This window comes from Erythrobacteraceae bacterium WH01K, from assembly GCA_027941995.1.
Taxonomy (GTDB): domain Bacteria; phylum Pseudomonadota; class Alphaproteobacteria; order Sphingomonadales; family Sphingomonadaceae; genus CAJXSN01.
Window position 1 is genome coordinate 57,672 of the sequence record CP115967.1, and the last position, 114,831, is coordinate 172,502.

At 58.8% G+C, this 114,831-nt stretch carries 113 protein-coding genes and 2 pseudogenes (1 of these 115 cut by a window edge); 48 read left to right on the forward strand and 67 right to left on the reverse strand.

The genetic code is table 11. The annotated features are described in order from the left end of the window. The 9 genes from PF049_13860 to PF049_13900 all read left to right on the forward strand — a co-directional run. Positions 1-2,370: the 3' portion of a conjugative relaxase gene (locus tag PF049_13860; GenBank protein ID WBY18124.1), read on the forward strand. The gene continues 651 nt to the left of window position 1, outside the view; 2,370 of the gene's 3,021 nt are visible here — the last part of the coding sequence; its start codon lies beyond the left edge, outside the window; its stop codon occupies positions 2,368-2,370. 10 nt (positions 2,371-2,380) lie between these two features. After that, the gene (locus PF049_13865) at positions 2,381-2,776 is read left to right on the forward strand and encodes a hypothetical protein (GenBank protein ID WBY18125.1); all 396 of its coding nucleotides are present in this window, start codon (positions 2,381-2,383) and stop codon (positions 2,774-2,776) included. Continuing rightward, a complete protein-coding gene (locus PF049_13870; GenBank protein WBY18126.1) occupies positions 2,773-2,916 on the forward strand; it encodes a hypothetical protein in 144 nt (47 codons plus the stop codon). Before PF049_13865 ends, PF049_13870 begins: the two co-directional genes overlap by 4 nt. Before the next feature lie 2 nt (positions 2,917-2,918). Continuing rightward, entirely contained in the window at positions 2,919-3,446 is a 528-nt protein-coding gene (locus PF049_13875) for a DUF2726 domain-containing protein (protein WBY18127.1), read from the forward strand. A gap of 12 nt (positions 3,447-3,458) precedes the next feature. Then, positions 3,459-3,668 (forward strand): hypothetical protein, encoded by a 210-nt coding sequence (locus PF049_13880; GenBank protein ID WBY18128.1) that lies wholly within the window; start codon positions 3,459-3,461, stop codon positions 3,666-3,668. Positions 3,669-3,816: 148 nt separating this feature from the next. After that, positions 3,817-4,167, forward strand: coding sequence for a hypothetical protein (locus PF049_13885; GenBank protein ID WBY18129.1), 351 nt, complete (start codon positions 3,817-3,819; stop codon positions 4,165-4,167). Beyond that, a complete protein-coding gene (locus tag PF049_13890) occupies positions 4,164-4,631 on the forward strand; it encodes a hypothetical protein (GenBank protein WBY18130.1) in 468 nt (155 codons plus the stop codon). The genes PF049_13885 and PF049_13890 overlap by 4 nt, the downstream gene beginning before the upstream one ends. 26 nt (positions 4,632-4,657) lie before the next feature. Beyond that, positions 4,658-5,257, forward strand: coding sequence for a hypothetical protein (locus tag PF049_13895; protein WBY18131.1), 600 nt, complete (start codon positions 4,658-4,660; stop codon positions 5,255-5,257). A 107-nt stretch (positions 5,258-5,364) separates the two neighbouring features. Continuing rightward, on the forward strand, positions 5,365-6,042 hold the full coding sequence (locus PF049_13900; GenBank protein ID WBY18132.1) for a hypothetical protein: 678 nt from the start codon (positions 5,365-5,367) through the stop codon (positions 6,040-6,042). A gap of 1,263 nt (positions 6,043-7,305) precedes the next feature. On the opposite strand, the gene PF049_13905 is transcribed toward PF049_13900, so the two are convergent. Beyond that, on the reverse strand, positions 7,306-8,025 hold the full coding sequence (locus PF049_13905; protein ID WBY18133.1) for an RES family NAD+ phosphorylase: 720 nt from the start codon (positions 8,023-8,025) through the stop codon (positions 7,306-7,308). 7 nt (positions 8,026-8,032) lie between these two features. Beyond that, positions 8,033-8,443, reverse strand: a complete 411-nt coding sequence (locus PF049_13910) for a DUF2384 domain-containing protein (GenBank protein WBY18134.1) — start codon at positions 8,441-8,443, stop codon at positions 8,033-8,035. A gap of 84 nt (positions 8,444-8,527) precedes the next feature. On the opposite strand from PF049_13910, the gene PF049_13915 reads away from it, so the two are divergent. Together PF049_13915 and PF049_13920 are read left to right on the forward strand one after the other, a co-directional pair. Then, the gene (locus tag PF049_13915; GenBank protein WBY18135.1) at positions 8,528-10,000 is read left to right on the forward strand and encodes a DUF2235 domain-containing protein; all 1,473 of its coding nucleotides are present in this window, start codon (positions 8,528-8,530) and stop codon (positions 9,998-10,000) included. Between the two features lie 95 nt (positions 10,001-10,095). Further along, on the forward strand, positions 10,096-14,037 hold the full coding sequence (locus tag PF049_13920; GenBank protein WBY18136.1) for a hypothetical protein: 3,942 nt from the start codon (positions 10,096-10,098) through the stop codon (positions 14,035-14,037). A 92-nt stretch (positions 14,038-14,129) separates the two neighbouring features. On the opposite strand, the gene PF049_13925 is transcribed toward PF049_13920, so the two are convergent. From PF049_13925 to PF049_13945, 5 genes are all read right to left on the reverse strand, one after another. After that, complete coding sequence (locus PF049_13925; GenBank protein ID WBY18137.1) at positions 14,130-15,920, reverse strand: ATP-dependent helicase; 1,791 nt, start codon at positions 15,918-15,920, stop codon at positions 14,130-14,132. Continuing rightward, positions 15,920-18,055, reverse strand: coding sequence for an AAA family ATPase (locus PF049_13930; GenBank protein ID WBY18138.1), 2,136 nt, complete (start codon positions 18,053-18,055; stop codon positions 15,920-15,922). The genes PF049_13925 and PF049_13930 overlap by 1 nt, the downstream gene beginning before the upstream one ends. A 30-nt stretch (positions 18,056-18,085) precedes the next feature. Continuing rightward, complete coding sequence (locus PF049_13935; protein WBY18139.1) at positions 18,086-18,970, reverse strand: 3'-5' exonuclease; 885 nt, start codon at positions 18,968-18,970, stop codon at positions 18,086-18,088. A 207-nt stretch (positions 18,971-19,177) separates the two neighbouring features. Beyond that, complete coding sequence (locus PF049_13940; protein WBY18140.1) at positions 19,178-19,462, reverse strand: hypothetical protein; 285 nt, start codon at positions 19,460-19,462, stop codon at positions 19,178-19,180. Positions 19,463-19,594: 132 nt separating this feature from the next. Continuing rightward, on the reverse strand, positions 19,595-20,497 hold the full coding sequence (locus PF049_13945) for a hypothetical protein (GenBank protein ID WBY18141.1): 903 nt from the start codon (positions 20,495-20,497) through the stop codon (positions 19,595-19,597). A gap of 167 nt (positions 20,498-20,664) precedes the next feature. Between PF049_13945 and PF049_13950 the strand changes: the two genes are divergently transcribed. After that, the gene (locus tag PF049_13950; protein ID WBY18142.1) at positions 20,665-21,867 is read left to right on the forward strand and encodes a tyrosine-type recombinase/integrase; all 1,203 of its coding nucleotides are present in this window, start codon (positions 20,665-20,667) and stop codon (positions 21,865-21,867) included. 615 nt (positions 21,868-22,482) lie between these two features. Here PF049_13950 and PF049_13955 read toward each other — a convergent pair. Continuing rightward, the gene (locus PF049_13955; GenBank protein WBY18153.1) at positions 22,483-22,890 is read right to left on the reverse strand and encodes a VOC family protein; all 408 of its coding nucleotides are present in this window, start codon (positions 22,888-22,890) and stop codon (positions 22,483-22,485) included. A 119-nt stretch (positions 22,891-23,009) separates the two neighbouring features. Between PF049_13955 and PF049_13960 the strand changes: the two genes are divergently transcribed. The 5 genes from PF049_13960 to PF049_13980 all read left to right on the forward strand — a co-directional run bounded on the left by PF049_13960 (position 23,010) and on the right by PF049_13980 (position 25,578). Continuing rightward, positions 23,010-23,726, forward strand: a complete 717-nt coding sequence (locus PF049_13960; protein ID WBY18143.1) for a YafY family protein — start codon at positions 23,010-23,012, stop codon at positions 23,724-23,726. A 125-nt stretch (positions 23,727-23,851) separates the two neighbouring features. Further along, positions 23,852-24,463 carry a TetR/AcrR family transcriptional regulator gene (locus PF049_13965; protein ID WBY18144.1) on the forward strand — a complete coding sequence of 204 codons (612 nt, stop codon included), beginning with the start codon at positions 23,852-23,854 and terminating at the stop codon, positions 24,461-24,463. Further along, positions 24,460-24,912 carry an SRPBCC domain-containing protein gene (locus tag PF049_13970; protein ID WBY18145.1) on the forward strand — a complete coding sequence of 151 codons (453 nt, stop codon included), beginning with the start codon at positions 24,460-24,462 and terminating at the stop codon, positions 24,910-24,912. The genes PF049_13965 and PF049_13970 overlap by 4 nt, the downstream gene beginning before the upstream one ends. A 5-nt stretch (positions 24,913-24,917) precedes the next feature. Then, positions 24,918-25,376, forward strand: coding sequence for a DoxX family protein (locus PF049_13975; protein WBY18146.1), 459 nt, complete (start codon positions 24,918-24,920; stop codon positions 25,374-25,376). Further along, complete coding sequence (locus PF049_13980) at positions 25,369-25,578, forward strand: DUF4287 domain-containing protein (GenBank protein ID WBY18147.1); 210 nt, start codon at positions 25,369-25,371, stop codon at positions 25,576-25,578. The genes PF049_13975 and PF049_13980 overlap by 8 nt, the downstream gene beginning before the upstream one ends. A 291-nt stretch (positions 25,579-25,869) precedes the next feature. On the opposite strand, the gene PF049_13985 is transcribed toward PF049_13980, so the two are convergent. The 3 genes from PF049_13985 to PF049_13995 all read right to left on the reverse strand — a co-directional run bounded on the left by PF049_13985 (position 25,870) and on the right by PF049_13995 (position 28,833). Beyond that, complete coding sequence (locus PF049_13985) at positions 25,870-26,283, reverse strand: GFA family protein (GenBank protein ID WBY18148.1); 414 nt, start codon at positions 26,281-26,283, stop codon at positions 25,870-25,872. A 344-nt stretch (positions 26,284-26,627) separates the two neighbouring features. Further along, on the reverse strand, positions 26,628-27,161 hold the full coding sequence (locus PF049_13990; protein WBY18149.1) for a glyoxalase superfamily protein: 534 nt from the start codon (positions 27,159-27,161) through the stop codon (positions 26,628-26,630). A 412-nt stretch (positions 27,162-27,573) separates the two neighbouring features. Further along, positions 27,574-28,833, reverse strand: coding sequence for a serine hydrolase (locus tag PF049_13995; protein ID WBY18150.1), 1,260 nt, complete (start codon positions 28,831-28,833; stop codon positions 27,574-27,576). Positions 28,834-29,482: 649 nt separating this feature from the next. Between PF049_13995 and PF049_14000 the strand changes: the two genes are divergently transcribed. Further along, the gene (locus PF049_14000; GenBank protein ID WBY17990.1) at positions 29,483-31,105 is read left to right on the forward strand and encodes a hypothetical protein; all 1,623 of its coding nucleotides are present in this window, start codon (positions 29,483-29,485) and stop codon (positions 31,103-31,105) included. On the opposite strand, the gene PF049_14005 is transcribed toward PF049_14000, so the two are convergent. From PF049_14005 to PF049_14020, 4 genes are all read right to left on the reverse strand, one after another. Continuing rightward, positions 31,102-32,091, reverse strand: coding sequence for a TniQ family protein (locus PF049_14005; protein WBY17991.1), 990 nt, complete (start codon positions 32,089-32,091; stop codon positions 31,102-31,104). The genes PF049_14000 and PF049_14005 overlap by 4 nt on opposite strands. After that, positions 32,076-32,999, reverse strand: a complete 924-nt coding sequence (locus tag PF049_14010) for a TniB family NTP-binding protein (protein WBY17992.1) — start codon at positions 32,997-32,999, stop codon at positions 32,076-32,078. The genes PF049_14005 and PF049_14010 overlap by 16 nt, the downstream gene beginning before the upstream one ends. Beyond that, positions 32,996-34,759, reverse strand: coding sequence for a Mu transposase C-terminal domain-containing protein (locus tag PF049_14015; protein ID WBY17993.1), 1,764 nt, complete (start codon positions 34,757-34,759; stop codon positions 32,996-32,998). The genes PF049_14010 and PF049_14015 overlap by 4 nt, the downstream gene beginning before the upstream one ends. A gap of 211 nt (positions 34,760-34,970) precedes the next feature. Continuing rightward, positions 34,971-35,216: a hypothetical protein gene (locus PF049_14020; GenBank protein ID WBY17994.1), complete on the reverse strand. Its 246-nt coding sequence runs from the start codon at positions 35,214-35,216 to the stop codon at positions 34,971-34,973. 366 nt (positions 35,217-35,582) lie between these two features. Between PF049_14020 and PF049_14025 the strand changes: the two genes are divergently transcribed. Next, positions 35,583-36,122 (forward strand): hypothetical protein, encoded by a 540-nt coding sequence (locus PF049_14025; GenBank protein WBY17995.1) that lies wholly within the window; start codon positions 35,583-35,585, stop codon positions 36,120-36,122. 26 nt (positions 36,123-36,148) lie between these two features. Here PF049_14025 and PF049_14030 read toward each other — a convergent pair whose 3' ends face one another. The 3 genes from PF049_14030 to PF049_14040 all read right to left on the reverse strand — a co-directional run bounded on the left by PF049_14030 (position 36,149) and on the right by PF049_14040 (position 37,586). Further along, a complete protein-coding gene (locus PF049_14030; protein WBY17996.1) occupies positions 36,149-36,706 on the reverse strand; it encodes a hypothetical protein in 558 nt (185 codons plus the stop codon). A 278-nt stretch (positions 36,707-36,984) separates the two neighbouring features. Next, complete coding sequence (locus tag PF049_14035) at positions 36,985-37,311, reverse strand: thermonuclease family protein (GenBank protein WBY17997.1); 327 nt, start codon at positions 37,309-37,311, stop codon at positions 36,985-36,987. Then, positions 37,308-37,586: an excalibur calcium-binding domain-containing protein gene (locus PF049_14040; GenBank protein ID WBY18154.1), complete on the reverse strand. Its 279-nt coding sequence runs from the start codon at positions 37,584-37,586 to the stop codon at positions 37,308-37,310. The genes PF049_14035 and PF049_14040 overlap by 4 nt, the downstream gene beginning before the upstream one ends. Positions 37,587-37,958: 372 nt before the next feature. Between PF049_14040 and PF049_14045 the strand changes: the two genes are divergently transcribed. Beyond that, positions 37,959-39,755 carry a recombinase family protein gene (locus PF049_14045; protein ID WBY17998.1) on the forward strand — a complete coding sequence of 599 codons (1,797 nt, stop codon included), beginning with the start codon at positions 37,959-37,961 and terminating at the stop codon, positions 39,753-39,755. Positions 39,756-39,785: 30 nt separating this feature from the next. Here PF049_14045 and PF049_14050 read toward each other — a convergent pair whose 3' ends face one another. Further along, the gene (locus PF049_14050; GenBank protein ID WBY17999.1) at positions 39,786-40,553 is read right to left on the reverse strand and encodes a DCL family protein; all 768 of its coding nucleotides are present in this window, start codon (positions 40,551-40,553) and stop codon (positions 39,786-39,788) included. After that, positions 40,553-42,793 carry an AAA family ATPase gene (locus PF049_14055; protein ID WBY18000.1) on the reverse strand — a complete coding sequence of 747 codons (2,241 nt, stop codon included), beginning with the start codon at positions 42,791-42,793 and terminating at the stop codon, positions 40,553-40,555. Before PF049_14055 ends, PF049_14050 begins: the two co-directional genes overlap by 1 nt. Before the next feature lie 228 nt (positions 42,794-43,021). Between PF049_14055 and PF049_14060 the strand changes: the two genes are divergently transcribed. From PF049_14060 to PF049_14070, 3 genes are all read left to right on the forward strand, one after another. Then, a complete protein-coding gene (locus PF049_14060; protein ID WBY18001.1) occupies positions 43,022-43,714 on the forward strand; it encodes an adenylate/guanylate cyclase domain-containing protein in 693 nt (230 codons plus the stop codon). Continuing rightward, the gene (locus PF049_14065) at positions 43,711-44,634 is read left to right on the forward strand and encodes a nucleotide-binding protein (GenBank protein ID WBY18002.1); all 924 of its coding nucleotides are present in this window, start codon (positions 43,711-43,713) and stop codon (positions 44,632-44,634) included. The genes PF049_14060 and PF049_14065 overlap by 4 nt, the downstream gene beginning before the upstream one ends. Before the next feature lie 145 nt (positions 44,635-44,779). Then, positions 44,780-46,372 (forward strand): hypothetical protein, encoded by a 1,593-nt coding sequence (locus PF049_14070; protein ID WBY18003.1) that lies wholly within the window; start codon positions 44,780-44,782, stop codon positions 46,370-46,372. Between the two features lie 44 nt (positions 46,373-46,416). Here the strand turns inward: PF049_14070 and PF049_14075 are convergent, their stop codons facing one another. The 3 genes from PF049_14075 to PF049_14085 all read right to left on the reverse strand — a co-directional run bounded on the left by PF049_14075 (position 46,417) and on the right by PF049_14085 (position 48,944). Further along, positions 46,417-46,689, reverse strand: a complete 273-nt coding sequence (locus PF049_14075; GenBank protein ID WBY18004.1) for a hypothetical protein — start codon at positions 46,687-46,689, stop codon at positions 46,417-46,419. A gap of 909 nt (positions 46,690-47,598) precedes the next feature. Continuing rightward, on the reverse strand, positions 47,599-47,883 hold the full coding sequence (locus PF049_14080; protein WBY18005.1) for a hypothetical protein: 285 nt from the start codon (positions 47,881-47,883) through the stop codon (positions 47,599-47,601). Between the two features lie 158 nt (positions 47,884-48,041). Continuing rightward, the gene (locus PF049_14085; protein ID WBY18006.1) at positions 48,042-48,944 is read right to left on the reverse strand and encodes a hypothetical protein; all 903 of its coding nucleotides are present in this window, start codon (positions 48,942-48,944) and stop codon (positions 48,042-48,044) included. A 166-nt stretch (positions 48,945-49,110) separates the two neighbouring features. Between PF049_14085 and PF049_14090 the strand changes: the two genes are divergently transcribed. After that, positions 49,111-50,313 (forward strand): tyrosine-type recombinase/integrase, encoded by a 1,203-nt coding sequence (locus PF049_14090; GenBank protein WBY18007.1) that lies wholly within the window; start codon positions 49,111-49,113, stop codon positions 50,311-50,313. 8 nt (positions 50,314-50,321) lie between these two features. On the opposite strand, the gene PF049_14095 is transcribed toward PF049_14090, so the two are convergent. After that, positions 50,322-50,684: a hypothetical protein gene (locus PF049_14095; protein WBY18008.1), complete on the reverse strand. Its 363-nt coding sequence runs from the start codon at positions 50,682-50,684 to the stop codon at positions 50,322-50,324. A gap of 334 nt (positions 50,685-51,018) precedes the next feature. On the opposite strand from PF049_14095, the gene PF049_14100 reads away from it, so the two are divergent. Then, positions 51,019-51,588, forward strand: a complete 570-nt coding sequence (locus PF049_14100) for a zeta toxin family protein (protein ID WBY18009.1) — start codon at positions 51,019-51,021, stop codon at positions 51,586-51,588. 276 nt (positions 51,589-51,864) lie between these two features. Here PF049_14100 and PF049_14105 read toward each other — a convergent pair whose 3' ends face one another. Further along, positions 51,865-52,746 carry an aminoglycoside phosphotransferase family protein gene (locus tag PF049_14105; protein WBY18010.1) on the reverse strand — a complete coding sequence of 294 codons (882 nt, stop codon included), beginning with the start codon at positions 52,744-52,746 and terminating at the stop codon, positions 51,865-51,867. Between the two features lie 44 nt (positions 52,747-52,790). Here PF049_14105 and PF049_14110 point away from each other — a divergent pair, with 44 nt between their 5' ends. Together PF049_14110 and PF049_14115 are read left to right on the forward strand one after the other, a co-directional pair. Then, positions 52,791-53,225 (forward strand): GNAT family N-acetyltransferase, encoded by a 435-nt coding sequence (locus PF049_14110; protein WBY18011.1) that lies wholly within the window; start codon positions 52,791-52,793, stop codon positions 53,223-53,225. Between the two features lie 111 nt (positions 53,226-53,336). Next, positions 53,337-53,984 carry a GNAT family N-acetyltransferase gene (locus tag PF049_14115; protein ID WBY18012.1) on the forward strand — a complete coding sequence of 216 codons (648 nt, stop codon included), beginning with the start codon at positions 53,337-53,339 and terminating at the stop codon, positions 53,982-53,984. Positions 53,985-54,035: 51 nt separating this feature from the next. On the opposite strand, the gene PF049_14120 is transcribed toward PF049_14115, so the two are convergent. After that, positions 54,036-55,454 (reverse strand): hypothetical protein, encoded by a 1,419-nt coding sequence (locus tag PF049_14120; GenBank protein WBY18155.1) that lies wholly within the window; start codon positions 55,452-55,454, stop codon positions 54,036-54,038. 196 nt (positions 55,455-55,650) lie between these two features. Between PF049_14120 and PF049_14125 the strand changes: the two genes are divergently transcribed. After that, positions 55,651-56,688 (forward strand): acyl-CoA thioester hydrolase/BAAT C-terminal domain-containing protein, encoded by a 1,038-nt coding sequence (locus PF049_14125; protein ID WBY18013.1) that lies wholly within the window; start codon positions 55,651-55,653, stop codon positions 56,686-56,688. A 139-nt stretch (positions 56,689-56,827) separates the two neighbouring features. Continuing rightward, positions 56,828-58,624: a hypothetical protein gene (locus tag PF049_14130; protein ID WBY18014.1), complete on the forward strand. Its 1,797-nt coding sequence runs from the start codon at positions 56,828-56,830 to the stop codon at positions 58,622-58,624. Here the strand turns inward: PF049_14130 and PF049_14135 are convergent. From PF049_14135 to PF049_14150, 4 genes are all read right to left on the reverse strand, one after another. Continuing rightward, the gene (locus tag PF049_14135) at positions 58,621-59,598 is read right to left on the reverse strand and encodes a TniQ family protein (GenBank protein WBY18015.1); all 978 of its coding nucleotides are present in this window, start codon (positions 59,596-59,598) and stop codon (positions 58,621-58,623) included. The genes PF049_14130 and PF049_14135 overlap by 4 nt on opposite strands. Beyond that, on the reverse strand, positions 59,595-60,521 hold the full coding sequence (locus PF049_14140) for a TniB family NTP-binding protein (protein ID WBY18016.1): 927 nt from the start codon (positions 60,519-60,521) through the stop codon (positions 59,595-59,597). The genes PF049_14135 and PF049_14140 overlap by 4 nt, the downstream gene beginning before the upstream one ends. Continuing rightward, complete coding sequence (locus tag PF049_14145; GenBank protein ID WBY18017.1) at positions 60,518-62,281, reverse strand: Mu transposase C-terminal domain-containing protein; 1,764 nt, start codon at positions 62,279-62,281, stop codon at positions 60,518-60,520. The genes PF049_14140 and PF049_14145 overlap by 4 nt, the downstream gene beginning before the upstream one ends. A 211-nt stretch (positions 62,282-62,492) precedes the next feature. Next, a complete protein-coding gene (locus tag PF049_14150) occupies positions 62,493-62,726 on the reverse strand; it encodes a hypothetical protein (protein ID WBY18018.1) in 234 nt (77 codons plus the stop codon). 140 nt (positions 62,727-62,866) lie between these two features. Here PF049_14150 and PF049_14155 point away from each other — a divergent pair, with 140 nt between their 5' ends. Together PF049_14155 and PF049_14160 are read left to right on the forward strand one after the other, a co-directional pair. After that, positions 62,867-63,277 (forward strand): hypothetical protein, encoded by a 411-nt coding sequence (locus PF049_14155; GenBank protein WBY18019.1) that lies wholly within the window; start codon positions 62,867-62,869, stop codon positions 63,275-63,277. Between the two features lie 117 nt (positions 63,278-63,394). Beyond that, positions 63,395-63,637: a hypothetical protein gene (locus tag PF049_14160; GenBank protein ID WBY18020.1), complete on the forward strand. Its 243-nt coding sequence runs from the start codon at positions 63,395-63,397 to the stop codon at positions 63,635-63,637. A 31-nt stretch (positions 63,638-63,668) separates the two neighbouring features. Here the strand turns inward: PF049_14160 and PF049_14165 are convergent, their stop codons facing one another. After that, the gene (locus PF049_14165; protein WBY18021.1) at positions 63,669-64,334 is read right to left on the reverse strand and encodes a hypothetical protein; all 666 of its coding nucleotides are present in this window, start codon (positions 64,332-64,334) and stop codon (positions 63,669-63,671) included. Between the two features lie 270 nt (positions 64,335-64,604). Between PF049_14165 and PF049_14170 the strand changes: the two genes are divergently transcribed. From PF049_14170 to PF049_14205, 8 genes and pseudogenes are all read left to right on the forward strand, one after another. Continuing rightward, a complete protein-coding gene (locus tag PF049_14170; GenBank protein WBY18022.1) occupies positions 64,605-65,885 on the forward strand; it encodes a Y-family DNA polymerase in 1,281 nt (426 codons plus the stop codon). A 3-nt stretch (positions 65,886-65,888) separates the two neighbouring features. Next, positions 65,889-66,495: pseudogene (locus PF049_14175) on the forward strand (SOS response-associated peptidase family protein). A gap of 807 nt (positions 66,496-67,302) precedes the next feature. Continuing rightward, entirely contained in the window at positions 67,303-67,572 is a 270-nt protein-coding gene (locus PF049_14180; protein ID WBY18023.1) for an HU family DNA-binding protein, read from the forward strand. Positions 67,573-67,653: 81 nt separating this feature from the next. Further along, positions 67,654-67,968: a WGR domain-containing protein gene (locus PF049_14185; GenBank protein ID WBY18024.1), complete on the forward strand. Its 315-nt coding sequence runs from the start codon at positions 67,654-67,656 to the stop codon at positions 67,966-67,968. Positions 67,969-68,068: 100 nt separating this feature from the next. Then, positions 68,069-69,274: a tyrosine-type recombinase/integrase gene (locus PF049_14190; GenBank protein ID WBY18025.1), complete on the forward strand. Its 1,206-nt coding sequence runs from the start codon at positions 68,069-68,071 to the stop codon at positions 69,272-69,274. After that, on the forward strand, positions 69,271-71,397 hold the full coding sequence (locus PF049_14195) for a tyrosine-type recombinase/integrase (GenBank protein ID WBY18026.1): 2,127 nt from the start codon (positions 69,271-69,273) through the stop codon (positions 71,395-71,397). The genes PF049_14190 and PF049_14195 overlap by 4 nt, the downstream gene beginning before the upstream one ends. Continuing rightward, positions 71,394-71,837 carry a DUF6262 family protein gene (locus tag PF049_14200; protein ID WBY18027.1) on the forward strand — a complete coding sequence of 148 codons (444 nt, stop codon included), beginning with the start codon at positions 71,394-71,396 and terminating at the stop codon, positions 71,835-71,837. The genes PF049_14195 and PF049_14200 overlap by 4 nt, the downstream gene beginning before the upstream one ends. 53 nt (positions 71,838-71,890) lie before the next feature. Continuing rightward, positions 71,891-72,187, forward strand: a complete 297-nt coding sequence (locus PF049_14205; GenBank protein ID WBY18028.1) for a hypothetical protein — start codon at positions 71,891-71,893, stop codon at positions 72,185-72,187. 35 nt (positions 72,188-72,222) lie between these two features. Here PF049_14205 and PF049_14210 read toward each other — a convergent pair whose 3' ends face one another. The 6 genes from PF049_14210 to PF049_14235 form a co-directional block, all read right to left on the reverse strand. Continuing rightward, complete coding sequence (locus PF049_14210; GenBank protein ID WBY18029.1) at positions 72,223-74,073, reverse strand: ATP-dependent helicase; 1,851 nt, start codon at positions 74,071-74,073, stop codon at positions 72,223-72,225. Further along, complete coding sequence (locus PF049_14215) at positions 74,070-76,034, reverse strand: AAA family ATPase (GenBank protein ID WBY18030.1); 1,965 nt, start codon at positions 76,032-76,034, stop codon at positions 74,070-74,072. The genes PF049_14210 and PF049_14215 overlap by 4 nt, the downstream gene beginning before the upstream one ends. 221 nt (positions 76,035-76,255) lie before the next feature. After that, complete coding sequence (locus PF049_14220) at positions 76,256-77,419, reverse strand: hypothetical protein (protein WBY18031.1); 1,164 nt, start codon at positions 77,417-77,419, stop codon at positions 76,256-76,258. After that, the gene (locus PF049_14225; GenBank protein WBY18032.1) at positions 77,416-77,796 is read right to left on the reverse strand and encodes a DUF2384 domain-containing protein; all 381 of its coding nucleotides are present in this window, start codon (positions 77,794-77,796) and stop codon (positions 77,416-77,418) included. The genes PF049_14220 and PF049_14225 overlap by 4 nt, the downstream gene beginning before the upstream one ends. A gap of 34 nt (positions 77,797-77,830) precedes the next feature. Then, positions 77,831-80,509 (reverse strand): DEAD/DEAH box helicase family protein, encoded by a 2,679-nt coding sequence (locus PF049_14230; GenBank protein WBY18033.1) that lies wholly within the window; start codon positions 80,507-80,509, stop codon positions 77,831-77,833. Beyond that, entirely contained in the window at positions 80,509-82,164 is a 1,656-nt protein-coding gene (locus tag PF049_14235; GenBank protein WBY18034.1) for a site-specific DNA-methyltransferase, read from the reverse strand. The genes PF049_14230 and PF049_14235 overlap by 1 nt, the downstream gene beginning before the upstream one ends. A gap of 302 nt (positions 82,165-82,466) precedes the next feature. Here PF049_14235 and PF049_14240 point away from each other — a divergent pair, with 302 nt between their 5' ends. After that, the gene (locus tag PF049_14240; GenBank protein ID WBY18035.1) at positions 82,467-82,730 is read left to right on the forward strand and encodes a hypothetical protein; all 264 of its coding nucleotides are present in this window, start codon (positions 82,467-82,469) and stop codon (positions 82,728-82,730) included. 270 nt (positions 82,731-83,000) lie between these two features. Here PF049_14240 and PF049_14245 read toward each other — a convergent pair whose 3' ends face one another. Next, entirely contained in the window at positions 83,001-84,032 is a 1,032-nt protein-coding gene (locus tag PF049_14245; protein WBY18036.1) for a hypothetical protein, read from the reverse strand. A gap of 29 nt (positions 84,033-84,061) precedes the next feature. After that, on the reverse strand, positions 84,062-84,613 hold the full coding sequence (locus PF049_14250) for a recombinase family protein (GenBank protein ID WBY18037.1): 552 nt from the start codon (positions 84,611-84,613) through the stop codon (positions 84,062-84,064). A 434-nt stretch (positions 84,614-85,047) separates the two neighbouring features. Between PF049_14250 and PF049_14255 the strand changes: the two genes are divergently transcribed. Next, positions 85,048-85,506 (forward strand): hypothetical protein, encoded by a 459-nt coding sequence (locus PF049_14255; protein ID WBY18038.1) that lies wholly within the window; start codon positions 85,048-85,050, stop codon positions 85,504-85,506. Positions 85,507-85,584: 78 nt separating this feature from the next. Beyond that, positions 85,585-85,794 (forward strand): hypothetical protein, encoded by a 210-nt coding sequence (locus PF049_14260; GenBank protein ID WBY18039.1) that lies wholly within the window; start codon positions 85,585-85,587, stop codon positions 85,792-85,794. 76 nt (positions 85,795-85,870) lie between these two features. Here PF049_14260 and PF049_14265 read toward each other — a convergent pair whose 3' ends face one another. Next, the gene (locus tag PF049_14265) at positions 85,871-86,245 is read right to left on the reverse strand and encodes a response regulator (GenBank protein WBY18040.1); all 375 of its coding nucleotides are present in this window, start codon (positions 86,243-86,245) and stop codon (positions 85,871-85,873) included. Positions 86,246-86,255: 10 nt separating this feature from the next. Further along, positions 86,256-87,323, reverse strand: a complete 1,068-nt coding sequence (locus PF049_14270) for a PAS domain-containing protein (GenBank protein ID WBY18041.1) — start codon at positions 87,321-87,323, stop codon at positions 86,256-86,258. A 164-nt stretch (positions 87,324-87,487) separates the two neighbouring features. Here PF049_14270 and PF049_14275 point away from each other — a divergent pair, with 164 nt between their 5' ends. Next, on the forward strand, positions 87,488-88,165 hold the full coding sequence (locus PF049_14275) for a hypothetical protein (GenBank protein WBY18042.1): 678 nt from the start codon (positions 87,488-87,490) through the stop codon (positions 88,163-88,165). 11 nt (positions 88,166-88,176) lie between these two features. Here PF049_14275 and PF049_14280 read toward each other — a convergent pair whose 3' ends face one another. Beyond that, positions 88,177-89,001: a hypothetical protein gene (locus tag PF049_14280; GenBank protein ID WBY18043.1), complete on the reverse strand. Its 825-nt coding sequence runs from the start codon at positions 88,999-89,001 to the stop codon at positions 88,177-88,179. Between the two features lie 137 nt (positions 89,002-89,138). Here PF049_14280 and PF049_14285 point away from each other — a divergent pair, with 137 nt between their 5' ends. Next, positions 89,139-89,363, forward strand: a complete 225-nt coding sequence (locus PF049_14285; GenBank protein ID WBY18044.1) for a hypothetical protein — start codon at positions 89,139-89,141, stop codon at positions 89,361-89,363. Here the strand turns inward: PF049_14285 and PF049_14290 are convergent, their stop codons facing one another. The 20 genes from PF049_14290 to PF049_14385 all read right to left on the reverse strand — a co-directional run bounded on the left by PF049_14290 (position 89,364) and on the right by PF049_14385 (position 108,094). Beyond that, the gene (locus tag PF049_14290; GenBank protein WBY18045.1) at positions 89,364-92,183 is read right to left on the reverse strand and encodes a conjugal transfer protein TraG N-terminal domain-containing protein; all 2,820 of its coding nucleotides are present in this window, start codon (positions 92,181-92,183) and stop codon (positions 89,364-89,366) included. It lies immediately after the preceding gene. A gap of 12 nt (positions 92,184-92,195) precedes the next feature. Next, on the reverse strand, positions 92,196-93,554 hold the full coding sequence (locus PF049_14295; GenBank protein WBY18046.1) for a conjugal transfer protein TraH: 1,359 nt from the start codon (positions 93,552-93,554) through the stop codon (positions 92,196-92,198). 83 nt (positions 93,555-93,637) lie between these two features. Next, complete coding sequence (traF, locus tag PF049_14300; GenBank protein ID WBY18047.1) at positions 93,638-94,453, reverse strand: conjugal transfer protein TraF; 816 nt, start codon at positions 94,451-94,453, stop codon at positions 93,638-93,640. Next, a complete protein-coding gene (locus PF049_14305) occupies positions 94,450-94,833 on the reverse strand; it encodes a hypothetical protein (GenBank protein WBY18048.1) in 384 nt (127 codons plus the stop codon). Before PF049_14305 ends, traF begins: the two co-directional genes overlap by 4 nt. 1 nt (position 94,834) lies before the next feature. Beyond that, complete coding sequence (locus PF049_14310; protein ID WBY18049.1) at positions 94,835-96,568, reverse strand: conjugal transfer protein TraN; 1,734 nt, start codon at positions 96,566-96,568, stop codon at positions 94,835-94,837. Next, positions 96,565-97,302: a type-F conjugative transfer system pilin assembly protein TrbC gene (trbC, locus tag PF049_14315; GenBank protein ID WBY18050.1), complete on the reverse strand. Its 738-nt coding sequence runs from the start codon at positions 97,300-97,302 to the stop codon at positions 96,565-96,567. Before trbC ends, PF049_14310 begins: the two co-directional genes overlap by 4 nt. A gap of 15 nt (positions 97,303-97,317) precedes the next feature. Then, positions 97,318-98,343 (reverse strand): TraU family protein, encoded by a 1,026-nt coding sequence (locus PF049_14320; GenBank protein ID WBY18051.1) that lies wholly within the window; start codon positions 98,341-98,343, stop codon positions 97,318-97,320. Next, positions 98,333-98,605, reverse strand: coding sequence for a hypothetical protein (locus PF049_14325; protein WBY18052.1), 273 nt, complete (start codon positions 98,603-98,605; stop codon positions 98,333-98,335). The genes PF049_14320 and PF049_14325 overlap by 11 nt, the downstream gene beginning before the upstream one ends. Beyond that, positions 98,602-99,252, reverse strand: a complete 651-nt coding sequence (traW, locus tag PF049_14330; GenBank protein WBY18053.1) for a type-F conjugative transfer system protein TraW — start codon at positions 99,250-99,252, stop codon at positions 98,602-98,604. The genes PF049_14325 and traW overlap by 4 nt, the downstream gene beginning before the upstream one ends. Next, positions 99,249-99,770, reverse strand: a complete 522-nt coding sequence (locus tag PF049_14335) for a S26 family signal peptidase (GenBank protein WBY18054.1) — start codon at positions 99,768-99,770, stop codon at positions 99,249-99,251. Before PF049_14335 ends, traW begins: the two co-directional genes overlap by 4 nt. Then, positions 99,757-100,308: a TrbI F-type domain-containing protein gene (locus PF049_14340; protein ID WBY18055.1), complete on the reverse strand. Its 552-nt coding sequence runs from the start codon at positions 100,306-100,308 to the stop codon at positions 99,757-99,759. The genes PF049_14335 and PF049_14340 overlap by 14 nt, the downstream gene beginning before the upstream one ends. Next, positions 100,301-100,651, reverse strand: a complete 351-nt coding sequence (locus PF049_14345; protein WBY18056.1) for a hypothetical protein — start codon at positions 100,649-100,651, stop codon at positions 100,301-100,303. Before PF049_14345 ends, PF049_14340 begins: the two co-directional genes overlap by 8 nt. Further along, positions 100,648-103,200 (reverse strand): type IV secretion system protein TraC, encoded by a 2,553-nt coding sequence (gene traC / locus PF049_14350; protein WBY18156.1) that lies wholly within the window; start codon positions 103,198-103,200, stop codon positions 100,648-100,650. The genes PF049_14345 and traC overlap by 4 nt, the downstream gene beginning before the upstream one ends. A gap of 9 nt (positions 103,201-103,209) precedes the next feature. Further along, entirely contained in the window at positions 103,210-103,863 is a 654-nt protein-coding gene (locus PF049_14355; GenBank protein WBY18057.1) for a hypothetical protein, read from the reverse strand. Continuing rightward, positions 103,860-104,729: a DsbC family protein gene (locus PF049_14360; protein WBY18058.1), complete on the reverse strand. Its 870-nt coding sequence runs from the start codon at positions 104,727-104,729 to the stop codon at positions 103,860-103,862. Before PF049_14360 ends, PF049_14355 begins: the two co-directional genes overlap by 4 nt. Before the next feature lie 5 nt (positions 104,730-104,734). Next, the gene (locus PF049_14365) at positions 104,735-106,042 is read right to left on the reverse strand and encodes a TrbI/VirB10 family protein (protein ID WBY18059.1); all 1,308 of its coding nucleotides are present in this window, start codon (positions 106,040-106,042) and stop codon (positions 104,735-104,737) included. A 5-nt stretch (positions 106,043-106,047) separates the two neighbouring features. Then, a complete protein-coding gene (locus tag PF049_14370) occupies positions 106,048-106,845 on the reverse strand; it encodes a type-F conjugative transfer system secretin TraK (protein ID WBY18060.1) in 798 nt (265 codons plus the stop codon). After that, on the reverse strand, positions 106,842-107,405 hold the full coding sequence (locus PF049_14375) for a type IV conjugative transfer system protein TraE (protein ID WBY18061.1): 564 nt from the start codon (positions 107,403-107,405) through the stop codon (positions 106,842-106,844). The genes PF049_14370 and PF049_14375 overlap by 4 nt, the downstream gene beginning before the upstream one ends. Position 107,406: 1 nt before the next feature. After that, the gene (gene traL / locus PF049_14380) at positions 107,407-107,691 is read right to left on the reverse strand and encodes a type IV conjugative transfer system protein TraL (protein WBY18062.1); all 285 of its coding nucleotides are present in this window, start codon (positions 107,689-107,691) and stop codon (positions 107,407-107,409) included. An 85-nt stretch (positions 107,692-107,776) separates the two neighbouring features. Continuing rightward, a complete protein-coding gene (locus PF049_14385; GenBank protein WBY18063.1) occupies positions 107,777-108,094 on the reverse strand; it encodes a hypothetical protein in 318 nt (105 codons plus the stop codon). Positions 108,095-108,445: 351 nt separating this feature from the next. Between PF049_14385 and PF049_14390 the strand changes: the two genes are divergently transcribed. The 3 genes from PF049_14390 to PF049_14400 are packed head-to-tail and all read left to right on the forward strand — an operon-like array spanning position 108,446 to position 109,679. Then, the gene (locus PF049_14390) at positions 108,446-108,814 is read left to right on the forward strand and encodes a hypothetical protein (protein ID WBY18064.1); all 369 of its coding nucleotides are present in this window, start codon (positions 108,446-108,448) and stop codon (positions 108,812-108,814) included. A 49-nt stretch (positions 108,815-108,863) separates the two neighbouring features. Continuing rightward, positions 108,864-109,355 (forward strand): hypothetical protein, encoded by a 492-nt coding sequence (locus tag PF049_14395; GenBank protein WBY18065.1) that lies wholly within the window; start codon positions 108,864-108,866, stop codon positions 109,353-109,355. Positions 109,356-109,403: 48 nt separating this feature from the next. Then, the gene (locus PF049_14400; GenBank protein ID WBY18066.1) at positions 109,404-109,679 is read left to right on the forward strand and encodes a hypothetical protein; all 276 of its coding nucleotides are present in this window, start codon (positions 109,404-109,406) and stop codon (positions 109,677-109,679) included. On the opposite strand, the gene PF049_14405 is transcribed toward PF049_14400, so the two are convergent. Continuing rightward, a complete protein-coding gene (locus PF049_14405) occupies positions 109,659-110,534 on the reverse strand; it encodes a lytic transglycosylase domain-containing protein (protein WBY18067.1) in 876 nt (291 codons plus the stop codon). The two genes, PF049_14400 and PF049_14405, sit on opposite strands and share 21 nt — an antisense overlap. A gap of 305 nt (positions 110,535-110,839) precedes the next feature. Here PF049_14405 and PF049_14410 point away from each other — a divergent pair. After that, a pseudogene (locus PF049_14410) lies at positions 110,840-110,962 on the forward strand (chromosome segregation ATPase). A gap of 64 nt (positions 110,963-111,026) precedes the next feature. Here the strand turns inward: PF049_14410 and PF049_14415 are convergent. The 4 genes from PF049_14415 to PF049_14430 all read right to left on the reverse strand — a co-directional run bounded on the left by PF049_14415 (position 111,027) and on the right by PF049_14430 (position 114,619). After that, positions 111,027-111,701, reverse strand: a complete 675-nt coding sequence (locus tag PF049_14415) for a class I SAM-dependent methyltransferase (protein ID WBY18068.1) — start codon at positions 111,699-111,701, stop codon at positions 111,027-111,029. Then, complete coding sequence (locus tag PF049_14420) at positions 111,698-112,486, reverse strand: sterol desaturase family protein (GenBank protein WBY18069.1); 789 nt, start codon at positions 112,484-112,486, stop codon at positions 111,698-111,700. Before PF049_14420 ends, PF049_14415 begins: the two co-directional genes overlap by 4 nt. A 169-nt stretch (positions 112,487-112,655) precedes the next feature. Next, positions 112,656-113,348, reverse strand: a complete 693-nt coding sequence (locus PF049_14425; protein ID WBY18070.1) for a helix-turn-helix transcriptional regulator — start codon at positions 113,346-113,348, stop codon at positions 112,656-112,658. A 107-nt stretch (positions 113,349-113,455) separates the two neighbouring features. Next, positions 113,456-114,619, reverse strand: coding sequence for a cytochrome P450 (locus PF049_14430; protein ID WBY18071.1), 1,164 nt, complete (start codon positions 114,617-114,619; stop codon positions 113,456-113,458). Between the last annotated feature and the right edge of the window lie 212 nt (positions 114,620-114,831).

Consider the following 114,831-nt stretch of genomic DNA (forward strand, 5'->3'; position numbering starts at 1 on the left):
CAGGGCGTGTCGCGCGAGGTCATCGAAGCATTCAGCCAGCGAAGCGCTGAGATCGACGCGAAAGCGAACCAGATCGGAATATCAACGGCGAAAGAGCGGGATAAGGTCGTCGTCAATACCCGCGATCCCAAGCTCAATCCCGACGACAAGCAGGCGCTTCGCCAGGAATGGGCCAAGCGCGCGGAAGGGCTAGGCTTCGATGCGAAGCGGCTTGTGGAACAGGCTCGTGCCCGCACAGATAATGGCCGTGAGGGGACTTTGGGCACGGTGGATCGTGTGCGCGGCGTTATCGCTGCGGTACAGGAAACCACGCAGCTTTACACGAGACCCGCCGACGAGCTGACCACGAACGGCCTGCACCGCATGGGCCTCACCCCGACCCAGCTGCGCACCGAGCTCGCGACGGCTTCGGCCGTCCGAGTGATCGGAGAGCGCGAAACTTCATGGACCCGCGGCGAACTGGTCAAGACGGCGCTCGATCTCGGCATCAAGGGCGTGACCGCCGAAGGCGTGGAAGCCCGCATGGAGGTGCTGATCGACAAGGGGCAGATGCTGCCCGGCAAGAGTACGCGGCTCGACGGTGCGGTGGAGAAGTTCACCACCCCCGAACATGCGGCAATAGAGCGGGCGACCCTCGCAAACGTGACGGCCGGCAGAGATGCGAGCCCGGGAATGATCGAGGCTGGTGCAGCCCCGGAGCGCCTGCGCGCGGTATCGGGCGACCACGATCTCAATGCCGAGCAGATCGCTGCCGGAACGCTCGCATTGTCGAGCAACGACCGCACGGTCGTGATCCAGGGCGTCGCCGGCGCCGGCAAGACGACCCTCATCTCCGCGATCGCCAGCGTGGCGCGTGAAGAAGGCAGGGATGTGATCGGCCTCGCGTTCGCGAACAAGATGGTGAACGACCTTCGGAACGAAACCGAAATACGCTCCTCGAGCGGCGAGCTGGCCAAGGAGGGTATCGAGGCCAAAACCGTCTCTTCCTTCGTGAACCAGCATCTGCGCGCCGCGCTTCACGGGAGCGGACCCACTTTCGAAGCCTCGCGAGCCGCGCTCACGGGCAAGGTCCTCGTTCTCGACGAAGCTTCGCTGGTCGCCAACAAACCGATGAACGATCTTCTCACGATCGCCAATCGGTTGGGCGTCGAGAAGCTGGTGATGATCGGCGACAGAGCGCAGCTGCAACCGATCGAGGCGGGCAAGAGCTTCTCGCTCATCCAGTCCGATGGCCCCGCACTGGCGAGGCTCGACACCAGCCTTCGCCAACGGACCGAACACATGAAGGACGCCGCGGGCCTGGCCCGAGCGGGCAAGTTCCGAGAGAGCTTCGCCTCGCTCGGCGACAAGGTGGTCGAAGCGGGAAAGGACCACTTGGCGGTAGCAGCCAAGACCTGGCTCGATCTCTCGCCCGAGGACCGGGAACGCACCGCCATCTACTCGTCCGGCAGAGACGCGCGCGCGACCCTCAACAAAATGGTTCAGGACGGACTGAGAGCCGAAGGCTCGATCAAGGGCGAGGGGATGGTGCTTGATACGCTCAGACCGGCCCACGCGACCCGTGAGGAGCTTCGCTACGCATCGACCTATACCAAGGGGCAGCTGCTCGAAGTCATGCGCCAGAACGCGCCTGGCGGGCTTTCTCGCGGCCGATACGATGTCGAGGGTCTTGACGAGAAGGGCAGGGTGCTTCTGCGCGACGAGAACGGCAAGCTGAAGCGCTTCGATCCCGCGCGCATCGATCCTGCCGACAAGCGCGACGCCTTGCGTCTCTCGGAGAAGACCAAGGAAACCATCCACGAAGGCGACAAGGTCCGCTGGACCGAGAAGGACGACGCGCGCAAGCTGATGAAATCCGAGGAAGCAAAGATCCTCGGCATCAAGGACGGCGTCGTGACGGTCGAGAACCGGCACGGCGAAACGGTCGAGCTCAAGCAAAACGACAAGATGCTGGAGCGCATGGGCCTCGCCTACGTGATCAACATGCATCAGGCGCAGGGTGATACGCGCGACATGGCGATCGGCGAGATGCACTCGTCGGCGCGGCATCTCTCGAACCAACGCCTGGCGCTGGTCATGATGACCCGCGTGCGCGACGACATCACCATCATCACCAACGACCGCGACCAGCTCCTCTCACAGATCGGACGCAATCCCGGCGACAAGACCAGCGCCCTCGAGACGCTGGGCGAAAAACAGGTCGAGAATGCGCGCAGCGACCGCGCCGCTCCCGACTTCAATCCGAGAATTCCGGAACACCTGAAGGTCGGCGAGGCAAGCGCGGACCGCCTGCCATCGGTCGACAAGGAAAGCCTGCGCGCGGTGCCGCAGATCGACCTTCCCGAACGCAACATCGAACGTGCCCGATAGGAGACTGGCAATGGACAAGACGCAGCATGGCCTGATCGCCAACGACCCGAAGAGCGACAGCCTGATGGCCGTCCTCGAGCAGCAGCCGACCCTTACCAACTTCGTGAAGCAGGCCGGGCTGCAGGAAGTCGCCGAAATGGTGGAGGGGGACAATTTCGTGGTGTGCGATCTAGACCTGCACGGTGTCCAGGGATGTGCCGACATGCGCGAGATGATCGCGAACCAGCAGATGGTGGCCGAGTGCGTCGCCATCGGCCTCGCCATCCTCGTCGCGGTGATCGTCGGGTCGATCGCCGTCGCTTTCGTCAACCTCGCAACGAAGTTCGCCGCGCCGATCGGAAGGAACCGCGTCTACGCGCTCTTTCCGCGGCGCCTGAACGAATTCTGGAAAGGCAGCACGACATGACCAACGTCCTAACCGGGCCGTGGGGCCTCTTCACGGTCTCGCCACGGGAGCTGATCGAAATCGGCGTGATGATCGGTGTCGCGGTCGCCCTGACAGTGATGATCTACTGGAACATTCCACGCTGGTCGGGCGAGGACTGAACATGGACAGCCAGTTCCTCCTGATCGTTGTGATCGCGGGCGTGGTGATCGCGACGTTCGCGATCCTGAACAGCCTGCCGAAGCGCCAGCTTTCACAACTCAAGGCTCGCCCGAAACCGCTGATGACGCCCGCCGAGCGCAGGGTCTGCCTGATGATCGAACGGGCGATGCCTGGCGCACGGGTGCATTCGCAGGTCTCGATGGGCGCCATCATGAACCCGGCCAATGGGCTGTCCAAGTCGGAGTGGTGGACGACCTTCAACAAGTTCAGCTCCAAGCGCGTCGACTTCCTGGTCGAGGATCCGCATTCCGGTAGGATCATCCTGCTCGTCGAGCTCGACGATCGCAGCCACGACCGCCGAAGCGACACCGATCGCGACGCCCTTACGCGTCACGCCGGATACACGACTGTGCGCCTCCCCGCAGGCGAACGCCCCACGCAAACGAGTGTCGAGAGGCACATCGAAGCCGCGCTCGGACCGGCTTTCCCGCATCCGGCGCAATCACCCTGGCAAGCCACCCAGACCTGAAGGAGGACCACGATGGCATTCGATTACGAAGACGTAGGCACATTCGGCAGCAAGCGCGCAGCCGAAGACTGGGCTCACCGAAACAGGGTGGACCTGCGCGACTTGCACATCCGCAACGCTGGAGGCGACCGGGTCGAGGTCGGCATCCGCAAGAGCGGTTACGACGACAAGGAGAAATACGACAACCGCCACGGAGAACGGCGGGACGGATTCTGGCGCTGACGCCGGACGGGCGCACGCGCGCCCGAACCTTTCCGCAAGGCAGAGCCCTTCGGAAAAACCACCCCGCGAGGGGCCTAACGCGCCGCCGGCGCACCAACCAGTCCGGGCAACCGGAAGAAGAAAAGGGAAGTGACAGATGTTGAAGAAGATGATGATCGCCGCCGCATTCGCAGGCGCATTCATGGCCGTACCCGCGGCCGCGCAGGACGCTGGCAATGATGCCCATGCGGAGCACCAGGCAGCCGTCGCGTCGGCCGTGGCCGAAGGCACCAACAAGGCAGCGGGCAACGTCGCCCGGCAGATGCTCGACATGGTCGCCAAAGAAGCGAAGGTGCGGGCCGCGATCGACCAGAGCGGGGCGGCCAAGAAGCGTCTCATCTCGCTCAACGACGCGGTCCGCTGCGCCGACTGCGAGGAGGAAAAGCACCATAAGTGCGACGACGCCAAGTGCGACGACGCGGCGAAGTGCAAGAAAGCGAAATGCCAAGGCAAGGCATGAGGTTGAACGGAAGGGCCGTGATCGTCGACGAGCCGCAGGTGCAATGCCCCTTTTGCCGGGGTTTCATGCCGGGATGGCTATCGCGCTATCCCGGCAAAGCCTGCACGCTGTGCGAGCGGCCCCTTCTTCTCGTTCCTTCCGCATCCTCCGTTCGCCACCGCTCCATCCTAAGCGCCCTCGACGTCGCCAAAGTCATCATGCTGCCGGTCATGGCCGGTGCGACCATTTCATTCGGGTTCGGTCGCCTCGGCATCGACGGGTTCGCGCAAATCGTCGCCGCCAGCCTCCTCGCCTGGGGGATGATCGATGTCTGGGACGGAACCGCAGGGCTGAAGACGGGCATCGACAAAGTGAAGAAGCAGATCCGCCGCGGCGCCGCCGCGCGCAAGATGTCGATCGCCAAGACCATCTTCGGGCTGTCATCGACCATCCTGGGCGGGCTCGGCCTGCTGATGGCGATCTGACGATTGGCATCAATGATCGCGAATACATGAAGGAACGATACCGCAAGCGCGGGGGAGCCGTCGGTATACCCATTTGGCGCGAACGCCACGCCCGCATGGAATATGACGAGGCGGACATGGTAGCCGGCCGCTATCGCGCACAAGCCGGCTCGATGCTTCGCCTGGGTCCTGCCAGCTCCGCAACCGGTTCGAGAAAGAACATGCTTGCCGCGGCCGCGCTTGTGTTCGCCGCGATCGTCTATTTCCTCGCCGCACAGCCTTTCGGCGACGTCCTCGATTTCAGCGGGCTGCCGAAGACCGGCGAATTTCGCGTGCTCGCGAAACTACGCGCAGAACCCACAGGGTTGCTCAAGATCACCGCGCCGGACGAGGATATCGCGCTGCATCTGCTGGACGCCGACGACCGCGAAGTGTTCGTCGGATTCGTCCGGAAAGACGAAGAAGGCGCGCTGACGGTACCTGCCGGCCGATGGCATACCATCGTCACTTCGGGAACGGCCGAGAGCCTGCAGGTCGCAACGGACCTCACGCTTGGCCATCCCCTTGGCATTATCGAGATCTCTCCGGGGGAGGCTGTCACCGCCTCGCGCGTGGCTGAGGACCAGCAAACGGAGAGCGAACAGTAAGGAAAATATCAGACAATCGAATGAGATGGCCCTAGAATATCTGCGCTAGCGACCGCGCAGTTAAAATGGGCCAAAGCAATGAAAGGAGAATCCAGATGCACTATGCCATGAAACGCCTGCTGCCGATCGCGGCTGCCTCCATCGCCTTGGCTTCGCCAGCGCACGCGCAGCGGGCGGACCGGTCGATCGAAATCTACCATATCTTCGACCTGAAGACCGACGCCCCACGAGCCGAAGTCACGCGGGCCATCACGGATTCCCTCAACAACAACGTGTCCGACATCGAGACAATCATGCCGCTCGTCCGCGGCGCACCCCCCGAAACACCCGGGACGTTCGAGCTCGTCGACCCGTTCGAGAATTCTCGCCTCGGCGCTTTCGGAGCCTTGATCGGCGCCTCGCAGCGCGCCCAGCTGAAGCAGGTGCAGTGCGATGGTGCCGTCTGGATCGCGAATGCCGTGCGGCGCATCCGTGGTTCGCAGAACCTTCGCCTCACGATGTGCCTGTTCCCCTACACGGAGGGCTATCACCTGGACGTGTACGCGGTCGACACCGAGGAAAAGGGCGGTGGCCTCGCCGCGAAGCTCGGCCGCGCGATCGCCGGAGCGGTGGTCAAGGATCCACGCGAGTGGACCAACAAGACCATCGTGGGCACGGTCCGCTCGGTCGCCAACAAGACTGGCGCGACGGTGACCTACGTCGAAGGGCAGCCCGCCTTCACCGACGCGCCGTGGAACGATGCGAATACGCTCATTCCGCAGGAGTCGGAGCAAACCGACGAATAGGAAGCGCAAACCCGGCCGCGGCCCAATTCAATTTCCCCGATCAATACATCCGGATTGGACACAAGAGAATTGGCAAGCATCGACACTGCGAATTAGCAAACCGTATGGCAACACAAGAACCGCCCCTGCCTGAACGTGAGGATTTTCTTCTCATCCTGAGCAAATCGATTAACCTTCTGTCGAGTTCGACGATAGGAAGGGTCCACTCCTGACGGCCCTTCATCGATGACTTCGGCCGGCATCTATGCCATCTACCACTACGAGACGCTGAGTCGCTCGCTTCTGGCCCAGATCGGCGCGATCTGAATGAAGACAGTCGGATCGCCTCGCGCGTGAACGTCAGATGGATAATCCTCGCGGTCGAGTTTCTTCTGATCTTCGCGATAACCGCGTATTTCTACGCCAACGCGCTGGTTCAGCTCGTAAAATCCGCCCTCGAAATGACTCGCTCCGCCTTCTGATCGACCAACATTGTTCCCTTTTCGTTCGCTTTGAGGCAAAGGCGTCGAAACGGAGGAGCTATGTCGCCTGTCAGCCTGGTCGAACTCAATTTGACAAATGCCACGTTAAACGAGATTCCGTGTCAGGAAAGGTGAGATTCTCAATCGCTGCGGCAAAGCACCCCTCCAATAACTAGTTAATATGAAGAACTTACGCGAATTCCGAGAATTCGGACGATTTTTTTGCCAAGCAGCTGCGTCGGTGATTTAGACGAGTATTCTTCGCAACGCCCAATGCCGGTTTCGGTCACGCTCAAGACCGTTGCGTCGACCGCGCAGATCCTGCCTTATCGTCGGACTGCAAATGACAGGATTTCCTGTTGATCGACCCCCGTTGGTTGCAGCCGACGGGGGTCATTTCGTTTGAGCATTTATAAATTCTCGGAGCAGCTAGCACCACGGCTCGCGTCGGCCCGACCACGTCCGAGCAACGCCAGCGCTGTCAAAAGCCTCGGAAAACGGGATTCCGCGCCAGATAGAGCGAGATTCTCATTTCGTGTGGCTGGCAGCAAGCCCAATCTGCACAGCAAAACAATACTTTAACGGGCACGCGCGTTCCGACCGACATTTTTTTGCCAATCGAGCAAACCGCAAATTTTCGGATAACAACAGTGGATGACCGGAAACGGAGAAACCTGCACGATTACTGGGTTGGCTGTCTGATTTTGCCGGTGCTCCTTTATGCGATCGTGCGGCTTCTAATTCACCTAGCAAGCTAGCCGGGGGTCACGACCGAGCGAGGCGATCCGCTGGTTGGCTTTCATCAAACCTCAGCTACAGCGAATTCGGGCGAGCCTGCCCAGGTAAGCTCCCAAGTCGCTCCTTGTCGGATGTTCTGGACAAGTGTCGTGCGGAATGTCGCCAGGCAGCTTCCACCGGCCCGGCGTGACGACGGATAGACAACACCACCGAAATCGGCGCCTCGCAGTTCCCGCGCCAGTTTTTGCCCCGCTGCATGGCCACTTTCCTCAACGGGATCGAGGTAGTCCGCTCCGTCCTGGTCGCGCAGATCCACGAAAGGTCCCAGAAACCCTGCGATCAGTTCACGGTACCGCGTGACGTTCTCATAGCGGCCGACGTTGTGCAGTTCGCGGGTCAGATGGTGACCGACTTCCGCCACAGCGGTCTCGTTCGGCGCATCACCGAACGCCGCGTACCATGCACCGCGATTGCCGTCGTTGAAGCGGCTGCCTTGAGGACGCGTGTAACAGAATGCCGCGTTCACATAGGTCCAACCATAACCGTAGGCAGATGTCAGCAGTTCGTCCTGCCGCACCTCGGAAGGCAGCGGCATATTCTCGTTTTGCCGGAGTGAAGTCTTTCGCTCGATCTCCTCCAGAAAGGCGAGTGCGGCGTCCGTGTCCGCCAGCGGAGCCATCGCGGGCTCTTCGATATAGGCTGTGCTTATCAGCCGGATTGTCGCCGGTTCGACGATCTCAACAAGCGGTAATCCTCGTGGGACCGTGTTTTCGACAAGCTGCACGGCCGCCTCACAAGCCGCCGCGCAGCGCGTCGATATGCTGGCGGACCGCCGCCATCGCGGGAATACCGCCGGCGATCATCATATCGACCGGCCGCCTGCCATTGTAGGGCGCGCCTTTGTTGGCCAGCGTCGGCCACTCGGTGGTAAGCGGCCCGTTGAACAAGAGCCGCAACCCCTTGAAGATGCCGATGATGAGGCTTGCGCGCGTGACCTTGTCGCGATCAAGGCGACCCTTGAACGCATCCTGCTTCATCCGGTCCCAAGTAGCTTGGGGAACATCGAACAGCGCCGCACCTTCCTGACCGGATAGATCCCAGTGCTGGGCGGCACGAACCACAGCTTTCACGATCACGGAGACCTGCTCGCGATCGGCGATCGGGGCGACCTGTGGGCGCTCTAAGTCCTGGACACTTGTCATGCTTCACCTCTTATGATAGAGATATCTATATCATATGAGGTCCGATTGCAAGTGCAGTCGGACGTGCAAACGAGGCAGACCACCGTGTCGAAGAACATTTTGATATTTTCCGATGGCACCGGTCAATACGGTGGGCTGAAACCCGACCAGCGCCTGTCGAACATCTACAAGCTCTACGCCGCGGCGCGCCCTTCCATCGACAATTGCATCGACCCTGCCGACCAGGTCGCATTCTACGATTCGGGCCTTGGCACAGGAGAAGATGGGGGCGGATGGGGTCAGCGCCTTTCGCGTATATTCGGTTTGGCCTTCGGTACCGGTATCAGCGACAATATTGCCGACTGCTACGAGGCGATCCTCAAGCACTACGAGCCGGGCGATCGTATCTATCTCTTCGGGTTCAGTCGCGGCGCCTACACCGCGCGGTGCGTGGCGAATGTGCTGAACCTGTGCGGGGTCCCGCAAACGCGCGAAGGTGGCCCTATCCCGCGCGGCGGGAAAGCGCTGCGCGACATCGCCGAGGAAGCCGTGTTCGAAGTCTATGAGCACGGTGCCGGCAAACCACGCGGCGACTACGAAGAAGAGCGCGAGGAGAAGGCGCGCCGATTTCGAGCGAAATACAATTGCTGCGGCGAAGGACTGGATGGCGAGGAGCAGGGCAATGTCGCGCCGTACTTTATCGGCGTTTTCGATACGGTGGCCTCACTCGGGACGGCGCGCGCACGGACCTTCATTTTCGCCAGCTTCTTTCTTTCCCTCGGCGCCGCCCTGATCGCGGGGTTCTGGATCAAGTCTGCATGGGCTGCAGCTCTTCTGGCGATCCCCGCTCTCTGGTTGCTCTACAAGGGGCTCGGCATGGCGAAGCGGCAATGGAAGACCATTACCGACTGGCCAAAACCTGGCCAAAAGCGATCGCACAGCGCCAAGTGGAACATGAAGAACGCAGACAGGTTCCTCGACACGAACGTGCGCTTTGCGCGCCATGCATGCTCGATCGATGAAGACCGCAAGCATTTCCCCATCGCAGGCTGGGGCTATTCCTCCGACGTTCAGCGCATGGATCACCTCGATCCGCCCTGGCTTCGCCAGGTCTGGTTTGCCGGCAACCACTCGGACGTTGGGGGTAGCCATCCAGAAGACGAGTCGCGGCTTTCCGATATTGCCTTGCAGTGGATGGTGGAACAGCTCGACGAAACCAAGCATCCGATAGAACTGAACCGGGCCCGCCTCAACCTGTGGCCCGATGCGCTCGGAATCCAGCATGATGAGCGCCGAGCGCTGCTCGACGCCCCCTGGCAGGCCCTGCTACCCAGGAAATGGCGAAAGACATGGCCGCAGGAAGCCAGATCCATCAATCCGCAAGCGGAATTGCATCCGAGCGTTTTCGAGCGCGCTCGCGCAACGTCAGTCAGGAACTACGACCGGCACGAGCCTTACCGGCCGAGCGCGCTCCAGAAGCACGAGAAACTCTTGGCAGCCGGGTCGACGACCGAGCCTCCGGCGCAACCGATCAGCCCCGATAGGCCGGGCGCCGAGGGCAACCAGACCGATCCGTAACTGGTCACGCCGTTCGCCACAGACCGACATGCAACCGAGAACCCGGCCAACCCTATAGAATTAGCCTCCCAGTTTCGAAAGCTCCGTTACCCACGATGCCCTCCTCGACAATCATCAAGATGCCATCGGACGACAAGGCCTTCGAGGAAAACTGTGTGCCGCTGTTCTGCGGCGTCCTGAATGACCCGAACGTCAAGCTCGTCGGCACGCGGGGCAAAGCCCAATCGGGGATCGATCTGACCGGCAGGCGCGACCGCGATCCCACGCAGCTGGTCGGTATCCAGTGCAAGCTCATCACGCGTGGCGGAAAGCTCACCGAGGAGATCGTCCGCGCCGACTTCGCCAAAGCCCTGCAGATCACTCCGGCGCTGACCGAATTCATCGTCGCCACCACCGCGAACGACGATCTCGAATACGATCGCATTGCAAACACGCTGTCGCAGGAGCAGGCGGCGCTCGGCCGCCGAATCGACGTCCAGGTCTGGGGATGGGACACGCTCCAACCGAAAATTCGCGCGCATAAGGCGGCGCTCGATGCGTTCGATCCCGGTCACAGCGCATCGACCGATCGGATTGTGGCCCTGGGAGAGGAATCTCTCGAGCGCCATGGCCATACGAAAGCAGCCGTCGATCGCGGGTTCGAGATGCAGGAGCGCATCCTGAGAACGGTGACGGCCATCGATGCTGGCCGCAGCGGTGAACTGGATGTTCACCTCGATCTCCAGATCGATGGGTATCGCGACATCCTCAACGGCGGCAAACCGCACACCGCGCTCGGCCTGCTCGAGAACCTCGAAGCAAAATTGACCGCAAACAGTTCTGCAGCGATACGTGCGCGCACTCGCGCCAATATCGGCCTCGCCTACCAGCGGCTCGGCGATGACGAGCGAGCCGGCGAACTGCTTCTCGAAGCCTACGAGCTCAATCCCGACGATCCGAAAGTCGCTACCAATCGCGCTCTTGGCCTTCAGCTTCTCGGACGCTTCGAGGAGTCGACGCAGTGGGCGCGCGCGCGGCTGCGAGAAGATTCCTCCGACGAACACGCCGCCGCCTTCCTGCTCCAGGCGGCGACGTTTCTCACGGACCTGGACGATCCGAGTGCAGATATCCCCGAAGAGCTCTGCAACAGCGAGCTGGTCCGTATCTATCGCTGCGCCTTCTTGCGCTCACGCGGCCGTGACGACGAATGGCGGCAACTGGCGATCAAGAACTGGCACGACAATCCTGACAGCCTTCCCGCGGGCCGGCTTGCCGGCGATGCCTACCTCGAGATCGCGATCGGCGATGGCCGGTTCGAACGATCGGCAAAGATCGACTCCATTAGGCAGGAGGCGCTCGCATCTGCGCGCGACCTCCTGCAAAACTACTGGGACGAGGTGCGGCAATACGAAAACGCCGATCAAAACACCTACAATTGCGTCGCCTGCAATCTAATCACCGCCTATCGCGCTCTTGGCCATCCCGAGAAAGCCGACACGATCGCCACGCAATTGCTCGCGATCGCTCCCACCGACGAGAACGCGCTGATGAACGCGGCCTACGCATCGATGGACCAAGGGCACCATGAGAACGCACTGGGCCATGCTCGCAAGCTCGATGACGGGCCGGCGAAGACCGCCCTGCTGTTGCATATCTGGTCGGCGCAATCCAACTGGGTGAGCATCCTGGACTACAAATCCGACGAACGGCGCAGCGCTTTGTCGGAAGCCGTCCAGGAGCAATACGACGCGATGGTTTTCCGCGCGACCTACGCGGCCGACACGTCGCTCGATTGCCGCGAAGACGCAGATATTTTGCTGGCACGCTGGCCGGCCTCGCTGCCGGTGCATGTCACGGTAGCCGATGCCCTCAGCCACCGCGGTTCGGACCGCTTGGGTCACGTGATCGACAGAGCGATGGGGCTGGTCACCGATGCCACGAACTTTGGCCATCGATCGATGCTCGCGCATCTGTTCTACCTCGAAGAGCGATGGGACGATGTCATCGGAACGCTCAGTGGCTTCGTCGCGCTTGATCGCGACACCGTACAGCTGTCCTGGTTGGCCCTTTCGCATGCGAACAGCGACGAGCGAACCAGGGCGAGCACCTTCTTCCGCGAACTGTCTCCCGAATTGCTCGCAACGTCGAAATACGCCCGCCTTGCGGGAGCGGCCGAGCACAACCGCGGCGATGTGAAAGCGGCCGAGCGGTATCTCCGCATGGCAATAGCGGACGACCCCAACGATCTACGCGCGCACTTGCTGCTACAAAGCGCGCTTCAGCGGGCGAACAAGTCCAGAGATGCGCAAGATCACATCCTGCCGCTCGACGAAACGAAGCTTGTCGGAAACCCCCATGATCGCCTGCGACTGGCGATGCTCCTGCGCCATTTCGGGGAGGCTGGACGCGCACTCGAACTGGCATTCGATGCCGCATCGCAAAATCGCGGGGACCGCGAGATCGTCTCGTCGTATCCCGGTTTGATTTTTACCGACGAGGAACTTCCCTCGTCGATTGCGATGGCCAAGGGCCTTGGCCCAAACTTCTGGTTCAGGCTCGAAGGCGTCGATGGCGAGGAGCCTGTCGAGGGCATTCTCAGCGACGAGCCAATCCCGGAGGTCCAGACTTTTCCGGGAACCCATGCTCTCGCGGCGGCGCTTGCAGGAAAGGTCGTCGGCGACAGCGTGACCCTCCCGCAGAACATGGGGCCCGACCTCACTTATGAAGTGAAAGAGGCGAAGCACAGATACATCTGGCTGCTCCACGATATCATGCACACGCACGGGGCCCGGTTTCCGGAAGAGACCGCGATGTTCTCGCTGAAAACCAGGGAAGGGGATGTCCAGCCCATCCTCGACATGGCGAAAGAGATGTCGGAACGCGGGCGCTCGATTATCGATGTCTATCTCGAAAACGCGATACCGCTTGCTGCCGTCGCTCCGATGTGCCGCAAGAACGTCATCGAGATGGCAGACCATCTCGTCATCATCGGCGAGGATCTTAGGACCTGCCTCGGCGATCACGGCGAACGAAACAACGCGCAGCAAGCGGTCGTCGAGGGCAAGGGGCAAGCTGCGGCTCTGGACACGATCGCGGTCTGGCGCGCGAGCCAGCTCGGGGTGCTGGACGATCTACGCGATTGGTTCGGAACACTTTATGTCGCGCAATCCTCGTTCGATGAACTGCTGGAATTACGGTCGAGTTCGGAATTCGCGTCGCGGCAGGATACCGGGTTCCTCGGCTATCACGAGGGCAAGCACTTTCGTAGCGAGCTTACGGCAGAGGAGGCTGGTGCGCAGAAAGCGCGGATTGATGCGGCGCTCGAGGACATCCAGCGCTGCTGCGAAATTGTCCCTGTCGACGATTCCCAGTCGATCGAAGGCGGGTGGAAATCCGCGCTGGCCGAAAACTCGTTGCTTCTTGATCCGATCCTGGCCGCGCGCGAACGCGATTGCCTGCTGCTTTCCGAAGAATTGAACACCAAACAGCTGGCACATCAGCTCGGCATCGCACGCACTTCGTGGCTGCAGGCCACCTTGATGACGATGGCCGAACAAGGCGCGCTCGCAAACGGAAGCTACTACCGCGCGACCGCCCGGCTCGCTGTCTCGCGCCACGGGCACGTGTCGCTCAGCGGAGACGCACTGCTCGGCATTCTCCTGCTCGAAGATGAGTTTGCCTTCGAGTATTTCGGAGCCGCGAGCCGCTACATCGGCGGCGCAAAAGCCGAGCCGGTCTCGCATATCGAGGCGGTGAAAGGCTTCGCGCTCGCTGTTGCGTCCGCTAAACTTCCTGAATGGCAAAGAGGGCGAGCTTTGGGCTTGTTAATTGGTCGTCTTATCGCCGGCCGATCGGACTGGCATCCACTTCTGTTTGTTCTCGAACTGCAGCTGCGAGCTTTGCGAGCACGGCTATCGAACGCGCGCTGGGCGCACGACTATCTCATCGAGTGGTTGCGGGGCCATTTCATCGGCATCGACGAAGTTCGCGAAGACCCGAGACTAACCACGCGTAAGAAGAAGCGGATCGCCAAAGCTAGAACCAGGAGATCGTCTTGATTGCTCCGGCCGCAAACCGGGAAAGCCAAAATTTGCTTGCCGCTTGGTTTAACAAGAATGATTCACACCTTCCCTTCCGCGCGGACGCCGTGTCAGGGGACCTGGTCATAGCCGAAATTACAGGCGAGCAGGATATCGGTAGGGTGATAGACATTGTGCTGGCCCCGGCGCCGCCCTGCTTCCGATATCAGATGCAGGTTCTTTTTCGCCCTTGAGCATATAACATACAGGAGCCTGTTCGCGGCCGCGACCTTGTCGTCCTCGTTGAAATGCGGGACCATTCCCTCAAGGAGGCCGAAGGCGATCACGGCTTCGAATTCGGCGCCTTTCACACCATGGATCGTCGAAACAGTGATCCCGGTCTTCTCATCGAAAACCTTGCGGAACATGGAAACGTCGGCAATCGCGGTCGCACCATCTGCAACAAGCCGGTCGATACGCCGCTGCGATCCTTCGACGAAGGCCTCGTAATGCTCGACCAGCATTGGGGAACTAGTGCGATCGATGCCGAGCGCCGAGAAAAGGGCGTCGAAGCATTCGAGCAAATATGCAAGACCATCGGTTTCGGTCGAGGAGATACCGTTCGAGACGCGCAACAGACTTTTGCGGGTAATCGCGGTGGTATTAATGCCCGCCAGATCGAGCGCGGCGATCACTTCACCGGCCCATCGGCTGCGCCGGATGTAAAGCTGCGGCGAAGCCTCGGTCAGGATGATCCGAGCAAGCTTGTACCAAAAATTGTCGATGTCCCGCGCGAAGGGGACCATCCCGGGGCCGGAGAAGCTGTAATCGGGCAAAGCCGCCACAAGCTGGCGTGTCATGGCGGCAAGCGGCAACCATTGCGGTCCGACGATGCAGACTTCGCTGGGCGGAATTCCCAGCGTGTCGATGTTGTGGCGGATCAGCCGCACGACCTCAGCCACCAGCATGTCGCGGTGCGTCGAATGGTCGTAGGAAATTGCGCTCGCAAAGTTCTTGTATTTGCCTCCCGCGCTGATCTTGGAAGTCAGCTGGTTGAAGTTCTCGAAATAGCTGACGATGCGATCCGATGAGCGGTAGTTCACCGAAAGGTCCATCTCGGTAAAGCTTACACCGCTAAGTGCGGAAAACTCGGCAGGGGTGATCGCATAGCCGCCAAGCGACCCGTAGATCGCCTGATTGGGATCTCCGACAACGAACGCTCTGGCCTTGCCCATCGACGCTTTCAGGATGGCGCCAAGTATCGCGTAATGGATTTCCTTGGTGTCCTGATACTCATCGACCAGCACGATCGCGAAAATCGAGCCCAGAAGCACGCTGATGGATGGGACGTCCCGGACCAGCTCGTAGGCGTAGGAGAGTATCATCTCGAAATCGACCTGACGACTGGAACGCAGGTCGGCCCAATATTGCTGGAGAAGCGCATCGACACTGGCCTGCTTCCAGTGCGGGCAGGAGATGACATAGCCAGTCGAGGTAAAATAGTGGCCACAGTCAAAGGTGCGAAGACCGCCGCCATGCTGAGTGCACAGTAGCTCATGTGCACGTTCGGTATCGTGCGCATTGATCACTCGGAAGCCGTGTTTGAGCTCGGGGTGGTATACAGCGTAAGGTCGCAAGATCCACTCGAGGCAGAAGGAATGGATAGTGCCGATCCAGAGCTGACCGGTGTCGACGCCGAGCTGTTCGATCCGCTCCTGGATTTCATCGGCCGCGCGGTGAGTGTAAGTGATCGCAACGACACGCTGCTTGTCGGACGTGAGCAACGATAGTTCACGGGCGATCTTGTAGGTCAGCGTATGCGTCTTCCCGCTGCCAGGGCACGCGGTCAGGAACACGCTGCCGGGTTGCTCAATCGCATTGACCTGATCTGCGTTCAGGGCATTCGCGTTCCAAACGAACATCAGAGCATCGCGATGATGGAATTAATCCGATCGCCGGGGAATGCGGCCAGCATCTCGGCGCGCACCGCGGCAAAGTCGATCTCTCGATCGCGAAAGCGCGCGATTGTATCGCGCATCACATCGACCTGAGATTGCAGTACCAGCCCCGACGCAACTTGAACCTTGAGTCGGTACTCGAGAATGCTCGCCATGGTTTCGACGGAGATCGGCCGATGTGCGCTAAATAGGGCGGACAGGAGATAATTGGGCAGATGCACATCGGGGGTGATTGCCTTGCCGAGAATGATCGCGAACCAGCCCTTGCCGACTTGCTTCGCCATCGTGAGCACACGCGTTCCATAACGGGCGATGTCACCGGATTCGAGGTCGGCCTTGGCCTGAGCGATGGTTCCTGCGTCAACATAGACGTCGTTCAGGATGGAGGCCACTGCTGCATTGTTGCCGGCAAGAATGAAGTCCACTTCGAAGGTATGCTGCGCGAAATGCGCGCTCAGCCAGGCATTGTCGTGGCAGAAAGCGTTGAGCCGAGCCGAACGGGCCGCTCCGGAGGTCTGCGATCCGAGCGCACGGCTCTTCGCCTTGATCTCGGCATCGCTGTCGAGCGGATCGGGCGTCAGGTCGATAAAGGCCTGGTCGAGGTCCGTGATGATCGCGCAATTTTTGCGAATTCGCATATCGTGGAAAAGGACGGCCACATTCTCGAAGCCTGTGCTGCGAATATTGATCAGGCTGGTGCCAAGTTCGTCCAGACTCAGACCGAACACCTGCCTTATCAGGATCGGAACGAGAATCTCCTCGGCGTCTCCCTCGACCAGCAGCACACTTTTGGCAAAGAGCAGATTGCTGCGCACCGCGTCGAGGTATCGCTGGATATTACCGATCTGGCCGGGATCGAGACCGGCAGCGGGTTGAAAGACTTCGCAAACACCACCGTTTCGTCCGAGGATGTTGATGTTCTCGACATTGCTGACTTCTGAGATGTGAGTCGAATGCGTCGAGTAGATAATCTGCGTGTCGTCATAGTTCAGGCGGTCGAACAGCGTTTTCTGGATATGAGTATGGATGTGCGCCTCGGGCTCCTCGACCACGAGGAAATTGGCAAAAGTCTGTTTGACCTTCTGATATTTAAATTCGAGGAGCTTGAGGGTCAGGTAAATGAGGTTTGCTCCGCCTAGGCTGAGCTCATGGATCGCGCCCTCATATCCGGCTTCCGATTCGCCGACGAAGAGCTTCAGCGACTGGAAGAGGCGATCGGCTTCATCGGACAGGTCGGACCGGATAGAGAGGGATTTCGGGGAGTAGGTTTCGCCTGCTGCATCAGTGATTGTTTCGCGGATATCGGCGCGGATCGCGCCTACGTCGTCAAGACCCTCGATCGCATCATTCAGGTTAGACACCAGGTCGCTGATCGGAGCAAAGGCAGCGGGGTCGATCTCGCCGCTCTTGCCCTTGAGCAGAGTGAGCAGCGGATTGGTGCGATTGTTCTGGAACTCCGCAACGACGTCGCGGAGCGCCTGGACGAAGGTGAAGCCGACTTCGCGCGCAATCGAAAACATGCCGGGGACGACCCCGCCAATTTCGGGCGGGGTGAGTTCCTCCGGGAAAGTGACTGTATCGAAATCGCCGACAAGCGAACGATAGACATCGGGATCGCAGAAATCAGCGCTGCTTTTGCCGGTGAAGATCGTTTCGTAGTCCGACAGACTGACCTCGGCGCGCAGCGCCGCCAAGCCAGCATGATCGCCGACAGCCAGCTCGCCTAGCTTCTGGCGAACTGCAGCTTTCGGACGGAAGATCAGATTATAGGTCGCCCGATCAACGGTCGCGGCGGCGATGTTGCCGGTAGCGTGGAGGAACAGCGACTGGATCGTTTCATCCTGCGACACATCGGTGAATTCGAGGCTGATGATGATCCAGTGACCGCGCCACTCGGCGATACCGCGATGGAAGTCGCGTTCATCGAGACGGTAGGCCATGCGGAGCAGGTTCTCATCGAGAAGCAGCCGGATCGCCCGAAACAGGTTTGTCTTGCCGGACCCGTTCTCGCCGATGATCGTGTTGACGCCCTTTTCAAACTTCACCGTCGCAGCGGCAAAGTTTCGGTAATTGACCATCTGGAGTTTCGATATGTGCATGGTTCCCCCGGATTTGAGTTTGTAGCGTGATCAGGTGCGATCGGAAAAGCGGTTGAAGGGGGTGATCTCACGCACCAGCAACTCGACGTCGCGCAGATAGATTTCTTTGCGAAGAAAGGCGATTTCATCGCCCTGCAGACCATCGTCGACATCGATGTACCAAGCGCGGGGGTTGGGATTGTCGTCACCGTTCCAGCGATAGCCGCGTGCCTTGAGCACGTCCTTCAAATCGAAAGGGGAGTTCTCCGCCCAGATTCGCCAGCTTGGGCGTCGGGCCTTTTCCAGAAGCTTCTGCATTGCCGGCACGCGGCTTGCGGGAAGCGGCATAGCGAGCAATTCGATGGCTGCGCGACAGTCATGAACGGCGCGGTGACGATCGTAGAAAAACCCGGCGCCGGCGGCGAGATAGGCCAGTTTCACGCCTTCATGACCTTCGCCGATCCAGTCGATCTGCGACATCGAACAGGCCCAGGGTTTGAACACAAATGCATCGCTGAGACGTTCGAGAAACCGCCGATCAAAGCCGGCATTGTGCGCGATCACAAGAGAAGCGCGATCGACCAGTGCGCGGACAGCGTCGAGATCGATACGATGCCCGGCAACCATCGCGTCGGTAATCCCGGTCAAACGGGTTATTTCGGGCGGAATCGGCGCCGACGGCTCCTGAAACTGTTCGAATGGTGGACCAATATCGCAAATCAAACCGTCGGGGAGATAGCTGAACGGTATCATGCCGAGCTCAATGATCTCGTGCTTGGTCGGATCGAGCCCCGTCGTCTCAACATCCACGAATAGACCGAGACGGGTCGGGGCACCGCCTGAATCATTGATTCGAAGCCTGGGTTGCAAGCGTCGTAGTACGCGGTACTGCCCACTTGCCTGTAATGCCTCGGCCATCGCGTCAAGATCGTTCATTGTGGTCCCTGTCGCCTATAATCGGCATAGCCGATCTAACGAAGGCGACTATGGCGTTAATTCAAATTGTCTACGATATACCTGCGATGCCCTGCGCGGCGACGGGTCTGGGGACTGCTGTTCGATTAAGCTGCCAAACCGGGGGAAAGGTCGCCACTTGGCATTCGTGGTCGGCCACCACTCAATACGTGATGGCCGACCGTCGATCTACTCCGCGTCGCCCGTCCAATCGTCGTAGTCGTCGGGGAGATGGCTCAGATCTTCAGGTGGCTTCGCGAATGTTTCCCATTCTTCCGCCGTCATCATGTCGGTCCGGATGCTTTTCTGCAGTTGGTTGTTCCAGTCGGGAATGGCGGAGATGCGAACCAACATCACCTCGACCTTGCCCTTGTCGTAGATTTCGAACGTCCGCGTCTTCGCCAGTTCGACATAATTGCCAAGATCCTGCGCCAGCTCGTCGACCGAGATGCGGAAACATGCATGTGGTTTCATGGAGTTAGAACCTTTCGATTGCGTACAACAATCCCGCCGACCGCGGAGCCGCGTGGGCGATGCAGTCGGGCAGGCAAAAGGCTCGTGCCGAGAGTGATAGCCGATCGGGAGCGGAAGGAAAGCCCCGCTCCGTTAGCGCTCAAGCTGGCGCATCAGGTAACCGGCACCGGCCGGCGTGGCGTTCACCGCGATCGCGAGCTTGTTGCGTGTCAGCGACGGCAGAGCGACCCGCAGCTCGGCCGCATCGACCAAGCGGCTGCGCGCGGTCCGCCGATATCGCTCATGCAACCGCGACATTTCTCGCTCCATGCGATCGAGCGAGCGAGCAGCAAGCGGCGCCTGACTGAACAGGCACTCGGCAAGCAGGTCACGCCATTCCGCGAACGACGAGCACAGAAATTTGTGCCGGGGGACGAGCGAGGGAAGCAGGTTCGCGCTGAGTCCCGAGCGCTGTAGCAGTGTCGGTACCATTATCATCACCAGCCAGGCACGGAGATGGTCGTGGCCGAAGGAGATGGTGCGCCCGTCGGGGAGAGTCGCAACCAGCTCGGAATGATCCGCGGCGCGGCGAACCAACCGCGCCATCTGGGCAAGCCTACCCGAGATTGACGTCAGCGATGGCTCGAGCCCAGGCTCATCCGTAATCTTGCGGAGACCGCGCCACAGCGGGCCGTAATGGACGAGGTCGGCACCCGACCAGGTCGACGCCTCGGCTTCAGCGTCGAACAAGCCTTGCAGCAACCGACGAACCTGGCGATCGCGCCCGGCGGACGCGGGCGCAAGGCTGGCGAAGAAGAAATGGACGATTGCCGCCACTCCAAGCGGATCATTCAGCCCCTCGCTCGCGCGCGGCGGTGAACCCGACCCAGCGACCCACGCCTCGATTGCGTTTGCATCGGTCGGCACTCCCGCGTTGCACGCGGTGATCGCCGCGCCTTCGAAACGCGCACGGATGCTCCAGGCCGTGCGCGCCGGACTGTGGGTCAGGCGCCCGTCGAGCCGTCCGAGGGCGAGGAGAGGGTCTAGGCGTTCCATATATATGCGTGGTCGAATATCCAACGATTCTAGTCGCATATGGATTCCGCAGGAAAGCAAAAAGTGGGTTAGCTTTCGCCCACTCGTACGGTTCGCGAGCGCACATGTGATAAGGGGAACTTATCACATGTTGCAAGATCGCCCGTTCTGACTAGTTTTGTGCCGACGTGCCCGACATCGCACCCCCTTCAGCGTCGCCCGGTAGCGCCCTCACCGAGCTGCAAACCGACCTCGCGATCGCATTGCGCACACCGAACGTCGCCGTCGATCGCGAGCTTCTCGCCGCCTATGTCGAGGCGGCCGCGCCGAACTCGATCCGCGCGCTGCGACAGGACGTCGAAGCATTCGACCTGTGGTGCCGGCGCAGCGATACCCGCGCGTTCCCCGCGACGCCCGGTATGGTCGCGGACTGGCTGAAGCATCGCGCAAGCGAGGGCGCCGCGCCCGCCTCGCTGGTTCGGTATAAGGCGTCGATCGCCAAGGCGCACCGGCTACTCGGTCTCGACGATCCGACCAAGCACGAGATCTGCCGGCTTGCGATCGCTGCGCACCGCCGCAAGGTGGGCTCGCAGCAGAAGCAGGCGCGACCGCTGCGGTTCCGCGGCGCGGTCAAGAATCCGGTGCAGGACACTCCGCGCGGCATCCATATCCGCGCAATACTAGCCGCCTGTGACGGCACGCCCACGGGCCTCCGCAACCGCGCGCTGCTTTCGGTTGCCTACGACACGGGCCTGCGCGCGAGCGAACTGGTCACCATCGCGCTCGAGGACATTGTCGAAGCGCTCGACCCCGATGCAAGGCTGCTCCGGATCGGTCGACACAAGGGCGACCAGGACGGCGAAGGCTCGACCGCCTATCTCTCGCCGCGCAGCGTGGGGGCGCTTGATGCCTGGCTGCGCGCTGCGGACGTCAGCGAGGGTCCGGTGTTCCGACGGGTCATCGTGCGGCGTTACGCCGCCCGGCCCGCGCGCAGGCGGATCGATCCAAACACGCTGTCGGGCCGGGCGATCTGGGATCCACGCAGGTTCGCGGCGAAGGCGGTGGTCGCTGCGCGCACCGAATACCATGTTGGCGAAAAGGCGTTACATCCTGGCTCGGTGACCCCGCTCGTCCGCGGCATGATTACTGCAGCTATCGATGCCGGCGCGTTCGGCGATCTCGACAAAGAACAGGCGAGGAAATTGGTCGCAGGATTCAGTGCCCATTCGACGCGGGTCGGGTTGAACCAAGATCTGTTCGCGATCGGCGAAACGCTCGCCGGGATCATGGATGCGCTGCGGTGGAAGTCGCCAAAGATGCCGCTAGCATACAACCGCAATCTTGCTGCCGAAGCTGGCGCAGCAGGTCGGCTACTATCGAAGCTAGATTAGGTCGTTCGGCGAGCGGTGTTTCGCAGCTGACACCGGCAGCTTTGCGCCCTATTGTGTTGAAAAAGTCTGCCGCGCGTTTTGGTCAGCAATAATCGAATCTTGATGGGCCGTTCGACGCAGCAATGATTCAAGCGGCGAGACTGACCTGAATCATTATTGCCAAAAACTGGCCGCTGGGTCGTCAGCTTCGACTTTTTCAACACAATACGCCCCAATATCAGTCATCCGACCACTCCGGCCATATTCCCGAAAGCGGACGGTGAAATGATCGTCGCAAGCGGAAGCAATGCCAGACACTTGTGACTGTCCGGAAGCAGAGAGCGTCCAGAGGCCCTTGTCGATTTCACAGGGGAAATGCTTAAGGCGTGGTAGGTCATCGACATGACCTGATGGCCGTGAATCTGCGAATCTTCGCTCGCCGTTTATATTCATTCACCACCTGCCACTTCGTAAGCGTCCGGTCGAAACCGTTGTCGGCAATGGCCGGTTTCGGGATGCGGGTGGCGGCACCGGAATGACCGGGTTTGGGTGGGGAGCGGAAGGGCGGCTTTGCACGGGGGCGTCTGCTTTCGGCGGCCCGGTCTGAGTATAAGTACCCGACCTTGCAGGCGGGGCTTACCTTCCTGAGTGGCATACTGCTTCGATGTTTATTCCGTCCGGGTCGTAAACAAAGGCTCCGTAATAATCGTCATGATAACGGCGAATGCCGGGTGCGCCATTGTCGGTGCCGCCCGCGGCCAGCGCTGCTTCGTAGAATGCGTCAACTTGCTCGCGGGTCTGGGCAATGAACGCGAAGTGGGTAGCTTCCCCCACTCTGGCTCCGCCGACGACCCAGAACAGTGGTTTGTGCTCTCGTCCGAAGCCGTGCATCGTCGCGCCGGTTTTCTGCTGTTCGCCTTCCTCCTCGGCGTGCTCAGGCGGGATTGAAAGAAGCAGTCGCAGTCCGAGTGGAGCAAGCGCCTTCTCGTAAAAATGGCGCGATCTCTCGGCATCGGAGACTCCGATGTTGAGATGGTCGATGATGGTTTCTTGGTAGGGGTTCATATCACGGTTCCTTGCGGCGAAGTGCTCGTTTGCCCACCGGCACTACGACACCGCTGCTGACAGCGCGGTGTCAGCATTATGACGCTAGAGGCATTGTGATGAGACGCGCAGACAGACTGATCCAGATCATCCAGATTCTTCGGCGGCGCGCTATGCCGACCACCGCTCGCATGCTGGCCGAGGAATTGGAGGTCGCACCGCGGACCGTTTACCGCGACATCGTCGCGTTGCAGGCCGCGCGCGTTCCGGTCGATGGGGAAGCAGGTATCGGATATGTGCTGCGCCCCGGCTATGATCTGCCGCCTTTAATGTTCACGGCGGAAGAGATCGAAGCTGTAGTGCTCGGCGCGCAACTGGTGATCGGCCGCGCCGATCCAGGTCTCGCCAAAGCAGCAGAAAACGTCCTCGCCAAGATCAAGGCGGTGCTTCCGGGCGACGCCGAGGCACGCATCAGGCAGGCGGGCCTGATTGTCCCTCATGCTCTGGAGGAAGGAGTGACCTTCGGGGATCATGTTGCCCAGATCAGGCAAGCGGTCCGGCAAAGTTGCAAGCTTGCGATTACCTACACCGACCGGTCTGATCACCAGACATGCCGGGTTATCTGGCCGCTGGGCCTGTACCTTTACAGCCATGTGACCCTTGTATGTGCCTGGTGTGAAGAGCGCCGCGACTTTCGCGCGTTCCGCTCTGATCGGATCACCACATGCCGCACACTCGATCAGCGATTCGATGGAGGGTGCGGTAAGCTCATGCAGGATTTCCTCACGCATTTTGAAGGTCGTCAAGGGACAAAGCCCAACGAGACAGCTGTCTGACCTGTCGCGGATGATGCTTGGTGCGTCGACCATGCATGGCAAAATTGAGGCCGACCACACTCCCCTAGAAGATACCGAGATGAATCGCTGGTTGACTCCATACCGACTGGTTGGTATGGGGTCGCATGGACAAGACGCACTTACCCCAGTCGGCAAAGGAAAGGCTGCTCGATGCCGCCGTCATGCTCATCCGGAGGCAGGGCTTCGCCGGCACGTCTGTCGATCAGCTGTGCGCGGCAGCCGGGGTGACCAAAGGAGCGTTTTTCCACCACTTTGCTTCCAAGGAAGAGCTGGGGATTGCGGCAGCCGGACACTGGGTTACCCTGACGGCGCCTGCATTCGAAGAAGCGGACTATCAAGGCGAAGAAACCCCGCTGAAGCGCCTGCTTGCTTACCTCGACCTTCGCGCAGCTATGATCACAGGCGACACCGATGCCTTTACATGTTTGGCCGGTACGCTCGCCCAGGAAGTCCACCAGACCCACCCCAGGATCGCGCGGGCTTCCGATGCGGCCATTCGCGCGCATAGTCTGACCCTTGAGAATGATATTGCGGCCGCGCTGGCTGAACACGGACTCGAAGATGTCGATCCGGCCAGCCTCGCGCTTCATATCCAAGCCGTGCTGCAGGGCAGTTTCGTTCTCGCCAAAGCTGCCGGCGACCCTGCGGTCGCGCGCGACAGCGTCCACCACCTCAAACGCTACATTTTACTCATGTTTAATGGAGAGGAAACATGACTGAAGATAAATTGGAGCTAGTCATCGAACGTCACATCGATGCGCCTGTCGAACGTGTGTGGCAGGCCATGACCGAGCAGTTCGAAGACTGGTTCTGCACCGCACCCTGGCGCGCCGAAGCGCGCCAGCTTGAATGGCGGCCTGGCGGTCGGAGCCTCGTCGTGATGCACGGGCCCGCCGGTGAGGAGATGCCCAATGATGGTGTGGTGCTGGCGTTCGAGCCGAATCGGCGCTTTGTGTTCACCGATGCTTTTACCGCTGACTGGCAGCCCACCGGCCCCTTCATGATCGGCATCTTTGAAATCGAGCCGGAAGGCAGCGGCACATCGTACCGCGGGATCGCGCGGCACTGGACCCGCGATGCTTTTGAGCAGCACCGTGACATGGGCTTCGAGGCTGGATGGGGCGCCGCTGCCGACCAGATCAAGACGCTGGCAGAGAGAGGATGAGCAGCATGGCACATCTTATTCGAAGCACGCCGGTACCATCGCGATGGTCCCTCCGTATAGGCTGGAGCCTCAGCGGTCTCGCCATCCTGATGCTCGGCATGGATGCCGGCGCCAAGCTGATTGCTCCGGAGGTAATGATCGCCAACAGCCCGCCTCTCGGGCTGCCGGCTGACCCCGGCTTCCACCGTATCCTTGGCGCGATCCTTGCGCTCTGCACGCTGCTCTACGCTTGGCCGCGGACATCACCGATCGGCGCGGTCCTGCTGACAGGCTATCTGGGCGGCGCTGTCGCTACCCACCTGCGGGTCGATAGTCCGCTCGTGACCCATACATTTGTCAGCGTCTATCTCGGCGCGATTGTCTGGCTAGGGCTCATGCTGCGTGATCGCCGTGTCGCTGCTCTTCTGGCAACGAGCCAAACAGCCGATCAATCTTTACTAGCAGAGGACGTATTCAATGACTGAAAAGAGCATCAAAGGCCCGGCGTCCTATTTTCCATCAATTGAGAAGACTTACGGACGGCCCATCAGTGAATGGCTTGAGGTCGTTCGGAGCCATCCATCGACCAAACATTCGGAGTTGGTCGCCATGCTCAAGGGTGAACACGGTATGGGGCACGGTCACGCTAATGCGATCGTCGCCCATACTTTGTCCCTGCACGATTAGAACACGATTGGCGAAGAATGGGGTGCCATCACAGGGCGACGCATCCAGTTAACAACTGACATTGCCTTAGCCCGTCAGTTGAAATTGCATTTTCTGGCGATGCCGGGAATCAGCCGTACGGCCTATAAATATGGCCGCTACGGGGTGGGAACCTGAAGGGCGGGAAGTTTTCAGAACTGCGGCAAAGCGGTCCTGCCGCTTTCGGGATCGCGCCGGGCCCTCGCTCATGACCGGGAATGGGTGGATTTCGGAATGGCGGGTTTCGGGTTTGCCACGCGAAAAACAAGCGCATTAAAGGTGACGAGTTTCCTCAGGTTCGTCTTGCCAACAATCATGCAGGCCATCGGCGCAGCGAATGGGCGAATCTAACAGATCTCGCGCGCTCAGATCATCAAGCGCGGCAACATGCACCATCACGAATTTCCCTCCGAGCATTAGCATGTCGCCGTCGTTGTAAAGGGCAATGCCGCAATGTTTGCAAAAGCGGTGATGCTGTTCGCCCCCGTCCCCTGAACTGCCGTAGTCGGCCAGAGCATCGTGACCTTGCAAGAGCCGAAACTCTTCCGGCTTAATTGGCGCTGTCTTCCACATCCGCTGTTTCCAGCAAAAGGTGCAGTTGCACTTCCCGGTTCCGTTTGCGAGGTCGATGTCAGCCTCGAAGGTTACTGCCTTGCAATGGCAGCTCCCGTGATACGTCTTTTTCAAATTAGCACTCCAGCGACGCGCGCGACCGCCTCGCTTAGATTATGAATAAATGGCTGAAAACGAGGTTTCGACGAGCTGCTCGTTTTGTCCGAAGAGGGGTCGTCACCGGCTGGTCCGAACTTGGGCAGATTTTCGAGATAGCCGCCTGTCCGCTCGCGGGTTCGTCTGTCAGGGTATCGAGCGCCCGCTTATGGGTGGAAAACGGAATGGCAATTTCAGCGCACGCAGATGCGGCGCCCGCTACTGCGATGATCCGTTTGCAGCAATCGGGGGCCGATCAGCTTTTGCCAGCGTGATGCGAAGTGACCGGAAAATTCCGGCAGGAACTGCGACCGCCCTGCCAACTAGTCGGACTCTTGGCAGAAGCGGATGCGATTGCCGAATGGATCGCTCACCTCCATCTGATCTCCCCAAGGCTGGCGCTCGAGGTTCGGACGACCATAGCCATACTTTCTTGAAATCAGCTCGGCGTGAAACTTCGCGATGTCTCTCATTGCGACATAGCTAGTCGAACCTGGGGTGCCGTCACCGTGATGCTCGGAAAGATGTAATTCCAGTCCGGCTCGCTCGACAGCCATATAGAGCGGGAGATCCGGCTCGAACCGATGCTCCATGATGACTGTGAAGCCGAGAAAATCGCAATAGAACTCTCGCGCTTTCGAGACGTCAAAGATTCTGATGACTGGAATAGCTTGTTCAAAGCCAATTGTATTGGCTGATGTCCGTTCAAGTGCGGCAGCGGCGGTGTTCCAGTCTCGATGCCCGATAGTGGCAGCTACAAGTTCAAGACTGTTTGCGTGAGAAACAATGGTCTCTCGTTCACCTAAGGCAGAGCGCAAACGCTTTGCCATGGCTTTAGCTTCGTCGATGGTGAGCATGATAGTCCCTTCGGTCACGACAGATTTCCGGGGCTCGCATTGCGGACGTGTCGCCTGTTGGGCTATCACGATAACCAGTTACCGATGTCTTCACCAAGCCCTTGAAGGCGCGAGCGGCGGGCGACATCTGCCGCCATAAAATCTGCCAAGGACAAGCTTTTCTGTCAAGCATGGGCGATGCAGGAGGCAAAAGCCTAGTAAAAGCCTCCTAGGTCCAAGCTTGCGTAGGGATAACGGGGAGGGCCACTTTGGGGTCGATACCTGAACGGCAAGAATTTTCCAGCAGGGTGGCAAAGCCGCTGTGCAGCTTTCGGGATCGCGCATCGACCCCGCTTATGGCAACTGGTGGGTGGTTTGGCGACAGTCTTCTTTCGGTCAAGAAAACGGTAAAGCGGCCTTTGGCTCGGTATCGCTATGAAGCGCGAGGATGGCGCGAACGGTCTCGACGGCGGAACCAGAAGCCCCCCGCCAGAATGATGCCCCATCCGCCGGCGATCCAGAGCAAAGGCAACAGCGCTTCCGCCGGACTCGTTAGCCGCAAGGCCGTGCCGTAGATCATCGCAGGGGTGATTGCAGCCCGTCGCTGGGCGGTCCATTCGCTTCCGAGTTTCGAGGCGATACCTCTGCCGCCCGTAGACAAGGCGACAATCGCATCGCCGGTCGCCGCCTCTATACGGACGGTGTTGCTGACCGCAGGTACATTCCCCCCGCTGTGGCCATAGATGACGTCTCCGCGCGTGCTCTTCGCAAATAGCTGAACGCCGAGGCCCCAGTGGGCAGAGCCAAATAACTCCGCTTCTGGTGCGCGCATGGATGCGATCAAGCCCGGAGAGATTACTCCCCGGCCAGGCACTCCCCCGTCGGGACCCTCCATATGTGCCTGGGCAAATCGTGCCATGTCGTTTGCCGACGAATAGAGCGATGCCGCGGCTGCTGCTGTGTAACGGTAGTGCGGCGCAACTCCTCCATCGGTCCCGAAGAACTCGGCGACGTCCGCAGCGCCCGCCGCGCCCGTTCGAAAGGTCGAGTTCTCCATGCCAAGCGGGTCCAAGACCGTACGATCCATATAGTTTGCAAAGGGCTCCCCAGATACCTCTTCGATCATCAGCTGAAGCAGGGTGTAGCCACCTCCTGAGTAGCGCCACGAGCCGGGTTGATCGCCTACGCGCACGGCGCCGGTTCTGAGCGGGCAGGTGTCGACCGCGCGGCTCAGGGAATCTTCGATCGGTTGGAGCTTCGTGCCGGGTGAGAAACCGCAATACCCCAGATCGTCGGTCAGACCGGCGGTATGGCTCAACAAGCGTCGCACGGTGACGTGCTCGTTCGGATAATCGCCGCGAGGCAGCGTCCAGCGTTCGACATAGCGCGAAACGGGAGCATCCAGATCGACTTTGCCGGCTTCGACGAGTGCCATGACGCCCCAGGCCGTGACCCATTTGCTGACCGAAGCCATCTGGAACACGGTGTCGCCGGAAACTGGCTTGCCGATCGACATCGTGTGCGACTGAGCGACCTTGCCGTTTTCGATCAGCACGAGCGCAAGGTTGCCGCGATGATCTCTTGCCACTTCGCGCGCCGCTTTCGCAAATGCAACGCTGCCAGTCCCGTCGACTTTCATTCCCCCAAGCCCCGTCAGGGGCGCGAAGGTAACGAGGATGGTCCAGATGAACATCGAGGCCAAAACGGCCGTCACAAATCTGGGACGCGAAAGCTTTGCCGTCATTTGCCTCCACTGCGCCCGTTTCTGCTCATCGGGAAAAATGCAGCTCTTTGCGCGACTACCATCTTATGAGGTGACGGGTTTTAGGCCAAGCGGCGTGGGGCTTAATTGTCTAGAGTGGGGTCGTGAACCGAATGGCGGCTATACTACATCACCGCGCTGAAAGCCGACAGTCTGCAACCGGCCCAGTTTCTGCATCGATCTGTTACCCGTAAGACGCTCAGCCTGGGGAAGTTCGCGTTAAGTCCGAACGCAGCTAGGTTCCTCGAATTTTTCGAAGAGCCAGGTGATTAAGACTGATTAAGGCTTGACTGCCAAACCTACATCCCCCCTCTGCTTACCAGTCGTCATTTTCGAATCTTGATCGTATGCATACGCGATGCGCCTACGACCTACCGATCTTGGGGCTGCGTGATATCCTAGTTGCATGAGCTTCATTCAGCTGCAGCGCGAACCGGGCATCCACTACCTCGCCGGGTATCAGAACTTCCGCACGTCGCCGGCTTTCGAACATCTTCTCGAGGCCAAATGCTTGCTCCGAAGCATTACGACCGCAGGCGCCGTCGGATCGTCGCTTCACGTACCGCTGTCGGATTTCGCGATGTTCCCGATCGGCACGTTGTTCGGCTCGGGTAAAGCGATGATGCTGCGCAATCGCGGTCGCCGACGAACCCGCAGAACGATCCTTCTGGGCGACGAAGTCGAGATTTGGGACTTCGAGCGCCCGACCCTCGTCAGTCCGCAGAAGCACGCCAAACCCTTCGACCTGTCGATCCGCCAAACCGAGAAGGTGTTCATCGACCAGATCGAGGCCCTACACCCCCTCGGTTTGGCCCACGGCGAGCAGTTCCGGTTCATCTGCTCGGGGGTCAGCTTTCTGCTCGATACGCTTTCGCTGCGCTCCATCGTCTCGCAGAAGAGCCTCGCGGGCATGTTCGTCGACGAGGCGGAGACCGGAATCGACGAGAACGGTACCTACGTCATCACGCCGTTGCGTCCGTTTCAGAACGCGACCGCGACGCTGCAGATCGCGCTCCTGCTCACCAATCCCGACCTAGCGGATTACATCCGTTTCTTCTTCCGGCGGGTCGGTGCGGCGATGCGCGGGGAACCCGCCGGGTCGGAAGGGGCGCTGACGTTCCGGGACGCCATGGACTGCACGATCGAAACCGAGCCGCTCGCGATCGGCCCGCCAGGAAACGAAAGAGCGGTCGACTATTGCGACCGGATCATCGCCGACCACCGCAAGCCGAATTTCAGGGATATCGTCGTCCGCATCCGCAATACGCGGGCGGACGAGCAGATCGAGCTGATCGAGGAGCTCCGCACCGAGGCGGAGCGAGAGAAGCTCAGGGTAGCGTCGAGCACCAAGGTCAAACGCTACCCGGCGGACAAGCGCACCGTTCGCCTTGGCCGCCTGGACGGCGATTTCGGGCGGCTGTTCCCCGAGTTCGCTAAGCTTGCCATGCGCTTCGATCGGCAAACCGTCCCCGCCGCGGAAGGCGATAGCCGACCGTCAAGGTTCGATCCTCAAAAGGATCGTCCCGAATTCGTAACGCCGATCGTGTCGTCGGGGCTACCCGAACCCGGCGGCAAGGTCCCCCGGGCGGAGAGCGGGCCGGTCGAGACCGTCGTCTTTGAACGCCCGAGCCTGCCGACCCGGTTCCTCGCTACGAGCGATGCGCCGGGCCTCGAAGCGCGGATCGCGAAGCTCGACGACGTGCCGCTCTTGATGCGCGAGTTCTTCCTCGCGGGCTACTATATGACCGAGCATCGCTCGGCGACGAGCCTGCCGGAATACGATCTCGGACGCGGCGAAGAAGTGCTCTATCGGCTCCCACCGTCATGGGGTGGGTTCGCCGCGCCCGACGCGAAAGGTCTCACCCGCTTTGCGGCCGCCGTCCCGCTCGCCTTCGACCACGGCATAGTGTGGGCCATCGAGATCCTCAGGAACGATGCCAGCGAGGCGTTCGCCATGGGGCTCGTCGCGCAGTTCGACCGCGACGACGGGCTGAGCTTTCTTGGCCGGGCGCTGCGCAGCGTCTGCGATCGCGTCGGTCGGCGGCGCGGCGACGATCCATCGGGCACCTTCCCGCGCGCCGACTTCCTCGACACGCGGATCGACACCGTCGTCCACAAGAAGACCGTCTGGGACGCGAGGACGCTGGCGCAGGTCATCCCGGCACGGGCCGAATTGCTCCTGTCGACCGAGCGGAACTTCTAGCGCGCGTTCGAGGAACCGGGGCGAAGATAGGTGTCGAGAACGTGGCGCAGCGCGAAGGGTGTCTGGACGCCCGGCTCCTCCGGCACGATCCAGCTTGCCCAGGCGCGCGCCTCGCCGCACGGACCGACGAGGCCGAACGGCCATCCCCGCAGCAGCCGGCTGACCCCGCGCATCACGCCGTGCGCAGCGCTGACGGTCATGGACCGGATACTGGGGTTCGCAGTCCTGTAGTCGAGGTCGATCTCCCCGATCGAAGGATGCAGCGCTTCGCGGACGCGCTTGCCCCAGCGTTTGGCAGCGATCGCTCGGAAGAGCGCCAGCTGGATAGCGAAGAAGGCGATCGGATGGATCCCGTGCAGATGGGGCCAAGCCACCGCGCGTCCGTCTAACACCGCTTCGTTATGCGCCTGCAGGACGAGCACGCTCGGAGCGGCGATGGACGCGGAAAGGGCGGAAAGGTCGAGGCCGCACCCGTCGCAATGGCGGAAGCCCGAGCGGTGTGGCTGGTATGGGGCATCGCAGTCCGGGCAGGCGTCCATCAGCACGGCGGCGTGCTTCGTGCATGCTGGAAAGAGCCGCAGCCGCCAGGTCAGCGGCAAATAGGGGGTGTCGTCGGCGAGGCAATGTGGACAGAAGGCCTGCCCGTGCGCCTTGCGGAACCGGTGGCGCACGCCGAGTGGCACCACCATGAACGACTGGTTGGCGCCGGAGATGGATTCGGCGAGAACGCCTTCGTAGGCGCCGAGCGTCGTGCGCCGGCAACGCTCGAGCGGTGTTCCCGTCTTCACCGCCAGAGCTCGGACGAGCTCCGGCGATGCGACGAGATCGCCATCCCTGGTCCAGAACTCGAGGCCGGGCGCGAGTTCCTTCATCAGCGAGTGGTGCTTGGTACCCTTTGCCGCGGCAATGCGGATCAGCCAGGAGCTGACCGATTCCCGTGGCAATGGGCTTGGACGGATATGCCAGCGGCTCACGCCGGTTCGCATTCCCTGGACGTCTTCACTTCGAGCCGATCGATGACGTCGCAGGCGCGCTCGGAAAGCGGTACCCACGCCATGTCCTCGAGGGTCTTCGCGTCGATCACCTCGCGGCCGCTTTGGATGGCCATACGCGCCGCGAGAAGCATCACCCGCCGGATATGGCCGATGACGTGATCTCCCTTCTCGAGGATGGTCTCGACGAGCTTGGGATCAGCCACGACATGCGACGTCTTGCGCAGCGGCAGACGCACCTCGATGTTATGGATCAACACGTTCGCCTCGTCGCCACGGTTCCACGGCGGCAGCGCGATCTGCTCGAAGCGACGCTGGAGTTGCGGATCGTCGTTCAGGATATCGACGCCCGGCGGCGTCCCGAACAGGGCGACACCGCACCCGCAATCCTCGCCGATCGACTTCACCATGTTCTTGAGCGCCTCGCGGTTGCGATGGGTCCCGTTGGCGAGATCCTGGAACTCGTCGATGATGAGCAGCCTCGTTCGCATCGTCCTCAGAACTGCGTAGGCCATGGAGGTGAGATGCGAGGTCGACCATCGCAGATTGAAGGGCTCCGCGACGTAGCGCAGGATGCGGATCGCAAACTCGCGAACCGACGCTTCGCCCGGCATTGAGACCCGCACCACATCGGCGCGGTCCGCATCGCCCGTTATGCCGGTCTGTACCGGATGCAGCGACGCGAAATGCTTCGAGATGGTGCTCTTGCCGTTGTAGCTGCGCCCGAACACTGCGATGCTGTGCTCGTGCGGCTCGGGAGCCTCGAGGATCGCCCGAAGGCGATCCTCGATTTCCATCATGCGCGGATGGTGGATGGTCTGCGGCTCGGCGAGGTAGGCGAGCCGGGTGGCATCGTCCGCGAGGCGCAGGTCGTCGAGGGATGTGGTGTTGTTGCAGGTCATTGGACGGCTCCACTGGAGGGAAGGATGGTGATGCTGGCGGGGTCGATCCTGACGACCGGGACCGGCGGAAGAGGCGACTGCTCGGGCGCCGGCAACCGGTTTCGGCCACGCTCGCGCTTCACCGCGTTCTGTGCGATCTTGCGCTGCTTCGCCCGGTCGAGCTTGGACCTCGGGTTCACGACCTTGGCGTGGCGGGCGGCTTCGGCGCGCTCCTTCTCGATGATGCCGAGAATGCCCGTCGCCGTCACCCGGCCGCGTTTCCTGAGCTTGGCCTTGAAGTCGGCCCGCGCCCGTTCCCACTCGGCGACGGTGATCGCTTGGTCCTCGGTGAGCGCGTCGCGAAGCTCGATGTAGCGACCGTTGCGAGGGTCCTCGACAAACGCGCGGCTGACGTCGGCGGGGTCGCGTTTGACGTTGAGCATCGTCCCCTTGGCGGCGTTTAGAAGGGGCTGGAGCTCGCGCGCGGTGTAGCTGAGGTAGCTGACGCGGAACCCGTACTTCTCGAGCTTGCGCTTTTCGGTCTTCAGAAAGTCGAGATAGAAGGCCTGCGGATCGTCGACGCGCCGGGGATCGCCATATTGCGCGACCCCCAGGTTCCACTTCTCCGCCGGCGTCATCCCCAGCGTCGGATGGATGCGGTACGGGTATTCGCCCACGAAGTACCGCACCATCGCCTCGAGGTATTCATCGAGCGTCAGGCTCGCGGTCTCGGTGGGATCAATGCGATCTTTCTCCCGCCTTGTGGAGCTGAAGATGGTGTTGCCCGGCAGCTTGCGGGTCTGCGTCATCGCGGTGCCGATCATCCGCTCGACGATCCCGCCGTGATGCGGCTGCGAGCGGTGCGAGAGGTCGATCCGCCACTTGCCGCACCCCCGGTGGAAGGACTTTGACGTGAAGTCGACGCCGCGGTCGACGAAGATTGCCGAGGGTACGCCGAACCACGGCCAGTCGATCCCCTCGATGCCTTTGGCGGCGAGCCAGCCATCCTTGGGCAGGCAGGCGATCGCCATGGCCTCGGCCAGTTCCTCGACGCTCGGATAACCGAACGTCACGTGGATACCCAGGGGCAGGCGCGAGAACTCGTCGACCACCATGGTGAAGGTTGGGCGACCGAGCGAGATCCACAGCTCCTCTGAGATGAGGTGCACGTCACTGTAGGTGTGGTCGATCTGCACCCGCTCGAGCGGATAGGTGCAGAGCGGGGTCGAACCCTTGTCGCGGTCGTACTTGTCCGCGGCCGCCTGCGCGCCGTTCTTGTGCGCGTAGCGGACGCGCACGTCGAGCGATTCCCAGCGGCGCCTGATGGTCCGATCGGACGGCGGCTCGATACCCGCCTTCGCGCAGGCCTTCTGCACGTTGTCGATGTAGACCGTGACCTGCTGGCCCCTGTAGCGGCGCTGTTTCAGGAACTTCTTGAGCTCGCCCTCGACGATTTCCTCGACCGCCGGATCGAGCTTGGAATGCCAGGCGCGCTTGGTCGGGACCTTGAAGAGCGCCATGGCGTGCCCAGCGTCCTCGTAGGCCTTGAGCTTGCGATAGAACTTGGAGGTCGACCATTCGAGCATGCGAGCGGCTTTCTTCGCGTTCTCGCGGGTGCGAGCACCGCGACGAAACGCGTCGATGACGTCGGCCTCGAAGCTAGTGCGCTGCCAGTCGGCGTCACTGATCGTTTCGACAGTGATCTGGTGATCAGGACCGACAGTCGTGACCTGGAGGACGTCCTTCGCCAAGGCGGGGGTGGTCTTCTTACGATTAGACATTTGAATGTACTCCTTCTTTTGAGAACGGAGCACGAGCCGGAAAAAGGGCGCACGCGACCGGCGCCAGGCGCGCAATGGCGCTTGACTTGGGGCCGCTTTTCGGGGATGACGAGGGTGCTTGGGGTCCTAGTATCCCGAAAAGGCCTGGCTCCTCGGAGCCGGGCTTTTTCCATTTCGTGCTGATCAAATTCAGTTGTTTGGCACGAGCTGTCTACATACACTTCTCCTCATCGATCGCGCGCAGCCACTCGGCCACGTCTTGGGTGAAGGCGAACGTTCCGCTCCGGTCCGGTAGCTTGAAAACGTGGACGCCGAGGCGTCCTCGCTGTTTGGCCTTGCGAAAGGCAGCCGCGCTCGGAAATCCGAGGGATTTCCACAGTGCCCCGCCGGTCAGAAACGGTCCCGATCCGTCGACCAGGTGTTCCGCCAGCTTGGTACCGGACGCCTTCGAAGCCATATTCACGCTAGTCCTTTTCGGGTCGGAGAATCGCCAGTTGGCATGCATGTCACGCTCGTTACGCTTGTCCAAACGACGTAATTGGGGCCAAATTTGTCGCCTGATCGAACTGCGAGTCGAAGAGCGATGGAGTATCGGAAGAGAGCGAAGACCGAATGGACCCTGACCCGGTGGGTCATGGCCTGCGTCGACTTCCGCGCGACGCCCGAAGACGCAGAATGGATCAGAAACGAGCTCAATTGCAGCAAGGATACATTACGGCACTATCGCCTGGGCGAGCGTCGCATCCGATGCGATGTGCAGGCCTCCGTTCTCGATCGGTTGGACGGACGCTTTCCCGGAACCGCTGCGATGCTTCGCGGACCGATGGCGCAGATCCTGATGCGCCGTGAACTAGGGCCGGGCGGTTTGAGGGCAGCGATCAGGCAGCTGTCAGATCCCTGCCGCACACTTCTGCTTATGCTCGGTTACGGCTCGGATCGGGGCGAGATCGATCCCGCCGTCCGGCTCGAAGAGACGCTCAATTACCTGCTGCGATACAGCGCTTTCGAGACGCTCGAGGCCATCGTCTTCATGCTCGCGTGGTGCGACGAGATCGGCGATGAAGCTTCGTGGACGACGATTTGCTGTCGGTATCGTGCGGCGCTCCCGAACATGCTGTTCGAGGGCATTCCGGAACACCACCACCCTCTGCTCGACGCGATCGACGATTATGCTCGAACCATAGAGTTTCGCTACGCGCGGCGGGTCCGATCGAAGCGCAGCTGGCGCACGGCCATCCCGAAGGCCAGGAAAATCCGGAAGCAGGGCGCGATTGCTGTCCAGCAGCATTGGGAGGCCTGTCCCAAAGAGGTAACCTTCCGCATCAATCCGCCATCCGAGGACACGATGAGAACTAGCTCCTGAAGGCAGGAAATTCGGCTCCGTACTGGTTACCGTAGAAAGACCCTACGGCGCGGTCCGCGGCTTAGAATGGCGTCCTCGTCCCATTCGCGCGTGATATCGAACCAGAGTTCATCAATAGCACACGCATGCAGCGCCGCCGAAATGATCTCGCTCCTCACATGGCCAAGCCGCTCGACGTTCGCGATCACCGATCCGAGCTTCGCAGGAAACTCGCCGAGCCTGCCCGACAGTATGAGGTCGAGCAACGAGGGGGCCGGCTTGTGCGCTGCGCGGTCCAGGATTGCTTTTGCATTCGGCAGGCCCTTCTCGATCAGCTTCTCGTCGGTCACTAGGAGGAACGAGCAGTCCGTCTGTTCGCGGCACCAGCGCATCATCGCGACGTGCGCGCGGCCAGCGGCAGACGCGCTTCCTGCCGCCGCGATGCGATCGGCTTCGCGGCGCTCCTTCACCTCGACGATGTAGCGGTAGCGCCGGTCCTCGCGATCGTTGATCTCGACGAGATAATCGGGCGTATAGACCCGTGTCCGTTCGTCGATGAGATCGCGGAATTCGATGGAGAAAGGCTCCCACGCGATGTGCCGCACCTCGTTCGCGAAATCGCAAAGTTGGACGAATCCACGCTCGATCGAGGACTGGAAGGCGACCCTATTCGCGCCGTTTCGGAAGCTGTAGAAGCCGGTTTCCGCGCTGGTGCGCGCGGGTTTTCTGCTCCGCGCAGAAGGAGTTATCCGTACGTGGTCAACTAGTCTCACCGACTATGACCACGCCGATTTCGAGCCGGCGAAATGGACACGCCGTCTCACAAAAGGGTTCGAATCGGGGCAAATTGCACCCGGTTGAGTCGCACCATTTGTGGAAGTTATCAAGCGCGGACCATCTGGTCGCCAATCGATCCCCGTGAATTCGTGACAATCGCGAGCGTCCGACCATAGCGATCGGTATCTTGGCGAATGATGTTGTAGCGCTCCGAATTCAAAAGGGTCACCAGCCTATCCCTTGCACGCACCGCTAGCCGACGCTCGCTTTCGCAGGCGCCGTCGAGTTCTGGTGTATCGATGTCGGCGATACGTATCCGTTCGCGCGCCACGATGAAGCTGTCGCCATCGTGGACGCATGTGATCCGCACCCCTGAGGGAGGACAGACCCCGATAGGAGAGCTCGCTGCCAGGATGGCGAGAAGAAAGCTCACCGCTCGCATCCAATACCATCGTTATCGCGATCTAGATGTCGGCCGTAGCCTGGTTGTCCTCTTCGTACCGGCGCTGCACCGGCGGCACGAGCGGCAGCGCAATTTGGATAGTACACTTCGCCGCTCGGGGTTCTTGTCGGTTTGCTAGCTGCGCGACCGCCATGGCAATGTCGACCGCCGTTCTTGCGATCGTTGTGACAGCCATCAGCGGCCGTGCGTCCAGGATGCGCGGATGCAGCCGAGGAGGCTAGAAACGCGACGATACCCACAAGCATGGCCACTTGAACGATGAGCAGGAACGCGAATTCCGCCTTCATACTCCAGGGCGTCTTTGCTTCGCCGTTTTCCTTCATGCTTTTCCCGTCACTCACTCTTGGTATCTCGCCTGAATGCCCAGACGAGCGTCGCTGTAGCCGAAATAAGAGCTGCAACAGCAGTGATTAAAGTCGCGTCAATTTCCAGCATTTCTGCCTCCTTCGACAACGGGATAACCAAATAGGTTATCTGTAGGAAAGCAGTTTTTGCGGGAGCCAAGTAGGCATTCGCATCGCCACTCGCACAGCCGCATAAATCCCCTCATCCGGCGCTCGCGCCTTCTCCACCGATCCTAGCGGCGCGATAGGCCGAGAAATTGCCGGAGAGCGTCCATGAGTATCGAAACTATCGCACCGCTGAAACGGTGCGCAATATACACCCGAAAGAGCACCAATCGGCGTCTTGAGCACGACGTCAATTCGCTGGTCACGCAGCGCGAAATCAGCAGCGCATACATTACGAGCCAACAATATAAGGGCTGGGTGGAGCTACCGAACCGATACGACGATGGCGGTCATTCGGGGAGCGGAATGGATCGCCCTGCCCTCTCGCAGCTCATGCAGGATATCGAAGCAGGAGAGATCGATGTTGTCGTCGTCTACAAAATCGATAGGCTGACGCGCAGTCTCGCGGACTTCGTTCGGATGATCGAGATCTTCGATCGCCGCAACATCGCGCTGGTCCCCATCTCACAGGCTTTCGACACGTCCGACAGCATGGGCCGGATGATCCTAAACGTGCTGCTCACGTTCTCGCAATTCGAGCGCGAGCTTATCGCGGAGAGAGTGCGCGACAGCATTCGCACCCGCAAGCGGCACGGCAAGATGCATGGTGGCCTGCCGCCATTTGGCTACATTGCTACGCCTGACGGTCTCAAGATTGACGAGCCCGAAGCTGAGATCGTCCGGTTCATCTTCGACGAATTCTTGCGGACAAGGCGCTACACAAAGGTCATGACCGCAGTGCGCGAGCGCGGATATTGTAGCTCTATTAAGTACTCGCCGCGCGGCAAGCCGCGTGGCGGAACTGCGATATCACCGAGCACGGTCTACGCTATCGTCCAGAATCCGATGTATGTCGGAGAAATTCGCGGGCACGATACGACCTACCCCGGAGAGCACGAACCGCTCATCTCGCGCGATATCTGGGACGAAGCGCAGATAATTTGCCAGGAACGCAAAAAGCGCAGACCTCACAATCGCGACACTGACCACTTCCTTGCCGGCCTGCTTTGGGACGATCTTGGGCGCCATATGCGGCTCGACCTGAAGTGGCATTGGGGCAAGTTCTATAAAACTTACGTCTCGAGCAACGCCATCTGGTCGCAGAAGCTATTTCTCCGGCAGTATCGTGCGAGCGCCGACCAGCTTGATGAGGTTGTTTTGGCGGCAGTCGCGGCATTCCTATGCGATCGCATCAAGCTTCGAAAGGCGCTCAAAGGGCTGGGTCTGTTCGGCGAAAACCTGGAAACCTTGGCAGCGAAAGGGCCAGCGGCATCCGACCGACTGATGGCGACCCCGAAGCCGCATCTGCATGAGCTTTTCAAGGCGATCGCGCATCGTGTGGAGCTCGGTGAGGACCAGGTCTCGATCGAGTTTCGTATGCTGGAGGTACAGCGGTATCTCGAATGGAAGAGCGAAATGAGTTTCCGCGGGCGTCCATCAAACTGGTCGTGCAGCGATGCTCGGTATGAGCATATCGTTGCCGTGCGGGCAGTGACTGCGGAGCGATGGCCCTCCCTGCACATCAATCCGCGACAGACTTCCTGCAAAGGAAAGCCGGACAAGAAGCTTGTCGATCTGGTTCGAAGCGCGCGAAAAGCCCAGCGGCTCGTGGAAGAGAATCGCGCGCTCGATCTCGATGCTCTAGCCAAGATCCATGGTTGCCGCACCGCGCAATTCACCCGTCTGATCCGGCTGAATTATCTGGCTCCTGACATTGTGACGGCGGTTTTCGACGGGACGCAGCCTCCCGGTCTCAACAGGAAAGTCTTACTCAATTCCAATGTGCCGACCGATTGGGCGGTACAGCGCAAGCTTTATGGCTTTCCAGCGCCCGAGCGCGCCATTGATCCTCGCAACCTCTATGGGCGCGGCATGTGGCCGAGCGCGAGAATAGAAGCTCCATAGGTCAGCGACCTTTCCATGTAAGTGACAGCGTCAGCCAATGTTTACCTCTTCAGGATTGACCAAGGTAAGCGGCCGTTTGACGCTAGAGTTTGCGCCACTCGAAGATCGCGACAAGTTCTGGGGTCCTGAGATGATCCTTAGCTTGGCATTCCGATAGTGGGCGATCCGGAAGGCCATCGCGACTTCCTCGCTCGCAAAAGTCGTAGTGAATTGGCCGTCTGCCGCGTCGCTCAGAGTGCCCTCTGGCACCTCGGAATGCCACCCGCGCCCCTCACGAAATGCAGTGACCAGAGCGCTGAAGGTAGGATCGGCATGATCGACATGGGCCTCTTCGAAGGTGAGCAGGTCGCCACTAATCTCGCATTCGACAAAACCGAGTTCGTCGGCATGCTCGTTAAAAAACGCCCGTTTTGCTGTTCGAATGTCCGACAGAACCGCCGCGCGACAGGCATCGGCAAATTCCTGAAACAGTGGTTTTGGCTCACCACGTATCGCCCATATGAAGCTGAAATCGGTCTCGCTGCCATCCGTGCGAATGGCCCAGAAGCCTCTCGTGGCGCCACCAGCTCCTGAATTTGTGCGCACTTCGAAATGGTCGATCCCTGCGCCGGCCTTCGAATTGTTCTCGCCATGCGCAGCATCAAACCGCTCGACCAAGGCAGCAAGGTCACTGTGATCATTCGCATCCTCGATTGGGACGCCGTCCGGATAACGATCCCGCAGCGTACGGAAATGATCAGTCGCCGCCTTCTGTGTATTCCAGACGCGTCCGTTGCTAAGGCTGATCTGCTTAGCCACTACTCGCCCACCGGCTCGGGCGAAGCCTTTGGAACATCCCCACTCGGGAGCTTCATCATCATGTTGAAATGAGCAAGATGTCCCGTTTTCTCAAAGATTTGCCGGAACACTCGCAGGTATCCCTGAACCGCATTACCGTCTGCGGCCAGGTAGATTTCATCATGCGCGGTGTGAGAGCCATCGTGGGTCCAAGAGAAAAGAGAAGCGCAGATCTGCGCCTCCCTGCCTTCAAATTTGGCTACGATTTCATCTTGCTTCAGGCCGCCGAGCACGATCAGGTAGTTCTCGATGATCCTGCGCAAAGTGTTCTGGATCGTTAGCTTCGAGCGATCGTCAGCGCGTACTTCCTCCCATAGCATTTCGTACGACGTCTTCACTGGGTTGAACCCATAGCTCTGAACCGATGAGATGCCCTCGCGCTTGCGCACGACCCAAAATGTTTCATCGCGCCTGCAATTGTCAGTGGCGCGGCTGCGGTCGAAGCTGACTTCCTTATGGAAGTAGATGTTGTGCGTGAGCACAAACACCTGCCTTGCGGAGCCATTGCCGTCGCGCACATCTTTGATGACGTTTCTGATAAGCGAACTGACGACAAACAGGACGTCAGCATCCAGGCTGGACACCGGATCGTCGAACACGACGACCTTCTCTTCGGTAGTGCCGGTACCCGAAGTGCTTCCAGAAAGCATGTGATAAAAGTACAGAAACGTCACGAAGGAGCGTTCGCCCTCGCTGAGCGTGCTCCGCGCATCAGAGCCATCCGAACGAACTATGCGGTACATATCACCGCGCTCGCCCGCGACCGAGAGCTTGAAGCTGGTGAAGCCGAAGGAAGTGAGTATCGAGTTAATCGCATCGACCGTCGGTTGCACGCTGGTTGCCTTGGCCTCGAGCTCTTTCAACCGGGTGTCGAACTCCGCGCGCGTTTGGCGTTTCGACGCAAGGCTCTGTTCCAAGCCTTCGATGGCTTTTGAGATCGTTCCGGTTGTTGTTTCGTAGGTTGAAAGATCAGTCTTTCGCTCTTCGATGATGAAGCGCCAGACCTGGCTTCTCAGCGTCGTTCTCGAAGCGGCCAGGTCGCGCACAAGCTCATTGTGGGACTGAATGGCTTCGTTCGCCTGCGCGACTATCTCAGCTAACGCGTTGCCGACTCCCAGGGTGTTTTCGATTTGAACAGCCTCGCTGGGATTGCGGCGTTTGGCATCGAGCCTTTCGATATTGAGATCGTAGGCGCGCCTGAGCGCCGCATGGCGCTCGGCCAGGACATCGTTGTCTACGAACCGCGACGTCTCGGCAAGCAAGCCTTGCACCCGTTCCTCCACGTTGTTGGCGGCAGCGGCATATTGGTCGGCAAGCGCGCTGATTGCAGAAAGATCGTTCTCGTATTGACGATCGAAGAAAGCATCGAGATTGTCACGCAGGTCGGCAGGCGCGGATTGTTGGCAGAACGGACAGCGCCCGTTGGCGGGCTCGATATACTGCACACCTTGTTTCACCCAGTCGCTGTTACCTAGCTGCTCGATGAGCTTGGCGACGATCACGTCGTCGCGACCCACAATCCTGCGCTCTAGGATTGGTGCATTTTCCATGTCTTGAAAGCCGCTGAAATCGATCGGAGCAATCGGCGCCTGTTCAGTCGCATCGGTTCGGAATGTCGTTTCCGCATGGGATTTGAGCGTATCGAGATGTACGAGTTCGGACGCGTTGTTCTCCGCTTCTGCGATAAGCTTGTCGCAAAATGCGGCCTTACTCTGCCTGTGCCCTGCCATCGCTTCTTCGAAGGCGCCCTTATGGGTTTGTTGCGATGTCCAACAAGCCTCTTCGAGCTGAACTCTCGCGTCTCTCAATTCCTGGCGCCGCCCACCGGAGGCATCATCACCTTCCAGATTGCGTATAAGTCCGTCGATTTCGCGGTCGAGCTTTCCAATCTCACCCTGTAGCCGTTCAATTTCTTCTGCGTTTTTGGTTGAGTCCTCGCCAAGTGTGAAAATGCCTTTGAGCTGCTCGCCGAAGTTGTTCTCTGCGAAGTCGCGATTATAGACCAATGCCGCGATTGGACGAGCGTTAGCCCAGCCCACCGAATAGCCGTCTCGGGCTGCAGGATCGCTGATTGCACGAGAGATTGTTGTTTTGCCGCAGCCATTATGACCAAAGAGGAAATTCACCTTCTTGAGCTCGCTCAGCTCCACGCCGTCGTTTGGGAAAGTGGCCTCACCAGTAATCGATATACTAATCAGCATAGTCTCTCCTCAGAGTATTGCCCAGAAAATCGGGAGCGGCCCCTACTCATGCTCCTCCAGAGATCTCAGCAAACTAGCTCACGCTCGTTGAATTGCGCGACATGAGATCTTACTAAACTTATTCATAAAACGGCGAGCGCAGCTTTTGAAGAAATCTTCGATTTGTTCTGTCAGTAATCATTCTGACCCAGCTTAGGGGCACCCATCGGGTATAGGTAAAACGTGAGCGTGGCTGACGACATTAAAAAGAATTGTGCCGATACATTCGGCAAGAAGTGGGCCGTACGAGACGGTCAGGTTGTTCCAGACGCAAGCGACCTGAAGCTAACCAACGACGCAGTGCGTTTTGAAAAGGCTACCGTCCTCTATGCTGATCTCGACCAGTCTACGGATCTCGTCGAGACGAAGAAATGGCAGTTCGCGGGAGAGATATACAAGACGTTCCTCTATGCGGCCTCCCGTCTTATCCGAAACCATGGCGGGAAGATTGTCTCATACGACGGTGATAGGGTCATGGGGGTTTTCATAGGAGATAGACAGCGAAACGAGGCGGTCTCCTGTGCCTTGAAGATCAACTACGCGGTAAAAAACTACGTCCAAGCAGAGAAAGAAAAGCGTTGGTCTGGTGATTTCAAGATCCGCCATGTGATCGGCATCGACGTATCGGAGATACGCGGCGCACGCACAGGTGTTCGCGGCGACAACGACTTGGTATGGATAGGCACCGCTGCAAATCTCGCTGCCAAGCTTACATCACTTAGCGCAGATCAGCCGACCTGGATCACTAAACGGGTTTACGATTACCTCGATGGTTCGCAGAAGTTTGGGTCCAAAGGGGAGAATATCTGGACTAGCTGGAAATGGAACCAGCACAACGACGAGGAGATATATTCCTCGACCTATTGGAGGCAGTTCAGTTGAGCGGATTAATCGATCGTTTTCAGGGCGACGCAGGACGCGGCAATCTCATTGACGCAATGCTGCAGCAACAGATCGTCAGCGGTAATCGCGAACTAGCCGAGGAACTGGCCGACCGAGCCGAGATCATCGAGGTCTCCGAGGGCGAAGCGATCATCGCCCAAGGCGGCGACGACAACGATCTATTCCTGATTGTAGCTGGCAGCTTTAGGATCGTCGTGAACGGTCGTGATGTGGCCTCGCGCGGACGAGGTGACCATGTCGGAGAAATGGTGGTCGTCGAGCCATCTCAGCGTCGGTCCGCAGACGTCGTAGCGATTGAGACAGGGCTGGTCGCCAAAATCACGCACGCCGATATCACCGATGTCGCCTCGCGCTATCCGGATATCTATCGAGTCATCGCAAGGACACTGGCCCGCCGCCTGTTCGAACGCAACAAACTGGTTGGACAGCACCGCGAAAAGATACGGGTTTTTATCATCTGCTCGGTAGAGGCGCTGGCCGTCGGGCGCATCATCGAGAACGCCTTTGAGCATGACGATTTCGTAGTGCGGCTCTGGACGAACGATGTCTTCAAGGTTGCGAGCTACGCTCTGGATTCGCTGGAGACCGAAGTCGATGATTCCGATTTCGCAATAGCGATCGCTCATAGTGACGACGTCACCCTGTTCCGGGACCAGGAATGGCCTGCGCCTCGTGATAATGTGATCTTCGAGCTCGGGCTTTTCATGGGCCGCCTCGGCCGTAAGCGAGCCATTCTGATGGAACCGCGCGAGGAAAAGGTGAAGTTGCCCAGCGATCTTACTGGCGTGACCACCATCCCCTACTCCTACGAACCCGGCAAGGACGCCTCAGCACTTATGGCGCCAGCATGCAATACTCTGCGGGATCACATCAAAGAGTGGGGCCCGTTCAACGGCTGAGACCTTGCCTGCCCGCCGGTAATCCACGGGATGTGCGCTGAAGGGCTGGAAAGGCTAGATAAAATCTAGATGTTCTTCTAACGTTCCATTTCACAACAGGTCGCAGCCCTTCGGTGATTCGCGATCATCAAGGAGGCTGCATACGATGGCGTGGAACGAGGATCGTGCCCGGAAAAGAATCCGGGATTTCATGGAAAGCGTGCCGGAAGGCGACATCAAGGTCGAAGATTTTCGCACCTTCCTCACCGAGGCTCGGGTGCAGAAGGGGATGGCTGCCGACACTTCCGTGCGGGCAGCTCTGATCGATATTCCGCGCAATAGGGCAATCACCACGGACGCCGTTCACGTCTATGCCAATCTCATCGACTTTAATGATGTCTTGACCGAGGCGGGACGCGAGACCGAGGCAAGCCATAAGCGGGCGCTCGAATTTCTCCATGCGCACTACCGGGGCTGTGACGAACTCCTCGACGAATTCGAGATGCAGCGGGTGGATTTCCACGGCTCGAGACTGCATGCTGTAGTCTTGGCCCCCGAAGGAGCCGAGAACGAGGGCGAACGTGTTCGGGTCGCCGTAGCTTTCTCCGCTGCGTTTCGTGAGATGGTCGAGAGGCTCGGCGACAAGCATCCGAATTTCAAGACGGGTGTCTGCATCGGTATCGACAGCGGGCCCGCTGTCGCCATTGATTCCGGTCGGCGCGGCGAGCGCGAACCGCTCTTCATCGGTAGCCCGGCGAATCATGCGGCCAAACTCGCGGACGGAACAGATGAAGGCCTGAATCTGAGCCCGCGAGCGGCCTCCGCGATCGGACAGGCGACCAAACCGCTCGCCAAGAGCGTGTTCCTCAACGAAGAGATTGAGCGCCGTTATCTTGACGACGAAATCACTATGGCAGGCGTTCGGCAGACCGCCAACGAACGGCTCGAAAAGGCATACGCTTCGGTGCTCGAAAGTCTTGACGCGCGGATTAAGTCTGACAGTGGCGAAGCGGTCTTCCGGTTCCATCACAAGGAGCCACCGCTGAAAGACCTAGTCTACGCGGACCATCCTCCGAGCAATGCGATCCGGATGGAATTAGCATCGATCTTCGCCGACGTGGACAACTTCACGGCTTATATCGACCATGCCATCGCGACCGGCGGAATTGCCGAGGCCGTGGCCAATCTGCATGTCATCCGCGCAGAGATGGGTGCCGTCTTGCGGGACGATTTCGGCGGTCGAAAGGTTCGCTACATCGGGGATTGCGTCCACGGTCTGCTCGCGGAAGGAAGCACGATCGAAACCAATTCAATGGCTACGATGAAGAAATCGGTCGATGCTGCCGCAGGGCTTCGTTCCTCCTTCGAATTGTGTCGCGAAATGCTGCCTGGAATCGAGGGCCTGGGCCTTGCCATCGGCATCGATTACGGCACCACGCCCATCTGTCGGCTCGGTCTACGCGGCGATGCCAGTGTTCGCGCAGCTGCTAGCCGTGCGACCTGCGTTTCTGAAGCGGAGCAGCGGCGCTGCAATGGCATCGAGACAGCGCTTGGCGAGAACGCATATCGTAATTCGCCAGCAAGCGTTCGCGAAGCTTTCGGTAACGAGCGGATTTTCCAGAATCTGAATACGGAGACTGCTGAGGTGGTACTGGGGACTATGTCGTCACCCTACATCAACACAGGAGCGGACGGCGAGCCAATGCGCGCGCATGAGCCTGATGCATCCCCGCCGATGCGGGCACATGATCGCAGGTGAAATCAGCCGTATTATACCTGGCTGAAACGGCTCCAGCTTGGTTTTCAATAGAAAAGTCTAATAGAGATTACCTTGTTGGTCATGCGCGACTGCCCAAGACGCCTTGGGCGGTCGGCGGCCTTCAACTGCATATCTTCGGGAGAGAGGTTCCACGGGTCCGCGAGGAAGTGCCAGGCACTGATCTGCCGTGTCGATGCCCCGAGCGGCACATTCAAGGTGATCAAACCTTCTGCCTGGGTCTGCGCTACCTTAAGGTGCAGTCGACGGAAAAGGCCCGTCAGTGGTGGGTGCAGCTCGACCAGTTTCTTAGATGCCAAGGGGTCGCTGAACTCACGCGAGTTTGGCCCGTAAACCAATCCCTAGATCATGGTAGCGCGGGCGAACATCATGAGCGTGCCCTCTCGCTTGCTGCCGAAGCAGGTCTGGAGGAAGAGTATGCTTCCGCACGCCTCGGTGAGCCGAGTTGGCTAACCGATCCCAAGTTGCACCTGTTTGACAAGAAGGGCCGCGCCATTAACGGCCGTGCTCTCTGTCCGAGAGGTTGTCGGAGACGTGCTCGTGGGCGTATAGTTAGTACGCTCCGCATCGATTGCGAAAAAAGGCAATTACTAGTCGATCTTGCTTTTACTGAGCACTTACGTCGCAAGGCGTTAGAGAGGTATTGGAAGGCTGTTTTCGATAGCGGTGAGAAGTGCTGCAGAACAATGCGAGGGTGCCCGCTAGCCGCCTATGAGAACCGACGCGAAGGCGAATACGATGAAATTCGTGAATGAGGTCGACTTCATTCAATGCCAGCTAGATCGGTTACTTGGGTTCTGTGTCTATCTGTAACCGCGAATTGCTTTCCTCTTTTGCCTGAATACGCTCATCCTTATCATTTATACACTCAGGGCTCGCTTTGACACTTTAACTCATTGCTTGGGATGTTAACTGCCCCGATTCCAACCGCAAAACAGGCAGTTCCGGATTATCTGACATTGCTTTCGATCGGCGATGATCATTCAACGTCTCGTTTCGGGGACCTGCTATGAATGCCGTGATGACTGAGATGGGACGCCGCGCGCGACATCTGGTCACCGAACACCGAAAACGAGGCGACCGCAATTGGGCCGCCTCAAAGGCTGAAAATACTCGCGCTTCACTCCGAGCAGATCAGATAGCAATGCGCGAGTTAGCACCTGCACAGCATCCGTCGGTTGAGGCGCAGCGCCCATGGATTTCATTCACTAGATTTCGTCGGGCCAAACATCACCGTTCTCTTCGATCCACTTTTTGAGCCGCTCCGACTCCGACTGAATTGCCTCCCATTCATCATCAGACATCAATTCCGTCGGTACGTTGATTTGCAGCTGACGATGCCATTCGGGCACCGCTTCCATCCGGACAAGCATGACCTCGACCTTGCCCCGATCGTAGATCTCAAACGTCCGCGTCTTGGCGAGTTCGGCGTATTTGGCAAAATCCTGCGCGACCTCGTCGACCGAGACACGAAAACATGCATGTGGTTTCATGGGATTGGAACCTTTCGATTGCTTACAACAATCCTGCCGACCGCGGAGCCGAGTGGGCGATGCAATCGGGCAGGCAAAAGGTTCGTGCCAAGAGTGATAGCCGATCAGTCGCGGAAGGAAAGCCCCCATCCTGAGGCCCAGCATAATTCTGCGCGGTGCTAGCGCGCGAGCTGCCGCATCAAGTAGCCTGCCCCCGCAGGGGTCGCGTTGACCGCGATCGCAAGCTTATTGCGAGTAAGAGAAGGCAGAGCGACGCGCAGCTCGGCTGCATCAACCAAACGGCTCCGCGAAGTTCGGCGATATCGCGTATGCAGCTGCGCCATCTCACGCTCCAAACGTGCAAGAGCGCTAGCAGCTGCCGGAGCTTGTCTGGACAGGCACTCGGTCAGCAAATCACGCCATTCCGCGACCGACGAGCATAGGAACTTGTGCCTTGGAACGAGCGAAGGGAGCAGATTGGCGCTCAATCCCGAACGTTGCAGGAGTACCGGCACCATCGCCAGTACCAACCAAGCGCGGGGATGGTCGCGGCCGAACGTGACGGCCCGGCCGTCGGGAAGCGTCGCGACAAGCTCGGCATGATCCGTAGCGCGCGTGACCAACCGTGCCACATGCGCGAGCCTTTCAGCGATCGACGTCAGCGATGGCTCTAACCCCGGTTCTTCCGATATCTTGAGAAGGGCGCTCCACAGCGGACCGTAATGGATAAGATCGGCACCTGACCAGGTCGACGCCTCGGCTTCGGCGTCGAACAAGCCGCGCAATAGGCGGCGAACCTGACGCTCCCGATTTCCGGTCGCGGGCTCAAGACTAGCGAAGAAGCAGTGGACGATCGCCGCAACGCCGAGTGGATCGTTCAGGCCTTCACTCGCGCGCGGCGGCAAGCCCGAGCCTGCGACCCAAGCTTCGATAGCGTTAGCGTCAGTCGGAACCCCGGCATTGCGCGCCGCGATCGCGGCGCCTTCAAAGCGCGCACGGATGCTCCAGGCGGTTCGCGCCGGACTGTGAGTCAGGCGCCCATCGAGCCGTCCGAGGGCGAGAAGGGGATCTTGGCGTTCCATATCGCTGTCGTCGAATATCCAACGATTCTAGGCGCATATGGATTCCGTAGGAAAGCAAAAAGTGGGTTTGCTTTTGCTTGCTTGGACGGTCGTGAAACAAACATGTGATAAAGAGTATTTATCACATGTTGCAGAGACGCCTGCTTTGGCTAGTCTGAAGCCTGAAATGGCCGGCATCCCCTCCCCGTACGCGCCCAGCAACACCGCCATCGCGGAAGTGGTGACCGATCTTGCGTTGGCGCTGCGGGGTCCGGGCGTAAACGTCGATCGGGAGATGCTCGAGGCTTATGTCACGGCAGCTGCGCCGAATTCAATCCGCGCGCTGCGCCAGGATGTTGAAGCGTTCGATCTATGGTGTCGGCGCGAGAATTATTCGACCTTTCCCGCCACGCCGAAACAGGTCGCGAATTGGTTGAAGCATCGCGCCGCCGAAGGTGGTGCACCCGCCTCGCTAGTGCGCTACAAGGCATCGCTCGCCAAGGCTCATAGACTACTCGGGCTCGCAGACCCGACCAAACATGAGCTGTGCCGCCTCGCGATTGCATCGCATCGGCGCGTGGTTGGTTCGAAGCAGAAGCAGGCGCGACCGCTTCGGTTCCGCGGCGCGGTCAAGGATCCGGTGCAAGATACGCCGCGCGGCATACATATCCGCGCGATCTTGGAAGCTTGCGACGACACGCCAACCGGGCTGCGGAATCGCGCGCTGCTCTCGACCGCCTATGATACGGGGCTTCGCGCCAGCGAACTGGTTGTAGTCGAGGTCGCCGACCTGCTGGAGGCGCTCGATCCCGAGGCCCGGCTGCTGGCAATCGATCGCCATAAGGGCGACCAGGAGGGAGAAGGCGCCACCGCCTATTTATCACCGCGCAGCGTCAAGGCGATCGACGCCTGGCTCAAAGCAGCGGACATCGAGGACGGGCCGATCTTCAGGCGGGTGATTGTGCGACGCTATGCCGCACGACCTGCGCGAAAACCGATGAAGCCCTCGCAGCTATCAGGGCGCGCTCTTTGGGACCCGCGCAAGTTCGTCGGGCGCGACGCGGTGGCAGCACGGGTTGAGCATCAGGTTGGCGAAAAGGCCCTGCATCCGGGATCGATCACACCGATTCTTCGCAAGATGATCTCGGAGGCAATCGATGTGGGCGCGTTCGGCGATCTCGACAAGGAGCAGGCTGGTCAGCTCGTGAACGGGTTCAGCGCGCATTCGACGCGGGTCGGGCTCAACCAGGACTTGTTCGCGGTGGGTGAGACGCTCGCTGGCATTATGGATGCGTTGCGCTGGAACTCGCCAAAGATGCCGCTCGCCTACAATCGCAATCTTGCGGCCGAAGAAGGCGCAGCAGGGCGTTTGCTTTCAAAGCTGGATTGACGCTCCTGCTAGGCGTGAACTCCGGCATGAACCGCGCCCTGCACGTTTTTGACATACTCGGCTTCGCCCTTCCCGATCCAATCAAGCGGCGAGCCTCTGCCCAAACCTCGCGGGTACCCATGGTTCATCCAGCAGGCAGCCTTTGTTTCGTCCTCGGCGAGCCAGATCGCACGGTTGTAAACATCGAGCAGCGGCTGCAAACGATCCTGCGTCGATCCTGACAGCTTGTTTTGATTGAGTTCTGCCGTCGTCACACCGATCACCTCGGCCAGGCGCGCCCTTGAGATCATAAGACTCTCAGCAAAACGTGCGATGTCGGCGCCGGTCTCTGGCATAGTCCACTTGGGCTTGAAATTGGTCGCTTCGCTCATGGTTCACACCTTGTGCTTCGTGTGGAGAACTGCGGTCTCATTACACTATTGATAAGGCAGTTTGCCTCCCCGTCATTCACAAGGTAGCATTACGCTATGCGGATTAATTCTGACAAGTCGCTAGCCGTCGCGCGCCAGACCTTCGAGCGGTTTGGCCGTAGCTGGACCGAAGTTCGCAAACATGCCGTTAGACGAGATGGTGTGCTAGTCGTCGACAGCTCGAAGGCACCGCCACAGACATGACGCGAAAGTCTGGAATGAGGGTGGGAAGAGGACAGTCTGCTTTCGAGCATCAATATTGCCAAGCGGACACAACCGAGCAATTCTCTCTTTCATGGAAAGCGTAGCAACAAAACGGTTCAAGCAACCAAAGATTGTCGTGATAAATGGTGTTAGCAGCGTCGGTAAAACGTCGGTGGCGAAGGCCATTCAAAATCATGCGAGGGGAGCTTTCCTTCATGTGCAAATGGATGATTTCCTCAGAATGCTTCCCCGCCGGGCTCTTGAAAGCCGTGAGGGGCTGGTTTTCGAGCGCATCGACAGTCAAACGATTGATGTTAAATTCGGCGATCTAATTGAGCGCGCCTTAGCTGGTATGCGCAGCGCCGTCGCTTCAATGGCCGAATGCGGCAACAACATGGTGATTGATGATGTTTTTCTCGCCGACGAAGACGTTCACTACCGCAGACTGCTTAGCCGATTTGAGTATCGACTGGTTGGGCTTTTCGCGCCGCTGGAGATAGTGCAGGAGCGGGAACGTGTGCGCGGAGATCGAGATATCGGCTTGGCGAAAGGCCAATATGAACGGGTCCACACAGGACGGATTTATGACTTGAAGATGGACACTTCGCAGGCATCTCCGGACCAGATTGCATTAGAAATATGCGAGGCTTTTTCGCTTTAGCTGACCTAGAGTTTCTTCTGCTTTCGGGATATCAAAACACCCCCCGAAACGGCTGACTTTAGGGTCGTGAGCCGTCCGTCCGATCTTGGGAATCATCCAGACTAAGCTGACGGGCCGCCTACAGGTTGTGACCCTGCGCAAACGATGGTCTGCTTATAGGTGGGGAGCAGAACGTCCGCTATCGAGAGGCATCAAGGGGAAGCGGACGTTCAAGGCGCGAATAAGGTCGCCGTCGTTCTCGGTGCCGAAAGAGCTAAGGGCCTCGACCAAAGGCGCTCACGCTCCTAGTGCAGACGCGGCATTTCTGATGCTCGCTGTCGCTACCTGCCGCATGGAGCGCTCCCGTTCAGGGTCGAGGCCCCAATTCCCCATACTTCGGTTCCCCGCTGCTGCGACGTAAGCCTGCCACAGTGCAAACCGCATAGGAGCGACCTGCTTGTTTTCACGATAAGCATCCAAGAAGACGCGAGAACCCCAGTCGCCGTAAAGGTAACTTAGCTCCAGACACGCACAGGCGACGTCCGACAGGGGATCGCCAAGCGCTGCATCCTCCCAATCAATGATTCCGACAAGCTTCTCATTCTGCCAAATCAGGTTCTTTGGCCAATAGTCTCCGTGCAGCAGCACAGGCTCGCCCGAAAAGGCGCTGAATTCCATTCGAGCGACATGGTCTCGCAGTCGGTGCCACTCGGCCTCCGGAGGAAGGAAGTCGAGTAATTCGGGTCGCGGGTCCGATCTTGACGGCAACGCTGGCAATGTGTCGGTCCTGCTGCCGTGAATGGCCACCAGCTGCTCTGCCATGACCCGAATATGCTTTTCGACGGCCGAAGCGGGAATATCGGTCGATCCCTCAATGTAGCGCAGCAAGGTGAAGGGGTGTCGATCAGCGCCATCGGCATTACCCCATGCGATCGGCTCAGGCACTGCCAAACCCAAGCTGTATAACGAGCGCAGCAATTCAAATTCAAGAGCGGCCGGATGTCCGCAGTGGCTCGCTCCGTGCTCGCGCAAGACAAGCCTTGTCATTGCACTGGTCTCAAGTTGAACGTCGAGCAAGGTAACATTCGCTGAAACACCGCCTTCCAACTTCTCATGCTGTCGCAGTTTCGCACCAGGAAAGTACATGGCGAGAAGGCTGTTTAGGTGTTCGTCCATCATGCGCTGCTATACCAAGAGCTGGTGCGTCATGCTATCAACGGGTGATGGTAATCGCGTTCACCTTCGTAGGTCGAGACGACATCGATCAGTTCAGAAGCGTCGCGGAAGACGTGTTCGACTCAGATTTGTCCGCTGATGCCCTGGAATCGTTCTTGACCAATGAAAGCAACCACATGGTGATAGCTAGAGCCAGCGATACGATCGTGGGCTTCGTTTCGGCGGTGGACTACATCCACCCTGATAAGCCTCGCGAGATGTGGATAAACGAAGTCGGCGTAGCCAAAGCGTGGCGTGGACAGCAGATTGCCAAAAAACTGGTGTCGAAAATGCTTGATTATGGCCGCACGATCGGATGCACGGAGGCATGGGTCCTTGCAGACCCCGACAATGTAGCTGCCAACTCGCTATATCGCGCGGTAGCCGCAAAGCACGACCCTGAACCAACGACCGCTGTTATGCACACTTTCAAGCTGATCTAACGACCGATTTTGGGGTCGGTAGCTGTCAGTCAGCTCCTGGCCCGTCGCTTGCTCGGCCAATTAGTCGCGAAGTGGGTGGAAAGCGGACGATCCGCTATCAGGGAGTTGTGGATGAAAACGGTCATTCCGGAGCTTACCCCCCTTCTGCGCGAGGGATTTGTACGCAAGTGCTCGAACCCAAAGTCGAATTTAGAAGGAGTTGGTCTTTTGAGTGTCAGAGATATCTCGCTCACTGAACGTCCGGACCTTTTGACTGAGCGCTTGGTGCTACGGCGGCCCGAACTCGGTGATGTCGAAGCTATAGTGAGCATCGTAGGGGATTGGGATGTAGCTCGCCGTCTGGCGCGGGTGCCTTACCCCTATGGAACAGATGACGCGCATTTCTTCCTTGATGAGGTTGTTCCGAGCGAGTGGGTCTGGGCCATCACCTTGATCGGGGACGATACTCTTATCGGCGCGGTCGGGTTAACCCCGGAAGAGGACAGGAACTCGGCAGAACTCGGATATTGGTTGTCGCCTGCTCATGCCGGAAAGGGGATCGCGACGGAGGCTGCCACGGAGGTCGTCCGGTTTGGCTTCGAGAGCCTTCGCCTGCCTCTTGTCACGTCCGGCTATTTTGAAGACAACCCGGCCTCAGGCCGCGTGCTTCGCAAGCTGGGTTTCATCGAGACCGGGCCGGGCGAACGTTCGAGCATGGCCGCTGGAAGCACTGTCCCATCGGTCGAGATGGAATTGCCGCGGTCGAACTGGCTCGAATGACCTCGGCCATTCTCCAACATCACCGAGCGATCGACGCTGCTCTCGTCCAGATCATGAATGTTGGTGCGCAGCACGCCTCCCGGACGCGCCAAGGCGAAGGGCGATAAACGCCGCCCAGACTAGGACACAAATCCATCCGAACAGATCGCCGACAGAAGCGTAGGTTGTCTGCGCGGCCAAGGGTATTGGTACTTCGCTTTGCAGGATACCCAAGGCAGCATTACTCCGCCGTTCGCTCAGCACCCTACCAAAACGATCGCTTACAAAGCTGATCCCACCACCCCGTGCCGCGCGAGCTATCGAAAATCCGCTCTCGACGCCCCGCAATACCGTCATTCGAGAGGTGAGCCAGTCATCGACCTCGAAATCGTTGGCCGGCACCAGCATGAGCTGAGATCCTTGCTGCGCATATTCGCGGCCGAGCGTGGGGAAATGCATGTCTTTGCATATCGCGATCCCCGTTCTCGCGCTCCCGACCTGGGTGACAAGCGGGTCGGAGCCCGCGGTCAGCTCGCTCTCGATTCCCGGAATAAGGTGCTGCTTTACATACCAATGAAAGCGGCCGTCCGGATGCGCGATCAAAGCTCTTCCTGTGACCCTATCCGCTTCCTCGACGGACATGCCCACTACGATCGTCGAGCCCGTCGCGGAGGCTTTTTCAGCCAGCTCCCGCGCGGCAATTTCAGCTTGCGCCTCGGGCAAATCGAGCACTGACTCAGGCAGAACCACTATCGACCCCGAATTTGCCGAACGTTCAATGGCGTCGCCATAAACGCCCAGAAACCCAACCAAATTGGTCTGGCGCCTGTCGGCGCTATCCGTCGAAATAAGGGCGATGTTGGGGTGCGATGCGCGATCCGCTTCGCCGAGGCGGATAAAGCCGAATGCCAATATCGCACCGATCACGGTGATCGCGGCAATGCTGGCAACAAGCTTTTCACGGCGATCCGTTTCGAACTCCGTCCCGAGCAGCAGACCTAAAAGGCTACCGCTCAGCAATACAACGAAAGCAATTGCGGGAACGCCGCCAAGGCTTGCCACCTGGATGACAGGCAGGACATTCATCTGGCTGTAGGCAATACTTCCGGCACTTCCGTGGGGCGAAAAGTGGATCAGCAGCGTCTCGATTGCTGCCCAGACGACGGGGACGGAAAGGAGTGCGAGGGAGAACTGACGTTTCTCTGCGAACCCAACCGCGAGGCGTATCGCGCTCGACCATGCCAGCGCGACAAGAAAAAGGATCAGGAGCGCAGAGAACCAACTGCCTACCGTCAGGTGATAGGCGAAACTGCTGATCCCGCCGAGCGCTCCCGCTAGCAGGGTAATCCACCGTCGATGCGATGCTGGGACACGCAAGGTTGCAAACAGTAGCGGCGCGGGAGCAAGCCAGGCAGCCCACCAGAGTGGGTGCATGGCATAGCTCATCGATAGCAACAGTCCGGAAAGAGCCGCGAGAGCGTAGGCCGTCACAGTTTTGTGCCCGAAACTCAAATTCCGCCCCCCAGATCAGTCGGATCTTCTTCTCGCATTACAGCGTGCTCCGGCGATGACGCAATCAACCGCCAAAGGTCTACGCACGATTTCACAACCCCTGCCATTTGTTCTTGCACTACGCTTGCTTGATTTGTCACGATCCAGATTAACGAAGCAGAGGGGCGGATAGAGAATGAAGCGACGATACAAATTCGGCATCGGATGCCTGAGCGTCATCTCGGTTCTAATCGCGATAAATGCCTATCTTTGGTTCACGCGAGAGCCAACACCAATCGTCATTGCAGAAGCAGGCGCAGGTGGAGATCGGGTCACCATCAACGGATTTCCAGCCAATTTCTACCGTGGGGCAGGTGAAGGGCCTCGGCCTGCAATCCTGTTGCTCGGAGGATCCGAGGGCGGCTTGCGGGAATATCGCAATGTCTTTGCGCGGCAGTTGGCGCGGGAGGGTTACTCAGTTCTGTATCAAGCCTATTACTCAACAACGGATGACAACAAGTCATTCAACATGGTTCCGCTTGAAACCTTTGATGCGTCGCTCGATTGGCTTGAAACCAATCCGGATATTCGAGCCGGACCGGTCGGTATAATCGGGCACTCCAAGGGTGCAGAAGCGGCTTTGCTAGTAGCCTCGAAAGATGACCGTATCGGGGCCGTCATTGCAGCTATGCCTAGCGACGTGGTCTGGCAGGGCTTCGACTTCGACAGCATAGACATGTCGCAGTTCAGCTCCTCGTTCGCAGAGGGAGGAGAGCCTGTCGCTTATCTGCCTTACGCCACATTGGGCTGGCATGAGTATTTTACCGCAGACGAGCCTCGGCTTGAGATATTCAAGCTTAGTAGAGGCTTGGCGGACGAGTATCCGTCAGCATTCATAGAAGTCGAAGAGGTTGCGGGGCCAATCCTGCTGATTTGCGGCAAAGACGATACACTTTGGCCGGGCTGCCGAATGGCCGAAGCACTGGCGCGCCGATCCACTTCTAACTCAGGTCCGGCCACTGAGGTATTAGCCTACGACAATGCTGGTCACTGGGCTTTCGGTCCAGCAGAGAATATTTCAGAAGGTGACGCTAAATTCTTGGGGCGCATGGGCGCGGATGAAAAAGGCGATATTGCTGCACGCAAGGATCAGTGGTCTCGAATACTCCGATTTCTAAGCTCAACAGTCGGTGACGGCGCTCCAGATCCATCTTCTGAGATTAACGATGAGTGACGTCCGTTTTCAGGCGAGTCCCATGGTCCGCGCTACGTCCAATATTAGGGTCGGTAGCGGACATGTGCGCTGACAAGGCTCCAAATCGAAAAGAGATTTCTGCCTCATAGCGGCCTCATCTCATGCTAGCCTATGTCGCATGAGCTTCATCCAACTCGAACGTGAACCCGGAATCCATTATCTGGCCTCCCATAAGAACTTCCGTGCCTCGCCAACATTCGAGAACCTTACCGAAGCCAGCTGCGCAATTCGCACCATCACTGCCGCGGGCGACTTAGAGACGACGCTACACGTTCCGCTTTCGGATTTTGCCATGTTCCCGGTAGGCTCGGTCTTCGGGCAGAACAACGCGGCGATAGTGCGCAATCGCGGTCGCAGACGAACTCGCAAGGCAGTTGTCTTGGGCGATCAGTTTGAGACTTGGAATTTCGAGCGTCATACGCGGATAAAGGCGAAGAAACTACGCGGTCCGTACGACCTGACCCTCCGGCAGACAGAAAAGGTCTTCATCGATCAAATTGCCGATGAGCGCCCGCTTGGATTTGCTCACGGGGAGCAATTCCGCTTCATCTGTTCCGGGGTTAGCTTCCTTCTCGATACGCTCTCGCTCAGATCGATCACATCGCAAAAAAGCCTTGCAAGCATGTTCGTCGACGAATCCGAGACCGGCATCGACACGAACGGCACTTACGTCATCACACCGCTTCGTCCGTTTCAGAACGCCACAGCAACGCTGCAGATCGCCCTTCTGCTCACCAATCCGGATCTTGCCGATTACGTCCGCTTTTTCTTCAGGCGCTTGGGCTCAGCCTTGCGCGGAGAACCCGTCGAGACTTCTCGGGCGCTCACCTTTCAGGATCCGATGGATTGTACAATCGAGACCGAACCCATCTCGATTGCGTCGGCGGATGGCGACAGGGTGGTCGACTATTGCGACCGGATCGTCGCCGATCATCGTAAACCCGCCTTCAAGGACATCGTCGTGCGCATTCGAAACACGCTGGCTGACGAACAAATCGAATTGATAGAGCAGCTGAGGACCGAGAAGGAAAAAGAGCAGCTGCGGGTCGCATCGACCACCAAGGTAAAACGCTATCCGGCGGACAAACGCACCGTCCGCCTCGACCGGATGGATGGCGACTTCGGACGGCTGTTCCCTGAGTTCGCCAAGCTCAATTTGCGCTTCGACCGGGAGACGGTCGGGACCGGCGAGAGCCCTAGCCGGAGCTCGGCGACCACCAAGGAAAGCACCCGGCCCGACTTTGTCAGCCCGCTTGCATCGTCCACCCCGCCCGAGCCCGGTGGCACCGTTCCGCAACTCAAGAGCGGTCCTGTGGAAACGGTCGTCTTCGAACGACCCAGCGTATCGACAAGATTTCTCGCGCCGAGTGACGACCCTGGTCTCGAGCCGCTGATCATCAGGCTCGACGAGATGCCGCTTCTTTTGCGCGAGTTCTATCTCGCAGGTTATTACATGGAGAATCATCGCTCGGCCTCAAGCCTGCCTGATTTCGCGACGGGGCGCGGCGAGGAAGTCCTCTATCGGCTCCCATCTGCCTGGGGCGGTTTCGCGGCTCCCAATAGCAAGGGTCTCGATCGCTTCGCCGCCGCTTTCCCGCTCGCCTTCGACCACGGCACCGTCTGGGCCATCGAAATCATGAGAAACGATGCGAAGGAAGCCTTCGCCATGGGACTTGTCGCGCAGCGCGACCGAGACGACGGTCTCAGTTTCCTTGGCCGCGCTCTTCGCAGCGTCTGCGAGCGTGTCGGGCGGCGGCGCGGGGGCGATGTGTCAGGTACTTTTCCGCGCGCCGATTTCCTCGACACCGCTATCGACACGGTCGTGCACAAAAAGACGGTGTGGGACGCCAAGACGCTATCTCAAATCATTCCCGCACGAGCCGAACTGCTGCTTTCGCCCGAGCGCAACTTCTAGCGCGCATTCGAAGAGCCAGGTCGTAGATAGGTGTCGAGCGCGTCTCGGAGAGCGAATGGTGTTTGCATGCCCGTTTCTTCCGGCACGATCCAGCTCGCCCATGCACGCGCTTCACCGCACAGGCCGACAAGCCCGAACGGCCATCCTCTAAGTAAACGCTCCACGCCGCGCATCGCATCATGCGCCGAACTAGTGGTCATCGACCGAATGCTGGGTGTTTTCGCCCTATACTCCAGTTCAAGTTTGCCGATCGACGGCTGCAAAGCATCTCGGACGCGGCTGCCCCAACCTCGCGATACGATCGCTCGGAAAAGCGCCAGCTGCATGGCGAAGAAGGCGACCGGATGTGTGCCGTGCAGATACGGCCAGGCAACAGCCCGCCCGTCGAGCACCGCCTCATTATGCGCCTGGAGTGTGAGAACGTTTGGATCAGCGGTCGGCGCTTCGGGTGTCGTTAGAGCAAGACCGCAGCCGTCGCAATGTCGCATGCCGCCTCTATGGGGCTGGTAGGGCGCACCGCAGCCGGGGCATCCATCCAGCAACACCCGCCCGTGCCGTGTACACGTTGGAAACAGCCGCAAGCGCCAGGTCAATGGAAGATAGGCCGTCTCTTCGGCCAGACAGTGCGGGCAGAAAGCCTGGCCGTGCGCCTTCCGAATACGGTGGCGCACGCCGAGCGGAACGATCATGAAGGATTGGTTAGCGCCCGAAATGCTCTCGGCCAGCACGCCCTCATATGCGCCGAGAGAAGTACGCCTCGCCCGTTCGAGCGTTACTCCCGTCTTCACCGCCAGAGCTTCGAAAAGCTCTGGCGGTGCGACAAGGTCGCCATCCCTGGTCCAGAACTCGAGCCCGGGCACGAGTTCCTTCATCAGCGAATGGTGCTTGGTGCCCTTCACCTCGGCAATGCGGATCAACCATGAGGTGATCGATTCCCGAGGCAGAGGGCGAGGACGGATATGCCAATAGCTCACGCTGGCTCCCATTCCTTGTCCGCCTTTAGCTGAAGACGGTTCACGACGTCTTCGCTGCGCTCGGACAGCGGCACCCATTCCATCGCCTCAAGCGTTTTGGCGTCAATCACCTCGCGGCCCGTCTGGATCGCCGTGCGAGCCGCAAGCAGCATGACGCGGCGAATATGGCCGATGACATGATCCCCCATCTCAAGGATTGTCTCGACGAGCGCAGGATCGGCGACGATGTGCGAAACCTTGCGCAGCGGCAGCCGTACTTCGAGGTTATGTATGAGCACATTGGCCTCATCCCCACGTTCCCACGGCGGCAGGACGAGCTGCTCGAACCGGCGCTGCAATTGCGGGTCGTCGTTCAAGATATCGATGCCTGCCGGTGTACCGAACAACGCGACGCCGCACCCGGTATCCTCACCGATCGACTTGATCATGTTCTTGAGCGCCTCGCGATTGCGCGAGGTACCGTTGGCGAGGTCCTGGAACTCGTCGATGATAAGCAGCTTGGTTTGCATCGCCCTTAAAACCGCATAGGCCATTGAGGTCAGATGCGACGTCGACCACCTGAGGTTGAAGGGCTCGCCGACATAGCGCAGGATCCGGATGGCGAACTCGCGCACCGAAGCTTCGCCCGGCATCGAAATCCGAACCACATCAGCACGATCGGCATCGCCGAGAATATTTGTCTGGATCGGATGCAGCGAGGCGAAGTGTTTCGAGATCGTGCTCTTGCCGTTGAAGCTGCGCCCGAACACAGCAATGCTGTGTTCGTACGGCTCGGGCATGTTGAGGATCGCCGCAAGGCGCTCCTCAAGCTCCATCATGCGCGGATGGTGGATGGTCAGCGGCTCGTTGAGGAAAGCGAGCCGGGTCGCTGCATCCTCAAGGCGCAGTTCGTCGATCGGTGTGGTGGTGTTGGTCTGGGTCATTTTACGGCTCCGGAACTGGGAAGAATGGTGATGGTGGCGGGGTCGATTTTCACGACCGGCGCCGGGGGAAGCGGCGATGCTTCAGGAGCGGGCAACCGGTGCTGGCCACGCCCGCGCTTCTCAGCCTGCTGCGCGACCTTGCGCTGCTTGGCCCGCTCGAGCTTGGACGTCGGTTTGGCGACCTTGCGGCGGCGCCTGGCCTCCGCACGCTCCTTCTCGATCAGACCGAGAATGCCCGTTGCCGTGACCTGGCCACGCTTCTTGAGCTTAGCCTTGAGTGAGGCGCGCGCCTTTTCCCACTCGGCAACGGTAATCTCCTTGCCCTCGGTCAAAGCATCGCGGAGTTCGATGTAGCGCCCGTTACGCGGGTCCTCGACGAAGGCGCGGCTCACATCGGAAGGATCGCGCTTGACGTTGAAGAAGGTGCCCTTGGCCACGTTCAGGAGAGGCTGCAGCTCGCGCGCAGTGTAGCTGCAATAGCTTACCCGCAGCCCATATTTCTCCAGCTTGCGCCGCTCGGTCTTGAGAAAATCGAGGTAGAAGCCCTGCGGATCGTCAACCCTCCGGGGATCGCCGTACTGCGCGACGCCGAGATTCCACTTCTCGGCCGGCGTCATTGCCAAAGCGGGATGGACGCGATGGGGATACTCGCACACGAAGAACCGGACCATCGCTTCCAGATACTGCTTGAGCGTCAGTTCCGCGGTCTTGGTTGGATCGATCCGGTCCTTCTCCCGCCGCGTCTTGCTGAAAAGGGTATTGCCCGGCAGCTTGCGGGTCTCCTTCATCGCCGTTCCAATGAGCCGCTCGATGACGCCGCCATGATGCGGCTGCGAACGGTGCGACAGGTCGATGCGCCACTTCTCGCACCCGCGATGAAACGACTTCGAGGTAAAATCGCAGCCGCGATCGACGAAAACGGCCGACGGGATGCCGTACCAGGGCCAGTCCAACCCGAGAATCCCCATGGCCTGAAGCCAACCGTCCTTGGGAAGGCACGCGATTGCCATCGCCTCGGCGAGTTCCTCGACTCTCGGGTAGCCGAATGTCACATGGATGCCGAGCGGAACGCGCGAGAACTCGTCCACCACCATCGTGAAGGTCGGCCTGCCGAGCGAAATCCAGAGTTCCTCCGAAATGACATGCAGATCGGCATAGGTATGATCGATCTGGATCCGATCGAGCGGATAGGTGCAAGGCGGGGTCGAACCCTTGTTGCGATCGTACTTGTCGGCAGCAGCCTGAGCGCCGTGCTTATGAGCATAGCGCACCCGCTCGTCGAGCGCCTCCCACCGCCGCCGGATCGTCCGCTCGGAGGGAGCCTCGAGACCGGCTTTGGTGCACGCCTTCTGGACGTTCTCGATATAGACCGTGACCGGCTGACCCTTATAGCGCTTCTGCCTCAGGAACTTCTTGAGCTCGGTTTCGGCAACCTCCTCAACCGCCGGATCGAGCTTGGAATGCCAGATCCGCTTGGCCGGAGGCTTGAACAGCGCCATAGCGTGCCCTGCCGCCTCGTAATCCGTGAGCTTGCGGTAAAACTTGGCCGGCGACCAACCGAGCATGCCGGCAGCCTTCTCGGCGTTTTCGCGGGTGCGCTCGCCATTGCGGAAGGTATCGATAACGCAGGCCTCGAAGCGGATCTGCTTCCAGTCGGCCTCGCTGATATCGTCAAGCGAGAGCTTCTGACCGGCACCCTGGCGCGCAACCGTGTTGATGCTGGCCGCCGTCGAAACGACGTTCTTCTTGGTATTGGACATTTGTACGTACTCCATCTTTGAGAAATTGGAGCACGAACCGGAAAGCCGCGCGGCATCCTCGCCAGACGCGAGCGTTCGCGCTTGACTTGGGGCGGCTTTTCGGAGACAACGAAAGTGTTGAGGGATCTCGTATCCCGAAAAGGCCTGGTTCTTCGGAGCCAGGCTTTTTCCGTTTCGTGCTTGGTGAATTTAGACTTCAGGCACTCGTTTCCTAGATAGACACCTCCTTATCGATCGCGCGCAGCCATTCGGCCACGTCCTCTGTAAAAGCGAATGTTCCGCTCCGGCCCGGAAGTTTGAAGACGCGCACGCCCACACCTCCGCGCGCCTTGGCTTTGCGAAACGCGGCCGCGCTGGGAAATCCCAACGCCTTCCAGAGCGCTGTGCCCGTCAGAAACGGACCCGATCCATCGAGCAGTGCATCTGCCAGCTGGGTCCCGGACACCTTCGACGCCATAGTATCGCTGTTCCTTTTTTTAAGCCGGATATTCGCCGATTGGCGTGCATGTCACGGGCGCTACGCTTGTCCAAGCGACGTTTATCGGGCCAAAATCGTCGCTTGACTTGGCCGCGAATCGGAAAGCGATGGGGAACACGAAGAAGGCGCGAACCGAATGGACCCTGACCAAATGGGTCATGGCCTGCGTCGATTTCCGCGCGACACCAGAGGATGCCGAGTGGATCAAGACCGATCTCAACTGCAGCAAGGATAGTCTTCGGCATTATCGCAAAGGCGAACGCCGCATCCGGGCCGACGTTGAGGGGTCCGTTCTCGATCGTCTGGAGACGCGCTTTCCGGGAACGGCCGCGATGCTGCGCGATCCCATGGCACAGATTCTTATACGGCGAGACCTCCCGGATGGAGCGCTTCGGCACACGATCAGGCAGCTGCCTGACCCGTATCGTACGCTACTTCTGGCGCTCGGTTACGGAGCAGATCGAAGCGAGATCGACCCCCATGTGAAGCTCGAAGCCGTGTTAGACTATTTGCTTTAGGCAACGTCGCTCGACACTCTCCAGACGATCGTCTTCATGCTCGCTTGGTGCGACGATATTGGCGACACGGTTTCGTGGACCACAATCTGCGAAAGGTACCGCGCAGCGCTGCCGAACATGATCTTCGAGGGAATACCCGAGCATCACTTTGCGCTGCTCGACGCGATCGACGAATACGCCCGAGCCATCGAGTTCAAGCACGGGCGACGCGTGAGTACGAAGAGCAACTGGCGGACGGCCGTCGCGAAAGCAAAGAAGATCCGCAAGGAAGGCGGGATAGCGATACAGGAGCATTGGGAGGAGATTCCCAAGGTTTTTGCGCTCCATATGGAACCGAAGGCAGACGAAGACCCTGGCTAACTTGTTGCATTAGTCAGGAGCTGCTTCGATCTCAGCGCACGAAGACCCTTCTGCGCGGCCCAAGGTCCAAGATGGTGTCGTCGCTCCACTCGTCGGCAATATCGAACCAGAGCTTGTCCGCTGCACACAGATGCAACACCGTCGAGATGATCTCACCTCTCGCAAAACCGAACCTCTCACCGTGGAAGATCGTCGATCCCAGTGTCGCAGGAAATTCGCCGAGCCAGCCCGACAGGATCAGATCGACCAGATTGCCATCGGGCTCATAAGAGGCACGGTCGGTGATCGCCTTTGCATTCGCCAAGCCTTTGGCGGCGATCGTGTCGTCGGTCGCTAGAAGAAAAGAGCAATCGGTCTGCTCGCGGCACCAGCGCATCATGGCGATATGGGCTCGTCCGGGAACCGAGGCACCGCCTGCCTCCACGAGGCGGTCAGCCTCTCGTCGTTCCTTGACCTCGACAATGTAGCGATAACGACGCCCTTCCCGATCATTGATCTCCACGAGATAATCGGGAGTGTATGTCCGCGTCTGTTCGTCTACGAGATCCGTGAACTCTATCGAGAAAGGCTCCCATGCGATGTGCTTCACCTCGTTCGCGAAATCGCACAGTTGGACGAATCCACGCTCGATCGATGACTGGAACGCGACCTTTTTCCCGGTTTTTCGGAGGCGATAAAGGCCAGTTTCCGCACTCACCCGAGCGGGAATTTCGCTTTTGTGCGAGGAGGTTAAGCGGACGTGGTCAACTAGTCTCATCGACTATGTCCACGCCAATTTGGGCAGGCAAGGATTGCCACCCAGTCTCAAAACTGGGCCGATATCGGGGTGAAAAACACCCAAGTGAGTCGCATATGTTGAGGAAATTATCATCTGGCTCGTGCCGGAAGCCGAAGGATATCCCCATACGATCGTCGATGAGGACGTCGAAATCTGGGGCGTGGTCGTCGGCCTCGCACGGCGATACCGATGAGCGCGCCGATTGCCTTATGTGATTGTAATTCCTTCTATGTTTCGGCGGAACGCGTCATGGATCTATCTCTTCGAGGCGTCCCGACCATCGTCAGCTCCAACAACGACGGCAATGCAATAGCCCGCTCAGCGGAAGCCAAGGCTTTGGGCGTGAAGATGGGCGATCCAATCTTCAAGATTCGCGACTTGATCGAGAAGCACGGCATCGCGGTCCGGTCGAGCAATTATACCCTCTACGCAGACATGCAGCGCCGGGTAATCGCTGCCACCGAACCGTACTGTCGCGACTATGAGATATATTCGATCGACGAAAACTTTATTTCATTACAAGGATTTGAGCATCTCGATCTCGTCGACCATTGCCAGAAGCTACGCGCCAACATCCTGCAGTGGACCACGATCCCGACCTGCGTCGGCATCGGGCCGACCAAGACGCTTGCCAAGCTCGCCAACGCGGCCGCGAAAAAGAACCCGATCTTCGACGGTGTGGCGGACCTCAGCGACGAACATATTCGTCGCTACGTCATGGATCGGTTTGAAGTCGCGGATGTGTGGGGTGTGGGATCGGCGACAGCGCGGACATTGCAGACGCTGGGGATCGAGACGGCGGGGCAGCTGCGGGACATGCAGTTGAAGCAGGCGAGGGGCATCGGCACCGTTGTGCTGGAACGCTTGGTCGCGGAGTTGAACGGCGTGCCGGCGGATGCGGTCGAGGTGATCGCGCCGCGGCGCAAGGGAATGGCGGTGACGCGCTCGTTCGGCCGCCCGATCGCCACCAAGCACGAGCTGATGGGCGCCGTGACCCAGTTCGCCATGCGCGCCGGCGAGAAGCTGCGCCAGCACGGTCTGGTCGCCGGCAGGCTGACAGCATTCTTCCACACCAACAGGTTCAAGCCCGAGCGGCCGCAATATAGCGCGGGAAAGGCGGTAACGCTCCATCCCATGACCAGCGACAGCTTCGAGCTCATCTCGGCCGCGCGCCGGGCGGTAGAGCGGTGCTGGCGAGACGGCTATGGCTTCACCAAGGCGGGTGTGATGCTCGAGCAGCTGGACGATGCTGCGCTGCGACCGCGCACGCTGTTCGAGGACGAAGACGGCAGGGCCAAGCGCGAGCGGTTGATGGAAGCGATCGATGCAGTAAATGGGCGCTATGGAAAGATGACGATCGTGCCGGCGGCACAAGGGTTCAAGCGGCCGTGGAAGATGCGCGCAGAGAACCTTTCCCCGGCATGGACGACGCGGATCGAGGATCTGCCGATCGTCGCAGCGAAGGGCTAGGCGATGTGCAATCTCTACCGGATGACGAAAGCGCAAGCGGAAGTGGCGAAACTGTTCGAGGTCAGCGCGCCATCGTCCCTCAATACGGCAGAAGAGATCTACCCGGGCTATCCCGGCATGGTCGTGGCGGGCGATACCTTGCGCTCGATGGTCTGGGGCTTTCCACTGATTCTCAAGAGCAAGAAGACCGGAGAGCCGCTCAAACCAAAGCCCGTCAACAACACGCGCACCGACAAGCTCGACAGCTATATGTGGCGCTACAGTTTCCAGGACCGGCGATGCCTCATCCCGCTGACGGCTTGGGCCGAGGCGGAAGGTCCGAAGGGCAAGATGACGCGGACCTGGCTATCCCTGCCCGATGCGGAGCTGTTCGCGGTTGCCGGTATCTGGCGGGAAAGCGAGGAATGGGGCGAATGCTACTCGATGGTGATGCGACGCCGCCGGCGAGGCAGCGGACGTTCATGATCGGATGCCCGTCATTCTGAACGGCGAGCAGCGGGCTGTCTGGCAAACCGGATCGCAGGACGAAGCGAAAGCACTTTGCCGCGGATATGAGGGTGCCCTGGTGATCGAGCGAACCGATCAGTTGTGGAACAGGCGATCCGGATGAGACTGCTAGGTCAACCGAAGTAACTCGAAAATAACGAACAATTCGAAAGCATTGCGAAACCAGTTTGCTTAATGGAAGACTGGTCGTGAAGCATGTTTCGAACGCACCCAATGAGCCGCGCTCTGGTGCGTTCGGTCTTTTATTAAGGAGACTCCCTTTTCTCGGCCGCGCATCGACGGGGCGAACAGGACAGAGAGCCAAGCGGCGACGAGGTGCGAACCGGCCAAATTCAAGGACGGGGTCCCGATACCGCGCCGAGAGTTCGAGCAGTATTTCGATCAGGCCGGGCTCGAGTTGCTGAAGGTGATGTGACAGTCGCTCAGCAAGAAGATCAGTCCCAGGGTAGAACGGTACCGGTCGCAAGCATGGCCCGACCGAGGTCGCGACCGTCCGCGAGGGTGCAGGATGCAACCACGCGATCATAGCTTCGGCCTTCATTGCGACAGCGCATGGGTGGGGCGGCAATCGTAATGTGACCGCTTTTCCATCGCCCTGTCCGGCGTCCGAGCAACTCGACCAGGGCATCTCTTGAAGCCTCTCCCGAGGCCCGAGGACATGGATGATGCGGCCGGCAGGTGCCATCGATCTCGCGCGCCGCTATCGATGAGATGCGGATCTTCGGACCTTCCTCGCACCAAATTGGGCCGTCACCGTCCCAAACTGCGATCGGTGTACAGATGAACGCGGCGGCCGCGACAAATCCCATCGTGATTTCCTTCGATCTTCCCCGCCAAACTAATGAAGTCCCGCGTTTGCCATTCCTACGGTGAGAGCTATGTTCATGCCAGTCAACGATGAGATTACGGTATGAATATGGGCGACTTGGTTAAGACCGTGGCGAAAGAAACCGATGTCTCGGAGGGCAAGGCGAAGGACATCGCAATCAGCATCTTCAACGCGATCGGAGATGCCGCTGCGAAAGGGGAGGACGTAGCGATCCCCCAATTCGGAAAGTTCACGGTAAAGGATCGCCCCGCGCGCGAAGGACGTAATCCCTCGACCGGTGAGAAGATGCAGATCAAGGCGTCTCGGGCCGTGTCGTTTAAGGCTGCAAAGGGTCTGAAGGACAAGATGTGATCGCATGGCTGGATTACTAATATTGGAGTGATTCAGAATATGTATTTTGCGTGATCGGCGAGATTGGTCATTGCCGGTTCCATGCCGCTGACCGACCTTGCCGCACGGTCCTCCATTCATCTTTACGCGATCGACCCCGCACGTAACTGCGATCGTCGCTATCAGATCGAGCGCAGTTCGGACCTATTCGGCGAGCAGATCATCGAGCTAAGCTGGGGGCGCGCCGGCCGCCGGGGACAAGGCAAACGATTATCCGCGCCTTCCGAGGAGGAAGCCATCCTTCTGGTGCGAAGAGTGCCAAACGCAACACGGCAACGGATCGGATCGGCACCGCTTATCGGCCACAGGCACGTATCCACAATCTATCTTCTCAGAATGATAATAAGAATTATGTAAATACCAGTACCACTGGTGTCTATGTCCACTGTGTCCACTAGGTATCAGAAATCATTAGACAATGCTCCAACTTCGATCGATACTGGCACCAGTGTCCAGTATGCTAATTCTCACGCCCGTTCGAGCTGCCCGGATCGTGATGCCAAATGGCGAACGGACATGGACCGTACTGGATGTGGAAGGTGACGTTGTCGACAGCATAAGGCAATGGATCATTCACCTGGAGGAAACCAACGCTTCACCTAACACCACAACCGCATACCTCCGGCACGTGGTCGATTTTGCCAATTACCTCGGGGTCAACGATGCAAGCCTGCATCATCCTACAGTTGCACTCTATGACCGATTCTTAGCTTGGCGTAGCTCAAGCCGAAAGGGAGACCTGCCGAGCCCGAAGCTCATTCAACTGAACACCATGGGCGCAGAGAAGCTGTCCCCCTCGACCCGCAACCAGATTCACCTCGCCATCAAGTCCTTCTACCGGTTTCTTTTCGGATCTGATGGCTTTGAGATAGCCACTCGCGAAGTTTCAAAAACTTACGATGGGGATCGGACACGCAAAGGTTTCTTGGAGCATATCAATGTAAGGCGGCATGTCAGAAAGAAAGACCGCTATAGTTCTGGCGACTTGGGTAAAGTCCGTAAACGGGTCCTGGCAAAGAGCTTGAGCCCTGAAGAGGTCCTCAAGCTCATTGAGGCTAGCAGGCTGATTCGTGACGCCTTTCTAATCGTGCTTTTGTACAATACCGGGATGCGTATTGGTGAAGCGCTCGGCCTTCGCATCGGCGACATAGACCTCTCCGAAAAAGTGATTTGGATCATACCGCGGGACGACAACACCAACAGTGCGCGCGCGAAATCCCGTCAAACACGCGGCGTCCCAGTGCATGATTATGTCCTCAACATGTATATCGATTACCTAACAAGCGAGGAATACGAGCCCGCGTTTGAAGGCGGGTCGGAATATGTATTCGCGAACGTCAAGAAAGGGCGCTTGGGAGATGCAATGAGCTTGTCATATGTTCAGAAATTGAAGTCCCTTCTTATGAAGAGGAAAAACATTTCATTTCATTGGCACATGTTTCGACATAGTCATGCTTCTGAAGCGATAGCAGATGGCTATAGTATTTTGGAAGTGGCGGATCGACTTGGGCACGTAGACCCTCAAACGACCGCTCAATTCTATCAGCACCTATTCTCGTCCGAGATCCGAAAACTCTATCTAACGGGTCCTGAAAAAGTGCAGGAAAGGATTGAACAACTACGCGATGCAGAACTTGTAGGAAAGGATATTCGGTGGGCGTGAACTCGCTAGCAATTGTTGGCGGAACGCCAGACGATACTGAACGCTACAAACTTTGGCTTGAGGAAAATCTCAAGGCAATCTCCCCCTTGCTTTCAGCTCACGATACTTGGTCAAACGACCTTCTAAACGAGGCAGTCGGCGAGAGTTGGCTAAGTGAGACCTATGCGACGCTCAGGCTAAATAGCGAAAGCCCTATTCTGACTGCCGAGATAAAAACCTACCTTATCTCCGTAGTACTCGACAATCGAAAGGCGGAGCCTGCTTGGTTTCGCCGCAGGATCCCTGTAATTCAGTTTCTGACAGAGCGCGGACATCAGCTCCTCGCGAGCGCAGGCGCAGCTAGTCTTTCAGACATACCCCATCCACTATTCCAACCTCGCGCAGCAGGCGATGCTAGCAAATCCGTTCAACATAACGAAGATATCCTGACTGCATTCACCGATTGGTATGGTGAAAGGTATCCCAATCGAAGGCGGACCCAAACACGTGAGTACATTCGCGATGGGCAAACTGTTGTGGGAGAATATCGAGCGCCGGAAATTCAATTGATCGGCGAGGTTCATAAGATCCTTATTATCAACCGTGCCCTCATGGTTCCGGTGGCCAATCAAGATATTATACTTCTAAACCACTTGTACAGCGAAGAAGACACACGTTTCCGTGACCGGCAACGTCGAAGCGATGCATATGTCAGCTTTCTAGATTTCGAGGCCTGGCTGCGGCCGCTAATGAGAAGTTTCATTCTCGACAAAATCGAACATGGCGAACTCGCCTCAAGGACCGTCTCAGGGATGCGATCGCGATTGCATCTCTTTGCGTCCTTTCTGGCCGAGGAAGGCGTAAAATCACCTGACAAAGTCACTGAAGAGTTGATGGAACGATATGTTGCATGGGGGAACAGAAGGGGATCCGCGGGCAAGAATTGGTACACTGATATCGTACAACTCTTGAAGAGGGCCCCCACCCTTCTCCCAGAGCAATGGAAGCCAATCTCGCTAGATCCTCGCGCAACGAAGAAGATCAAATACAAGCAAGCGCCAGATGACCCTCGGAACCGGCTTTATGCCTCACGCGAGGGAGCAAATAGGGCCGCTCCTCCAGAAGCGCTAAGCACTATGGTTCAGCTGTTGGATGAACTGCCCGCGCCCATCCCCGCGGTATTCATGCTTGGCATATCGACTGGTGCGCGTGCTGAAGATCTTCACGCCATTCTTTTCGACTGTCTAGAAGAGGATCCGCATGACAGCAGGTTTATGCTGCTGACATTCTGGCAAAACAATGTCAGTAAGTGGAACACGAAGCCTCTTCTAAAAACTGACCCCGCCCACAAAGCCCTCATCGAGATGATTGAAGCTCAGCGAGAGCGGGTGAGGCAGAAGCATGGCGGAGATACGAAATACCTTTTCCCGACATTCTACGGGAAGATGGAATCGTTTCTCGGGCACCATTGGACTTTGCAGGAACTGAAGAAGCTCTGCTTGAAGCATAGCATCGTCGATGATGAAGGCCGACCGTTTGATTTTACTTGGCATCCTCTCCGGCACCATCGAGGAACCCAAATGGCCGCCGAGGGGCACGACATACTCAGCATCATGTTCGAGCTTGGACATGCCTCGCCGGACATGGCCACGATGTACGTGAATCGCCGACTGGACCTCAAGAAGAAGGCGCTTCTCCATAAGGGTGGCGGGAAATTCTACACCATCGAAAGCAGGGTCGACACTGCAATCGGCGACCTATTGGTGCGGAAAGAAACGATGGTCGCCACCCGTGTGTGCGGAGGTGCATGCACCCTCCCCGGCCAACTCGGCGAATGGTGTGACAAAGCTCACGCATGCCTCAGCTGTAAATTCTTCAGGGCTGACAGCGACGACGTCGATCATTTCAGATGCGAACGTTCAAGTCTCTACAGTGCGATCGAAGGCCTCGAGCACGAAGCTAAAGAATTCGAGGAACAAGGACAGACGCGAATGGCTGAGATCACTCGCAAACGGATTCAGCGGAACAAGGATGCAGCTCAAAGTACAGACAACATCATTCGTTCCATCGAGCAGGATGGTGAGTACCAAGGTAGTGTCATCAAATTCAAGCCAGCGGTTCCTTTGCAAGAGCAGCTTCTATGAGCGATCAGACTCGGATCGCCAAACTCGCCGAGGCTCGCGAAAAGAGAAGCGAGGAAAAGCGAGCGTTAGTGGAAGATGCCATTCTTCGCTTAAGCGAAACGAAACAGCCAATTACGTTTGTTTCTGTTGCGCGCGAAGCCAATGTTAGCAGGCAGTATCTCTACAACAATTTTGCTCAAGAGATCGGACGCGTTCGCGACCAAACGCGAACTAACACAGGACTTGTCGAAGGGCAAAAGGTACCGGCCAGAACAAGTGACGAGTATCGGCATATCGAAGCTGCGCTACGCAACAAAATCGAGCGCCTTGAACATGAAATCAAAAAAACAAGGTTGGAAAAATCAACGGCTGATCGCCAAGCGGAGAAAGAGCGCGGGAAGGCTGAACACTGGCGCCAATTGTATGAGAGAGCGATGTGTCGCCCGCCAGTTTCTCCTTAGGCGACGCGTTTGCGTTTCAGACATCATTTTCTAGCCAGAAAGAGAACATCTTTATGAGCGATATCACTATCAACTGGCATCAAGGCGCGACGTCAGAACGCGCTCCTGAATGCGAGGCTGTGGCGATCGAGGCGGCCGAAAAGGTATTTAGACGTGCCCAGGTCACGGCCGGCGATGCTTGGGCAGAATACAGAAGACAGTCCGTAATCGCGATGAAGAACCGGGTTTACACATTCACGGGCCTCGCAGCCGTTTGGTGCGAAGCGGATTTGGATGCTCAAGAAAGTGTCCAGGACTTGCTTTGGGACGCGAGTGAAACGCCACTCATCTCGATCGCATCACGGGCGTGAAAGCCGAAGTTGAGATAGCTGCGCATACCCCTCATTTAGGGCGCGCCCGCAATACGCGGCACCGCATCACCGAGCAAATCATCGAGCCATGCAATAGGTCCGCCACGGGCGCCGCAGGACGTGAAGAAGGCTCTTTGCTCAGCGCGCGTAAAAGCCACAAAAAAGGAATTTAGTTCTTCACCGCTATCGGGTCTTAAACTCCACCAGCTCTGGCTGTCCAACCCAAAGAAGATGATCGTGTGGAACTCCATCCCCTTACTCTTGTGAATTGTGAGTAGCGGTACTTGGTCCCTGCCCTCGAATTTATCTAAAGCCGTCCGCCAATCGTCAGCGTCTGTCAAACACTCTGCGAGGAGTATTACAGCTCCTTCTCTGACACGTTCAAAGTCGGCATTGCGAGAATACCCTGGAGTGGCTTGGCGGATGTTATCTTCACCTACTGCCTCGATTATAAGTTGAACCAGTCCTTGAGCAGATTCTGCCTCAGGAGCATTATCGCGCATAAAGCGTCTCGCGGTTTTAGCGATGTCTTCGCATCGATTAGCGATGCGTTGCAGCAGGGTCTCATCATCGCTACCGGCGAGTTCAAGTGAACGCATCTCCTCATTGGCCCTACTCCACGATTGTGGATCACGCTTCGAGACACCTAGCCGCATAAAAGGCAAAACGATCTCTGTAAGCGGCTCGCCCAAAAGCTCTTGAATTGCGATGTCACCCACGTTTCTGGCGATGTTCCTCAGAGCGATTCCATGCTCGGCCAAAGCCGGAGCAAGCTCATCCTCCACATCGTTCGCGCGCATTCTCACCAGTACAGCAATGTCCTCTGGTCTGATCTCTCTCAGATCAACCTGCGCCGCGATCCAAGCGGCAAGCTCACTGATTTCCTCCTCACGATCAGCGAACTCCCAAATCGAACTAACGTCGCCGTCGACTTCTCTTGGACGACGGGCCTGAACCTCTTCAACGGCCGGATCAATATGCCGAGCGATAAGATGTTGGATAGCGACCAAATCGGCATGCGAACGCCAATTGAGAAGAAGGCTAATGGGTCGTGCGTTGCAACGCTGCGTGAATTCGGTGAAGGCATTCTCCATTGCTCCCGCCCAACCCATGATCCTTTGTTTGTCGTCGCCAACGGCGGTGAACTTCGTTCGATCGGGAGCAAATGCATTTAGCAGAAACTGAAACTGAGCTTTGGTGGTGTCCTGAAATTCGTCCAGGAAAACGATTGGATATGTTGCCCGCAACAAACGCAATATCATTGGGTTAGCCTGAAGTAGGTACTGGGCCAGGCGATTAAGCATTGAGAACGTGAGATACGTTCCGTCGGGGCCTGCGTACTGGTCGCGCCAATATTCCCTTAACGGCACTCGCCAGCGCTCCGGAATATGAGCGCCATCAACAGGCAGAGCCGCGACCTCAATCGCCCGCTCCAGTTGCCTCGCGTTGATACCTTCAATTTCTAAACGACGCATAAAATCGTTGAGGCTGGCGGCTGTAGGGAAGCCGATCTCATAGTCTACGGTAGGTCTATATTCATCTGGGATGGCTTGGCGAAACTGATCTACCAAACTCTTCGTGAATGCATCGAACGTGACTGATACAAACCGGCGCGCTTGCTGCTCACCAACCCGGAGTCGGACCCGATCTGCAAGCGTTTTTGCCGCGTCCCGCTTGAAGCTAATTGCGAGAATACGTTTTGGCGCCGGGCACAGCCCCGTCTGCAGAAGGTAGGCGGCCTTCTGGGAGAGGAACTCAGTTTTTCCCGCGCCCGCGCCAGCGGTTACACAAACACTTCGATCAATCTCACGAAGGGCCTCCCACGCACGGTCTTCAAGTTCGAGAACCCCTTGCGGTCGCCAGTCATCGGGCGGGATCAAGGTCATCCGATGATCGCCGTGCGGACTCGATCAAGGAGCGTTTTCAGTTCCGGCGGTGCGTCTTCTCGCAGGTCATCATCGGTTAGACTGCTAAGCGCGGATAAATGTGCTTCTGGTTTGCTCTCACCAAAGAAAAGGTATGGATACCACCCGAATCTGTCATCCCAAGAGGTGTCGTACAAAACCGGCTTGCCCCCCCTTTTAAGGGTTGTTTGCTTCTTTGCTTCGATCGCATCCTCATCGAGGTGGGGGCCATAACCACCAGGATGTGGCTTCATATAAGCTGCGTCAAAGCAGCATAGCATCGCGAAGTCTAAGTCGATTGGAGACGAGAAGAAGATGTTCTCCTCACGAAGCGCCCGGAGCCAAGGATGGTCCTGATCGTCCTTGAGGAGTTTGGTTTCATCAATTTCATCGAGTTCATCAAGATCAATTTCTCCTTTGAGGGCAACCGTATTGTCAGCCAGGTCAATACCGATTTTGGCAAGTTCTTCGACAGCGTACTTAATTGTGCGCTTACCGCCGTGCTTTCGACCTAGGTCTAGATCCAGTAGCGTTGCGTAGGGGGTTCCGAGGTTCTGAACGAGGCGCCAAAAATGGCTTACAAATCTGCCGCCAAGAGGAACGATCGGAACGAAAGCACGATCAAGGGGGAAGCCTCTTGCTTCGGCGATCTTGGGTATCACGATACTCTCGGAGTCGCCTTCACCGAAGATTACAAAACGGGCGAAGTAGATCTCTGGATATGCTTTGACCGCGAGACGGACGAATTTTCTCGCCTCGTGAGTTGCAGGCGGCAAGGCTAAAGCTTTGACCGACGATCTTCTTGTTTGGTGATCAAGACGGGTGTGTCGGACTTCTTCCGGTTCGATGCGGCTCAAAATGCTTGGACTATGACTGGAAATCAGAACCTGCGCGCCTTCGAGCGCTCCAATCTCGCGCGCTTGCATCATGATCCGAGATAGAAAGAATGGAGAGAGGCTATTCTCCGGCTCCTCAATTGCGAGGATGGTCAGATACGTCCGACGCAATTTCTCCTGATCGAAAGCGCTGTCTTGCGGATCTGCAGCAAGGGCATCCCGCTCGATTTCCAGCGTTGCGGCGGTCAGTGCGATATGAAAGAGTGAACGCTGTCCGTCGCTCAGATCTTCGAGCTTACGAATTTGGCGCGCTTCGTCGGGATAGAACGCGAATTCCGCACGCCGAACGAGATCATCCAGCCTGCTCTCGACCAAGCGCAGCATAGGTTTTGCGTCGGTATCGCCCTGATGGACTTGATTCCATCTATTTTCCAAACGGCTAGCAATGAAGGCCGCTGGTGCTTCCGCATCAAACTGGTCTTGGATGCTTTTCGCGCCCTCATCGGCAGCCTCGGCCAAATCAGCCGACCAGCGCGCCGCTCTCCAGAGCCTGCCCTTAAGAAGGTTAGTGACTTGATCGGAGGCATTGCGACTTGCTGGGACATATATGAGCTGGACAAAGTTTCGTTCAACTGCGCTTACGCGCGCACAGCTTTCCCAGTTATACGCATCATCGAGCGCGCTAATCCAGCGGACTTCCTCTTCAACCGTCCCTTCAGGCGTGCCATCATCGGTCCAAGTAGCCTGCAGTCTTATGCGGACCTTAGGCGGCTCACCTTCTCCTCCCACTGACATGTGGCCGAAGACCTCCGGTACAGCATCGTCGTTGTCATCTCCCGCCAAGTCGGGAAAGCTCAAGATGCAATCAATTGAAAGCGTGACTCCACTCTCGACTGCTTCTTCATTTACTGGGACATGAAAGTCTGTTTTCTTGACAGAGCGTTGACCGGCGTTGGTCCCGAACACTCGTCCTAGAGCAGCCAGGATTGCGGTTTTGCCCGAACCGTTGTTGCCGACGAGAGCTGTTACTCCTTTCTCTAGGCCGACCGTGACAGGGTCAGGTCCGAAGCATCGAAAGTTCGTAATTGTTATCGATTCTATTTTCACGGAAGCTCCCTCTCACGACGATCAATTTGCCCTCGAGTTGAAATACAATCTTGCTCGGCAAAATTTGGCAAACGATTGCCTTCTACACTGCTCAACGCAATTGCCAGAAAAGGGAAGATCAAGAAGGCAGTATGTGACTTTTCTCGATGAGCAACTATCGCAAATTTCCATCAACGGCTTTCAGCATATTACTTATACATAAATAATTATTAGGATTCCCTCTAAAAATCCATATTGGCGTAGCAATCATTCAGAAAAGATTGGTGTTCACAGTGCGCTGTCATAGCCTCAACGGATTTCATTTCTTTGGAATATTCGCCACTTGATGCCTTCGCTAAATTAATTGGGAGGGCGTAGTCTTGAATATGAATCTTTGCAGGTTCGAGTGCCCCTGACCATAGATGTTCGATAAATTTGCGGATGAGCGAAATGGCTTCCTCGGCTTTGAGCTCAATACCTTGGCCAAATGCCAGCTGATTTCGGTTTTCACGATGAGGAAGCAGCATGGGTACAGCCCCGGCTGTTGAGTGGAAATGAAATGCCTCTCCGTCCTTGCCGAAGGCTCCATGAGCGACGAAATTGCGAAGTTGGCGCCGTATTATAGCCAGTTGGTCATAAAAACTTTTTGTAAGCGGATCGCTGATATTCAGCGCTGCCTTAAATTTTGATCCCCATTCGGCTTTAGCAAGTTCGGCAACCTTCTCTCCAGTGACGCTGTTGCCACGAAGAATGGCAATGTGGATGAACACATGTTCAGTCCAACTAAAGAAGCACTCGATGGCGGAGAGCCCCAACCACTTTGCCTCACGTTTAAGCTCGAATCCCGGGAAAGCGATAACGGAGCTGTGATCTCCAAGGTGTGTTACGATTTGCTCGTCTGCTCTAGCTTCTGCTTCCTGCTGCCTTTCCTCATACAGATCGAGGTGGAATTCTAGCCGCTCGTAAAGCTCTGGCGATCGGTTCAGAACATTAAGCTTGGATGCCATTGCAGCTTGTTGCGCTCTCCACTCAAAGTATGGCTGAGCTGCCTTAGTGGCCTTTTGAATTAGCTTGACGACTTCGGCTGCTGCCTTCTCGTCATCAGGTAGGTCGGACGCGAACACACCCAATCCGAACTTGCGATGTTCAATTAGATATGCCTGCCCGTCAAGGTCGACAGGAACGGACCAAGCGACTTTTTCAAATTGACCGAGATTTCGGAAACCTAGAAGGTCAACCAAGAGGAAATATACCAAAAAGTAGGCAGGTAGAGAACGGCCAGCTTCGGTCCTCTTTGCATTGAAAAGTAGACCCTTCGGGGCCCTTGTGTCAGAGTCGGCTTGCTTCAGCGGCGAGATAGCCTTTAGCGCTCGAGCTTTGATGTTCTCAACGTCGCTCTGTTTCACTTGTGGCCGTCCATCAACTGCGCATCGAGATATTGTCGGACGACATACGGGTCACTGACGTTTCCCGCTGCCATCCGATCCAGCGCGCTCTTCCCGCCAAAAATTGGAGCCTTGTTCGGTTCGCGCACCCACTCATTCGCAACCTTCGGAACAGGCAAAAGAACATTGATCGCTTGGAATATGCCGAGCACGTAGGAGATACGCTCAAGAGTATCTCTGCTCAGGTTAGGCCCCTTCCCTTCAGCCCACTGAGCCAGTCGAAAGGGATCGGTTTGGCCCAAGAGTGCCAGCTGTTCCCTTTGGTTTAATCCCCAAAGCTCTACAATCTTGAAGAAAGCGCGAAGGGCGACCCTGCTCTTCTTGGTTGCATCAGTCATTGGATACCTACCTACCACAGGATGAGTGAAGCGATTACAGTTTCGCTCGCACCTGTGCTCGCACATCCTGACCGTTTACGGACTTCTCTGCGAACACATATATTCCGCGGCCTCCACTCTGGGATTGCCAAAGTTCACCGACCGCTCGTTTCTCCGCAGAGTCGGCCACAAGATGTCCGCCCTTGTATTCGACGACCAGAAGGCGCCCGTCCTTCAGTTTCGCTACGAAGTCAGGATAGGTCCAGCCACCGGCGACAGGTAGCCGAAAAGCATTGGGATGGCCGGACACGTTCCGCACCCAGTATTCGATTTCACCCATGGCATCGATCAGTTGAGCGGCCTTAAACTCCTCACCCTCTGCGCCGTCCTCGCCTTTCCCGTCGAAACGAGGAACGCGGTCGGTGCCCAGGAAGTGCTTGGCGAAGGTGTATTTCTTCCCTCGATAAGTTGGGACGCCGTCGAACATGCCATCGAAGAAGCGGTAGCCGTCTTCGAAGGATACCTCCGGTTGTGCATCTGGCGCGAACAGGCAGGTCTGATAGGCGCGTTCCCGCGCCTCACGCCGGAGGGCGTCGACCTTGTCCTTGAGCTTGCGAGCCAGAATAAAACGACACCGCATCAAAGCGGCCAGAGGCAAATCGCGGGGACCAGTCAAGTGCTGCACCACTGCTGATAGCCAAGCCATCATCTCGCTGGCAGGCACATCATCCGCACGCACGCGGCGGGCTAGGATCTGGACGAGACCCGCCTCGCTCCACCCATTGACTGAAATGTCCAGCAGAAGCTGGTCGGACTGATCGGTGGGCTTCACGCGCAGATGATTTCCGTCGAGGTCTATCTCGAAGCCGTCCTCGGTCTCGGTCACGTCGAATTCGGACTTGGCGAGTTGCACCGGCGCATCGTTTAACGACCAGTCGAAGTACTCGGCAAACCGTTCGCTATCAGCGAACACCAACTCGCACTGCACATGAGCCATCAGCGCCGGCACGACGAATTCCTCGCCCTTCTCTGCCGGCGATGCCTTGTGGCCATGCTCCGCGTGGTACTTGGCGACTTCCTCGCGCACCTTTTCAGCATCGGCTTTGGGCAGCGCGCTGGTAACCTGCTTTACTTCGTCATCGCGTAGGAACCCGGTGACGACAATCGCGCTGCCACCTTCACCATCGGATGCAATGTCGATCTTGTCGGCCGCAGCCGCCTTTGCCTTGGCCAATTCTTCAGGCTTGGCCGTCACGCTGATCTTAACGGTCGGCTTGGGCCTGCGCCGTGCGCCCCAATCCTCGTCATCGTGCTGACCAAACTGGGGGTCCGGCTCGATGTTTTCGTCAGCTTCGGTTTCTTCGAAGCCCATATCCACGAGGCGGTCGCGCAGCGCATTCGCCGCTTCTGCGAAGCTACGGCTGACCAGTTGCGCGTACGCCTTGTTCAGCTTCGCCGACTTGCGGCGCGTGGCATAGGGCATGCGCAGGACGCGCCCCAGCAACTGCTCCGCATCAGTCGAACTCTTGATGTTGGCGACGGAGCAGAAAACGTAGGCGAAGGAGCAGTCCCAGCCCTCCTTCAGCGCTTCCTTGGTGATGACATACTCGATCAGCGGATCGGCGTCTGGATCAAACAGATCGATACCGTCCAACTCACGCTGTTCGCCCGTGGCGATGGCGATGGATTCGGGCGCGATGTGGTGGGTTTCAATCAGATGCTCTTTCAGCACCTCCACCGTCACCTCCTGCCCCTTGTCCTGCGCCTGGAACAGCACGATCGGGCGAATGTATCCATCACGGTCTTTCGCCGCCTCCTCAGCCAGTTCGGCTCGCTTCAGGATGGCTGCGGTTACCGCCCCCTGCCAGGTCTGGTGCTCACCTAGCTGAACCGGCAGCTTGATCATCTGCTCGTTCTTAAGTTCGAGCGCACTGACAGAATGGAGAATGTTGCTTTTGGGATGCGGCGTGGCGGTGAATTCGATGATAGCGCAGGGGTTCACCCTCGCCTGCATTTCACGCGACAGGCCGGTGACGGCCTTGTGCGCCTCGTCCACGATCATTAGCGGGCGATTTAGATGCATCAGATTGGCGAAGCTGTAGCGAATATCCGTCGGATCGCCGCCGACCTTATTCGCAAGTTCTTCGCCCAACGTCTCTAGCCCCTTCGCATGCTTGCCCACCTTGGTGAAGAACGGTTCTAGATCTTCCTGATGGTTGTAGACCTTGCGACCATCGGTATTGCTGACGCGGAGGTTCTGGATTGTGCCGACGAACACACACAGATGCCGACCGATGTCTTGCGGGCGCAGGCGCAGAAAATCGGACATATCGAACACGCGCACAGGCTCGCCGAAATGCTCGGATAGCGACTTGCGGTAGGGGTGGCGCGGGTTCTGAAGCGCTTCGACAGTCTGCTTGCGGATAGTGGTCGATGGTACCAGCCACAGCACCATCGGGAATTCCTGCCCGATATAGTCTTCGGCGGCGGCGGCGATGGAGTGTGCGGCCAGGATCGTCTTGCCGCCGCCTGTGGGCAGGCGCAGGCAGACATAGGGAAGCTCCTCATCACCCAGCAGCGGCGTGTAACTGCCGCCATAGCCGCGCAACCGTTTGGCCTGATCCGGCTCGGAGGTAATCGCCTCATAGGCTGCCTTGGGGCCGCGCACCCTTGCATCGCGCAGGTAGCGGCGGAGCGTATCCAGCGTTTCGCGCTGATAGGTCTTGAGCTGCATCAGCGCGCCTTCACGTCATAGGGAGTTTGCTTAAAGGTGATGCCTTCGCGTTTCAGTCCTTCAGGGCCGATCCGGCATGCCTCGCCATAGACGATCATCTGGCCGTCGAAATCGCCTGCTGTCTCCCGAATGATGGCGAGCGTTGTACGCGTCAGGACATTGCCGCCGGCCACGCTCTTATCGCCAAGGATGCCGTTGTAAAGAAGCGCAATTCCAGTTCCGTCATACGCGCCGAGGAACGGCGTCGTCGCTTTCCCAGCCATCGAAGTGCCGGTTTCAGCAAACCAAATATGCGCGGCGAGCGGTGCGAACTTGATCCCGGGTGCGATGGTGCCGTCCGGCGCGAATACCTCACCAGCAAGACGGTAAAACGCAAAGCCACCACCACCTTTCCACTCGACTGCTTCGCTAATGCCGCTTTGTTCGCCCTTGATGACGGCTAGTAATCGCGGCACGCAAAGAGTTTTGGCATGATCGCCCATTTCTATCCCAATCCAGCGGCGGTGCATTTTGTGGGCTACTGCTGCAGTTGTTCCAGAACCTAAGAAGGAATCGAGAACAAGGTCGCCACGCTCGGTTGCGAGACCAATTATCCGCTGGATAAGCCTTTCAGGTTTTTTGCTGTTGGGGAACAAGACACCTCCTTCCTGCCCTACACCGCCGGTCGTTTTGATGTCTGCCCAAAAATCGCCAGGGTGGGTCATGAGATTATCGTCAGCGAAGATGACTTGAACTCGTGGGCTTTTCGCAGATTCGTTGAAATCGCTTTTGAATAGATAAACCAGTCCAGTGCTAGACAGAGCCGCAGAAATAGCTCCTCCGCTCTTTTTACTGTTTTTAGCTAGCGTGAAGACGCTGCTTGAACCGACCGCCTGAATTATCCGATGTGCGTTCTCAAACTTCCACTGCTCCTGCTCTTCTTCCGGAATTTCTTTCCTCTTGAAGTAAGAGCTGAGGCTCTCAAATTCGCTCTTCCTTAGCAAGTTGTTGCATGACGCGATTGTTTGAGCGTCAGCCTCGTCTGAGGACACCAACTCCTTCAATTCTGCAATGTCGCTATTTGAAAGACCTTTCAAAAGGGTCTTGTATTCATCATTCCACTGCTTTGGAGGAATAAGGTCTATCGAGAACGATGGCCTGTTTGCCTTCGAGTAGATGAGGATCCATTCTTTGAGTTTAGGCAGTCGCTTTTCGGCATGCGCCATCTTCACGCCCGATGCCTCGCTCATCTTCACGGCGACAATGTTTACACGGGCAGCGCGGCCGAAAACCTCATCCATAAGAACGGTCAGATATGCACCCTCTTTGTCGTCAATCGAGGCGACGATAATACCATCATCAGCGAGGAGCTCCTCTAGCAATTGCAAACGCGGGAGTAGCGTACCAAGCCATTGAGAATGAGCAAGATTGTCATCGAATGCGGCACCAACAGCCGCGTTGATGTTGTAGGGCGGATCGATATAGATGCATTTCACCTGCCCGCGATAATAGGGCAGCAGCGCCTTCAACGCCTCCAGATTGTCGCCCTGGATCAGCATATTGCCGCTATCAGGATCGCCCTGAGACAGCGCATCATCGCGCTCGAGCAGGCGATACGGAACCTTGTCCGCCGCCTTCACATCCTGCTCGCGCGTTAGCCACGACAATATCGGCATGAATTCCCCGTACTTTCAAGTTGTCGGCTAGCTGTAGCCACCAGATGCTTGGGGAACAATTCCGTCTGCCGGATTGAGTGGGGATGACAAAATTGCCCCCTGATGCGATAGCCCCGTCAACGCCGCAGAAAGAGCGGCGCGGGGCGTAGTAACCTCGCTGAATGACTGAGGCTTGGTCAGTGCTTCTGGCCGGGTTGCTGTCGTGCATGTCCAGGGCCCTGCCTAAAGACGGCAGCGCGTCCGGACTCAGTGTCGGATGTTACTACGACCCGGCTCTTGAGCTGGTCAGGGAGTAACTTTCGATGCGTATCAAGATGGCGGGAGCCTACACAACCTATGAATTTCTAGATGCGATGGATTGCATCGTGCAGTCGCTCAAAGTGAATGGCATGGAGGAAATTCGTGGTGCAAATCTCTACTTGCAGCCCTTTAGATATGGCCGCCTCTTAGATTTTCAGGGATCAGGAAACCGGCGCACCATTTGTGCTTGTCGAGTTTCAGGGGCGAGAGAAGCGAAAATTCAAAACCCGGTCTCGTCGCTTCCGCCCGGTCCCCTCGGAGAATGAGGAAGAGTGACGCGCTCAAACTCACGGCTATCGCTGGAAGGGTTACGATCAACGAATTTTGAAGTGAGCCGCCTTCGGCGTCTTACACTTCCAAATCCCTTGATCGTCCAAATATTCTCTACAGAGTGGACACTGGAATCCATCTCAACCCCATGATATTTAATATGAAATACACATGGTGGTATAGATATATGTTAAATATCAGTATCTTACAACATTGTCCGACGGATTTTTGGCGCTGCGATTGTAAAAATCTCGAAGGCTTCTGCATTAGTCGACCAAAGATTTTCCCGTTCCAGTCCTATGATCGAAGCTGAATATGTGTTCTGTACGAGCTGCGCTGCAAAAGCCCACAATTCTATTATCGAACCGCTCATTCCCATAATCGAAGCCTATCGGTGCGGCACATTTTGGGCAGACGGCGTCGAACCTAACCAACCTCAGTGGAGCTTGCGCGCTTTGCAGGTCGCAGAGGAGGACAATGTTGAAAGACTCTTCGCTTGTCCAACCACGATTTGCCGGTGCCACACCTGAACGGGTCGCTTTAAGCAACGGTCGGCCATACATTTTTGCAGCGATTGCTATTGCACCGAGACCAGCAAGTGCGGATGCAAAGATCGATAAGTGGATAGTGAATGCCTTAAATGTACTACCATCTGACAGTACGGCTCCGATAACCCAGCCCGTAGAATAGATCACTGATAGCGAACTAGCGACACTTACGATCCCGAGTGCGGCCATGAGTGCAATACGAAACAGGACTCCTTTCAATGTGGCCTTATAAAGCTTTCCATCACGAAAAGCCCAGCCTACCAAGCGACTGGTCTTTGGGGTCTCGCTTCTGGCGACATATTCAACGTCCATGGCGTCTTGATTTGTGTCCCATATATTGAGGTTCGGAGCTCTCTTGCGAACACGCTCTATGAATTTCATCGTTGTTTGGGAAAGTAGATCAGCCTGTTGACGCGATACTTCTCCCCAACGGCCATGAGCGCCGTGATTCCGGATATGCTTGATTGATTGGAGTTCTATAAACTCGTCGTTATCGATCAGGTTGATCTCTTTAAGTTTCTCCGCCAATGCTCCTATGGTCACACCTGAAGCTGTCGACTTATTATTTACCGAAGTTTCTTCGAGCCATTGGGCTAGAATGCGCTCTAATGCCCATCCATTTGCGGCGGCTTCGAAACCTGGCGATCGAAGGTCTAGACCCACCCCACGCAAATTAGTTCGCACCGCTTTGGGAATTCTTGTAAAAGCGAAGTCATCCTTATCTTGATCCGCCTCATCGTGCGCCATCATGAGACTCCTCTTTTCCTTTAAAGGGTGCGTTATTTCCTAAGCGCATCGTATAGGGCGGACTTGCCAACCTTCAATCTGTTGGCTGCCTCGCGCACGGTTAATCCGTCCTCGCGGAGCTTCCTAGCGCGGGCGAGAAGGTCATCCGTAATCACCTTGGGTCGCCCTCCCCTGCGCCCTCGCGCGGCCGCTGCGCGTAGTCCGGCATTCGTTCGCTCGCGGATCAAATCGCGCTCGAACTGACCGAGCGCTCCGAAAATGTGGAAGACGAGCCGACCGGTTGGGGTGGTGGTGTCGATGTTTTCAGTCAGGGAGCGGAAGCCGATACCATCTGCCTCGAGCTTGCCGACGGTTTCCAATAGATGGGTCATGCTACGGCCAAGGCGATCGAGCCGCCATACGACAAGGGTGTCCCCTTCGCGCAGGTAAGCCAGCGTTTCGCGCAAACCTGGCCGCTCGGTTTTCGCACCGGACACACCGCGGTCTTCGAACACGCGCTTCACGCCGGCATCGTGCAACGCATCGAGCTGCAATGCGACGTCCTGGTCAGAGGTTGAGACGCGCGCATACCCGATCAGTGTCATAGTTCCCTCATACACTCACGCATCTAAATAGGCGATTTGTCCGAATACCCGTCCAATATTCAAAAAGTCCGGAAAGTCAATCGACAGCGGTTTTTGGACACCACCCATGCGATTCCGGAAAACGAACGATTTTCGGACATGGATGGTTAGGAGAGATTGAGTCACGCATTGCCGGCGGTGGGCTAACAGGCTGTTACTGGTCGGATGACGATCGGCGCTCGGCGCCACCGCATCACGGTGTTACTCGCAGGCCACAATCCTTGTTCGGTAATACCCTGTTACCAGTAACATCCTGTTACCGGTTCTACAGCGTGGATGATTTGGCCGGTAATAGTTCGCGATCAGGAGGAGGAAGGCGCGGAAGTGTAGATGTCGGCCGATGCGGTTCGGCGTCTGCGAGCTTGGTTGGAGACGGCGGAGATCGAGGAAGGGTGATGTTCAGGCGGATCCATGTCACGCGCAAGAAGGCCAAGGACGCGATCGCCCCTAAGGCGTGGGACAGCATCCCCGGACACACGCGGCACTATCAGGAGCGGCTTGTCGGACAAGCCGCGACGCCGGCGATTACCGTCTACACGGTCGGCCACAATCCGCTGACGACGCAGGGCGTCAACGCGATCTACAAGCGCCTGGTCGAGCGCGCATGGGCCGATGGCCTGATCGAGATCCAGAAGGACGACATCGTCAAGGCTCTGAAGGCGATATCTTCCCACTCGTTACGGGTTGGCCTGACCCACGATCTCATAGCGCTCGGCGCGCGACGGGGTGGCGATCACCAATGCCATGCGCTGGACATCTCCAGGAACCATCTTACGCTACGGGAAGAAGCTGCGGGCGAAGTCGAGCGCAACGGCCCGCTTTCTGAGCGGCGAGCCAAAATAGAACAGGGCTAGGAATCGAACAAGAAGTCTCGACACTGACATCTTTTTAAGCAAGGTTCTTCGATAGAAAGTTCCAAGGGGGCGCATTCCGTGGAGCATTATGCCGATCTGCAGAGGCTGCTCCATGCGGTCCACAAGTATCGCCAGGAAGGCAAACTTCCGGACGATCCTGCGGAGCTGGACGAGGTCTGCGCCCGTGTTCTCGACTACGATCGTTTCGATGAAACCGCGATCGAATGGAAACGGATCGCGGACTACGAAAAGGAATTGGCTGGCGGCCAGTGGCCTCGCGATGATTGACGCCCTGGTGGGTGTTCAGGGTCGAAATAGCTAAAAGATTCCATGTATCGAGCCTCTTTGTTTCGAAGAAGCTCAATCACCGTTCCCCTCTTTTTTCTACAGCGCCGATGTGATCCAACAACTGACCCACGACCGCGGACGCGGTGCTGGGCTTGGCGACGATGGGAGCGTCGATGCCCCGCAAATATTCCCCGGCGCGATCGAGGTCGCCAGTGTGGAGCACAAACGGGATGGCGCGGTCTTTGAGTGCTTTAGCCACCACGTCGCATGTCTCGCCGCGACCGAGATTTACATCGAGGACGGCACCGATGAATGCGGTCTCCTCGATGGCGGCGATGGCCTGACGACAGGTTGATGCGGTAATGGCAGCGTACCCTTGATCTTCGCAGGCGTATTTGAGGTCGAGGGCGACGAAAGGCTCGTCCTCCACCACGAGGATGGTTTCAGTCATGGGCATGGCTTCAGTCTTCCAGGGGGAAATGAATCTCGGCTCGGAAGCCATCGGCATCCCAATAACGATCGAGCGCGCCTCGCGAATGCGACAGCAATGCGTCGGCAATCTGGAAACCCGTGCCCCCCGATGATGGCGGTCCATCTATGGCCGGACCGCCGCTCTCCTTCCAGGCGATCGTGAGACTGCCGCGTCCGAACCGGTCGCGTTCGTGTCGCCAGGAAACATCGATGCGACCATCGTCGGATGTCAGCGCGCCGTACTTCGACGCGTTGGTGGCGAGCTCATGGAGTGTCAGGCCGATCGCGGAGATGGCGTTCGGTTCGGTCCGCACGCTTTCCCCCGTGAAGGTGAACCGACCGTCTTCGGGATCGTAGGGGCGCAGGACCGCGCGAACGGCTTGTCCGACATCGGTGGTGCCCAGGAACGCTTCATCAAGCGTTGGCTCGTAGGAGCGGCCGAGCGCCTGCACACGGTCGTTGATGCGAACCGCGACTTCGCGCGCATCCATCGAGCGACCGGTGATGTTCACGATGCCACCGATGACGGCGAATACGTTCTTGAGCCGGTGCGAGACTTCGCGGGCCATTGCCATGGCGTGCTTCTCCTCGGCGCGTGCGGCATGGACATCGGAGACGTCCCACTGGCTTCCGAAGAAATATTTGAGCCCGCCCTTCTCGTCGTAGATCGGTCCGAGATGGAGCGCGTTCCAGAATTTCGAACCGTCCTTTCGGTAATTCAGCAGTTCGACGACCGCGACCTTCTCCTCGCGCAAGGCTTCGCGAATACGTCCTACCTCGTCTTGGTCGGTTTCGGAGCCTTGAAGGAACCGACAATTGCGGCCGATGATCTCGTCGCGGCCGTAGCCCGTGAGACGCTCGAACGCCTCGTTGCAGAAGACGATCGGATCGTCTTTCTGCAGGGGATCGCTTAGGCAAACCGCCATGCGGGTCTGGGCCATGGCCTGCTCGAACAACAGGCCCGATGCGCCGGGGAAATCGCCGGTCTCGCCCGGCCCGAAGCCTTTCGAGCTGGAAAGCGCCTGATTAGAGGCGACCGGTTTGTCAGATTCGCTCATTTGATATCCGTTCGTGTTCGTGCCTATCGCGCGTCACACGATCGGGGTTCGTAAACCTCCACATTATGGAGTATTGCCGATGGCAGGTCAAAGACTTCGGTTGGTGCCTTCAGCCCATTGACCACGACATGTGATAGAGTGCACCACTTTATGGCCCCTAAGTGATGATGAGCTTGATGATAACGCAAGGAATCGACCAGCTTTACAGGTCCGCTGTCGAGAAGATGGCGAAAAGCGCGGATTCCGACATTGAGAAACTCCGCCGATCGCTGATTAAGGACCCGGGTTCGCTTGGCGCGCCTAATCCACACGGTATTGCCGAAGCAAGCGGCCGGGATGCCTCTTGGGGAAGCTATGCCTTCGACAGCCTGCGGTCACACGGCTTCATTCAAAGCGACCTGATGCGGTTCAAATGGTTCCAGCCTACGTCACCGTATATCGAAGATGAAATGGCCGCCCTTGCTGGCATCGAAGCCACGGCGATCATCCGCCTCGCGTCGCTGGATTGCGCAGCCGCGCGTGCAGAGCTCCGTAAGAGAGAGAAGACCTTCGAACAGACTGCTCGCGCCGGTAAACCCCTTGCATCGTCATTGGCGCATCAAAAGCTGATGCTGTCCGTGGTCGCTGCAACGGGCGAGGTGCATCTCCTCGAAGAATACGCAAAACGAGCGACCGTTGCCCTCGCCTATGCTCAAGCGTGTCGCCTTGATGGCGACGCCTTGAAGGGTATGGTAAGATCGGCCGGAAGCATGATCCGCACGATTTGCTCCATGCCTCCTCGCGATTGCGCAGCTGCTGCGACGGCAATGCGCCTCCATCCCAGGACGCCGGTCGAAGCCTGAGGTAACGAGACTCAGGGGGCGAACGCCAGTTTCCCTGCATCGGAGATCGGCCGAAGGATCGGCGTCGAAGAGCGACTGCTTCCGGCATAGGTTGGCACGCCGCTGATTTGCAGCTCGATCGTCTGGAAACCGTCGGTTTTCTCGTTCACCGGAAACGAACCCCCCGCCATATTGTCGATCAGTGTGTAAAGCGACGGCGCGGTCCCATCGAAGAAAAATCGGACCGACTGTCTGATCCCCTCCAGATCGCCTGACCTTGCGGCGCTGAGAAACCGATCTCCGGCCTCGACCAGGAATCCTGTTCTGTCGGCATAGGAGTCAGCAATCCAAAGGAGTCGGAAGAACGCCTGCGGAATGAACTGTTCGACGAGCTGAGAGAGGGTGCTGCGCGGGCCGCCGAGTACGACGGTAGTCAACGCCATCGCGCCTATGAAGAAGCGCTCGTTCCGGACGTCGACGTCGCGCACATGCGCATTGAGAAACGCCGCTGTTTCATCAATTCTCTCCGCGCCCGTCAGCGCAAGCCTGAGTGCCCCAATTTCAACGATGGCGCACAGCGCCAAGCGCCATTCCTCGACCTGCTCTTTCGTAAACGTCGCCACGACGTAGGACCGTCCAGACTTCTTCAGATATCCGCCAGCACCTAACGAGAGCAACAACTGGCGAGCCATGGAAAGCGACACACCCGTGTGCCGCATGATATCTTCAGCGTACATTGGCGCACCCGCTGCCAGCTCGCCAAAGAGAATGCGCTCCCGAAGCTCGATATAAGTCGCATCGATCTTGGAAAGACTTTCGTTCACAAGGTTTGCCTCGCCCTTCTCTCCGGTTGGCATTTGTCAGAAACTATCATTTGGCACTATCTGTCAGCAAGGAATCCGTAGCTTCTTACCCCATCTGATTTTGAACGAAGCATTCGGTCAGACGTTGAAAGTTATGACCGAAAATGCTACGCTCAAATCAGGAGATGAAGGTGGAAAATTACGATCCGTACCGGTTTGACGACCCAATCAGTTATGCTGTCAAAACTGGCGATATTTCTCGTGGTGCTTCGCCAAGAGACATTTCAACGCCTTATGATGATAGCGCTGAAGGGCTAGGTTCTGATGGTCGAGCTGGCCTTAACCCGCGAGCTAATGCGTACCTTGCTTTGGCCTTGGCGCTAGTTTTCCTGATTGTCGCAATCCTCGGCATATAACTATTCCTTATCTCCACGCAGACGACGCTGGATCGGGTTGCGACGCCTTTCATCGCGGTCATAGAAGCGCTCATTGAAGCGGTCGTCAGCACCACCAAGACCATCTCTTCCCTGTTCGAACTCCTGTCGCCGCTGGCCATAGCGTTGGCCATTAGCCTCGTACCGTTCGCCTATCGAACTTCCACCCTCATCAATCCTGTCGCCCACTGAATTGTCGGAGGTGCCACTTACATGATTGCGGGGACCACCATGGGATGGCCGCGGAGCTGAGCCGCGAAGGTCCGCTTCGGTGAAATTGCCAGGTCCCGAAACATTTCCGACAACGCTGCCACTTTCTGGGATGAGATCGCGGTATGGTGCCACCCTCTGATCGTAGTAGTCCGAGATTATCTCTCGAGCGACCAGATCGTAAGCGGCCTGCTCTTGAGGAGAGTAATCTGTCCGAGCAAGGCTGGGGGCGGTTATGCCCATCTCCGCCGCCTTTTCTTGATACCGGCTTGCCACGATCTGGCTCATGTCGAAGTTCACGTTCGCCCCGACGCCATCGCGCGTCGAAGTATTGTTGCTGAGGGACGTTGCAGTCTCGTCGATCGCTGCGATACGTTCGTCGATCCTGCGGATCTGCTCCAGTGCCCGCTCGCGGGAATACGAATTGTCGGTGTAGGCCTCGCTTCTGTTGAAGCTTCCACTCTGAGAATATGTCCCACTGTCTTGGGTGACGTTCGATCCATTCGAACGATTATCCGACGTCGACGAGTCAAAGCCTTGCGTCTCGTCCCGTCTGCTCCCGCGATCCACACTATCCAGTCGCGTCCGACCGCCTGACATCCCAGCTTGCGCGCCGCCGGTGAGCCCCGCGCCAGAGCCCCGCCCGGGCCGCCCGCCCGTATTGCCCCTGCCGGCAGATCCTCCGACGCCGATATTTCCGCCTCTTGTCGTCTCAAGCCGATCCGTGTTGACCTGCTGGTCACCTTGACTGCGGGTAATGCGTTCGCTTTCGCTTACGCCATCGCGGGCGTCCATCGACTGGTTGTCGAACCGCTGCGTATTCTCTCCGGATCGATAACCGGCCGAGCTTTCCGAACCACTCGCGTTCCGAACACCGCTAGTCTGCCTGGTGGACGTCCGATCGAGAAACGAGACTGCCCTCGATCGCTCTTCAGTGAGGGTGTTGCGTGCCGTCTCGAGTTCGGAAAGCGTCTGCTGCCTCTCCGCGTTGTTGAACGAGGAAAGGGACGAACCGAATGCCAGACGGCTCATGCCTGGCGAGGTGTCGAAGACGGTCGAGCCGTCCGCTGTGGTCTTCGTCAGCGTTCCGTTCGGATTGACAGTGGACATCACCGCGGCGCCGCCCGTGAACGACGGTGCGGTGTTCCATTGGTTGGATTGCCGATTGAAGCTCGACAGGTTCATGTAGCTCTCGTTCCCGTAGGAATAATTGCCAGTCGTCCGCTCGACGGCCGCAGCTTCGGCCGCACCCTGCGCCGGCGCAAGCATTGAGGTCGCCTGGGAGGATACAGCCATCGCTCCGCGCGCCATGCCGGCGGCGAGGAACGGGATCGACATCATGAGGAACCCGGCGATCGTCGCGGTATCGGCGTTGACTGCGTCGATGCCTGCCATTCCCGCCATCGTGATTCCGCCCGGCGCTGTCGCATTCAAGGAATCAGAGGCGCGGTCCATGATGAACATATGCAGCACCGCATAGAGCGGCCCCCATGCCGCGAGATAGAAGAACCCGGTGAAGTATCCTTTAAGGGCGGTCACCCCGGTGCGCGGAACAAGGAAGAGTGGGAAGATGACCGGGAACATCGCGTAAAAAACCACCGTCAGCACGATGTTGAGAAGCGGGACCCACGTCATCGCTTGCTGTGTGATCGAGGTGTAGGTGTTGCGTGCCTGCTCCTCTGCCCGGAGCATCGCGAAGGTGTCGCCGTCCGCCGCGCCAAGGTTGGCCCTAGCTTCGAGGAACGCGCTCACCAGCGAGCGTTGATGGAAGATCTGCTGCGCTGTTTGGCTGCTGCCGTGGAACTGGTTCGCGATCACGGGAAGATCGGCGATGAGCTTCGCACGCGCCGCCGTAGGGGTGAGACCCGGGAACAGCTTTCGTCCCTCCTCCTCGAGCTGGGTATCGGTATAGGTGACGATACCGCTCTGGAGGCTGTTGTAGCCGGCTTGGCATGTCACGATCGACGGGGAACCGCTGGCGGGTATCCACTTCATCCCGCGCGCCGGCGAACCGGGACCCATCTCCGTTAGGATGTCATTGGAGTTCGCGATCGCATCGAATGACTCATGGCCGAGCAGGATGTCATAGAACAGGCACTGCTTGAAATACTCCTCCAGGTTGGCGCTGATGCGGGGATCGCGGATCGAGAAATCCCGCGTGCGGTCCCATAGCCGCGCCCCGTAGATCATGCCGTTGTTGGACATCTGGAGCGCGTTCGGCATCGTGAAGACCGTTTCGGCCGTTCTCGTCAGCCAATCACCGGCGGTCGAGCTGACAGAGGCGATGAGAGCCAGTCCGACGGGCACGTTCGCGACAGTCGCGGGGGCCAGGCTGGGATTGAGGCGATCCGTAACCTTCACGGTCGTGGTCGGAACGATCAGTGCGCCGTACATCAGCGTGGCGCCGAGAAACCAGTTGAGCCAGGCGCGCCAGTTGAGGCTGAAGGCGACGATCAGCAGCGAGTAGATGAGACCCATGACCATGACGACGCGGAGGAGGGATCGGAAGCCCCCTCCCCCCGTCCATGCGCTGACCGCATTGAGGACGTTGACGATGTACTCGCCGCCACCGATCGTGAAGATCTCCATCATCGCTCGTGACCCTTACTGGATGCCTTGGTTCGACAGCGACGTGCTGAAGGACAGCGCTGCCGACATTTGGGGAGAGAGACTGTTGCGCAGGGTGCTCTCCAAGAAGACCGCGCGCTGAACGACGTGATGCGTCCGATCCAGGCGTTGGTTCATGCCCTTGGAATAGGTATCGAGGACCGCGCGCACGGAGGTGATCTGCTCTCGCCACTGCGACAGCGCCTCCTCGTTTGCGTTCTGGAAGGTGCCGACGCCCCTCGAGGCGTAGCCGTAATATTGCTGTGCCAGAGCATCGAGCAGATCCATCGAAACGATCTCGGCCAGATCGTTCATCTCGTTATCGGTCATTCCGCCGAGCGTCGCTGCGGCATTGACCGAAATGATCTTGTAGAGCGGGATGGTGGTGGCACCGAGCAGGCCGATCTCGTCCGTCGTGAGAGCAGCGTTGGACCGCACCTTGCCGTTCATGCTCTCGATCATCGCCCGGACGCGCGGTTTGAGCGCCTGAGCCTGGCTTACGCTCATCGTCTGCGTCACCGGCTCGAGACATTTGTCGTCGCCGCGGCAGTCGAGCATCGTGACCGAGTTCGTTCCGTCGAGGAGCGCCGTAAGCAAAGCACGATCGCCGGACCCGACGAACTGATAGCCACGCTTGCCGCTTGGATCGCCATCCTGGTAATAGATGACAGTGCCGACGAACGTCATGAGATATTCGCGGAACTCGTCGGAGAAGCTGGGGTAGCTCTGCTTGAGCATTTCCCACGTGAAGTTGTAGCTTTCGGACGGGATGGTCGGGTCGCTGTTCGCGGCGATCGTCGACTCCCGTTGTCCGCCGGTCCCGCATTCGTGCCGGCCCTTCGCCCAATCGGAGAAAAGCCCCTGGCTGTTGCCGATCGACTTGCAGATCTCCGACGACATGCGGTCCGATTTGCCCCACAGACCACCGACGAGGTTCTGCGCGGTCTCGCAGCTGTTCATGTTGAACTGGTTCATTTGCTGCGCCTTCTGCGCCATCTCTTCGATGGTCGACGCGATTTGCGGGCTGATCGACTTGATCGCGAGCTGGAAGGCAAAGCCGAGGGCGTTGTTGGCCGTCGCCTTCAACATCGCGACGATCTCATCCGTGTTGATGAAGGAGAAGCTCCCCGAAAAGACGTCGATGCCCCCGCAACCTGCCTTGATCGACGGCAGCTGCAGGTTGACGGGGTTCACGCTTTTCTGCGGGAACCGCGTCCAGATGTTGCCGCCCGAGTAATAGCCCGCCGACTGGCCCTGATAGGCGGTGGGACCCGTCGCGTTCGCCGACGCGCCCATGTCGTTGAAGAAATCGTTGAGCTCCGCCCCCACCTGGGCGTTGACCGGCGCTGCGGCCATCCCTGCCGCTGCCAGGGCGCAGAGTGCGACGCCGGCGCATTTTGCGAAACGGGCGGCGATCCCGCCTCTCGTCCGAATAGACATCAGTAATCGCTCCCTGGCTCGATTTGGGTGAGGTAGAAGATGCGCTGCATGACTTCGTCGGCCGCCATGACGCCGTAGCCGATCGGGATCGGCTGCTTGGTCTGGGTGTCGAAGAGGACGATCGCCGGCACGGTGCCTCCCTGAAGGCCCATCCGCTGATACTGCCCGCTGTCGACGACATAGTTCGGGAAGACCTCGTTCGGTCCGCCATCCATCGACACCGCTAGGACCTCGAGACCGTAATTGTCCGAAAGGGCACGCATGACGGGCGAGAACGTGCGACACGCCGAGCAGCTCGAGGAGTAGAAGTAGAAGACCCCGTATCGCTGGGTCAGCGCCTGCATCGAGCCCTCGCGCTGGTCGCGCCGGTCCGTGAGCCAGGTCTGCTTGGCCAGGGTCCCGACCGGTCGTTCGAGCGTGTAATCGAGCTCGGGGTTCTGCCAGATCGACCGGCTCCATGTGTCGGCGAAGGTCGACGCCCGATCAAGCTGCTCACGCTGGAAGCGGATGTAGTTGACGATGTTGTCGGACGTCGGTTCGAGGATCGCCAGCGCCTTGAGCTCGTCGAGCTGCTTGGTGATCGCCGCCATCCGCTCGACGGCGGGAACGGCCGGGGCGGCCTGGGCGGGCTGTTGCTGCCGCTCTCTCGCCTCGCGCTTCACCTTTTCCGAATTGCAGTAGAACCACGACCCGAGCTTGCGCTCGTCGCAGTAGAAGGAATCGCGCTGCGACGCCGGATCGGCGGTCTGCGCGAAACCGGGGGCCGTAGCCGCGGCGACGAGGGCCGCAAGGCTGAGCAAAGCGAGCTTGTTCATGAGCATTTCCCTTTGTCGAGTTCGAGCATTTGGAGGAGAAAGGCGGTCTTGAAGTGGCCGCGACCGCGATCGATCATGCGGATCATCCCGCCCGAAAGCGTCGTGGCGCCATCGACGCCGGCATTGGTGAGGCAGAAGTCGAAATCACCTTCGCTTCCGCTTCTGCGCGAGATCCAGCCACGCTCCAGGAGGCGTCCGATCGAAGCCATGAATTCAGGACGCGACGCCGGACGCAGGAACCAGTCCAGGATGCGAGAGAACATTTCCTCTTCGCTGGCAGCGAGATCTCGTCCGATCGCCACGCTGATGGCAAGATCGAGCACTTCGGCCGCGGGGAATGGATCCCCTTTTTGAAAAGCGATGACTTCGGCACCCGCCACGTCATGTCCCCCCGTTCGTGTTGTAGTAGTTCTCGATCTTGGTCTGGATCTGGATCGACATCTCGATCTCGTCCGGCAGCTTTGCCGCGTCCACGAATTCGGCGTAGACTTCGCGGAAATCCATCCGGCTGAGATCGAGCTGCTGAAACTGAGCGATGAGGAAGCCTTCGCAGTCGGGTTCCTTCGGCTTGCCCCACTGCATTCCGAGCTGCGCCTTGCCCTGCTCGTTGAGGATGCGGACCAGCTTGCTTCCGTAGCAGCAGTATGACTGCTTGCGGGTGACGCAGACCCCGAGGATCTTGTCCGAGCAATAGGTGCCGACGTAGTGGCACAGGCCCGCGTCATCCTTCTTGTCGACGTCGCGATCCTGGCTATTGCAGAGCCACGGCGTCAGGAGAGGAACACCTTTCCCGCTGCAGCAGTTCGACAGGCCGAACACCTTCTTCGTGCATTTGAGGTTCTCGCCGCTGAAGATCTTCAACTGGTTGGGATCGAACCCATCCTTGAGCTCGCCCATGACGTTCATGGCGACCATCGCATCCTTGAACTCGGTCGACGCCTCGCGCGTGACGGTCGTGCATTCCCCATCGATGCAGTAGAGATCGCCGGCGCATACATAGGCCGGCGGGGGCGGTGTGCCGGTATCCGGCGTCGTGCATTGGAACCAGCGATCGTAGACATTGCAGGTCGTGCCGTCGGTATCGTAGCTCAGGCATTCGTCGTGACTGAACGAACATTCGGGGCGAGCTTCAAGCGCAGCGCAATCGTTGGCGGGCAGCAATCCCTGGCACTGATAGGTGCGGCTCCACTCCCAGCACGGGCGCGTCACCGACAATCCGTTGATGACGCGCGTCTCGTTCGGCGCGGTGCAGGTCTCGCTCTGGAGGGAGCATGACGCCGTGCCGATCGTGGCCTGACACTGCGCTTCGTCGACAGCCTCGCTGACAATCCGTACTGAATTGCGTTCGACGCCCCCGGGAATGCTGAGCTGGGAAGGACAGCTGTAGGTTTCACGATAGACGGGATCGCCTGGCTCGGTGCACCACCGCCCATCCCTGCCGCCCCACTGAAGGCAGGTTTCGCCGATGCGCTCCCGATCGATGACACGGCAACTTCCCGCATCGAGATCAGGCTGGATGATATCGCAGTACGGCCCGCTAGTCTGGTATTTGATAAAGCCGGTCGAGCATTGATACTCCCAATACCGCGTGCCTTGGGTCTGGACCACGAGAGGCGCTCTGCAGGTCCTCGCTTCGTCGAACGGCTGCGAACCCTGGTTGCAGCTTTCGAGATAGGTTGTGGAGCCCCCTCCCCCAGGCGGTAGCGGGTTACACGAACCGGTGGACCCGCCAGGAGCGCCGCTGGGCCCGAGGTAGGTGTCCGGATCCGCCTCGATCGCCGATGCCGCCGAAAGGTCGATCGTCGCCGGGTCAACCACCTTGCGGTAGGGATCGACCACGACCCGGTAGTCCTGCTGATAGCGCTGCGCCTCCCCCGCCGTCGTCAGCCCAACCGCATCGTCGGCGTAGTCCAGCGATGGAAAGTTCGTCCCGCCAAATGTCGGCACATCGGCTTCGGCGCCGTTGGCAAGGATCGAACCGTTCGTCGCATCGCGCACACCCTCACCGAGCGCCTCGCCCTCTGCCCGCGCATCGGACGAAGTCATCTGCGCGTGCGCAAGCTGACCCGTCGCCACGAGCGCGGCACATGCAAGGACGAGGCCGCGAAGGTTCACCGCGCCGACCGGTAGTTGGCAAGCGCGATGCGCGAGACAGGGGCGCCCGGGCCGTTGGCATTGGAGAAGGTCTCGAGGACGTAACCGACGCTGACATTGCCCGCGATCCGATCATGCGGAGGTGGAGCAGTCACGCAGTCGAGCTGGTCGCAAGGCTCGAAATCGCTGGAGAGCGCGACGTAGGTCGGCACCCGGTCGACGCGGAACGAGCGGAACAGTCGCGGATCGATAGCGACGTTGCTCGCCCCCGCCTGATCGACGACGTTGCGAATGCCGGTGATGAACGCCTGGGGGTTTCCGGCCGAGAAACCACGGAACACCACCACGCCGCCCGCCCTCGTCGTATCCTCGATCATCTTCGCCAGCGCCTCTTCCGGCATCGAAAGGCTTGCGAACGCGATGAACAGAGGCGCGCCTTCCGGATTGGCCATGCCCGCCTTGGCGCCGGCGACCATTTCGTCGAAGTCGAACGGGCCGTCCCCGCCAGCGATATCGGACACGTCGAGCCCTTCGATCGACGCATATCCGTCCTGCACGACCGTCTGAGCTTCTTCCTGGTGCTTCTCGCCGTTCGCGGTGACGTAATCGAACAGGGCCTGGGCATCCTCTTGGAACTCCCCGGCGCGTGCCTCGATGGCCTGCGGATCGAAGCCATCGGTGGTCTGGGCGAAGACGGCCGTGACGCAGCCCAAGAGGCTGAAACCGGCGAGGAAGAAGGCGATCTTGCGGTTCACGGGCGGTCCTTCCGACTACAGCACGCAGCAATTGCGCTTGCGCCAAAGGAGGAACCCCACGTCCTCTCCCTTGACCGGGTAAACCTGGCCGGACTTCGGCAGGATGGTGGTGGCGCCGATCGGAGAGCAGCTCTCGCGTCCGCTGACCATGGGGGTGGGATTGACCTGCTGAAGGCGATACTGGCTCTTCTTCAGGATCGGCATGATGTACTTCGAGCAGAGCGCTTTCGAACCGCTGGTTCCCCACGCGAGACCTTGGCGATGCATCTTGTAGATCATGCGCTCGGCCGCGAGCCTAGCCGACTGCTTGATGCCGACGTTCGCTCCGATATTGCCGTTCATAGGGTACATCGGCCCTTGGCAACCCGAGCACCAGAACAGCTCATCCAAGGGAAGCTTGGCGCTGGATGCGATGCAGTCGGCCGAGCAGGCGGCCTGGGCGATCGGCGAGGTGAACAGCGCCGCTTCAGGATTGAGCAGGGTCGTGAGCTCGTCATCCTGCCACAGCGGATCGATTTCGCTCATGTATGCCACGTCGAACGAGCTGGTTTCCAGGCACAGGAAATCGGTTACAACCTCGAGCCAGTAGAGCAGCGGATAGATGTAGTAGTGAACGTGGTACTTCGCGGTGTTCTGCGACTGCCCGCCTATCTGGGACGAGTTCGAGACGTAGCCGTTTCCGATAGAGAACCCCGGATCGAGCTTGATGCCGCCGAGATTGGGAAAGCACCATGGCTTGGTCGAGACATCGACTAGGCGTACCGGTTCCCAAAAGCCCATAGCCAGCCCCACGCGCGGAACGGGAGTTCCGCAAGCGCAGATCGGCAGATCAGGGTTCTTGGTGTCCGCGCGCGACGATGGCCAGATCTTCAGCGATCCGAGCGAGAGGGGAAACATGCAACCCCAGCACACATCCGTGATGGGATTGACGAACGAGCCGGAACACCGCCCCGGCCCGGAAGGCAACCCTTGCGCGGACGCCGGCACGGCAAGCGCGAACGCGGCGAGCGTGGTGATCGCGGCAAGCCACCTACGCCACATCGTCCGTCTCCCGGAACAGCCAGGCGTCGTCGGCGGCGTTCTTCAGCTTGGCCCACGCCCAACCTTGAACGATGGTGAAAGTAAACGCCGCGACCAGAATGGGGAGAGCGGCGGTGCCGAGGAGCTGGCGGAGCTGGCCAAAGAAGAGCAGCGCCATCGCGACCACGACGCAGGAGCCGATGACGCGCACGCGCGCGGAGCGCAGTTCGCTCGTTTCGGGAGCGGCGAGAGGAACCGGGATCAGGTCGCGCCAGGAGCTCACGATTGCCTCCGCGGAAGAGCGGTCTCGGTGACGAGCAGGACATCCCCCTTCGCCTCGACGAGGGCCGGGGTGTGCCGGATACCGAAATGGCTGGTGAGCTTGCCTTCCTGATCGAAGTAGAAGCGACGCTGGTGGGTCTTCATGGACTTGAATGGGGATCCATCGACGAAGATGATCTTCGCGCGCTCGTCCGATCCGTGCCTGAGCGCCCATTCGATCTCGGCGGGATTGTCGCCGTCGACGAAGACCAGCTTCTTCGACAGACCCGAGGTCGCAAGCGGATTGACCCTCTGGCCGCGCGCCGCGATCAGGTTGCCCTGATGGTCGCGGATGTCGTTTTCGACCACGATGGCGGGATCGAATTCCCACGATCGCGTCTGTTCCGCACGGGACATGCCCGAGACGGGAACCGGGCGCATGACGCGGTCCTTCACCTTCGCGGCGAATTGCTGGTTCATCTCTTCGAGCTTGCCGGTCTCTCGCGCATGATCGAGCCGCGCTTTGATGACGGATAGCAAGTCGGGTTCGATGACTGGCCAGGTCTGCCCCATCTGACCGTGATCCTGCGCCTGCGCGGTCAGCATCGAGGGCGCTGATACGGCAGCGCCAACGGCAATGCAGGAGACGATGGCGAGACGGTACCTCACAGGATCGCCACTCCGGTTCCAACGAGGCGGTCGCGGCATACGAAGCCGATATGCGAATAGCGGCTGTCGAAACCGTCCTTGTGGTGGGTGGCCGCGAACACGCAACCGTCGGGCACGACCCCCAAGGGCCCTTCGGTGAGGGCGTCGCCCTTCTTCGTGAGCGGTTTGGTAGAGGCGATCCGTTCGCCGTTGACCAGCACGTCGCGGCCTTCCCGCGTCACGACATCGCCAGGGAGGCCAAAAGCGATCTTGGCAAATGCTCCGGGTTCTTCGCCGAAATACTTCTGCGTGACCGGATCGTGGCCCGGGTGGAAGATCACGTAGTCGCCGCGATCGGGAAACCGGCCACTCTCGACCAGAAAGGCCCAGTTCGGAAGTGAATCCGTCGCGTTAATCATGAAGGCGTGGCTTTCGCTCCAGTGCTGCAGCGACGTAACCGCGGTGCCGACGCCGAACAGGGCTGCGATCGCGAGGAGCTTGCTCTTGGTCGACAGGCGCCTGGTTTCAGTTCTGGACACCGCCCTGCCCTCCCCCGTTGGCAGCCATGAACGCCTGCATCTCCTGTTCGACACGCGCGCCCTGGCTCTGCTGAACATCGAGCGAGGCCTGTGCGATCTGCGGGCGCGGCACCTTCGCGTAGACGGCCGTCTTGACGCTCTGCGTGACGTCAGGGACCTCGCCACCGATCACCGCCTCGTGGACGAGAACCACCTTCCCGCTTTTCGAAAGCCCGGCGACCGTTTGGTCCAGCGCGGCCATGAACACCGCCGTCTCCTGAGCCGCCGTCTGTTCATCGGAACTCGAGCGAGCCTGCGCCTGGAGATATTCGCCGATGATGCCCTGCAGCTGGAGCTGCACGAACTCCTGCCGCCCTCCATCCTGCGAAACGAGGTTCTTCGTGACCCACGCTCCCCACATGAAGATGGCGAGAGCAGCGGCGAGCAGGATGATCTCTCTCGGCGAGAGACCGGCGAAACCACGCTTCGCGACGGCCGCCTTCGACTTGCGCACCGGAGCATCATGCGTACGATCGGCGTTTTCGAACAGATCAGTCATTGTCACCTCCAGCGACGTCGAATGCCGAGCGAAGGCTCGCACGGCGGAAGAAAGCGATGAGAACGAAGGCGCCGCCGAGAACCGTGAAGACGATCGTCTGGAACTGCGCCTGCCGCGCCGCGTCGGCGGCGAGGAACCGCGCCGCGAGATTGTCGAGCTGCAACATGGTCCCAGACAGGGTGAAGCTGCCGAGGAGGATGAAGAAGAGCGTCGCGACGCCCAGGGTCGCAAGCACGGTCGTGGCGATCCACCCTGTCAACCGGAGGGCAACGACCATCGCGTCCTGACCTCGTTCGACCGGCACGCGAGTGAGCGCCCGGTGTGCGAGTAGTTGAGCGTTCATTCCGCCGCCTCCAGCATCTGATGAGTTTCGGGAAAGGCCACCGCCTCGATGGCATCGTGCATCGGGAAGCCCCGGTGGACGTAGTCCTCAATGTCGGCGAAGACGTCCGGGCTCGAAGAGTAGAGGGTGGCCGAATACCGATCGAGGACGAGCCGCCCGATGCTTTCCGTGTCCGGCCCGCGGATGAAGACATCCGAATAGTCCACTCCGTTGCGCTTGAGCGATCGAAGGAGTGCCTCGGTCATGTTGTCCATCTCGAAGCGATCCGAATTGCGGAAGTCCGAGATCGTCTCGCCCTTCTGCTGGAGGATCAGGAACCAGTCCGAGTTTTCGAGCGCGGCGCGCGAACCTTCGGACTTGTAGTAGTCGTGGATGGATTGCGTGGCGGTGATGAGCGAGCCGCCATACTTGCGGCAGGTGCGCGAATAGGTCTCGACGAAGTCGGCCATCGCCCCGCCCTTCAGCATCTGCCAGGCTTCGTCGATGATGAGCGGCTTTGGGATCGCACGGTCCATTCGGCGCATCACCTGCGAAGCGATGAACATGACCGACGTCAGGACCACGCCGCGGAGCTCCTCGCGTGTCGCGAGATCGGAAAGCTCGAAGACCGTGAGATCGGCCGAAAGATCGAGATTGGCATCGCCGAGGAAGAATCGCCCGAAGGTGCCGGTCGATGCGAACGGCAGGAGCGAGGTCGCCAGATCGTAGGCGAACGGATGTTCGGGCTGCTTGAGCGCCTCGATGATATGATCCACAGTTCCGTCGCGACCATGTGCCTCCCACACGGCATTCACCGCCTGGTCGATGAGGCCGCGCTCGGTATCGTTCAGCCGGGTCTCGTTGCGCGCCATCTGCGAGATGATCGACTTCAGCATCGCGAGGCAGTCGACCAGATAGTCGTCGTCGCCTTCGGCCAGCTCCTCGTCGATCATCCGGAACGGGTTGATCGAGATACCGGACGAAAGCTTGAACTCGGTGAAGGTGCCGCCAAGCGCCTTCGCCATGTGCTCGAAGCTGCGACCATCGTCGATGACGATCGTCTTGGCGCCGACGCCAGCGAAACTGGCGGTGAGGTCCTGCAAGAGCACCGACTTGCCCGACCCCGACTTGCCGGCGATCGCGACGTTGTGGTTGCCGGCGCCGTTCTGGAACGGCGACCAGAACTGCGGTTGCCCGCGCCGCCCGACGAACAGGAGGTGCGGGATGTTCCCGCCGACATATTCACCCTGAATGGGCGCGATCGCCGCGACATTCGCGGAGCGCATCGTGCGCAGACGCTTCATCCGCTTGTAATCGGAATCCAGGCCGTCGGCGAGCATCAGCGGGAAGTGCGCCATGAAAGCGGGCAGCTGGATGTGGGTCTCGTCGATCAGATCCCATCCGCTCGCCTTGTAGAGCGCCTTGAGGGTCCGCTCGCACGGTTCTCCACGGCCCTTCGGGGCGAGGATCGAGACGGCATAATAGCAGGAGACCAGCTTCTCCCCCTGCTTCACACGGTCTTGGATGAACTGCCACTCGGCTGCCTCGGTACGAAGCTTCGGAACGAGCTTCACGCCCTTGCCTTCCGCAAGCGAGCTGGTGCGCGCGAACTTGTAGCCCGCCTTGCTTTCCGAGGACTCCTGGCCGGGGATGATCCCGCAGACCGTCTGGAGCACCGGGCATGGCAGGTTCAGCTTCGGATTGAAGATGTCGCCGATGATCTTCTGAGTATCCCAGGGAGCCCAGCGGTCGGGGAAGTTGCGTACCGCCATCGTCCGGATATCGAAACGCTCCGGAACGAAGTCCTTCATCTCAGGCACGCCCTCGACGGAGGTGCCAGTCGGTCGCAGCGACTGCGCATGAAGGATAAGCCGATCCTTCTCGACGTGGGTGACGAGATCCCGACGCACACACTGCTCGTTGATCGGATCGAAGCGGTTGTAACCAGGCACTTCGTCGCCGGCACCGGTGGACGGCGCCAATATCTCGTCGAAGAAACGGATCAGGTCGGTCGGCTCGAACTGCCTGATCGGCACGTCGATCGATTCCAGGGCGGAAATTATGCCGTCACGCATCGTCACCAGATCGTCGGTGGAGAGGCCGGAGCCTTGGCTGATGCCGACCGACATGACGACGCGGTAATTGCGGACGAAGAACGGACCGTCGCTCGCGAGGGTCGACCATGCGCCATTGCGCAGCTTGTCTAGACGGTGCTTGGCGAGCGTCTGGAAGACGCCCGAAGCTTTGAAGCGCGGCAGAGCCCAGTCCTGTAGCTTCTCTGCGACGCGCGGAGAGGAATAGTTCGTCACGCTGAACTTGGTTCCGGGCAGGAGAATGTCCGAGAACAGGGAGCTGATGATGTCGTTCACTCGGTCGTTTGCACCGACGAGGGGCGCGAGCTCGAGGATGAAGCCTTTCGACCGCACCTGATGAAAGATGCGCTTGCCTTCATCGTAGGAACGATAGCCAAGGTAATGCGCGAGCATGGGAACCTGCGGCGGCGCAGACTTGCGCTCAGGCTTGCGGCTGTCGCCGACTACCAGGTCCACGATGTTGCTGAATGCTTTCATCATGGCGGCTCACTCCACCACGCCGGGGAACGAAGCGGCCTGACGCCGCGGCTTCGTCTCACGCGCCGCCAGTCGTTCCGACACCTGTGCTTCGATCGCGGCGATGGGATCGGGTCCTGCCGCTACCGCGACCTCCCTCGGCTGCGGGGCCTGACCCGGCGAAGCGCCGACAATGTCCGGCGCGATGGCGAGAAACGGAGGCGCGCTCTCCGCAGCCGCCAGGAGACCCTGATTGCGGGTCGGATGGCGGCCGCGCATAGCCATCGCGTCCATCGCATCGCCGCGACCAGGCAGGACGGCTTCGGTGTGAACCGTGCGCCGCGCGTGGCTCATGCCCGTGGCATCGGTGTAGCCCGGGAAGACGACCGCGAGCTCGTAGCTTGGAGCGCTCCTCGCCGTCATGGGTGCGGCTGCGAGGACGGTGTTGTGAACCGGCGCGTCGATCCCGTCGTCCATCTGGTACGGACCGGCCGGATTGAGCAGGTCGGTGGAAGTCGTCTCCTCGATCCGGGATATCGCCCCATCATCAATGACTGTCGAAGGGGCACATACTCCGTCAGGACCGTCGCAACTGAAGCTGCCGCTCACATTAGTGCCAAGGGTGGTGCAGCCGGAGACGAGGCCCCCGAATGCGGCGACGGCGAGGATGGCTTTGCTGTTCACGATGCACTCCCTTGGATCCAGCTTTCGAGGAATTCGCGCGGACGGAAGCCGTGGACGACGGCGCCATCCTCGCGGACGATTACGGGGGTCCCGTTGAAGCCGTGCTTGCGAGCGAAGGCTTCATTCGCGTCGAGACCGGAGGTGTCGCAATCCGATCCGGTCGTGATCGACCCGCCGTCATACGCCTGGTTGACGGCCTGGCGTTTGTCCGGCGAACAGATGACCGCTTCGGAGATCGGGCGGGTGCCGAGCACCGAAATCGGCCGCTCAACGACCTTCACGTTCAAAGTCTCGAGGGTCTCGTGGAGACGCTTGCAGTAGCCGCAGCGGAAATCGCTGAAGACGGTGATGGTCCTCGCGCCGCGGCCCATGACGACCGCGCCGTTTTGCGGCAGTGCCGCAAGTGCTAGTGGATCGACCTGATCGTCGACCGACGCGGTGTCTGCACCTTGCTGCCCGGGCGCTTGGGCGGGATCGGCCGATGACGTGTCCCCCCCTCCCCCGATGAGCATATCGGGGTTCATCTCCAGGAGCCGCGCCGCTGTCAGATCCTGCTTCGTCTCCATGTCGTACACGCGGCCGATGATGAGGTAGCGGGCGCCGTGATCGATGTAGAACAGGTTCTGGCGGGCCTGGACCTCGCAGACCCCTTCGATCTTCTCGCAGTCGATGGCCGTGATCTCGGTCTTCGGAAGGCGTTCTGCGAGGGCCTTCTCGACCGAAGGGCCCGAACTCTGGGCGAGCGCGGAAGCACCCATTGCGATCCCGCCGCCAGTGGCCAGGATGAGCAGTCCCTGAAGGACTCGCTTGGCACCGCCTCTGTAGCTGTCGCCATCGGAGGCCGGAAGAATACGTTGGTTGTTCATGAGGCTTAGTTCCTGATGAAGGTGCCGTCGAGGAACACGACCTCGACGCTGGCGCCGGTGGGCATCTCGACGACCGGCTGATATTGCTCGGCACGCTCGATGAGATATTCGGAGAGCATCTTTCCGGAGTTTTCAGCGCCAGCGCCTAAGCCTCTAAGGCCAATGTCGCCGGCCGAAGGGCTCGGAAGGTTCGCTCGACTATCTTGGCCGACCGGAACAATTGGGACAGAAAATGCGGAATCGACGGCCTTGCCCGCACCACTGACCAAACCGGCAAGGAACGCCTGCGTCGTGAGTGAACCTTCGCGGCTGATCACGCGGCCGCGAATGCCAACCTTGCCGCCGAACGCGATGAAGCCCTGAACCTCCGACACCGCAAAGCGGCCGCCGGGCTGCGCGCACGTCATGCGCTGGAGCTTTACGTAGACCTTCTCGGACGAGAGATCGCCATACGCCGCGCCGTTCACCATGCACCCTTGCACCCGAGTGGCGAGAAGCCGCCCCTCGCTGTAGACCGAGCGGGCGGGGCCGGTGATGCGCAGAAGCACGGGCAGCGGATCGCTCTGGCTGCGCGTGTTCGTGGTCGCATCGACCCCCACCACCACGGTCGCTTTCGCGATCGAGTTGGGCGGGAGATAGTTCGGCGAATCCGTGTAGACCGCGGGCGACTTGGAAGCGTCGATGCGCGACCCGGTCCCGCCATTCCCGCTGAACGACACCATCTGCACGTCGTTGCTACGACGAGGAGGCTGCGGTGCCGCCGCGGCAGGCGATGAGGAGGGGGCAACCCCCAGCGCCTGTGCGGCGGCAACCGGCCCGGGAGCAGTCGGGCGTGCATTGCCACGGCTCGCCTGCTGACGGAGCTGCTCGTTCTCGCGCTCGTATGCTTCAAGAACCCGCTGGCCATCGCGGGCCATTGCGGCGTTCTCGTTGCGCAGGCTGTCGACCTGCGACTGGAGCTCCATCATCTGCCCGGCTTGCGCCTCGACGCCCTTCAGACGCTGGCCCTGGGAATTGATCTCGCCCTCGTACATGGCGACCCATTCCTGGTCGACGCGCTGCCGGTTCATGAGGGCGTCGGTCGAGACCGTGGTCTCGGTTCCGTTTTCCATCGCCTGCTCGATCGTGTCGTCCGTATCGAGGACATACATCGACCCGGCGATCGCGATTACGCCGACCAGCCCATACATGAGCATCTTCTGGCGCTTTTGCGTCTGATCGTTCTCAGCGATCGAGCCGCTCTCGTCGAGCTCGTCGTGCTCGTCCTGCTCCGCGGCGTCGAGATCCTTGGGTTTGCGCTTCAGGAAATCCATCTCAGTTACCTTCCTGTGGGGACGACGACATAGGCGGCAGTCGCCTGCCCGCTCGCGAGGTCGCGGTTTGAAATGCTGACGGCGATCGCACCGTCGCCGGCGATGAGTTCTTCCTGCAGCGTCATGGGCGCCGCGCCGGTGTTCTCGATCCGGAGGACCTTGCCGGTCATGGTGGGGCTGCGATATTCGCTGACCAGCTGCACCTTGATGTCGCCGACATTGACCGGCGCACGAGCTGCGTCGCTGATCTCGAACCCGGTAACGGGACGCTGTTCGAACATCGCTCGGACGAGGCCCACCGCGCGATCGTCAAGCGACGCGGCCTGCAGGGTCTCTGCCTGCGGCTGCGGATTCTCGATATCCGCATTGGCCACGAAAACCTGCAGCGCACCGTCACCGGACACCTGGCAGTCGAACTTGTAGACGTAGCCCTTCTGCGTCGTGCCGAAGAACGAGATGTTCGGCTTCGTGTACCCTTCGGGAACCGAGAGATAGATGTCGCCGCGGGTCGGCTCGTGAACGATCGCGAAGTCTTCCGCCTCAATCCCGGTTTGCACACGGGATACGGCGACGAACTGGTCTTCCTTGAGCGCGATCCGGGTGAGGTCGGACTTCGAGGCTTGGCAGCGCACCTCTCCGTTATCGACGGCGAGGATGTGTTCCTGCGCGAGTGCGGGGACGGCAGACATCACGAATGCGCCGGCAATGAGAGCGGCCCCGCCCAGGCGCGTCAGGTAGCAATCGAGACGCGAGGCGAGAAGGCCGCCCGACACGATCATGAGCGAGGAAATGGCCGGGTTCATTCTTCCTCTCCTTCTTTCACGACGACGCCGAAACCCTTCAGGCGAAGCGAGACGCCGGTATATTTCCAATGGAACTCGAAGACCTTGTGTTCGCGCCGCACATCGCGCGAACCGACGATCGTGTGGAGGACGCCCCCGACCTGGCTGGTCAGCTCGTCGGGGTTCGTCCTGATCCAGTCGATGGTGACGAACTGGGTGACCTGAGAGCCTTCCTGCTCCGCCATGATCTCCATCAGCTTCGCCTTGAGCGCACCGCGCGATTCCGGCGCGGCAATGGCGACGATCCCATCGAGCCAGTACTGGAGCGTTTCGGGCGAGCGATTGAGCGCGAGCTGCGCGGTGTCACGGGTCACCGCCTCGAGATATTCCGGCGTGACCGATGAGGAGCTCAGCGTCATTTCGTTAGGAAGGATCGGCTGAAGCACCACTTCGCGATCGCGGGTCGATGCAGCCGTGAACATCACCACGACGAGGATGCCGAGAACGATGCAGATGAGCGCAAGGAGGTTGCGCTGTTTCAGCGTCCGTTGTGACGCCTCGTGAGCAAGAGATAGTTCCATGTCAGCCCGCCATCACACGAAGATGAGAAGGCGGAGCGACCTTCAGACCAAAGAAACCGCCCGGCAGATTCCAATAGGCAAAGTGCAGGACCCAATACATCGAACGCCCGGCTTTAAGTTTGCGATAGAAAAACCATGCAGCGACACTGAGGAGAAGTCCGATAACGATGTGCTGCGCGAGAATTCCCCAACCGAACGGAATCAGCATTATGAGGAATTCATCCAGCGTCCAGAACCCGATGAGCTCGGGGTCGTCGAGATGTCTTGGGATGGAATATTGGTCCAAAGGTCGTCTCCGCCAGTCAGGGGGCGGCTGCGTCTCGCTGGCGATCAGCAGCCCGCGCCCCCGTGGAGAGGGTCCGATCGAGCGATCAGACCGTGCCGGTGATCGTTGAGGTGACGATCGGCACGCCGGTGCCGGCACCGACGCCCACCCCGACCGGGATTGCCACTTGGCCGAGCGAGAAGCGTCCGGAGGCAAGCGCCACGATGCCGCCGGCGAGCGACAGCACGGTGATGATCTTACCGCCTGAGCCTTCGAGGAAGTCGGTGAACTGCGTTAGCGCGGTGTCGAACGTGGTGTCGGTACCGGCCATCGCGGCGTCGATCCCGAACACGCTCATCCCGGCCACTGCAGCCAGGGCGACGGCGAGGTTCGCGCCACCCTTTTTGAGATCGAGTGCTTTCATTGTCTTTCCCTTCTGGTTTGACGAACAGCGCGATGCGCCAAGACCAGAAGGGAAGAACGGGAACCTTTTCTCAACCAATTCGTCGCAAGGACTGACCTTTCAAGGTGCGAATCGCGCTTTGTCGATCCGACTGGTCAAAAAGACTGCACCACTAGGGATTAAATAATAAACCGGGTGGCATTCCGTTTGGGATCTATTGGCACGGAATCAGGACCACCCCGGAATGAACGCGGGTATGGCTGGCCTGTATGCAGCGCCGACTCTCAAGGCTAGACACAAAGCTGATTCAACGACGGTTCGACTCGCAGACTGATCGCACCCGAAAGAGAATCCAGGGGGCGAGTAAGCGTCATGTCGAGCGACAGCGAGGTTGTGCACGAGTTGCTGCTGGGCGAGCAGCCATTTGCAATTATTGCGGAAGCGATCCGCGTGCTAACCGTCGAACGGTTGAAATTTCAGCGGCTTAGAGACGTGATTCTTGAGGCGATCAAAGATCCCCCGAAGCCAACGGATGAACAGGTTGCGTTGTTCAAGAACCAGTTCCCACTCGATGGCCACGTAAGAATTTATCTTCGCTTGTCCCGATCGCTCAATTCCGAACTGGAAGCGCTCAAAATGGACCTATGCCAAAAACTGGATGAGAACTGCGGTGTACGTGAGACGGTTATCTTCTGTGCATTGTCGATCGCCCAGAGGAAAGATTCCACTTGCCACGGTTAAGGGCTTTTGCGCAGTATGCATTTGCATAGGTCGCGTTTAGGGAGGGATCATGCGCGAGGGATCGAACACCGTGGTTGTCGGACGCTGTGATCAGCTCCAGCGGGAATACGCTGTTCTCATCCGACGACAAATGGAGAAGCGCGGATTGAGCGTGCGGAAACTCGCAGAACGAGGTGTCATTCGTCAAAGCCATCGCAATCGCTTTTTTGACCGCATTGCCCAGGGCACATTGCCGCTTGCGGAATTCCATGCGGTGACCTCGCATTTGGAGATCGATCCTATCCGTGCGGCAATCACCGTACAGTGTTTTACCGATGCAACATCCTACGAGGACCCATGCTGCGAAACCTCAGCCATGGTGGCAGTTGCCATGGCGACGCACCTTCCTGAGGAACTGGCTGCCTGCGAAGGTAATTTCGAAACCATCCGGAGCGAACTTTGCGACGGTATAGCGAAGAACACTTCCTCGGCCATTGCCAAGTATCATCGCAAGCTGGAGGAAAGGCGCAATGGCGCCGACTTCGATTTCGCCTACGGCTGAGCATTTCGACCAGCGAAATCAGAGATCAGTTGCGGGAGGGGTTCTTCGGTGAACGAGTCTGCCCTGATAGCTTGGACATCGCTCTACATCGCGGTCGGCATAATGGCCATCCTCTGCGCACTACTAGCTTCAATCGTCACCGCTTGCGACTGGCGTAGCGGTAACTGGAAGCCGTCCATCACCACCAAGTTCGACAAGCTCTTGCTGTTGCCGAAAATCTGGTTCCGCTGGCAGCTCAATTATCTCAAAGGCGCACCGGCGATTCTGCTCATTGCGCTCTACTACGCTTGGTCGATCGGATTTTCAGTCTTCTGGGATTTCTGATGGGCGGACAAACCTCGCCAGCCGTACCTTCCGAAAGGGGTTGCCCGGGGGCATTGCTGAGGCTGCGCGGTGCACGGTGTTACCTTGCTGGACAGAGCGCATTATTGTGGACACGTAAGCGCGGGTCTCGCGAAAGGGTGGAATCCCGTTATACTGCTCCACTCGCCCAGGTCCCGCATTATATGCGGCCAACGCCAATTCCCATTTGCCGAACCGATCGAGTTGCATACGGAGATAGCGCGCACCGCCCGCAAGGTTTTCCTGCAGATCCCACGGATCGACAACGCCCAGATCGTCGGCCGTGCCCGGCATCAATTGCGTCAGTCCCATCGCTCCGGCATGGCTTCGCGCATACGGACGGTAGCGGCTTTCCTGGGCCACCAGGGCATCGAACAGTCTGACGGGAACGCCGGCGGCACAAGCTGCTGAAACAATCTCCTGAAAATATAGCCGACGTCGATATTGCGCCTCGCTGCCGATGCCGTGCAGCGGGAAATAATCGACTTCGCCGCACCCGGGTGTCGCTTGACCGGCTCTTCGTATTTCCGGGCTAGGATCGAAGGTTGGAAGCCCCACCCTCATCCAATTGGGTACGTGCAGCGCAGCTTTAGCCGGAACAAATGGGGTCGATGGGCTGGCAGCAGAAGGCTCGCCAAACTCGACATTACGTCCGTCTTGCTCAAGCGCTTGCGAATGTGGCCTTTCCCGACCAATTGAAGTTGCCACCTCGGACCGAACCGTCGGGACAAGTATCTCGAACGCTTGCTGTCGAGACGACGTAAAACTTTCGATATGAACCTGTTGCGCGGAAGCTGGGCCGGACAGGGCCAAAACGGCAAAAAGAAGTTTTTTCATGACCATACCTTTCGGCATGGTTTCCTATCGCAATCTCATCATAGAGGGGTTCTGCCAGACCGCAATGTCTAGCTCTGGTTTTCTTTCTCGAGAATGTCTGGTGCGTCAGATGGAAAAGGCAAAGACTGGGCCGCTTGCTGCCTGTCCGCTTTAGCGCAAACTTGCGGACATAGCGGACATAGCAATAGGCGATCCGGGTCTACCTCGTTATCGCGCACAGCATGCTCAAGGATATGAACTTCAAAGGGAACTGGCGCGACTATCAGGCGCGGGTCCTTGAAGAGATGGACGAGCATTTTGCTACGCGCTATGTCATCGCCTTTCCCGGCAATGGCGTACTTGAGCGACTCGTGATTGAGGCAAAATCACGCCGGGTCAGCGTAGTTGACCGTCGTGGACCTCTTGGGACAAATCCTCGCGAGAGGTGAAACTCTCTGGCAGCAAATCCATGTACCGGCCACTCCAAACCAAGCGAGTAAATGAGCAATCTTCTCATTCATCTGCAGAAGTCTTGGTCGCTCCGTAGATCGATATCAAGCCAGTGATGGTTTGATATCTCTTGCATTCTGTGATGCTGAGAAATCCAGCTTGTTCCATAAGCGGTACAAGCGCGCCGTCCGCGTTTGGCTGCGTGTCCGAAACACCGTCGAGCTGCTGTATCGTTGCTCTGAACAGGACACGCATGAGGCGTGATTGCTGCTCGCCGTAGTCTGCTATGAACAGGCGTCCACCTGGCTTAAGTGCTTCGTAAATCTCGCAAAGCAAGCGGAGCTTCTCATCATAAGGAACTTGATGGAGAACGAGGCAGAGTGTGGCGATGTTCGGCGCTGGCCATTTGGCAACAGTGGCCACCGAGAATAATCCATGTTTGAATTCAGCATCTATTCCAGCTCGCCCCGCTTTCTTTCGTGCGATCTGGATCGCATCTTCGTCTGGATCGATCCCGAAGTACGTCGTGGCTGGGTTTTTCGTGGCCAGTAGTGGCGCCAGGCTGCCGGTACCCGCCCCAATGTCGAGCAGGACCTCGTTACACTTGGGCTCAATCAGGTCCACAAGGTCTCTACGCCACCTTTTTTCGCGGGTCGAAAGTCGGGCCCCGATATCGTAGAGTGGCGTGAGAATAGGATAACCGGCTGGCGGCGTATAGACTGCATGTTGATCGGTCATGCCTGTCTCTCGCTTTGTGGGCCGAGCTCCGGCAGAGACTGTGCCTGCTTTCTAAATGGTTCGGCCAACTGTGCTAGATAGGCATCCGGATAATCTTCGATGCCAGCGAGGCCAATCGCCCCCGCTCTGATATGCTGGCTCGACCCAAAGCGCGCTGTACCAAGCAGAACATCCCAGAGCGTCAAGAAGAGACCGAAATTGACGTCGCCGTCCGTTTCGGATGCGAGGTGGTGGTGCCGATGAACTGGAGCGACGGCCCAGATATATGCCAACGGCCCGACCCGCATGTCGACGTTCGAGTGCTGTAACTGGAGCTGTATCAGCACCGCAAAGGAAGCCACGGCGGCGACATCGAGAGGGATTCCCAGAAGAAGCCAGGGCAACGCACCGGCGGTAACCTCGATGAACTGGTGGACTGGATGCTTCAGTAGCCCGTTGAAGCCGTACATGCGGCGTACCGAATGATGCACGGCGTGAAAACGCCAGAGAAACGAAACCCTGTGACTGGCGAAATGGGCAAGGGTAATCCCCACGTCGAGGAGTACAATAGCCATTGCTACATCGGCCCATAAGGGCAGCGTCTTTGGCCAGGCTGATTCCCAAGGGACAAGGCTTGTGATGAGCGGAAGAAGCAGCACCATAGCCACAAGAGATCCTTCATTCACGAGGGCATGCAAAATGTCTCTACGGCCATCGCCATGGCTCGAGTTCCACTGGTTTTCGAAAGGCGCGATACGCTCGGCGGCGAGCGAGGACCCAATCGCGGCGATGATCAGAACGAACAACCAGGCCGGCGAACTACCCGAGGACACGATCGCCGTAGCGCCCCCGACAAAGCCGAAAAAATAGAGCGGGCCATAGAGATAACGAAAAAACGGCCATTGCAGCCTCCATCAAACGATGGTTCCGTCTACGCTCCCTTAGGGCCCCGGTATTGAACGTTTCGCTGGCGTCTTAACGCACGATGGTAATCTCGATTTTTGCGAGACCCTGTGATGGCGTCACGCCGAACCATTCGACCAAACGACGGGTAAAATGCGCTTGATCGGAAAACCCACCTGCGGCCGCGGCGGCAGCTAGACTATGAGACTGGTGGAAACCTTCGATGGCACGCTGAACTTGCAACCATTGCAGGAGCTTGGTCGTCGGCACTCCAAAATCTCGAATCGCAATTTCCCGCATCCGCGTGGTCGAAACACCGACGGCTTTGGCCAATTCCGAAGGTGACGCCCCGGGTTCGATCCGTTGCAGCGTAGAGCGGAGGCGCGGGTCGATTTGGCTCGAACCCTTCCGGTTCAAAAAGCCTTCCATCCATTTGCGTGCCTCGTTCCCAGATCCAACCAGAGCCAATGCATTCGCTTCAGCGGTCGAAAGCCGTTCCAGTCCAACACTCTTGTTGAGGTCACGGGTTCCCATGAAAAACGGATCGACATACAGATTTCGCAGGATGGCACCGGATGGCGTCAAGCGGTGAACCGTGGTGGCAGGGATGAGAACAGCTTCACGGGGCGACAAGCGAAGATCTCGGTCAGCGTTAATGCTGCAAGAGTCGACCAGCGAAAGACTGATCTGGTGTGCCAGATGACTGTGCGGACGGTTCTCTCCTGTTTGGGCGTCGAGAAGTGCCCAGCCAAATCCGAGCATCATGTTGCCCTCCCATGAGGCGTCGGTGCTTCTCAAAGAGCGATTTCGTCTTAGCTGCTGTGCAATCGGACGTTCCTTTCTGAGAGATCTCAACGCGTTCCCGGCTCTCCTCAAGTCTCTTTCAAAGACCGCTCACTGCGCCGGATATCCTCGAGAATGATCTTGCTGCCTGGCAGCGCCGGCATCCGGGAACGATCGATGCGCAGGTCCTGGGCGGGGAGCCGATATTCCAATTCGCAAAGAAGCATTCGCAACGCGCGCTCCATCACTTCGAGCACGACCGTCTCGCCGGGGCAGCGATGATTTTTCGGGACATCGCCGCCGCCCTGAGGGATCAATGCGAACGCGGAAATGCTTTCCTCGCGAAAGCGCTCCGGATTGAAGGTTTCCGGCTCGTTCCAGAGATGAGGATCAGTGTTGGTTGCGTGCAAGTCGAGCAGGAAACGTCGCCCGGCGGGAAAACGGACATTTCGCCACCGGAAGTCCTTTCGGCTTCTGGCAGCGACCGCAGGAAAGAAGGGATAGAACCGGCGCACTTCCTGGACGAAATAGCCCATCTCAGAGCGATCGGATGCAGGGGTCGGAGCCAAATCGGGAAACGAATGGAGAGCATGCGCCAGGAGAGTGATATAGACAGACGCTGCGACGGTTGGGCGCAGAACGTTCAGCAGTTCGACGGCGGCGATCTTGGGACTTAGCAGCGCGCCATTCTCATCCCGGTGCCCAGCGATCACAGCCAGCGCGGATTCAGCGTGTGGGACCAGACGGCTATCGCGCACATCCTTGATGATGCGAGCGAGCCACGCTTCGGACCGGCTGCGAGCGCGCCGGGCTTGAAAATGGCCCAAGCCGAGCGCGGCCGCGCGGTCGAAGAGTAGAACAAGGTCGCGAGTTCGCTTGATGCGCTCTTCAGCCGGTAGTGGCACTCCGGCCCAGTCGCACACTGCTTCGGCCAATATGGGATGCAGCGCTTCGTAGAAGATTACCTGCGTTTCCCGGGTCCATGCCGGGAGCTGGGCCAACCACATTTTTTCGAATTTCTCTCCCAGAGCCTCGACACGCTCTTGCGTCAGCAACGACACGAACATTTCCTTGCGCCGCAAATGCCGCTCGCCATCCAGACCCTGGACTCCGCCCTTGCCAGTCAAAGTCGCCCGAACCGGTTCCGGCATCGCGCCGTCGCGCGACATTCGCGTTTTATCGTAGAACATCTCGGCCGCAGCTTCGCCGCGCAGGCACACAGTCCGCCGGAGCAACAGGCGGGTTTCGAACATATCGCCACCGGTTCGCGAGCAGACCGTGCTTACGAAGTCATAGGGCCGTCTCAGGAAATGGAGTGTGCTGTCGACGGGCCCTTGCGGTATGAGTTCTTCGCTCTGTTTTATGGAATGATTCATAGACCAATACCGTCCTTTCGATTTGGCATATCGCTGCCGAGCCAGCCACAGCGAAACCAACCGGCTCGCTTTTGACTATGCTCCCGCCG

What these genes read in the sequence shown, in the direction of transcription:
- PF049_14225 (WBY18032.1), bottom strand. Translation starts at nt 77,796, where the DNA reads ATGACTGATGCAACCAAGAAGAGCAGGGTCGCCCTTCGCGCTTTCTTC.
- PF049_13910 (WBY18134.1), bottom strand. Translation starts at nt 8,443, where the DNA reads ATGACAAGTGTCCAGGACTTAGAGCGCCCACAGGTCGCCCCGATCGCC.
- PF049_13970 (WBY18145.1), top strand. Translation starts at nt 24,460, where the DNA reads ATGACTGAAGATAAATTGGAGCTAGTCATCGAACGTCACATCGATGCG.
- PF049_14055 (WBY18000.1), bottom strand. Translation starts at nt 42,793, where the DNA reads ATGCTGATTAGTATATCGATTACTGGTGAGGCCACTTTCCCAAACGAC.
- PF049_13925 (WBY18137.1), bottom strand. Translation starts at nt 15,920, where the DNA reads ATGTTCGTTTGGAACGCGAATGCCCTGAACGCAGATCAGGTCAATGCG.
- PF049_14155 (WBY18019.1), top strand. Translation starts at nt 62,867, where the DNA reads ATGGGGAACACGAAGAAGGCGCGAACCGAATGGACCCTGACCAAATGG.
- PF049_13890 (WBY18130.1), top strand. Translation starts at nt 4,164, where the DNA reads ATGAGGTTGAACGGAAGGGCCGTGATCGTCGACGAGCCGCAGGTGCAA.
- PF049_14115 (WBY18012.1), top strand. Translation starts at nt 53,337, where the DNA reads ATGAAAACGGTCATTCCGGAGCTTACCCCCCTTCTGCGCGAGGGATTT.
- PF049_14265 (WBY18040.1), bottom strand. Translation starts at nt 86,245, where the DNA reads ATGACTGAAACCATCCTCGTGGTGGAGGACGAGCCTTTCGTCGCCCTC.
- PF049_13880 (WBY18128.1), top strand. Translation starts at nt 3,459, where the DNA reads ATGGCATTCGATTACGAAGACGTAGGCACATTCGGCAGCAAGCGCGCA.
- PF049_14160 (WBY18020.1), top strand. Translation starts at nt 63,395, where the DNA reads ATGATCTTCGAGGGAATACCCGAGCATCACTTTGCGCTGCTCGACGCG.
- PF049_13870 (WBY18126.1), top strand. Translation starts at nt 2,773, where the DNA reads ATGACCAACGTCCTAACCGGGCCGTGGGGCCTCTTCACGGTCTCGCCA.
- PF049_14415 (WBY18068.1), bottom strand. Translation starts at nt 111,701, where the DNA reads ATGACCGATCAACATGCAGTCTATACGCCGCCAGCCGGTTATCCTATT.
- PF049_14140 (WBY18016.1), bottom strand. Translation starts at nt 60,521, where the DNA reads ATGACCCAGACCAACACCACCACACCGATCGACGAACTGCGCCTTGAG.
- PF049_14105 (WBY18010.1), bottom strand. Translation starts at nt 52,746, where the DNA reads ATGATGGACGAACACCTAAACAGCCTTCTCGCCATGTACTTTCCTGGT.
- PF049_14430 (WBY18071.1), bottom strand. Translation starts at nt 114,619, where the DNA reads ATGTTCGAAACCCGCCTGTTGCTCCGGCGGACTGTGTGCCTGCGCGGC.
- PF049_14015 (WBY17993.1), bottom strand. Translation starts at nt 34,759, where the DNA reads ATGTCTAATCGTAAGAAGACCACCCCCGCCTTGGCGAAGGACGTCCTC.
- PF049_14040 (WBY18154.1), bottom strand. Translation starts at nt 37,586, where the DNA reads ATGCTTGTGGGTATCGTCGCGTTTCTAGCCTCCTCGGCTGCATCCGCG.
- traF (WBY18047.1), bottom strand. Translation starts at nt 94,453, where the DNA reads ATGAACAAGCTCGCTTTGCTCAGCCTTGCGGCCCTCGTCGCCGCGGCT.
- PF049_14045 (WBY17998.1), top strand. Translation starts at nt 37,959, where the DNA reads ATGAGTATCGAAACTATCGCACCGCTGAAACGGTGCGCAATATACACC.
- PF049_13945 (WBY18141.1), bottom strand. Translation starts at nt 20,497, where the DNA reads ATGGAACGCCTAGACCCTCTCCTCGCCCTCGGACGGCTCGACGGGCGC.
- PF049_14170 (WBY18022.1), top strand. Translation starts at nt 64,605, where the DNA reads ATGAGCGCGCCGATTGCCTTATGTGATTGTAATTCCTTCTATGTTTCG.
- PF049_13990 (WBY18149.1), bottom strand. Translation starts at nt 27,161, where the DNA reads ATGCTCACCATCGACGAAGCTAAAGCCATGGCAAAGCGTTTGCGCTCT.
- PF049_14405 (WBY18067.1), bottom strand. Translation starts at nt 110,534, where the DNA reads ATGAAAAAACTTCTTTTTGCCGTTTTGGCCCTGTCCGGCCCAGCTTCC.
- PF049_13965 (WBY18144.1), top strand. Translation starts at nt 23,852, where the DNA reads ATGGACAAGACGCACTTACCCCAGTCGGCAAAGGAAAGGCTGCTCGAT.
- PF049_14385 (WBY18063.1), bottom strand. Translation starts at nt 108,094, where the DNA reads ATGAAAGCACTCGATCTCAAAAAGGGTGGCGCGAACCTCGCCGTCGCC.
- PF049_13895 (WBY18131.1), top strand. Translation starts at nt 4,658, where the DNA reads ATGAAGGAACGATACCGCAAGCGCGGGGGAGCCGTCGGTATACCCATT.
- PF049_13875 (WBY18127.1), top strand. Translation starts at nt 2,919, where the DNA reads ATGGACAGCCAGTTCCTCCTGATCGTTGTGATCGCGGGCGTGGTGATC.
- PF049_13920 (WBY18136.1), top strand. Translation starts at nt 10,096, where the DNA reads ATGCCCTCCTCGACAATCATCAAGATGCCATCGGACGACAAGGCCTTC.
- PF049_13980 (WBY18147.1), top strand. Translation starts at nt 25,369, where the DNA reads ATGACTGAAAAGAGCATCAAAGGCCCGGCGTCCTATTTTCCATCAATT.
- PF049_14270 (WBY18041.1), bottom strand. Translation starts at nt 87,323, where the DNA reads ATGAGCGAATCTGACAAACCGGTCGCCTCTAATCAGGCGCTTTCCAGC.
- traC (WBY18156.1), bottom strand. Translation starts at nt 103,200, where the DNA reads ATGAAAGCATTCAGCAACATCGTGGACCTGGTAGTCGGCGACAGCCGC.
- PF049_14010 (WBY17992.1), bottom strand. Translation starts at nt 32,999, where the DNA reads ATGACCTGCAACAACACCACATCCCTCGACGACCTGCGCCTCGCGGAC.
- PF049_13940 (WBY18140.1), bottom strand. Translation starts at nt 19,462, where the DNA reads ATGAAACCACATGCATGTTTCCGCATCTCGGTCGACGAGCTGGCGCAG.
- PF049_14005 (WBY17991.1), bottom strand. Translation starts at nt 32,091, where the DNA reads ATGCGAACCGGCGTGAGCCGCTGGCATATCCGTCCAAGCCCATTGCCA.
- PF049_14360 (WBY18058.1), bottom strand. Translation starts at nt 104,729, where the DNA reads ATGAACAACCAACGTATTCTTCCGGCCTCCGATGGCGACAGCTACAGA.
- PF049_14190 (WBY18025.1), top strand. Translation starts at nt 68,069, where the DNA reads ATGCTAATTCTCACGCCCGTTCGAGCTGCCCGGATCGTGATGCCAAAT.
- PF049_13935 (WBY18139.1), bottom strand. Translation starts at nt 18,970, where the DNA reads ATGAACGATCTTGACGCGATGGCCGAGGCATTACAGGCAAGTGGGCAG.
- PF049_14110 (WBY18011.1), top strand. Translation starts at nt 52,791, where the DNA reads ATGGTAATCGCGTTCACCTTCGTAGGTCGAGACGACATCGATCAGTTC.
- PF049_14125 (WBY18013.1), top strand. Translation starts at nt 55,651, where the DNA reads ATGAAGCGACGATACAAATTCGGCATCGGATGCCTGAGCGTCATCTCG.
- PF049_14275 (WBY18042.1), top strand. Translation starts at nt 87,488, where the DNA reads ATGATGAGCTTGATGATAACGCAAGGAATCGACCAGCTTTACAGGTCC.
- PF049_14340 (WBY18055.1), bottom strand. Translation starts at nt 100,308, where the DNA reads ATGACTGATCTGTTCGAAAACGCCGATCGTACGCATGATGCTCCGGTG.
- PF049_14145 (WBY18017.1), bottom strand. Translation starts at nt 62,281, where the DNA reads ATGTCCAATACCAAGAAGAACGTCGTTTCGACGGCGGCCAGCATCAAC.
- PF049_14230 (WBY18033.1), bottom strand. Translation starts at nt 80,509, where the DNA reads ATGCAGCTCAAGACCTATCAGCGCGAAACGCTGGATACGCTCCGCCGC.
- PF049_14000 (WBY17990.1), top strand. Translation starts at nt 29,483, where the DNA reads ATGTTCCCGATCGGCACGTTGTTCGGCTCGGGTAAAGCGATGATGCTG.
- PF049_14295 (WBY18046.1), bottom strand. Translation starts at nt 93,554, where the DNA reads ATGGCCGCAGCGCCGGTCAACGCCCAGGTGGGGGCGGAGCTCAACGAT.
- PF049_14085 (WBY18006.1), bottom strand. Translation starts at nt 48,944, where the DNA reads ATGGAACGCCAAGATCCCCTTCTCGCCCTCGGACGGCTCGATGGGCGC.
- PF049_14100 (WBY18009.1), top strand. Translation starts at nt 51,019, where the DNA reads ATGGAAAGCGTAGCAACAAAACGGTTCAAGCAACCAAAGATTGTCGTG.
- PF049_14250 (WBY18037.1), bottom strand. Translation starts at nt 84,613, where the DNA reads ATGACACTGATCGGGTATGCGCGCGTCTCAACCTCTGACCAGGACGTC.
- PF049_14185 (WBY18024.1), top strand. Translation starts at nt 67,654, where the DNA reads ATGCCGCTGACCGACCTTGCCGCACGGTCCTCCATTCATCTTTACGCG.
- PF049_14365 (WBY18059.1), bottom strand. Translation starts at nt 106,042, where the DNA reads ATGGATTTCCTGAAGCGCAAACCCAAGGATCTCGACGCCGCGGAGCAG.
- PF049_14095 (WBY18008.1), bottom strand. Translation starts at nt 50,684, where the DNA reads ATGAGCGAAGCGACCAATTTCAAGCCCAAGTGGACTATGCCAGAGACC.
- PF049_14290 (WBY18045.1), bottom strand. Translation starts at nt 92,183, where the DNA reads ATGATGGAGATCTTCACGATCGGTGGCGGCGAGTACATCGTCAACGTC.
- PF049_14255 (WBY18038.1), top strand. Translation starts at nt 85,048, where the DNA reads ATGTTCAGGCGGATCCATGTCACGCGCAAGAAGGCCAAGGACGCGATC.
- PF049_14235 (WBY18034.1), bottom strand. Translation starts at nt 82,164, where the DNA reads ATGCCGATATTGTCGTGGCTAACGCGCGAGCAGGATGTGAAGGCGGCG.
- PF049_14025 (WBY17995.1), top strand. Translation starts at nt 35,583, where the DNA reads ATGGCGCAGATCCTGATGCGCCGTGAACTAGGGCCGGGCGGTTTGAGG.
- PF049_14020 (WBY17994.1), bottom strand. Translation starts at nt 35,216, where the DNA reads ATGGCTTCGAAGGCGTCCGGTACCAAGCTGGCGGAACACCTGGTCGAC.
- PF049_14205 (WBY18028.1), top strand. Translation starts at nt 71,891, where the DNA reads ATGAGCGATATCACTATCAACTGGCATCAAGGCGCGACGTCAGAACGC.
- PF049_13930 (WBY18138.1), bottom strand. Translation starts at nt 18,055, where the DNA reads ATGCACATATCGAAACTCCAGATGGTCAATTACCGAAACTTTGCCGCT.
- PF049_14200 (WBY18027.1), top strand. Translation starts at nt 71,394, where the DNA reads ATGAGCGATCAGACTCGGATCGCCAAACTCGCCGAGGCTCGCGAAAAG.
- PF049_14090 (WBY18007.1), top strand. Translation starts at nt 49,111, where the DNA reads ATGGCCGGCATCCCCTCCCCGTACGCGCCCAGCAACACCGCCATCGCG.
- PF049_14280 (WBY18043.1), bottom strand. Translation starts at nt 89,001, where the DNA reads ATGCCAACCGGAGAGAAGGGCGAGGCAAACCTTGTGAACGAAAGTCTT.
- PF049_14240 (WBY18035.1), top strand. Translation starts at nt 82,467, where the DNA reads ATGCGTATCAAGATGGCGGGAGCCTACACAACCTATGAATTTCTAGAT.
- PF049_14080 (WBY18005.1), bottom strand. Translation starts at nt 47,883, where the DNA reads ATGAAACCACATGCATGTTTTCGTGTCTCGGTCGACGAGGTCGCGCAG.
- PF049_14370 (WBY18060.1), bottom strand. Translation starts at nt 106,845, where the DNA reads ATGAACCCGGCCATTTCCTCGCTCATGATCGTGTCGGGCGGCCTTCTC.
- PF049_13865 (WBY18125.1), top strand. Translation starts at nt 2,381, where the DNA reads ATGGACAAGACGCAGCATGGCCTGATCGCCAACGACCCGAAGAGCGAC.
- PF049_13900 (WBY18132.1), top strand. Translation starts at nt 5,365, where the DNA reads ATGAAACGCCTGCTGCCGATCGCGGCTGCCTCCATCGCCTTGGCTTCG.
- PF049_14425 (WBY18070.1), bottom strand. Translation starts at nt 113,348, where the DNA reads ATGATGCTCGGATTTGGCTGGGCACTTCTCGACGCCCAAACAGGAGAG.
- PF049_14130 (WBY18014.1), top strand. Translation starts at nt 56,828, where the DNA reads ATGAGCTTCATCCAACTCGAACGTGAACCCGGAATCCATTATCTGGCC.
- PF049_14245 (WBY18036.1), bottom strand. Translation starts at nt 84,032, where the DNA reads ATGATGGCGCACGATGAGGCGGATCAAGATAAGGATGACTTCGCTTTT.
- PF049_14180 (WBY18023.1), top strand. Translation starts at nt 67,303, where the DNA reads ATGAATATGGGCGACTTGGTTAAGACCGTGGCGAAAGAAACCGATGTC.
- PF049_14390 (WBY18064.1), top strand. Translation starts at nt 108,446, where the DNA reads ATGTCGAGCGACAGCGAGGTTGTGCACGAGTTGCTGCTGGGCGAGCAG.
- PF049_13885 (WBY18129.1), top strand. Translation starts at nt 3,817, where the DNA reads ATGATGATCGCCGCCGCATTCGCAGGCGCATTCATGGCCGTACCCGCG.
- PF049_14210 (WBY18029.1), bottom strand. Translation starts at nt 74,073, where the DNA reads ATGACCTTGATCCCGCCCGATGACTGGCGACCGCAAGGGGTTCTCGAA.
- PF049_14320 (WBY18051.1), bottom strand. Translation starts at nt 98,343, where the DNA reads ATGTGGCGTAGGTGGCTTGCCGCGATCACCACGCTCGCCGCGTTCGCG.
- PF049_14395 (WBY18065.1), top strand. Translation starts at nt 108,864, where the DNA reads ATGCGCGAGGGATCGAACACCGTGGTTGTCGGACGCTGTGATCAGCTC.
- PF049_13960 (WBY18143.1), top strand. Translation starts at nt 23,010, where the DNA reads ATGAGACGCGCAGACAGACTGATCCAGATCATCCAGATTCTTCGGCGG.
- PF049_14070 (WBY18003.1), top strand. Translation starts at nt 44,780, where the DNA reads ATGGCGTGGAACGAGGATCGTGCCCGGAAAAGAATCCGGGATTTCATG.
- PF049_13995 (WBY18150.1), bottom strand. Translation starts at nt 28,833, where the DNA reads ATGTTCATCTGGACCATCCTCGTTACCTTCGCGCCCCTGACGGGGCTT.
- PF049_14375 (WBY18061.1), bottom strand. Translation starts at nt 107,405, where the DNA reads ATGGAACTATCTCTTGCTCACGAGGCGTCACAACGGACGCTGAAACAG.
- PF049_14345 (WBY18056.1), bottom strand. Translation starts at nt 100,651, where the DNA reads ATGAACGCTCAACTACTCGCACACCGGGCGCTCACTCGCGTGCCGGTC.
- PF049_13975 (WBY18146.1), top strand. Translation starts at nt 24,918, where the DNA reads ATGGCACATCTTATTCGAAGCACGCCGGTACCATCGCGATGGTCCCTC.